A 112,539-nucleotide genomic window follows, 5' to 3' on the forward strand; every position below is an offset into this window, starting at 1 on the left:
CTGACTCGCCGCCGCAGCGCATCCATGCGCTGCTCGCCGCAATCCCCGGCCCGGAACGCCCGTCGGAGCATCATTGGCCTGGCTTCGAAGAAGCTGGCCACCCGGCCATCGCGGGCAGGCAACGATGAGCCGCGCCCTGGCGCCCGGGGATCGCGACAAGCAAGACATGGATGTCTTGCGCGCGAGTCAGGGCACGATGCCCTGACCGAGCGGAAAGCGATTCCCGGGCGCCAGGGCGTGGCGTGCATCCGAAGTCTGGACAGGGACTTCTCTATCGAGGATCGCCTCTCCCTCACATGGGCGAAGAACCAAAAAAAAAGCCGCCGGAAAAGATCCAGCGGCGTTTCTGGGCCAGGTGAGGCGTGGATCAGTTCGCCGGAGGCGCATCCAGGCCGCGCTTCTTCAGCAACGGCTCGATCTTCGGCTCGTGGCCGGTGAAGTCGACGAACAGCTGCTTGGCATCCTTGGCACCGCCGCGCGAGAGCAGGGTCGAACGCAGGCGCTCGCCGTTCTCGGGCTTCAGGCCGCCGTTGGCCTTGATCCACTCCACCGTGTTGGCGTCGAGCACTTCCGACCAGATGTACGCGTAGTAGGTGGCCGCGTAACCGCCCATGATATGGCTGAAGTACGGGGTGCGGTAGCGCGGCGGCACGGGCGCGTAGTCCAGGCCCACCGACTTCAGCGCCGCGGCCTCGGTCGCCATGATCTCGGCGGCCGAGGGCAGCCGGTCCTGCGGCAACTGGTGCAGGTACTGGTCGAGCATCGCCGCGCCCAGGTACTCGGTGGTGGCGAAGCCTTCGTTGAAGGTGGCCGAGGCCATCTTCTTGTCCAGCAGTGCCTGCGGCAGCGGCTCGCCGGTCTCGTGGTGCCTGGCGTAGTTGGCCAGGATCGACGGCCAGTCGGCCCACATCTCGTTGACCTGGGACGGGAACTCGACGAAGTCGCGCGGCACGTTCATGAAGAAGTAGGGGTACTTCACGTCCGAGAACATGCCGTGCAGTGCATGTCCGAACTCGTGGAACATGGTGGTGACCTCGTCCCAGGTCAGCAGCGTCGGCTCGCCGTCCGGCGGCTTGGGGATGTTCTGGTGGTTGGCGACTACCGGCAGCGTGCCCTCGAGCTCGGACTCGCCGACGTAGGAGTTCATCCACGCCCCGCCGCGCTTGGACGGGCGTGCGTACGGGTCGAAGATGAAGATCGACAGTTGCTTGCCGTCCTTGTCGAACACGTCGTAGGTCCAGGTGTCCGGGTGGTACTTGGGCAGGTCGGTGCGTTCCTTGAACGTGATGCCGTAGAGCTCGGTGGCGGCGAAGAACACGCCGTTCTCCAGCACGTTCTTCATCTCGAAGTAGGGCTTGAGCTGGTTGTCGTCGAAGTCGTACTCGGCCTTGCGCACCTTCTCGGTGTAGTAGGCCCAGTCCCATGGTTCGAGCTTGAAGCTGGGCTCGCCCTTGGCGGCCTGCTCGCGGTCGATCATGGCCTGCAGCGCCTCGCCTTCGCGACGCGCGTTGGCGACCGCCGCGGGCGCCAGCCGGCCCAGCATCTGGTTGACGGCCTCGACGGTCGCCGCGGTCTCGTCGGCCAGCACGAACTCGGCGGGCGTGGCGTAGCCGAGCATCTTCGCGCGCTCGCCGCGCAGCTTCAGCACTTCGGCGACGATGCCGGTGTTGTCCCACTCGTTGCCGCGGCTGCCGCGCGCGACCGAGGCCTTGTGCACGCGCTCGCGCAGGGCGCGGTTGTCGAGCTGCGGCAGCACCGGCTGGCCGGTGGTGTTGAGCAGGGTCAGCAGGTACTTGCCCTCGTGGCCCTTGTCCCTGGCGGCCGCCGCGGCGGTGGCGATCTGCGATTCGCTCAGCCCGGCGAGCGCGGCCTTGTCGTCGACCAGCACCGCCGAATCGTTCACCTCGTCGAGCACGTTGTTGGAGAACTCGGTGCCCAGCGCGGCCAGGCGCGCATTGATGTCCTTCAGGCGCGCCTTGTCGGAGTCGCCGAGCCTGGCGCCCGAACGGACGAAGCTGTCGTGGTACTCCTCGACCAGGCGCACGCCCTCGGCGTCGAGCCCGAGGTCGTTGCGCTGGTTGTAGATCGTCTCCACGCGCGCGAACAGCTGCGGGTCGAGCACGATCGCATCGCGGTGGGCGGCGAACTTCGGCGCGTACTCGTTGTTGATCCGCTTGCGGGTGTCGTTGGTGTCGGTGCCGTTGAGGTTGCCGAAGATGCGGCGGGCGTTCCCAAGCAGCTTGCCGGACTTCTCGAGCGCCAGGATCGTGTTCTCGAAGGTCGGCGCCGTCTTCTCGGTGGCGATCTTCCGCACCTCCTCGAGGTTGCGCGTCATGCCGGCGTCGAAGGCGGGGGGGAAGTGCTCGTCCTTCAGCTTGTCGAACTGCGGGTACTCCAGCGGCAGCGGGCTCTCGACGAACAGGGGGTTCGCGGCCTGTGAGCCGCGCGTGGCGGGGGACTGGGGATTCACGGGAGCGTCTGCGGTGGGGGTCTGGGCGGGCGCGGCAGCGGACAGGGCGGCGGTCAGCGCGACAGCAAGGGCTGCGGCGAGCGGGTGTTTCATCGTGGCCTACCTCGGGGAACGAAACCCCAAGGGTAGCCCATGCCCCCGTGGGCAACCCATGACGAAAGGCATGGGTGCGCGCCGGCGCCGCACGGCGGCACTACACTGCGGCCCTCGGCCCCCGGTTCGCCCGCCGCGCCGGTCCATGAAGGAGATTCGCGATGAAGTGCTGGCTGACCCTCCTCGTTGCGCTGGCGCTGGCTGCGCCCGTGCATGCCGCGCAGACGCTGCGCTACCTCGCCCTCGTCGATGGGGGCAAGCAGGCCGGGCAGCAGACCGTGGTCGAGGGCGACGACGGGGTGACCCGGGTCGACTTCATTTTCAAGGACAACGGTCGCGGCCCCGAGTTGAAGGAAGAGTACGCGCTCAATCCGGACGGCACGTTCCGCACCTACCGCGTCACCGGCACGTCGACCTTCGGCGCGCCGGTCGATGAACGCTTCGAACTGGTCGACGGCGTCGCAAGCTGGCGCTCCACCTCCGATTCCGGCGAACAGAAGGTCGAACCCGGTGCACAGTACTCGCCACTGGGCGGCAGCCCGGCGGCGGCGTCGGTGGCGATCGCCGCGCTGGGCGCGCGCAGCGACGGCAAGCTGCCGCTGATCCCCGGCGGCACGCTGAGCGCGCGCAAGGTGGCGCAGGCGACGGTGCACAAGGGCGACGAGTCGCGCCAGGTACAGTTGCTGGCGCTGACCGGCATCGGTTTCACGCCGGTCTTCGCCTGGGCGACCGACGAACCGCGCCCACGGCTGTTCGCCTACATCTTCCCAGGCTTCCTGCAATTGATCGAGGACGGCTGGCAGGGCAACGCCGATGCCCTGGAGGCCATGCAGAAGACCGCGGAAGGCGAGGCCCTGGTAGCGCTCGAACAGCGTCTGGCGCACAGGCTCGACGGGACCACGCTGATCCGCGGCGCGCGCGTGTTCGACAGCGAGCGGGCGGTCCTCGGCCCGCGTGCCGACGTGTTGCTGCGCGACGGGCGCATCGTGTCGGTCTCCGGCGACGGCGAAACGGATCCCGGGGCCGACCATGTCATCGACGCGGATGGCAGGGTGCTGTTGCCGGGGCTGTTCGACATGCACGCCCACATCGACCGCTGGGGTGGCGGCCTCAACCTCGCCGCCGGCGTGACCTCGGTGCGCGACATGGGCAACGACAACGCGACCCTGCAGCAGGTGATGGCGCAGGAACGCGCCGGCACGCTGCTGATGCCGCGGATCGTGGCGGCGGGCTTCCTCGAGGGCGAGAGTGAGCAGTCGGCGCGCAACGGCTTCGTGGTCAGCGACCTCGCCGGGGCCCGCGAGGCGATCGACTGGTACGCGCAGCACGGCTACCCGCAGATCAAGGTCTACAACTCGTTCCCGAAGGAGATCCTGCCGCAGACCGTCGCCTACGCGCACGGGAAGGGGCTGCGCGTCAGCGGCCACGTGCCGGTGTTCCTGCGCGCGCAGGACGCGGTGGACGCGGGTTACGACGAGATCCAGCACATCAACCAGCTGATGCTGAACTTCCTGGTCAAGCCGGAGACCGACACGCGCACCCTGGAGCGCTTCTACCTGCCGGCGCGCGAGCTGGCCGATCTCGACCTCGACTCGAGGCCGGTGCAGGATTTCATCGCGACGCTGGCGCAGCGGCGGATCGTGATCGACCCGACTCTGGCGACATTCGAGTTCCTGCACAAGCGCGACGGCCAGATGTCGCCGATCTTCGCCGGGATCGAGGACCACCTGCCGCCGGACGTGCAGCGCGGCGGGCGCGCGGCGGAGATGGACATCCCCGACGACGCCACCGGCGAGCGCTACCGCGCGTCGTTCGACGCGATGGTGGAGTTCGTCGGCCGCGCGTACCGCGCAGGAGTGCCGCTGGTGGCGGGCACCGACGAGGTGCCGGGCTTCACCCTGCACCACGAGCTGGCGCTGTACGTGCGTGCCGGGCTGACGCCGGCGCAGGCGCTGCAGGTCGCCACCTGGAACGGTGCGGAGTACTCGGAAGTGCTCGACCGGCTCGGCAGCATCGCGCCGGGCAAGCAGGCCGACCTGGTGCTGGTCGACGGCGATCCCACCACGGACATCGCCGACATCCGCAGGGTCGCCACCGTCATCAAGGGCGCAGTCGCGTACTACCCTGCCGAGATTCACGCCGAGCTCGGCATCCGGCCCTTCGCCGATCCGGTGCGGGTGCAGTCGGCGGAAGACGGTCCATGACCACCGCGTTCGACTTTTCCGCCACCGGGATCGACGGTCGGCCGATCGCGTTGTCGCAGTACGCGGGGAAGGTGCTGCTGATCGTCAACGTCGCGTCGAAGTGCGGCTTCACGCCGCAGTACGCCGGACTGCAGCAGCTGTGGCGCGACTACCGCGAACGCGGGCTGGTGGTGCTCGGATTCCCCTGCGACCAGTTCGGCCAGCAGGAGCCGGGCGACGAGGCCGCGATCCGCGAGTTCTGCTCGCTGAACTTCGAGGTCGATTTCCCGATGTCCGCCAAGGTGGAGGTCAACGGTGAAGGCGCGCACCCGCTGTGGCAGTGGCTGAAGCAGGAGAAGGGTGGGCTGCTCGGCATCGACGCGATCAAGTGGAACTTCACCAAGTTCCTGGTCGGCAGGGACGGACAGGTGCGCGAACGCTATGCGCCCACCACTGCGCCCGGATCCCTGCGCGGAGACATCGAGGCCGCGCTCGGCTGAGCCTGCTCACGGCTGCGGCACCCCGCAGCCGTGCTCAATGCACGATGGTCACCGGTACCTGCGTGTCGGACAGCACCTTCATCGACACGGAGCCGAGCAGCGCACCCTTGATCGCGCCGGCGCCGCGCGAACCCATGACGATCAGGTCGGCCTTGTGGCCGGCGGCCGTTTCGAGGATGCCCTCGGCCACGTCGCCCGCGATCTCGACGAACTCGGCGTCGGCCTTGCCGCGGGCCAGGAGCTTCTTCGCGGGCGCCAGCATACGTGCGAAGTTCTCGGCGTGATAGGCGTTGGCGGCTTCCGGGCCCATCTTGCGCTCGGCGCCCGGGAACAGGGTGTCGTCGACCACCACGACCACCAGCCTGCCGGGCTTGCCGAAGGCCCTGGCGAGCTCCACGCCGTGCTTCAGGGCGCGGGTGCTGATGTCGCTGCCGTCGACCGGAACCAGGATCTTCATCGTCGGACGTCCTCTTCGTGTCGCGACGATTCTACGACGGACCGTCGCAGGCGGATGAAGACCGCTCCTTCGCGAACGCGATGCGTGGCCGCGCAGGGTGGCCCATCCGATCCGGAATGCATGGCCCACGCGCGGGCAAGCGCCCCGCGCGGGGCGCTGTGTCCTATTTCTCGACGAAGGCGCGCTCGAACACGTAGTCGCCCGGCGTGCCGATGCGCGGCGCGGCCACGAAGCCGCGGGCGTCGAGGATCGCGCGGAAGTCGGCCAGCATCTGCGGGCTGCCGCAGATCATCGCCCGGTCCTTCGCCGGATCCAGCGGATCCAGGCCGAGGTCGGCCGCCATGCGGCCGCTGTCGAGCAGGTCGGTGAGGCGACCACGCTGGTCGCGCCCCTCCCACTCGAAGGGTTCGCGACTGACCGCCGGGTAGTACAGCAGTTGCCGCCCGATCTGATCGCCGAGGAACTGGTGGCGCGGCAGCTCGTTGAGGATGTAGTCGCGGTAGGCGAGGTCGCCGGCGCCGCGCACGCCGTGGGCGACGATCACGCGCTCGAAGCGCTCGTACGTGTCGGGATCCTTGATCACCGACAGCCACGGTGCCAGGCCGGTGCCGGTGCCGAGCAGGTACAGGTTGCGCCCCGGGTGAAGGTCGTGGATCAGCAGGGTGCCGGTAGGCTTGCGCCCTACCAGCAGGGTATCGCCCGACGCGATGTGCTGCAGGCGCGAGGTCAGCGGGCCGTCGGGCACCTTGATGCTGAAGAACTCCAGCTGTTCCTCCCAGTTCGCGCTGGCGATCGAGTACGCGCGCAGCAACGGACGACCGTCCACCTCCAGGCCGATCATCACGAACTGCCCGTTCTCGAAGCGGAAGCCGTCGTCGCGGGTGGTGGTGAAGCTGAAGTAGCTGTCCGTCCAGTGGCGGACGTCCAGCACCGTCTCGGTGCCGAAGGCGGAAGACATGCGGGGAGGGCAGTGGGTGGTGGTGGCAGCCGCCTATTCTATCCGCCGTGAGGATTTCCTTCGCCTGGGCATGTTGTCCACATGTCCGCTGGCAGGATGGCGGCATGGACAGACTATGGACCATCGGCCACTCGACCCGCCCGCTGGAAGTCTTCGTGGCGATGCTCCAGGCCGCGGGCGTGGCTCGCGTGGCCGATGTGCGCCGCCATCCGGGGTCGCGCAGGCACCCGCAGTTCGGCGCCGACGCCCTGGCCGCCAGCCTGCCGGCGGCGGGGATCGGCTTCGTGCCGATGTCGGAGCTGGGCGGGCGGCGCAGGCCGCGCCCGGACTCGCCGCACACGGCCTGGCGCAACGCCGGTTTCCGCGGTTATGCCGACTACATGGATTCACCAGACTACGCCAGCGCCCGCGAACGGCTGTTTGCGCTCGCGCTCCAGGCGCCGACCGCGGTGATGTGCGCCGAGGCCATGTGGTGGAGCTGCCACCGCAGCCTGATCGCCGACGACGCCAAGGCCCGTGGCTGGACCGTGATCCACCTGATGGGGCCCGGCGACGCCCGCGAACACCCCTGGACGGGCGCGGCCCGGATCGTCGACGGGCGGCTGGACTACACGGCCCCGGCCGACGCGCAGGGCCGGCTGGAGCTGTGACCGCACTGGATCTTCGTAGCGCGTGCCAAGGTGCGCCCCTTGGCCGGCACTTTCAGCGGTAGCCCGCCGCCTGCAGTTCGAACAGCTCGGCGTAGCGGCCGCCCTGGGCCATCAGCTCGGCGTGGGTGCCGCTGGCCTCGACCCGGCCCTCGGCCAGCACCAGGATGCGGTCGGCCATGCGCACACTGGAAAAACGGTGCGAGATCAGCACCGCGGTGCGGTCGTCGGACAGTTCCTTGAAGCGTCGGAACACCTCGAACTCGCTGCGCGCATCGAGCGCGGCGGTCGGCTCGTCGAGGATCATCACCTGCGCATCGCGCATGTAGGCGCGCGCGATCGCGATCTTCTGCCATTGTCCTCCCGACAGGTCGACGCCGGTCTTGAAGCGGCGGCCGATCAACTGGTCGTAGCCGTTGGCGAGTTCGGCGATCACCTCGTCTGCCATGCCGCGCCGGGCGGCCTCCTCGATCCGCACGCGGTCGTCCATATGCTCGATGCGTCCCACGCCGATGTTCTCGCCCGCGGTGAGGTGGTAGCGCACGAAGTCCTGGAAGATCACGCCGATGTTCGCGCGAAGGTCGTCGAGGTCGTACTCGCGCAGGTCGCGTCCGTCGAGCAGGATGCGGCCTTCGTCGGGGTCGTACAGCCGCGCCAGCAGTTTGACCAGCGTGGTCTTGCCGGCGCCGTTCTCGCCCACCAGCGCCAGCACCTCGCCGGCGCGCAGTTCGAAGTCCATGTGCCGCACCGCCCAGCGATCGGCGCCCGGATAGCGGAAGCCGACATCCTCGAACACGAAGCCCCGATCGATCGGGTCCGGGAACGGGACCGGATGCTCAGGCGACTTGATCTCCGGCTCGATCTCGAAGAACGAGAACAGGTCGTCCAGGTACAGGGCCTGTCCGGCCACCTGCGAGAAGCCGATCAGCAGGCCTTCGAGCAACTGCCGCAGCCGGCGGAAGCTGCCGGCGAGGAAGGTCAGGTCGCCGATGGTGAAATCGCCCTTCACCGTTCGCCAGGCGATGTAGGCATAGGCGATGTAGTACCCCAGCGTGCCGAGCGCCGCGAGCAGGGTGCCCCAGACCGCGCGCTTGCGCGCCAGCGTGCGGTTGGCGAGGAAGAACTTCTGCGCCAGGGTGCGGTAGCGGTCGATCAGGAACCTGTGCAGGTTGAAGATCTTCACCTCCTTCGCGGTCTCGACGCTGGCGCCGGTCTGGCGCATGTACTCGAGCTGACGGCGCTCGGGCGTCCACTGGAAGTTGAGCGAATACCCCAGCGCGTTGAAATGCGACTCGCCGACGAAGGCGGGGATCAGCGCGATCGCCAGCAGCAGGATCAACCAGGGCGCGTACACCAGCAGGCCGATCGCGAAGCTCACCACGGTGATCGAGTCCTGCAACTGGCCGAACAGCTGGCCCATCAGGTTCATGCGTCCCATCGTCTGCCGCCGCGCGCGGTCGAGCTTGTCTTGTAGGTCAGGGTCCTCGAAGTCCTCCAGGTCGAGCGTGGCCGCGTGCTCCATCAGCCGGATGCTGGTGGCGTTGGTGAACAGTTCCGACAGCAGCGAATCGGCGTAGCTCACGATGCGGCCGAGCAGGTCCGACAGGATCGCAAGCCCGAACTCGATCGCCAGCAGCCACAGCAGGGTGTCGAGCTGTCCGCCGCGCCAGGCCTGGCCGATCGATTCGAACGCCAGGCCGAGTCCGACCAGGCGGATCGCTTCGTCGATGATCAGCTTGCCGACGTACAGCATCATGATCGGCAGGAACGCGCGGATCACGCGCAGGCCGATGCTGGTCAGCGTCAGCGCACGGCTGGTGGCCCATATCTGGCGCAGGAACGGCGGGATGTTGCGCATCGCATCGAAGCGCTCGCGCAGGCTCGGCCGGCTGTCGGCACGGCTGGGCTTGGGGGCGGCATCGGCGGCGCGTTCGCTCATGGCCGCATTGTGCATGGCGCCCGGCGGCGTGTCGCGAGCACGCCGCAACTCCGTCGCCCGCGTAGCCCGGATAAGCGCAGCGCATCCGGGGATAGGCGAAGCGAATCCGGAGATGCCACGGTCACCCCGATACGCGGGGTGCCATCGGATGGTGCCGCGGGGTCCCGGATGCGCTTCGCTTATCCGGGCTACATCGGCTCGTTACAACACCTCGGAGGCGTAATCCGCCAGGCGCGAACGTTCGCCGCGGCGCAGGGTCACGTGCGCGCTGTGCGCCCAGTTCTTGAACCGGTCGACGGCGTAGGTCAGGCCCGACGTGGTCTCGGTGAGGTAGGGCGTGTCGATCTGCTCGACGTTGCCCAGGCACACGATCTTGGTGCCGGGGCCCGCCCGCGTGATCAGCGTCTTCATCTGCTTGGGCGTGAGGTTCTGCGCCTCGTCCAGGATCAGCCAGCGGCTGAGGAAGGTGCGTCCGCGCATGAAGTTGAGCGAACGGATCTTGATCCGCGAGGCCAGCAGGTCGTTGGTCGCCGCGCGCCCCCAGCTGCCGCCTTCCTGGTTGTGGGTGAGCACCTCGAGGTTGTCGGTCAGCGCGCCCATCCACGGCGTCATCTTCTCCTCTTCCGTGCCCGGCAGGAAGCCGATGTCCTCGCCCACGCTGACCGTGGCGCGGGTCATGATGATCTCGCGGTAGCGCTGCTGGTCCATGGTCTGCGCCAGGCCCGCGGCCAGCGCCAGCAGGGTCTTGCCGGTGCCGGCGGTGCCGAGCAGGGTGACGAAGTCGATCTCCGGGTCCATCAGTGCGTTGAGTGCGAAGTTCTGTTCGCGGTTGCGCGCGTTGATGCCCCACACCGCGTGCTGGCTGCCGCGGAAGTCGTCGACGATCTGCAGTACCGCCTTGCCGCCGTCCACGCGCGCGACCCGGAACTCGGCCTCGTCGTCGCCGGGCAGGTACAGGTACTGGTTCGGATACCAGTCGTCGTCGGCGCCGATCGCCACTTCGTAGAACGTCCGGCCCCTGTCGGTCCAGGACTTGAGGTCCTTGCCGTAGCGCTGCCAGAAGTCCTCCGGCAGCGCATTGGCGCCGGTGTAGAGCAGGCTGAAATCGTCCAGCGCGCGGTCGTTCTCGTAGTCCTCGCTGACGATGCCGGCGATCGCCGCCTTGATCCGCAGGTTGATGTCCTTGGAGACGAACACCACCGGGAAATCCGGCTCCTCGCGGCGCAGCTGCAGGATCGCGCCGAGGATGCGGTTGTCCGGCGCCACCGCACCGAACGAGGTCTTGTCCTCCTTCGGCACCGTGGTCTGGAAGCGCAGCTTGCCGATGCTGGCCGCGCCGCGCAGCTGCAGCCCGTTCGGCCGCTGCAGCAGCAGGCCCGACTCGATCTTGTCGCTGCCCTGGGCCTCGATCAGCTCGTTGATGAAGCGGCTGACCTGGCGTGCGTTGCGGCTGGCCTCCGAGGTGCCCTTCTTGCCGTTGTCGAGTTCCTCGATCACCTGCATCGGCAGGAACACGTCGTGCTCCTCGAACTTGAACAGCGCGGTCGGGTCGTGCATCAGCACATTGGTGTCGAGCACGTACAGGCGCTTGCCTTGGGTCATCATCGGGACGGTCGGCTCCGGTTGGCGTTCGGTCTGGGGCAGCGGCGCGCCGCCGCGGCCTGCGGGGCAGGGCGGCGAGGCGGATCGGAAGGGATGGGGCTCACCGGGACTGCGCGGCCTTCAGTGCGTCGAGCACGGCCTGGGCATGGCCGGCGACCTTCACCCCGCGCCACTCGGCGGCGAGGCGGTGATCGGGCGCGATCAGGAAGGTGCTGCGCACCACGCCCAGCACCTTGCGCCCGTACATGTTCTTCTCGTGGATCACGTCGAAGGCCTTGCACAGTTTCTCGTCGGCATCGCTGACCAGCGGAAAGTCGAAACCCTGTTTCGCGCAGAAGTTGTCGTGCGATTTCACCGAATCGCGCGAGACGCCGAGCACAACGGCATCGGCACGCTTGAACCTGGGCAGCAATGCGTTGAACTCCAGCCCCTGCGTGGTGCAGCCGGGCGTGGAATCCTTCGGATAGAAATACAGCACCAGCCAGTGGCCGGCATGGTCGGCGAGGGTGGCGCTGCCGCCGCCCGACAGCGCCAGCGGCAGCCGCAGCGTGGACTTCGGAAGCGCCTTGCCGACCTGCACCATGTCAGAACTTCATCGGATCCATGATCGCGTCGAGGTTCAGGTGGTCGCAGAACTCGAGGAAGTCGTCGCGCAGCGCGGCGATGTGCATGTTCGCCGGCACCCCGATGGTGACCTGCGCGGAGAACATGTCGGCGCCGGTCTGCATCGCGCGGTAGCGCGAGCAGTGCAGGCTCTCGATGGTGATGCCCTGGCGGTCGAAGAAGTCGGCGAGCTGGAACAGGATCCCCGGCTTGTCGGCGGCCACCACCTCGACGATGTATGGCAGCAGGTTGGACTGCACCGGCTTCGGCCCGGTGCGGTACCACACCAGCTTCAGCTCCTCCTCGCGCTCGAGCCGGGTCAGCATGGCCTCGAGCTTGGCGACCGAATCCCAGGAACCGGTGGCGAGCGCGGTGACCGACACGTCGCGACCGACCGTCGACAGACGGGTGTCGACGAGGTTGCAGCCGCTGTCGGCGATGCGCCTGGACACGGCGAGCAGCGGCGATGCCGGATGCGTCGTGTAGGCGTTGATCAGCAGGTAGTTCTCGCTCGGCGAGGGCCGGGATGCGGTATCTGGATCGGTCAAGGCGGCGTCCGCGGCGTGTGATTCTGTGGTGCTTCCGGTTCTGAACGGCAGCCCGGGCATGGCCGGGCGCCGTGGCCAGCATACTTGCCCGTGCTTCCGCGCCGCAAGTAACATGCCGTATCCCGATCATCCGTCCTTGCGCCCGCGCACGGGCTTCGCACGAGACCCTTCCACTTGCGACTTTCCGGCAGCATCACCGCGCTGGCGACGCCGTTCACGGTGACAGGCGAGCTCGATCTGGACGCCTGGCGCCGACTGCTGCATGCCCAGCTGGAGGGCGGGACCCAGGCCCTGGTGGTGGCGGGCTCGACCGGCGAAGCCGCCTCGCTGTACGAGGCCGAATACGACACGTTGCTGCGCACCGCGGTCGAGTGCGTCGCCGGGCGCGTCCCGGTGCTGGCCGGTACCGGCCAGTCGAGCACCGCGCGGACGATCGAGGCGACCCGCCGTGCCGCCGCGCTCGGGGCCGACGCGGCACTGGTGGTCGTGCCGCCGTACGTGCGGCCGACCCAGGCCGGCCTGCTGGCGCATTTCAGCGCGATCGCAGAAGACGATGCGCTGCCCGTGGTGCTGTACAACGTTCCCCAGCGCACCGGTTGCGACCTCGTGCCGGAAACGGTCGCCGGACTGATTGCGCATCCGCGCGTCGTCGGGATCAAGGAGGCGAGCGCGGATCCCGCGCGCATGCAGCAATGGCTTGCGTTGCGCGCCGACGGCTTCGCCGTGCTCTGCGGAGACGATTCCACTGCGGCCCGTGCCATGCTCGCCGGTGCCGACGGCCTCGTCTCGGTGGTGTCGAACATCGTTCCCGCTGCGATCCGCAGGCTGTGCGATCTCGCTCTTGCCGGGCAGCGCTCCGATGCGGAGGCGTGGAACTCGCAGCTGGCGCCGTTCTTCGATTTCGCGACGCTCGAGCCGAACCCGATCCCGGTCAAGGCCGTGCTCGACCGGCTCGGTTTCGGCCACGGCATGCGCCTGCCGCTGACCGCGTTGTCGGACATCCACCAGGCCAAGGCCGCCCGCATCACCGCAGCGGCCCTGGCGATCGAACACAGCCTCCGCGATCCGCTCGCGGCCTGATCCATTTTCTTGCAGGAGACACCACCGATGCGTCATTCCCGCCCCATGATCCGCCTGCTCGCGGTCGGCCTTCTGGCCGTTGCCGTGCTGGGTACCAGCGGCTGCAAGTGGTTCCGCAAGGGCAGTGAGCTGTACGCCGCCAGCCCCGAGAACCGTCCGCTGGAGGTGCCCCCGGACCTGGATCGCCCAGACACCTCCGGCGCGATGCAGCTTCCCGAAACGGGCACGGTGACGCGCTCCACGATGCCGGCTGCGGGCACCGCGCAGCCCAACGGCTTCGCCGTCGCCGGCGAGGTGGACGCGGTCTTCGCCCGGGTCGGCGAGGTGCTGGCGGCCACCCAGGGCCTGACCGTGGTGAACCGCGCGCAATTGCTGGGTACCTACGACGTCGACTACGGCGACGCCAAGTTCCTGGTGCGGGTGACCCGGACCGATACCGGCGCCTACGTCTCGGCGGTCGATCCGCGCGGCCTGCCGGCGGCCGGCGAGCCGCCGCAGCGGCTGATCGCGGCGCTGCGGGCGGCGCTCGCCGGCGGCTGAAGCCGGGCGGCATGGGGGCCGGCACCCGGTCCCAGACGACGAAAGGCGCCGCGAGGCGCCTTTCGTACGTTCGGGCAGGCGTTGCCGGCGAGGCCCTGCGTTCCCCGGATCAGCGCTCGAGCAACGGCAGCTTGTCCGGCTTGCCTTCCCATTCCTTGGCGTCGGGCAGCGGATCCTTGCGCGCGGTGATCACCGGCCAGTCCTTCGACAGCTCGGCATTCAGCGCCACATAGTGTTCCTGCCCGGCCGGCACGTCGTCCTCCGGATAAATCGCGTTGATCGGGCATTCCGGCTCGCACAGGGTGCAGTCGATGCACTCGTCCGGGTCGATCACCAGGAAGTTGGGGCCTTCGTGGAAGCAGTCGACCGGGCACACCTCGACACAATCGGTGTACTTGCACTTGATGCAGTTCTCGGTGACGACGAAGGGCATGCGGGTCCGGTGCGGGCGACGGGCGGGGTCTCGAATTCTAGAGCACGCGCGCCGGATGCGCTGCGAAGGGTTCGCATCGGCGGTCGGCGCAGGACATCGAGCGCCCAGTCGTGCGGGATCCGAGGCAGTACGGGCGCGCGGCCTGGTAGCGGACGTCATGCCTGTCCGCGAGAGGCGATCGTTCGCATCGACTGGCCCGCGCAGCCGCTGTCCAGTGGCGCCCGCGCGATGGCGTGGCGACCGGGTGGACCTGGCCGCGACCGGCGGGCCTTCGCGGCGAATGTCCCCCGGCATCCGCCGGCCGGCGGATGCCTCCTCCTTGATTTCGCCGCGAAGGCCCGCCGCCCGCTGCCTGGCTCGGCTGCGCTTGATCTTGTGAGCGAGACGCCCCGCCTGCGAACTTGAACTGGCAAGCCTGACGAGGCGGCATCGGATTGCCCGCGATCCCTTCACGTCGGGTGCGGGTGTCCTTGGGGGCGAACTCAAGGGGGAGGCGATGGCCGCGGGCCGCCGCCGGAAGACATTCGCCCCCAGGGGCACCCGTACCCGGCGCCCCGTGCGAAGGATGCGTTACTGTCCCGTGCGTCGACTTCTCATGTCTGGCGCACGCGTGTCCGACGCGCGCAGACACGCAGACAGGTAAACGCGCACGGGTCCACACGCAGCAGATGCCGGATGCGGCGTGTCGGGAGCCGCACAGGAAAAAGGCCCGCTCGCGCGGGCCTTTTTTTAAAAATGGCGCTCCCTACGGGATTCGAACCCGTGTTTTAGCCTTGAGAGGGCCACGTCCTAGGCCTCTAGACGAAGGGAGCAGGGTGCTGCGCATGCAGCGCCGGCTGGACGACCGGCTGCCCGGTCCGACCCCGAGGGGCATGGCTCCGATGCAGCTTGCTAGTATAGCAGCGATAAGCTGGCCGACTACCGACTGTCGGCACCGACCCGGAACCAACAGGCCCGATGCCGACCAACGCCCCGTCCATCCAGACTTCGCTGCGGATCATCCCGCGCGACCAGCACTCCATTTCGCGCAAGGGCATCAGCCCGAACGCCCTGCGCGTGCTCTACCGCCTGCACGAGGCCGGCCATCGCGCCTGCCTGGTGGGCGGCGCGGTCCGCGACCTGCTCGCCGGCCTGGAACCCAAGGACTTCGACGTCGCCACCGACGCGACGCCAGAGGAGGTCAGGCACCTGTTCCGCAACTGCCGGCTGATCGGCCGGCGCTTCCGGCTCGCCCACGTGGTCTTCGGGCGCGAGGTCATCGAGGTCGCGACCTTCCGCGCCAACATCGACGACGGCAGCGGCGATCGCCAGGTGCACGATGACGGCCGGCTGCTGCGCGACAACGTCTACGGCACGATCGAGGACGACGCGGTCCGCCGCGACTTCACCGCCAACGCGCTGTACTACGACATCGCCGATTTCTCGGTGCGCGACTACGTCGGCGGCTTCGAGGACGTGAACAACCGCGTGCTGCGGCTGATCGGCGATCCGGAAACGCGCTATCGCGAGGATTCGGTGCGGATGCTGCGCGCGATCCGGCTCGCCGCCAAGCTCGACTTCGGGATCGCGCCCGACACCGCCGCCCCGCTGCCGGGGCTGGCGCCGCTGCTGGCGGAGGCGGCGCCGGCGCGGCTGTTCGAGGAATGCCTGAAGATGTTCCTGTCCGGGCATGCGGTGGCGAGCTTCGAAGGCCTGGAGCGGCACGGCCTGCTGTCCGCGCTGTTCCCGGAAACCGCCGCGGCGCTCGCCGCCAACCGCAGCGGCGCGCTGCGGCAGATGCTGCTCGAAGGGCTGCGCGGGACCGACAGGCGGGTGGCGATCGACGAGCCGGTGTCGCCGGCGTTCCTGTTCGCGGTGCTGCTGTGGCCGGCCTATTGCCGCTCGCTGATGGCGCTGCAGGCGCAGGGCCTGAACACGGTGGAGGCCGAGCGCCGCGCCGCCGACCGCGTCACCCTGCACCAGCTCGACACGATCGCGCTGCCGCGCCGGTTCTCGCTGCCGATGCAGGAGATCTGGCTGATGCAGTCGAGGTTCTCGCAGCGCCAGCGCAAGCGGGTGGTGCGGACCCTGTCGCATCCGCGGTTCCGCGCCGCGTTCGACTTCCTGGTGCTGCGCCGCGCGGCGTCGCCCGCGCACGAGGAGGACATCGCCTTCTGGCAGGAGGCGCAGCGGAACCCGGATACGGCGATCGCTCACCATCCCGCGGTCGAGTCCGGGGCTGCGGACGGGGACTCCGCGGACGCGCCGCGCAAGCGTCGGCGCCGGCGTCGGCGCAGCCACGCCGCCGGCGAATGAGGCCGGTGGTGGCGTGCGTGGGCCTCGGCGGCAACGTCGGCGAGGTCGCGCAGGCCATGGCCGGGGCGCTGTCGGCGCTCGATGGAGTGCCGCAGACGCACCTGGTCGGGGCCTCGCGGATCTACCGGACGCCGGCCTGGGGCCGGCGCGATCAGCCCGATTTCCTCAATGCGGCGGCCACGGTCGAGACCACGCTGCCCGCGCGCGCGCTGCTCGATGCGCTGCTGGAGATCGAGCGCCGCTTCGGTCGCGAGCGAACGGCGGACGGCAGCGACCGCTGGGGTCCGCGTACGCTCGACCTCGACCTGCTGCTGTACGGCGACGCGGTGCTCGACGAACCGGGCCTGCGCGTGCCGCATCCGCACCTGCACGAGCGCGCGTTCGCGCTGCTGCCGCTGGCGGAAATCGCGCCGCGGGCGGCGATCCCCGGGCGCGGCAGCGTCGCCGATGTGCTGGCGGCATTGGATGCCGGCGGCATCGAGGCGATACCCTAGGCGCATGAGCAACACTGCCCCCGCCAAGCCCCTCACCGTGCCCGACCTGGCGCAGGCGCGTCGCGCCGGCCGCCGCCTGGCGATGCTGACCGCGTACGACGCCGGCTTCGCCCGGGTCCTGGACGCCAGCGGTGTCGACCTCGTGCTGGTCGGCGATTCGCTGGGCATGGTGGTGCAGGGCCACGATTCGACATTGCCGGTCAGCGTCGACGATGTCGCCTACCACGTGCGCGCGGTGGCCAGCGGCCTGTGCCGGGCGCTGCTCGTGGCCGACCTGCCGTTCCAGTCGGACGCCACACCCGAGCGCGCGCTGGACGCCGCGACCCGGCTGCTGCAGTCCGGCGCGGGCATGGTCAAGCTCGAGGGGGCCGCCCCGCACAAGCTGGCCGCGATCCGATTCCTCGCCGCGCGCGAGATCCCCGTGTCCGCGCACCTCGGCCTCACCCCGCAGTCGGTTCTGCGATTCGGCGGCTACAAGGTACAGGGGCGCGAGGCCGACGCCGCGGAGCGGTTGCGCGTGGATGCGCTCGCGGTGGCCGAGGCCGGCGCCTCGCTGCTGGTGCTCGAATGCGTACCGTCGGCGCTTGCGGCCGAGATCACCCAGGTCTCGCCGATCCCGACCATCGGCATCGGCGCCGGCCCGCAATGCGACGGGCAGGTGCTGGTGCTGCACGACATGCTCGGGCTCGACAGTGGTCATCGCCGGCCGAAGTTCGTCAAGGATTTCCTCGCCGAAGGCGGATCGGTCGCCGGTGCGGTGCGCGCCTATGTCGAGGCGGTGCGCGAGGGGCACTTTCCCGGCCCCGAACACGCCTACGACTGAGCGCGGGAACGGCATGATCGAAACCCTCGGCGAACTCGGCGTCCTGCGCGCGCGCGTGGCGGGCTGGAAGCGCGACGGCCTGCGCGTGGGTTTCGTGCCGACGATGGGCAACCTCCACGCCGGGCACTTCTCCCTGGTGCGCCTGGCCCGGCAGCACGCCGACCGGGTGGTCGCCAGCGTGTTCGTCAATCCCACCCAGTTCGGGCCGAACGAGGACTACGCACGCTATCCGCGCACGCCGGAGCACGATGCCGCCGGACTCGCGGCCGCCGGCTGCGACCTGCTGTGGCTGCCGACGGTGGAGACGATGTATCCCTACGGTGCCGACCGGGCCGTGCACATGCGCGTGCCCGGCATCACCGACGTGCTCGACGGCGCCCATCGCCCCGGGCACTTCGATGGCGTGGCGACGGTGGTCTCGCGCCTGTTCAACCAGGTGCAACCGGACCTGGCCGCGTTCGGACGCAAGGATTACCAGCAACTGGCGGTGATCCGCTACCTGGTCCGCGACCTCGCGTTCCCGGTCGAACTGCTTGCGGGTGAAACCGAGCGCGAGGCCGACGGGTTGGCGATGAGTTCGCGCAACCAGTACCTGGATGCGGCGCAGCGCGCGGTCGCGCCGGAGATCTACCGCGCGCTGCTGGCGATGCGCGACGCCGCGCTGGCGGGCAGGGAGATGGCCGAGGTCGAGGCGGAAGCGTTGCAGCGCTTGCAACGCCACGGATTCGATGTCGACTACGCGCAGGTGCGGCGTGCGGACCTGTCCGACGCGGGCGCCACCGCAACCGCCGGGCCGCACGTGGCGCTGGTCGCCGCACGCCTGGGCGGGACGCGGCTGATCGACAACCTCGAGTTCGCCATCGGCGCTTGAGCTTGTTTTCCGCTTGCCAGCGCGGATACCGATCGATCCTATACTTCGCATCCACGGATTGGGGCCGTTGCGTCGGGCGCAGGCCCGGGTGCATGACCCGCATCGGCACGCGTGTCGTATGCCTCGCGCCGCGTTCCAATCCCGATCCCCACCATTGAAACAGGCACTCGACCATGTCGGACTTCGCGACCCTTCGTTCCCACGCCACGCGCCTCGCGGACACTCCGGTCGCGCGGTTGCTGCAGGAGGATCCCGGGCGTGCGAAAGCCCTCGCGCTGCGGGTCGGCCCGCTGTACGCCAACTTCGCGCGCCAGCGCTTCGATGCGCAGACGCTCGACGCGCTGTTCGCGCTCGCCGACGACGCGGGCTTCGCACCCGCGATGCGCCGCCTGCTCGATGGCGAGACCGTCAACGTCACCGAGGGTCGTGCCGCATTGCACACCGCCCTGCGTGGCGCCTCGTCGGACGCGTCATTCGCACGCGAATGCGTCGCGCAGGCGGCCGCTGCGCGCAAGGCAATGGCGGAGATGATCCAACACCTCGCCGCCACCGAAGTCACCGACATCGTCAGTGTCGGGATCGGCGGTTCCGACCTCGGTCCGCGACTGGTCGCCGACGCGCTCGCCCTCCCGGGGGCGCGCTTCCGCGTGCATTTCCTGTCGAACGTCGACGGTAATGCCGCGCGGCGCACGCTGGCCGGGCTGGATCCGGCGAAGACCGCGGCGATCCTGATCTCCAAGACCTTCGGCACCCAGGAGACCCTGCTCAACGGCGGCATCGTGCGCGACTGGCTCGGCGAGGCGGCGGGACTGGACGGCGGGCGCGTGTACGGCGTGAGCGCGAACGTCGAGCGTGCCGCCGCATTCGGCATCGCCGCGGAGCGGATCCTGCCGATGTGGGACTGGGTCGGCGGCCGCTACTCGCTGTGGTCGGCGGTGGGCTTCCCGATCGCGCTGGCGATCGGCATGGCGCGCTTCGAGGAACTGCTCGCGGGCGCCGCGGAGATCGACGCGCACGCGGCAAGCGCCACGCCGCGCGAAAACCTGGTGTTCCTGCACGCCCTGACCGCGCTGTGGAACCGCAACGCGCTCGGCCTGGCGACGCAGGCGGTGCTGCCCTACGACGAGCGCCTGAAGCTGCTGCCGAACTACCTGCAGCAGCTGGTGATGGAAAGCCTCGGCAAGTCGGCGCGGCTCGACGGCACACCACTCCAGGAAGATACCGTCCCGGTGTGGTGGGGCGGTCCCGGCACCGATACCCAGCACAGCTTCTTCCAGGCGCTGCACCAGGGTACCCAGGTCGTGCCGGCCGATTTCATCGGCGTGGTCCGTAGCGACGACGGTTACGCACAGAACCATCGTGCGCTGCTGGCCAACCTGCTGGCCCAGACCCAGGCGCTGGCGAACGGCCAGGCCAGCGACGATCCGCACCGCGCCTACGCCGGCAACCGGCCGAGCACGCTGATCCTGCTCGACGCGCTGACTCCGCATGCGCTCGGGGCGCTGGTTGCGCTGTACGAGCACAGCGTCTACCTGCAGTCGGTGGCCTGGGGCATCAATGCCTTCGACCAGTTCGGCGTCGAACTGGGCAAGCAGGTGGCGAACACGCTGCTGCCGGCGCTGGAGGGCAAGGCACGTGCGGACGATCCGGTGACGCAGGTGCTCCTGGACGAGATCTCCGCGCGCGGTTGAGGCTGCCCGCGCCGGACCGCGACGCGCTGGATTGCGAGTCGCGCCGAGCCGCCTTCCCACTGTCATTCCGAGCGCAGCGAGGAATCTGCGAATGGCCCCGCGCGGGCGCGATCCGGTTTTCCCCTCACCTAGCCAGCGGAAACGTCGGAGAACACTCCGACGGATTCGCCATGCCGCCGCAGCGCCCACGCCACGTGTTCCCGCACCACGGGATCTTCCGCTTCCCGCCGCGATCGCAGGGCTGCGACCACTTCCGGCGAAGTCGCCGCATTGCCCAGCGCCACCGCGATGTTGCGCAGCCAGCGCGCGTGGCCGCTGCGCCGGATCGCGGAGCCCTCGGTGCGCTGCAGGAATTCATCCTCGCTCCAGGCGAACAGCTCGACCAGCGTCGCCTGGTCTAGGTTGTTCCTGGCGCGGAAATCGGGTTCGTCGGTGCGCCGCGCGAACTTGTTCCAGGGACACACCAGCTGGCAGTCGTCGCAGCCGAAGATGCGATTGCCGATCAACGGGCGCAGGGCCTCGTCGATCGCGCCCTCGTGCTCGATGGTGAGGTAGGAGATGCAGCGCCGCGCATCCAGCCGGTGTGGCGCCACGATCGCCCGGGTCGGGCAGATCTCGATGCAGCGCACGCAACTGCCGCAATGCGCGCTCGCGGGCGGGTCGACCGGCAGCGGCAGGTCGAGGTAGATCTCGCCGAGGAAGAACCATGAGCCGCCGTCGCGGTCGATCAGGCAGGTGTGCTTGCCGATCCAGCCCAGGCCCGCGTTGCGCGCCAGCGCGCGTTCCAGCACCGGCGCGGAATCGACGAACACGCGATATCCGAACGGGCCGATTTCGGCCGCGACACGTTCCGCGAGGCGCTGCAGGCGGTTGCGCATGAGCTTGTGGTAGTCGCGACCCAGGGCGTAGCGCGCGACGTAGGCGCGGCGGCCGTCCTCGAGCGTGCGCCAGGCCTGCTCCGGGTCCTGGCCATGGTCGAGCCCCACCGAAAGCACCCGCACCGTCCCGGGCATCAGTTCGTGCGGGCGCGAGCGCTTATCGCCGTGGCGCGCCATCCAGTCCATCGTCCCGTATAGGCCGCGGGCCAGCCAGTCGCGCAGGAAGGCTTCGTCCTCGCCGAGTTCGACCCCGGCGATGCCGCAGCGCTGGAAGCCTGCCTCGCGCGCGAGCGCCTTGATGCGCAGGGCGAGCACAGCCGGATCGGGCAGGGGGGTGCGGGCGGCGGGCGTGGACACGGTCGAAGTATAGAATCCGGGCGATGGACGCCGTTTCCAGTGCCAACGCCCGGGGGACGCCGCTGTACGACGGCGCCGCGCTGCGCGCGCTCGAGGCGGAGATGGCCGCGCGGCTCGGCGACGGGTTCGCGCTGATGGCGCGCGCCGGGCAGGCGGCCTGGCGCGAACTGCTGGCGCGCTGGCCGGACGTACAGCGCATCGTCGTGGTCTGTGGTCCGGGCAACAACGGCGGCGACGGCTATGAACTGTGCCGGCTCGCGCACCAGTCCGGGCGCGATGCGCGCGTGCTGCGCATCGAGGCGCACGCACCGCGCAGCGAGCTCGCGCAGCGCGCCTGCGAGGCCTATCGCGAGGCCGGCGGGCGGATCAAGGCATTCAGCGACGGCTTCGGCCGCGCGCAGCTGGTGGTCGACGCGCTGTTCGGCATCGGGCTTTCACGCGAACCGGACGCGGATGCGGCGCGGATCATCGACGCGATCAACGCCTCCGGCCTGCCGGTGTTCTCGCTGGACGTACCGAGCGGGTTGGATGCGGACCGGGGCAGCGCCCCCGGGCGTGTAGTCCATGCGACGCATACGTTGCAACTGCTCGCACCGCACGCCGGGCTCTACACAGGCGCCGCCGCCCGCTGCGCCGGCACCCTGGGGCTGGCCACGCTCGAGGCCGACGACGCGCTCGCCGATGCGCCGGTGATGGCCTACCGGCTGGACCGGGACGACCTGCCCGGCTGGATCGCGCCGCGGGCGCGCGATGCGCACAAGGGCGACAACGGGCACGTGCTGTGCGTCGGCGGCGACACCGGCAAGGGTGGCGCCGTCATCCTGGCGGCGGAGGCGGCCCTGCGCTGCGGGGCGGGACTGGCGAGCGTGGCGACGCGGCCGGTTCACGTGCCTGCGCTGCTGGCGCGCCGTCCCGAGGCCATGGTCCACGGCATCGAACCCGGCGGCTCGCTGCAACCGTTGCTGGCGCTGGCGGACGTGATCGCGCTGGGGCCCGGGCTCGGGCAGGGCGAGTGGGGTGCCGCGCTCTACGAACAGGCGCTTGCGGCCGCGATACCGCTGGTGCTCGACGCCGATGCGCTCAACCTGCTGGCGCGGCGCACCCGCGTGTTGCCTGCCGGCACCATCCTCACCCCGCACCCGGGGGAGGCGGCACGCCTGCTCGGTTTCACCGCCGCCGAGGTGCAGGCGAACCGATTCGCGGCGGCGCGGCTGCTGGCGGAGATGTTCGGCTGCGTGGTCGTGCTCAAGGGCGCGGGCACGCTGGTCGCGGCGCCCGAGCAGGTGCCGCGGGTGATCGCGGCCGGAAACCCCGGCATGGCCGTGGGTGGGATGGGCGACCTGCTCACCGGTTGCATCGCCGCGCTGCGCGCGCAGGGTTTCCCGGCGTTCGCGTCCGCCTGCTGCGGCGCGCTGCTGCACGGTATCGCTGGCGACGCCGCCGCCCAGGTCGGCGAGCGCGGCCTGCTGCCGTCCGACCTGCTCGACCCGCTGCGCACCTGGGCGAACGGCGGGCCGCCGGCGTGAGGCCGGTGTTCCTAGCGGACGAGGGCGCGACCCGCGCGCTGGCCGTCCGGCTCGCGCGGACGGCGCCGGAGCGGGCCGTGGTCTACCTGCACGGCGACCTGGGCGCGGGCAAGTCGACCCTCGCGCGCGCCTGGCTGCGCGAACTGGGCGTGACCGGCACCGTGCGCAGCCCCACCTACACCCTGCTCGAACGCTATCCGCTGCCGCGCGGCGGCGAGGCGCTGCACCTCGACCTGTACCGCATCGGCGATGCGGGCGAGCTCGAGTTCCTCGCCCTGGACGACGCCCTCGACGCGCTGTGGCTGGTCGAATGGCCCGATCGCGGCGCGGCCGGCCTGCCGCCGGCGGACCTGCACGTACGCCTCGCCATGGACGGGGACGGGCGGGGGGCGACCCTGGATGGCGGGAGCGGGGCGGGAGAGGCGTGGTTGCGGCGGCTGCGGGAAGTGGACGAGTTGCATCGGATATCTGAACCGAACCCATAGGAAAGGCGGGCAGGTGACCGATTTGAAAGGAAAAGTGCGTTGCAAATGGCGGGCATCAGTGATTGACTAGCCGCATGCGCACGAGGGGGCAAAACGTCCAACAGATTCTGCTTGGCCTGGCGCTGCTTGCGGCGCTGGCCTGGAACCTGGCGTACGCGGCCGAAATCCAGGCGGTCCGGCTCGGCAGCGGACCCACCGGCACCCGTGCGGAGCTGCAGGTGGATCGCGAAGCGGGTTACAAGCTGATCAGCCTGCAGAAACCGCACCGGCTGGTGGTGGACCTGCCGGGAAGCCATCCCGCGGGCAAGCTCGCCTTGCCGCCTCCCTCAGGCGTGGTCAAGGCGGTCCGCAGCGGCCAGCCGGAGCCGGGCACCACCCGCATCGTGTTCGACCTCGCCGCACCGGTGGTGGCGCTGAAGCCCCGCTTCGAGGCAGACCCGCAGGGCGCGCGACTGGTGATCGAGTGGCCGGGCGACGAACACGGCGATCCGATTGCGCAGATCGCCGCCGCCACGGCGCAGCCCGTTCCCCCTGCGCCCGCCACCCCTACCCCCGCTGTGGCGGCGTCGGTCGTCGCCATGACGACGGCCGTGGCCACGTCCGAGCCGCCGGCCCACGATCCCGCGCTGGCGTCGGCCGCCGCGACCTCGCGCCTGGTCGCGGAACTGCGCGCCGCAGGTCAGGCCACCGGGGCCTCCGCATCTTCGAATCCGGCATCGCCGCCGCAACCGCAGTCGACGAACGATCCGTCGTTGCCGCGAGCGATGCCGACTTCTCCGCCTTCGACCGCCCCGGCCGCGACCGTGGCGGCGGCCGTGACGCCCGCTTCCCCGCCGCCGCTCGCGACCGTGCCGCCACCGCCACCGCCGCGTGCCGTCGTCGCCGGCGGCACCCGGCCGCTGGTGATCGCGATCGACGCCGGCCACGGCGGCCAGGATCCCGGCGCGATCGGTCCCTCGGGCAAGCGCGAGAAGGACATCACGCTGGCGATCGCGCGCGAGCTCGCGCGCCAGGTCAACGCCACTCCCGGCCTGCGCGCCCATCTGGTGCGCGACCGCGACGTGTTCATCCCGTTGAACAACCGCGCCCGGATCGCGCGGCAGGCCAAGGCCGACATGTTCATCTCGATCCACGCCGACGCCGCCGAGAACCGCAACGCCAAGGGCTCGTCGGTCTACGTGCTGTCGCTGCGCGGCGCGTCCTCGCAGCGTGCGCGCTGGCTGGCCGAGAAGGAGAACGCGGCCGACCTGATCGGCGGCGTGCGCGTCGCCTCCTCCGGCGACGCCGTGCTGACCAACGTGCTGCTCGACCTGACCCAGAGTGGGCAGTTGAAGGCCTCGGAAGACGCGGGCAACCACATCCTGGCCGGCCTCAAGCGCATCGGCAACAACCACAAGCCGCATATCGAACGCGCCAACTTCGCCGTGCTGCGCACCTCGGACATGCCGGCGATGCTGGTGGAAACCGCGTTCCTGTCCAACCCGGACGAGGAGAAGCGGCTGATGGACCCGAAGTTCCAGGGCACGGTGGCACGCGCGATCCTCGATGGCGTGCACACCTATTTCTCCAGCCAGCCCCCTCCGGGCACGCTGTACGCGGCGCGCGCCGCGGCCGATCGCGTCGCCAGTACCGGCGGCAGCCCGTAGCGCCACGGCATCCCGTCGACCGCGCCGGTATCATGCGCGGGTGGCGATCCGACAGCTTCCCGACACCCTGGTCAACCAGATCGCCGCAGGCGAGGTGGTCGAGCGCCCGGCGTCGGTGGTCAAGGAACTGGTCGAGAACGCGCTCGATGCCGGCGCCGGCCGCATCGACATCGACCTGGAGGAAGGCGGCGTGCGCCTGATCCGGGTGCGCGACGACGGCGGCGGCATGCCCGCCGAAGAGCTGCCGCTGGCGGTCTCGCGCCACGCCACCAGCAAGATCGCCAGCCTCGACGACCTCGAGGCGGTGGCCACGCTGGGATTTCGTGGCGAAGCATTGCCGTCGATCGCCTCGGTGAGCCGGTTCCTGATCGCGACCCGGCGCGGCGACGAGACGCATGGCGCGGCGCTATCGGTCGAGGGCGGGCGCGTCGGCGAGGTGGTTCCGAAGCAGCAACCCCCAGGCACCACCGTGGAAGTCCGCGACCTGTTCTACAACGTCCCCGCGCGGCGCAAGTTCCTGCGCGCCGAGCGCACCGAACTCGGCCACATCGAGGAATGGCTGCGTTCGCTCGCGCTGGCGCGCCCGGACGTGGAACTGCGCGTGTCGCACAACGGCAAGCCGTCGCGTCGCTACCGCGCATTCTCCGAGACGGGAGGGGAGCTGTTCACCGGCGAGCGGCTCGGCGAGACGCTCGGCGAGGAGTTCGCCAGGCAGGCGCTGCGGATCGAACACGAGGGCGCCGGGCTGCGCCTGCACGGCTGGATCGCCCAACCCGCCTACTCGCGCGCCAGCGCCGACCAGCAGTACGTCTACGTCAACGGGCGCCCGGTGCGCGACCGCAGTATCGCGCACGCGGCGAAGCAGGCCTTCGCCGACGTGATGTACCACGGCCGGCAGCCCGCATATGTGCTGTTCCTGCAGCTCGATCCCACCCGGGTCGACGTCAATGTGCATCCTGCCAAGCACGAGGTCCGTTTCCGCGATTCGCGACTGGTGCACGACTTCGTCTATCGCACCGTGCACGACGCGCTGGCGGCGACGCGCGCAGGCATGGCGGCGTTCCCGACCGGGCAGGCGACCGCGACCTCCGGTGCGTCCGCGGGAGCGCCGGATGGCGCGTTCCCCGGTGCCCTGCCGGCGACGATGCAGGCATTGCCGCAATCGGCTTCGCAGGTGCCTATGCGGCTACAGGTCGACGAAGCGCGCGCGGCCTACGCAGCGTTGTACGCAGCCAACGAGGACCGGCCGGTGCTGCCGCGCGCGGACGAGGCGGCCGGCGTGCCGCCGCTGGGTTACGCGATCGCGCAGTTGCACGGTATCTACATCCTGTCCGAGGCGGCCGACGGCCTGATCGTGGTCGACATGCATGCCGCGCACGAGCGCATCGGCTACGAGCGCCTGAAATCCGCGCACGACAGCGAGGGCCTGCGCGCGCAACCGCTGCTGGTGCCGCAGTCGGTGGCCGTGTCCGAGCGCGAAGCCGACCTGGCCGAGCAGGAAGCCGCGGTCCTGGCCGACCTCGGGTTCGAGGTGTCGCGCGCCGGGCCGCAGTCGCTGCTGCTGCGCAGCGTGCCGGCCCTGCTCGCGCATGGCGATGTCGAGGCCCTGCTGCGCGACGTGCTCGCCGACCTGCGCGAACACGGCGAGAGCCTGCGCATCCGCGGCGCCCGCGACGAGCTGCTGTCGACCATGGCCTGCCACGGCGCGGTGCGCGCCAACCGGCGGCTGACGGTGCCGGAAATGAACGCGCTGCTGCGGCAGATGGAGGCGACGGAGCGCTCCGGACAATGCAATCATGGGCGACCGACCTGGGCGCATTTCCCGCTGCCCGAGATCGACCGCTGGTTCCTGAGGGGGCGTTGAGCATGATCAAGGGCGTGACGAGGATGGCGTGTGCATTGCTGGCGACCGCGCTGGCCGCGTGCGGCGGCGGATCCACGGGTGGCGACGTCGCGCAAGCCACCGCCGACGCGGTGCCGGCGGATCCGGCGTTCGTGACGGACAACGAAGCGTGGCGCGCGCAGCGACGCGAGCGCCTGCTGCAGCCGCATGGCTGGGCCAGTCTGATCGGCCTGCACTGGATCGAACTGCCCGCGCATTACGTCGGCAGCGGTGCGACCAGCGGCATCCGCCTGGGGAAGGGGCCGGAGCGCATGGGGCTGTTGCAGCAGCAGAGCGGCAAGGTGTTCCTGACGCCCGAACCCGATGCGGTGCTGACGGTCGACGGCGCGCCGGCCAAGGGTCGGTTCGAGCTGCTGCCCGACGTCTCGGGAACACCCACCCTCGTGGGCTTCGACGACGGCAAGGGCCAACTGGGCCTGGTCGATCGCAACGGCCGCAAGGCGCTGCGCGTCAGCCACGCCGAGGCGGCGACGCTGACCGGGCTCGGCCCGCTCGACTACTGGCCTGCCGATCCTTCCTGGCGCATCGCGGCGCGCTTCGTCCCCCATCCGGCCGGCAAGACCATCCCGATCATGGACATCACCAGCCAGCAGGCGGCGCAACCCAACCCGGGGGCCGTCGAGTTCGAGCATGGCGGAAACAGCTACCGGATCGAGGCGCTGGAAGGCGAGGAGGGCGGGCTGTTCCTGGTGTTCGCAGACCGCACCAGCGGACACGACAGTTACGCCGCGGGCCGATACATCTACACCGATGCGCCGGCCGCCGACGGCACCGTGGTCGTCGACTTCAACCGTGCCTACAACCCGCCGTGCGTGTTCACCGACTACGCGACCTGCCCGCTTCCCCCGCCCGAAAACCGCCTCGATCTCGCGATCACCGCCGGCGAGAAGAAGTACGCGAAGCCGCCGACCTGAACGATGGCGCGTCACATCCGCATCGACGGCCGCGTCGAAGACATCCCGCTGGCACACCCCGACAAGGACACACGATGACATCTCGCTGGAAGACGCCGCGCCACCTGCTCCGTTCCGCGTTCGCCGCCGCCCTGCTGGCGTTCGCCGGGGCGTTGCACGCCGACACCGCGCGAGACGGTGCGCCCATGCCGCTGCTGTGGAAGGTCTCGGACGACGACAATTCGCTCTACTTGCTCGGCTCGTTCCACCTGCTCAAGCCGGAGGACTACCCGTTGTCGCGCGATGTCGACGCCGCCTTCGCCGACGCGGAGAAGCTGGTGTTCGAAATCCCGCCGGAGGAACTGGGCTCGCCCGCGCTGGGAATGCAGATGGGCCAGGCCGCGCTGCGCACCGACGGCACTGCGCTCGACAGCGAGCTGCCGGATGAGACGAAGCAGGCGCTGGCAGCTTGGCTTGAGGCGAACGCGGCCGAACTGCAGAAGCTGCAGATGACGCCGCAGACCCTGCAACTGTTCGAACCGTGGTTCGCCGGGCTGATGGTGGCGATCGTGGAAATGGGCAAGGCCGGGCTCGATCCGGCGCTGGGGCTGGACGCCAATCTCGCGCAGAAGGCCAGCCAGGCCGGCAAGCCCACCGCCGGTCTGGAGACGGGTGCCGAACAGATCGCGTTCCTCGACGGCATGGACCGGACCGAGCAACTGCAGTTCCTGCAGGAATCGCTCAGGACCGCCGACGAGGGGCGCGCCGAGATCGACAAGCTGCATGCCGCGTGGCGTAGGGGCGATGCGGACGCGCTCTGGTCCGGCATGGCCGTGGACATGCGCAAGCAGTTCCCCAAGCTCTACCGGCGGATCAACGTCGATCGCAACGACGCCTGGGTGCCGAAACTCGAAGCGAAGCTGCAGGCCCCGGGCACCGACGACACCCTGGTCGTGGTCGGCGCGCTGCACCTGCTGGGCGAGGACGGCGTGGTCGAGAAGCTGCGCGCGAAAGGGTACGAGGTCGAGCGCATCTGCAGCGCCTGTCCCACGAAGTGAGGGATATGCCGTAGGAGCGCCTTCAGGCGCGAAAACCATCGTCGGAAGGCGCTCGCATCGCGCCTGAAGGCGCTCCTACGGGCGGGAGGGATGCAGTTCGATGCAGTCCACCGGGCAGGCCGGCACGCAGAGCTCGCAGCCGGTGCACAGCGGCGCGACGACCGTGTGCATCAGCTTGCTGCCACCGATGATGGCGTCCACCGGACAGGCCTGGATGCACTTGGTGCAGCCGATGCAGTCGGCCTCCACCACCAGTGCGACCTGGGCGGGCTTGTGCGTGCCGCGCGCGCGGTCGTAGGGGAGGGGCTCGACGCGGAGCAGGCGCGCCAGGGCGCGCGCACCGGCGTCACCACCCGGGGGGCAATGATCGATGCTGGCCTCACCGCGGGCCATGGCTTCGGCATAGGGGCGGCAGCCGTCGAACCCGCACTGGCCGCACTGGGTCTGCGGCAGCAGTAGGTCGAGTCGTTCGGCGAGATCGTACTGGCTGGCGATGCTCATGCAGGCGCTTTGGCCGGTACCATCGGGCCGGCATGCGGTCCGGCGTTCAGCGCACCGGCATGCCGGGCTGCGCGCCCGCGTCGGCATCGAGCAGCGCGAGCGCGCCGCCGTCGAAGCCGGCCGACAGGATCATCCCCTCGCTGACGCCGAAGCGCATCTTGCGCGGCGCCAGGTTGGCGATGAACACCACGTTGCGGCCGACGAGCGCGTCGGGCTCGCCGTAGCTGGCGCGGATGCCGGAAAAGATCTGCCGCTGTCCGAGTTCGCCGGCATCGAGCAGGAAGCGCAGCAGCTTGTCCGAGCCTTCGACGAAGCCGCACTCCACGACCTTGCCGACGCGCAGGTCGAGCTTCGCGAAATCCTCGATCCCGACGAAGTCGCCACCTGTCCCGCCAGCGGGCGAGGCCTCGGGGGCGGGCACCGCCACCGCCTTCGCGTCGCCGGCCTTCGCCGGTTTGGCTTCGCCGGCCGGTGCGGCGAACGTGTCCTTGCTGGCTTCGGTCATGGCTTCGATCTGCTTCGGGTCGATGCGGGTGAACAGCGGTGTGTATGGCGCGAGCGAGCGTCCCGCCAGCGCGGTACGCGTGCCCGGGCACAGCGTCACGCCGAGGTAGCGCTCCACGTCCGCGATGACCCTGGGCAGGATCGGCTTGAGCATGGCGGCGAGATCGGCGAATGCCTGCAGGGCCGTGGACAGCACCAGGTGCAGGTCGGCGCGGCGCGCAGGATCCTTCGCCAGCGACCATGGCGCGGTCTGCGCGATGTATTCGTTGGTCCAGTCCGCCGCCTCCATCGCCGAGCGGGCGATCGCAGCGAAGTTGCCCGCCTCGTAGTGCCCGGGCGCGGTCCGCAGGGTATCGAGCACCCTCGAGAGCAGCGCCTCGGCCTGCACGGCCCACTCGTCGGAAACGCCGGATGGCGTCCCGGAGGCGAGGGCGTTGTCGAACTGACCCTGCAGCAGCTTCGCGCAGCGGCTGGCGATGTTGACGAACTTGCCGACCAGGTCGCTGTTCACGCGGGCGACGAAGTCCGACAGGTTGAGGTCGACATCGTCCACGCCGCCGGAGGACTTGGTGGCGAAGTAGTAACGCAGCGCCTCGGGATCGAGCCCGCTGTCGAGATACGTGCGCGCCATCACGAAGGTGCCGCGCGATTTGGACATCTTCGCGCCGTCGACGGTCAGGTAGCCGTTGACGTGCAGGCGTTCGGGCAGGCGCAGGCCGTTGCCGGCCAGCACCGCGGGCCAGAACAGCCCGTGGAAATTGACGATGTCCTTGCCGATGAAGTGGCGCAGCTCGGCGTGCGCGCCGGGGCGGAGCATGGCCTCGAACGCGGCCTCGTCGAAGCCCGGCGTCGTGCCGCTGCGCGCGAGCGCGAGCAGGCTGGAGAAATACCCGATCGGCGCATCCAGCCAGACGTAGAAGTACTTGCCCGGATGGCCGGGGATCTCGAATCCGAAGTACGGCGCGTCGCGCGAGATGTCCCAGTCGCGAAGGCCGCCCTCGGCGTCGATCCACTCGCGCAGCTTGGCCTTGACCCCAGGGATGGCGACATCGCCCTCGAGCCACTCGCGCAGCGTCCCGGTGAAATCGCCGACCCGGAAGAAGAAGTGCTCCGATGCGCGCAGCTCGGGCGTCGCGCCCGAGACCACCGAGCGCGGGTTCTTCAGCTCGGTCGGCGAGTAGGTGGCGCCGCAGACCTCGCAGTTGTCGCCGTACTGGTCGTCCGAGCCGCAGTTGGGGCAGGTGCCCTTGACGTAGCGGTCGGGCAGGAACATCGACTTGACCGGGTCGTACAACTGCTCGATCGACCGGCACTCGATGTGGCCATCGGCGTCCAGCGCGCGGTAGAAGCGCCCGGTCAGCTCGCGGTTCTCGTTCGAGTGGGTCGAGTGGTACCAGTCGAAATCGACGCCGAAGTCGGCGAAGTCGCGCTGCTGGCTCGCCTGGGTGAGCTTGATGAAGTCCTCGGGCGCGACCCCGGCCTTCTCCGCTGCCAGCATGATCGGCGTGCCGTGGGTGTCGTTGGCGCACACGAAGTGCACCGTGCCACCGGCCATACGCCGCGCCCGCACCCAGATGTCGGCCTGGATGTACCCTACCAGGTGGCCGATATGCAGGTGCCCGTTGCCATAGGGCAGGGCGCTGGTGACGATGGCGGGACGGGGCATGTCGCGGCTGCTGAACGGGGACGCGGATTATCGCATGCGCGCCAAGAGCGGCCGCCCGAAAAGCAAAGGCCCGGCGGGTGCCGGGCCTTCTGGCGAGACAGGGGTACCGCCCCGCTACTGCCGCACCCAGACCTGGGACTTGCAGATGAAGGCCACGCAGCCTGAAACCTCGAGCTTGTCGCCGCCGTCGATCAGTTCCATCTTCGACTTGTAGACCTTGCCCTCGTCCGGCTTGAGGATCGTGCCGCCCGAGTACGCATCGCCGTCGCGCTTCATGCCGCGGATGATCTCCATCCCGGTGATCGGCTTGCCCTTGCGGTCGTCCCTGCACTTGTCGCACGCCGGATTGGGCTTGCTGGGGTTGAGCAGTTCGACGATCCGCCCGCTGAGCGTGCCGTTCGCGGCCTGGCTGATCTCGACGATCGATTTGGGCTGGCCGGTCTGGTCGTCGATGGTCTTCCAGCGACCTTCGGCGGGGTCGGCGGCGAGAACGGGCGGATTCCAGAGCAACGCCATCGTTGCGCAGATGCAAAGAACGAACAGGCGGGACATTTTTTTCTTCTCCACGATTTTCGGTGAATCGTTCAACGTGCCAGCGGCTCGCCGGGCCAGCGTCGCCGCTTGGACCGACCGGGAGGGTCCACGATGAGCGTCAGTCCGCTTGCTGTCGTAACTTGCCGGGTCAGAGTCCGCTGCCACCGCAGTCGTTGAGGAGGTAGTCCTCGATGTGCCGCAGTTGCCTGGCCATGATCGCGCGCGTCCAGGCTGGGCCGTGTCCGTAGTCCTCGATCTCATGGTAGACAACGGGCTTTCCGGAAGAGTTCGCGCGAGACACGAACCACTGCGATTGCTCCACCGGTACGGTCTGGTCGCGGACTCCGTGGTAGACCATCAGCGGGATCTTCATGTCCGAGGCACGGGTCAGCGGGCTGAGGCCCTTGACCGTATGCTCCTGCGCCTGCCGGAAGAACGGGTTGGTGTAGAACCTCGCCCAGATCCGCCCGATATCGGAGACGCCGGCTCCGGCAATCGCGCACTTGTACAGTCCGTTCGGTCGCACCGAGGCCGCGAAAGCCGAATACCCACCGTAGGAGAAGCCGAACATCGCGATGCGGCCTTCTTGGGCGATGCCCTGGTCGATCAGCCACTTCGCCCCGTCGTCCTTGTCGTCTTGCATCTTCTGGCCCCATTCCATGTCGCCGGCCATCCACAGCTTGCGTCCCCAACCGTCGGAACCGCGGAACTGCGGCCGGAGCACGGCCATGCAGCGCGAGGCCATCAGCGGAACCCACATGGACCCGTCGAAGTCCATGGTGTCGCGTGCCCACGGTCCCCCGTGGGGATGCACCACGGCAGGCCAGGGCCCCTTGCCGCATATCGCCTCGTCGGGACGGGTCAGGAAGGCCGGGATATCCAGTCCGTCGCGTGCCTTGTAATACACGAGATCGGTCTTCCCCAACGTCGCCGGGTCGATATCCGGGTAGGTTTTCGCCAGCAGGGAGAGCGTACCGTCGCGGAACAGGTAGAACTCCGGAGGCGCGGACGAGCCATCGACCGACAGCAGCACGGTCGAGAATTCCGGGGTGAAGCCGATGATCCGGTAGTCCTTCTCCGCGGGATACTCGACGGAGGCCCGGCTGCCGGTCGCGGGGTCGACGAGCTCCACGCGCCGGCTGTCGATGCCGAGGGCCTGCCTGAGGCCGGCGTCGAGCGCCCTCAGCGTCGGGGAGGTCCATTCGACGTCATCGCCACGCGGCCCCCCGTATACGAGGCCAAGAATCTCGCCGAACCCTTCGCCGGCGCTGCGGTACGGATTGACGATTACGCGGTTCGCATTGAAGAACGAGTGCTGGAACAGCACTTCCTTGCGCTGCTTGGCCGCGATGTCGTACTCGTAGATGCTCGATTTGTCCTGGCCCACGTTGCTCTGGACGAACGCGATGTTGGGGTCGTCGCTGAAACCGACGATCTGCGTCTGGTCGCGGTTCTTGACGTACGAGCGGAAGTGTTCCTCCCAGGCGCCCGTGTCCAGGTTCCGGAACTCCGCCGCGATATAGGCGCCCGTGCCATCGACCTTTGCCTGAAGTCTCGCGCGCAGCTCGCCGTTGAGGTCGGTCACGTAGCCAGCGACGTTCTCGCCGGACATCTGGACCCGGGAGGAGGACATGTTCCGCAGGTCGACCCGGTAGACATCGCCCGCGCTGGCGCCGATGTTGTTGATGACGAGGATGTGGTGGGGATCGTTGGGCAGTCGGTCCAGCACCGTCGGGCTGGTCCTGGCCTGGGTGAGCTGTTCTTCGCGCGTGTTCGCCCGGGGCAGGGTGAGCGGTTCCTTCCATTCCTTGCCCGCGAGATCGGTGATCATCAGCTTGCTCAGGAACGTCCGCGTCACTCGGTCGGTACGCAGGTCGAATGGCTGCCACAGCGTCACCGCAAGGCGGTCGTTCTTGATGAACGACACGCCCGTGAACTTCATCTTGTCCGCCCCGATGAGGGTCGGTGCCTGGTTCAGCGCATCGGCCTTCCAAACCGCGATGAAACGGTTTTCGCCGTCGGAGCGGAGCGCGGCGATGTGCTTGCCGTCGGGCGACAGCGTGAAGCTCGAGAACGCAGGGAACGCCGCAAGTTGCTCGATGCTTGGAGCCCGGTCGGGCGCCGCGTGCGAGGGCAGGCCGGAGAGGGTCGCGGCCGCGAGCGAAAGTGCAAGGAGAATCCGCTTCATGCTGGAGTCCTTCGGGGTTCCCGGTGATGTCGGGAGCGTACAACATCGCCTTCCCGGCAGAAAGAAGGCCGCCACTCTCGCGAGTGGCGGCCTTCCGTGGTGTTGCCGTATGTAGCGACTAGAACGACTTGGTCAGGTTCAGGAAGAAGGTCCTGCCGAAGAAGTCGTAGCCGCTGTACAACGGGGCATTGCCTATCGTGTTGGTGTAGGCAGAGATGACAGGTGGTTCCTTGTCGGCGATGTTGCGAACACCCACTCGGGCCGACCAGTCGTCGCCTCGGTACTGCACCGATGCGTTGGACGTGAAGTAGTCGTCTGTCTCCATCAGGTAGGTCGGACGATAGTCCAAGGGGTCGCCAGCATCGTCAACGAAATACCTTTCGTAGTAATCGTAGTCGTTCGTGGAACCCACCCATTCCAGGCCATAGTGGATGAACCAGTTCTTGACCGTATAGGACAGTTCCAGCTGGCCCGTGTACTGCGGGGCTCCGACCGTACCCGTGACGTTCCTCACCGGATCCGTACTGAAGGTCCGGCCGGCCTGCATCAGGTAGTTGGAGACCTGCGCGTTGGCGCGGAACGAACCCGGGCCGATGTCCCGAACGTAGCGAGCGGTGAAGTCCCAGCCCCGCACGAGGCTTTCAGAGATATTCACGTAGTCGGAGTTGACCGTCAGCGAGTTGTTGGCTGCACGATCCACGAAGTTGCACCAGAAGGCACCCGCATTGAAATCGGCAGGCTGGCTGTTATAGCAAAGGTTGAGGATTTGCTGGCCGCCCAGGCGGGCTACCCCGTTGTCAACCTGGATATCGTAATAGTCCGCCGCGAACGACAGGTCGCCAAACCAGGTCGGGAACTCCGGCTGCAGCACGATGCCGGCGGTCAAGGCCGTGGAGGTTTCTGCGGCCAACCCAGCTTCCGCACCACCCCGAGTGAATATCGTGACACTGTTGGTCTGGTTGAAATTCGGCGGCAGGCCCAGACTGGAGCAGTTGATGTATCTCGGGGAGCTTGTATTGCTGATGTTCCCCCAGTTGTTACAGGGATCGATGTTGGCGCCCAGGAAGCCGCTGGTTGCCCCTAGGAATTGCTCGAACAAAGCGGGCGCACGGTAGGATGTGCCGCGAGAGGCGCGAAGCGACAACCAGCTGACCGGCGTGTATAGCATGCCGATCTTCCAGGTCGTGTCGTCTCCGTAAGAGTCATAGTCGGTGTAACGGCCTGAGGCGTTGAAGACCAGTTCCTCCGCGAACGGGAGGCCGGTCAGCACGGGGATCTCGATTTCCGCGTAGGCTTCGGTGACCGAATCCTCGCCTCGGGTTGGCGTGGAAGAGGTAAATCCGAAAAGATTGCTGGATATGGAATTCGGATCTGGGGTGTCGTCGATTTCCTGACTACGGTGCTCAACACCGAAGGCCGCGTTCACGGTGCCATAGGGAACGTCGAAGAGCGGGCCGCTCACGCCGGCGGTGAAAGTGGACTCTGTGTAGAGGGTGTTGCCACGAGTGTCCTGCATGATCCAGTCACGATACGCCTGCGACAGCTGGCCCCCGATGACTTCGGCGCTGAGGACCGGTGCGGCGACGCAACCGCCAGATGCATCGCGGCAGACGAAGCCGCCGTTGCCGTCCGGGACCACGTCGAAACTGCGTGCGATGCGATCGGTCAGGCGGTTCTCGGTGTAATAATTCGCGTCTGATCGGGCGTAGCTGAACGATGCGTCGTAACTCCATTCCGAACCGAGGTTGCCACGCAGCCCGGCAGTCGTGCGGAAGAAGTCTACAGTCTGCCAGTTCTTGTAGAGCCCCCAGCCGATGAAGGCGCGTGCCGCGACATTCTGTCCGTTCGTCGAGCCATCCCTTGGCGCCGCCGCGAACGCCGGAAGCCCTACGAGGTCGCCCAGGAGCGGACTGCCGACGGGATAGTCCATCACGTGCTGCAGATACCCGTTCTGCTTGGATTCGCGGCGATGCACCAAGCCTTCGAAGTACAACTCGGCATCACCGAGCGCTTGCAGGTCGAAGCCGGCCTGCAGGAAGCCCGTGTAGTTCTTCGTCGGGGAGATCAGGGACTCGCGCAGCATTCGCGGATCGAAGCTGTCGCGACCGTACAGATCGACGCCCTCGAACCCGGGGAATCCGTCCGTAACGGCGGGGTTGGGGCGCCAGCGATTGAAGTAGTCCAGCCCCCCATCCCAGTCTTCGGGGAAGTAGGTGCCGTAGTAGCCCAAGCTGCCCAGACCGGGCTGGCCGAGCATATAGGCGGTACCAAGGGTATTGATCGTCACGCCGCCGTTATCGATGGTCCAGCATTTCGGCTGCCCGGTAATCGGGTCGATATAGTCGTCGGCGCCGTAGCTGCCATCGGCACGACGGCCAATGAGCGGGAGCGGACATCTGCTGGCCCAGTCCCTTTGGCCGAGCGTCATCTCGGAGCGTTGGAAGATCTCGAACGACCCCGCCACACGCCAGCGGTCGCCGGTCTTGCCGCCCATGATGGCGCCACGGGTTTCGTCGCCGCCGCCATCCTGGGTGGCGTTGTGCTGGAAATCGACTGTGAAGCCGTCGACCCTGGGCTTGGTGATGATGTTGACCACGCCGGCGACGGCGTCGGATCCGTAGATGGACGAGGCGCCGTCCTTCAGGATCTCGATGTGGTCGACCATGATGTTCGGCAGCACGTTCAGGTCTGCCGACCCGACCGCGCCACGCGAGCCCGCGGGCGACACGCGGCGGCCATTGAGCAGGAGCAGGGTGCGGGTGGCGCCGAGGCCGCGCAACGACAGCGTGTTCACGCCGGGGCCGCCATTGACGACGAAACCACCAAAGGCATTGTTGATCTGCGAAGACCCGCCGGTGACCGAATTGCTCTGGAGCACGCCTGCGGTGGAGTTGAAGCCGGCCGCTGTGGTTTCCTCGCGGGTAATCACCTGGACCGGGGAGACCGAGTTGAAGGTGTCCCTAGCGATCCTTGACCCGGTGACCACCATCCTGTCGAGGGACTGGACCGGGGTGCCCTCGGTCGTCGCGGTTTCCTCGACTTCCGCTTCCTCGTCCTGCTCGGCGTCCTGGGCAAGGACGGCTGCGGACGGGAGCACCAGGGCCGCGGCCAAGGCCAGAGTCAGCCTGTTACGAATGAAGCCGTTCGCGCGATTCTTTTGCGGTTTCATCAATATCCCCTTTGAAATCAATATCTTAAGCGGAAGTAAAGTTTACGCAAATTGAAAGAACGTGTCGTGCAGCCGATGCTAACACCAAATTTGCGATGAATGCCGTTTCGGTTAACGGAATCATTACGCCGTATTGACATCTTCGTGTGCGACGGACCGGCTGGAGTGGCGCGCGGCCTGCGCCTACACTGTCGGGCTAAATGAGCCCCTCCTCATCCGTACTTCCCTCCCCGACCAGTGTCCCGGCCTCCGGTAATCTGTTGGAGCAGGCACTGGCCAGGGGTATTGCGTTGCTTCGCGCAGGGCGGTTCTCCGATGCCGTCACGTTTGGAAAGTCGCTCGTCGCAACTTGGCCCGCGCAGCCCCGCCTGTTCGCATTCCTCGCCGATGCCTGCCAAGCCGCAGGCGATCTGGAGGAGGCCATTGATTGGATCGACAAGGCCATCGCCATCGATCCTGCGGTGCGCCACAAGGTCAAGAAGGCATGGCTGCTGTCTGGCGCGCTGAGGCGGGACGAGATTCCGGCACTGGCCCTGCAGATCCTCGCCCAGGCGGACAGCGAGGGTGGGCCCGGCCTCGTGTACTGGCAGGTGGCGCGGCTCTACTACCTCCATAACCGCCTGCGGGAGGCCATCGAGTGCTACGAGCGGGCCCTGCGTCTGGAGGATAGACCGGATTGGCGCTACAACCTGGCGTTGGCGAGGTTCTATGCCGGCGACGCCGCGCTGGCCGAGACCGATCTGGAAGGGCTGCTAGCGCACTCACCCCAGGCGGGCACCGCGATCTACCTGCGCTCCGTGCTCCGCAGGCAGAAGCCGGAAGACAACCATGTCGCCGATATACGGGCCCGCCTCGGCACCGGCTTTCAGAAAGTCGAGAACGAGGCGGCCGCGTTGTATGCGCTGGCCAAGGAGTTGGAGGATCTCGGCGAGTACGGGGAATCGTTCCGGACGCTTGAATCCGCGGCCACGGCCAAACGTGGAACCATTGTCTACGATGTCGGGAAAGTGACCCGCGGCCTGGGCGAGATCTGTGCATCGATGGACGAGGCGGCGATGGCCGGGCCGACCCAAGGGCACGCGGAACCCGGCGCGATCTTTATCGTCGGCATGCCGCGCACCGGCACCACGCTGGTTCAACGTCTGCTCATGCAGTCGGGCCGCGTGGCCGACGCGGGCGAACTGCTGGACTTCGGGTTCCACCTTACGGCTGGAGTGGAACGAATCCGCCGGGAAGACCCCCGGCTCCTGCCCACACAGGCTGCGCTGCAGGCCGATTTCGCGGAACTGGGCCGCAGATACATGCTGGGCGCACGGCAGATGGCCGACGGCGCAGAGATGTTCATCGACAAGCTGCCGGCCAACTTCATGTATTGCGGAATGATCCGCAAGGCGCTGCCCAACGCCAGGATCATCCATCTGGTTCGGGACCCCCTGGACAGCTGCTATGCGATCTTCAAGACACTGTTCTTCAGCGCCTACGAGTTCTCCTACGACCAGGAAGAGCTGGCCGAGTACTACCTCGCATACAGGCAGATGATGCAGCATTGGCACGAGGTCATGCCCGGGACGATCCTCGACGTACGCTACGAGGAACTGGTGACCAATCCGGAAGAGCAGTCGAGGCGGATCTACGACTGGTGCGGCCTGGACTGGAGCCCGAACGCTCTGGCTGTACCGGATCGCCAGGCCGCGTTTTCGACCGCGAGCGCGGCGCAGGTCCGCGAACCGGTCCACGCCCGTTCCGTCAACAGTTCCCGCCGCCATGTCGAACGTTTGAAGCCGTTGATCGACAGGCTTGCCACGGGCGGCGTGCTGGCAGTGCATGATTACAATGTCCCGGACACGGGTCGAACCGATGTCGCCTGAGGTTCCAATGGGGTCCGTTCCCGCGCGATCCGTCCAGCCGAAACTTTCTCCACTTCCGCGCATCCGCAACATCCTCGCCATCGCTTCCGGCAAGGGCGGCGTCGGCAAGTCGACGACGGCCGTGAACCTGGCCTTGGCCCTGGCAGCGGACGGAGCGCGGGTCGGGGTGCTGGACGCCGACGTCTACGGACCGAGCATCCCGATGATGCTGGGCCTGTCGGGCAAGCCCGACAGCCCGGACGGCAAGTCGATCCTGCCGATGCGGGCGCACGGGATCGAGGCGATGTCGATCGGGTTCCTGGTCGAGGCCGATACGCCGATGATCTGGCGCGGGCCGATGGCGACTTCCGCGCTCACGCAACTGCTCAACGACACGCTGTGGGGTGGCGAGGAGGGGCTGGACTACCTCATCGTCGACCTGCCGCCCGGCACGGGCGACATCCAGCTGACGCTGGCGCAGAAGATCCCGGTCGCCGGCGCCGTCGTGGTGACCACCCCGCAGGACGTGGCCACGCTCGACGCGCGCAAGGCGCTGCGCATGTTCGAGAAGGTGGACGTGGCGGTGCTGGGGCTGGTGGAGAACATGGCCGAGCACGTGTGCTCGAACTGCGGCCATGTCGAGCACCTGTTCGGGCAGGGCGGGGGCGAGCGGATGGCGGCGCAGTACGGGGTGCCGCTGCTAGGGTCGCTGCCGCTGGAGATCGGCATCCGCGAGCAGGGCGATGCCGGCGCGCCGATCGTGGCATCGGCGCCCGCTTCGGCTGCGGCCACCGCCTATCGCGAGACCGCGCGGCGGCTGGTCGAGGAACTGTCGAAGCGTCCGCGGGCGCCGCGCGGCATCTCCGCGTCGCTGCTGTAGGACAGCCCGGGAACGCTGCTTCCCGTTGCGGGACGTTCCGCTACCTGCTAGCGGATCCGGTGTCGCATCGTGACGAGGGATGTGCATCGCAGTACCACCCGATCCCGTCGCTCCCTGGTCCCGGGTCGACTGCCGGCATGCGCACGCTGCACTGGGGGCGGCTTACGGCCGGCCCGGGCCCGCCCTACAATGCGCGCTTCCGGCCGCGCGCCGCAGGGAACACCGCATGAGTATCAAGAGCGACCGCTGGATCAGGCGCATGTCCGAGCAGCACGGCATGATCGAGCCCTACGAGCCGGGCCAGGTGAAGCAGGCCGCGGGCGGTCGCATCGTCAGTTACGGCACCTCGAGCTACGGCTACGACGTGCGCTGCTCGCGAGAGTTCAAGGTGTTCACCAACATCAACTCCACGATCGTCGATCCCAAGCATTTCGATCCGAAGAGCTTCGTCGACATCGAGGCCGACGAGTGCATCATCCCGCCCAACAGCTTCGCCCTGGCGCGCACTGTCGAATACTTCCGCATCCCGCGCGACACCCTGGTGGTGTGCCTGGGCAAGAGCACGTACGCGCGCTGCGGGATCATCGTCAACGTGACGCCGCTGGAGCCCGAGTGGGAAGGGCACGTGACGCTGGAGTTCTCCAACACCACGCCGCTGCCGGCGCGCATCTACGCCAACGAGGGCGTGGCGCAGATGCTGTTCTTCCAGTCCGATCCGGACGACGTCTGCGAAACCTCGTACAAGGATCGTGGCGGCAAATACCAGGGACAGACCGGCGTCACGCTGCCGAGGACCTGATCGAAGGCCAGGCGCCGCGCGCCGCGCTACTCCGTCGTGCCGGCGCCGATCCGGAGGTCCTGCTGCGTGGTGAGCGCCACGCGGAGCGCGATGCGCAGGGCGTCGACGATCTGGTCATGCGTCAACGCGCCTTGAGTTCCACCCCCGGCTGTAGGGTCTACGGTGGGCGGCACGTGCACGAAACCTGCGCGCATCCTGCGCCCGCGCGACATGTGCATCAGTCCGTAGAACACGTGGTTGCAGACGTAGGTGCCGGCGCTCTGCGAGACCTCCACCGCAACGCCCGCCTCGTGGATCGCCGCGTACATCGCCTTGATCGGCAGCGTCGAGAAATAGGCCACCGGTCCGCGGCGCACCACCGCCACATCGACCGGCTGGCGGCCGGCGTTGTCGGGAATGCGTGCGTCGTCGACGTTGATCGCGACGCGCTCGAGCGAGATCGCGCTGCGCCCGGAGGCCAAGCCGGTACACAGGACCAGCGCCGGTCGCAGCTCCCGGATCGCCCGGCGCAGCGCGTCGCGCGCCACACCGAACTCGACCGGCAGTCGTCGCGCAACGACACGGTGGCCTGCGATCGCCTCGCCATCGAGTACGCGCGCCGCATCCCAGCTCGGGTTGCCTGCTGCCCCGTCGAACGGCGCGAAACCGGTGAGCAGGACGTTGCGCATACGCGGGCCTCGGGTGCTCATCGGAACACGATGAAATACATCAGCACGATGTTGCACGCCAGCAGCGGCAGCGCGGTGGCCACCTGCTGGCGGATCACCGCGTTCGGATCCTTCAGCTCCAGCAGTGCGGCAGGCACGAGGTTGAAGTTCGCCGCCATCGGGGTGAGCAGCGTGCCGCAGTAGCCCGACAGCATGCCGATCGCGGCCAGCGGCGCGGCATCGGCGCCGTGAAGCCGCACCAGCAACGGCAGGCCGATGCCGGCGGTCATCACCGGGAACGCGGCGAAGGCATTGCCCATGACCATCGTGAACAACGCCATGCCCAGCGCATAGGCGAGCACCACCACGAAGCGGTTGTCGACCGGGATCGCCATCTCCACCAGCGCCGCCACCGCCTCGCCCACGCCGGCGGCCGCGAACACACCGCCCAGGGTGGCCAGCAGCAGCGGCAGCAACGCCGCCCAGCCGACGGCGTCGATCAGGCGGCGCGACTGCTCGACCGCGCTCCACGGCGTCTGCCGCGTCAGCCGGCAGGCGGCGATCGCCGCGACCACGCAGGCGACGCCGAGCGCGACCAGGGTGGTCTGTTCGCGGCCGAGCAGGTACACGCCGCCGACCGACACGTCCTTCAGCACCACGGCCAGCAGCACGCAGACCCCGGGGATCAACAGCGCCGGCCAGAACAGGCGGTTGCCCAGGCGCGTGGCCTCAACCCGTTTGGCCTCGTCGGACGGCTCGTCGTAGCGGCCGCGGCCCAGCCCACCGAAGCCCGCCAGGCAGGCGAGCACCACCACCACCACGCCGACCGCGACCGGTGCCAGGCGGTCCGCGGCCAGGAACATCAGCCCGAGCAGGCCCCAGAACAACGCCGTGGCATGGCGGCGCGGATTGTGGCGGTCACGCAGGCCGAGCGCGGCCACCGCCAGCAGGTAGGCGCCGGCGAGCCAGTAGATCATCTGCAGCGTGATCACGGTCCGGGCTCCGGCGCCACGGCGTCCCGTCCCGCCGCATCCCGCAGCGCCGCCGCTTCTCGCGCAAGCTGCGCGTCCATCCGCAACAGCCGCGAGGCGTGGATCAGGAAGGCACAGATCGCGGTGGGGATGCCCCACAGGGCGATGTGCAGCGGTTCCAGCACGATGCCGTGCTCGGCGAAGAAGCCCTGCATCAGCAGCACCGCGCCGAAGGCGATGAACACGTCCTCGCCGAAGAAACGGCCGACGTTCTCGCTGGCGGCGGTCATCGCCTTGATCCGCTCGATGGTGGCCTCGGGCAGCGTGCCGTGCGCATTCTCGGCGGCGCCGACCGCCATCGGCGCCATCAGCGGGCGCACCGTCTGCGCGTGGCCGCCGAGGTCGACCAGCCCCAGCGCCGACAGCAGCTGTCGGCCCCCGAGGTAGGCCGTGAGCGCGCGGCCGGTGGTGGCGCCGCGCAGGCGCGCGATCCACTGCTGCGCGCGTTCCTTCAGGCCGTGGCGCTCGAGCAGCCCGATCGCCGGCAGCGTGAGCAGGAACAGCGCGAGATACCGCTGCTTGGTGAACGCCTCTCCGATCAGCGACAGCACGTCCAGCGGCGTGATGCCGGCGAGCAGGCCGGTGGCGATGCCGGCGGCCACCACCACCAGCGCCGGATTGAGCCGCAGCATGAAGCCGAGCACGACCAGGGCGATACCGAGCAGGGGCCACCAGTTCATTGTGTCGCGCCCGGCGCGAGCACGCGGATGCCTTCCGCTTCCAGCGCGGCGCGCAGCGCGGCGGCGAAACGCGCCGCGTCGGGACGGTCGCCGTGCAGGCACAGGGTGTCGGCGCGCAGCGGCACGCGGGTCCCGTCGAGGGCGGTGACCGCGCCCTCGCGCACCAGCATGCGTACCTGCGCCAGGGCGGCGTCGAGGTCGTCGATCACCGCGCCCGGCCGATCGCGTGGCGTGAGTCGGCCATCGGCACCGTAGCTGCGTTCGGCGAAGGCTTCCCCGGCGACGGACAGGCCCGCGAGCCGGCCGGCCTCGGCCAGGGCCGAGCCGGACAGCGCATAAAGGCGCAGCGCCGGGTCGATGGCGTGGACCGCCGCGGCGATGGCATCGGCCACGTCGGTGTCGCGCGCGGCGAGGTTGTAGAGCGCGCCGTGCGGCTTGACGTGACGCAGTCGCGCGCCGGCCGCCTCGCACACGGCCGCCAGCCGCCGCACCTGCGCCAGCACCAGCACGTGGATGGCGCCGGGACCGAGGTCGAGTTCGCGACGTCCGAAGTGTTCGCGATCGACGAAGGACGGGTGCGCGCCGATGGCGATGCCGTGCGCCTGGCACAGCGCGACGGTCGCGCGCATGGTGGCGTCGTCGCCGGCGTGGCCGCCGCAGGCGATGCTGGCCGAGCTGACGTGCGGCACGATCGCGGCGTCGTCGCCGCAGCCTTCGCCGAGGTCGCAGTTGAAATCGATCCGGTCAGGCAAGGGCGCGCTTCGCGTCGAGGGCCAGCGCGATTCTATGCAGGCGCTGGCGCTGGCGGCAAAGTGCGGCGCGGGCCTCGTCGGGCGCGCAGGGCGAAAAGCGCAGGCGGTCGCCGGGCCGCAGCTGCGCCAGCGCCGGCCAGTCGGCGCGGATCGCGTGGCCGATCCGCGGATAGCCGCCATGGGTCTGCGCATCCGCGAGCAGGACGATTGGCTGGCCGTCCGGCGGCAGTTGCACGGTCCCTGGCACCACCGGTTCGGACACGCGTTCGCCGCGCTCCGCGGCCGCGATCGCGCGCCCCAGCAGGCGCAGCCCCTGCCGGTTGCTGGCGGGCGTCACCTGCCACGCATGGGCGAACAGCGCTCCCGGCGGCGCGGTGGCGTCGGAGCCGGCGAGCACGCGCACCACGCGATCGCCGCCGCGCGGCCGGTCGTCGGAGGAGGGGTCGATCCACCAGTCGGGAAAGCGCACGCTGTCGACGTTGGCCGCGCCTTCGATGGCGAGCCGGTCGCCACTCCGCAGCGGCCGGCCCGCGATCCCACCGAAGCCCGCGCGCAGGTCGGTGCTGGCGCTGCCCAGCACCGGCACGACCCGCAAGCCGCCGCGCACCGCGAGGTACGCGCGCGCGCCGTCGCGACAGCGCCCCAGGCGCAACACGCCGCCGGCGGGGACGGCGACCGGGCGCGAGGTCGGCAGCGGGGTCCCGTCGCATTCCGCCTCGATCCCGCCCCCGCACAGCGCGATGCGCGCGGCGACGTGGAAGCGCAGCCTCGGCCCGGCCAGCGTGATCTCCAGCGTGGGTGCACCCGCCGGATTGCCGGCGAGCAGGTTGGCGAGCGCGAACGACCACGGGTCCAGCGCGCCGCCGTCGGCGATGCCGTGCCGCCGCAGGCCGCGGCGGCCGGCATCCTGCAGCAGGGTGGCGACGCCGGGCGCGAGGCACTCGATGCTCATGCCGCCGAATCCGCCTGCAGCGCTTCGAATGCGGCTTCGTCGATCGGCCGGAACCGGACGCGCTGGCCTGCGGCCAGCAGGCACGGCGACGGCCAGGACGGGTCGAACAGCGCCAGCGGCGTGCGCCCGACGAGGCGCCAGCCGCCGGGGCTCGCGCGCGGATAGATGCCTGCCTGGGCGCCGCCGATGGCGACGCTGCCGGCGGGCACATGGGTGCGCGGGCTCGCCAGCCGCGGCATCGCCAGGCGCGGGTCGAGGCCGATCAGGTAGGGAAAGCCGGGCGCGAACCCGACCATGGCTACCCGGTAGTCACCCGCGCAGTGCAGCGCCACCACGTCCGCCCGCGACAGGCCTGCGTGCGCGGCGATGTCGTCCAGGTCGGGCGCGCAGGCGGGTGCATAGCAGACCGGGATCTCGACGGTGGTGGCCGGAACTTGCATCGATGCGTCAACGTCTTCGGGACTCGCCGCATCGAGTTGCCGGCGCAACCACGCGCCCGCGGTCGCGAACGCTTCGACGCCGGCATCGGTGCAGGGATCGATGTCGAGGAACACCGCCAGCGACGCGTACGCCGGCACGACCTCGCGCAGCCACGGCGGCCGCGCCGCCTCGATCCGCCGCACCAGCGCATGCACGCGGGCGTTCAGCGCCGGGTCGATCCCGCGACCCAGCCGCAGCAGCAGCGCGTCCTCGCCCAGTGGTTCGATGGTGGCGTCGTTCACGCGCGCAGCGCGGCGTCCAGCAGGCGGATGCGACCCACCAGCGCCTCCGGGCTGTACGGGCGCGCGGCGACACGGCCCCACACCGGCGCCGGCCAGGCCGGATCGTCCTCGAAGCGCGCGATCACGTGCACGTGCAGTTGCGGCACCAGGTTGCCGAGCGCGGCGACGTTCAGCTTGAACGGGCGGACCACCTCGATCAGGGCGCGACCGGCCAGGTCGATCTCGTCGGTGAGGCGGTGGCGCTGGCCGGCGTCGAGGTCGAGCAGCTCGCGGGCCTCGGCGATGCGTGGCACCAGCACCAGCCAGGGATAGTTGGCGTCGTCCATCAGCCGCAGGTCGCACAGCTCCAGCGATGCCAGCGGATGGGTGTCCGCGGCGAGCTGGGGATGCAGGACGTAGCGGGGCGGTTCTTGCGGGTGATGGCTCATCGTCCGGGTCCGTTCAGCGCAGCGCGGCGTCGAGGAAGGCCAGCGTGCGCTTGCGCGCCAGGGCGGCGCTGGTGGGGTGGAAATGGCGCGGGTCGACGTCGCGGTTGAAGGCGTGACCGGCGCCGGGGTAGATGTGGATCGCGGCGCCGGGACAGGCGTCACGGTGCGCCTGGATGTAGGCGGGCGGGGTGGTGGCGTCGTCGCCGCCGAAATGGAACAGCATCGGCGCGCGCAGCGGCTCGCCCAGGAACGGTTCGGTTCGGGCGCCGTAGTAGGAGACCGCGGGGAGGCCCAGGCGGGTATTGGCGAGGAAGGCGATGCTGCCGCCCCAGCAGAAGCCGATCGCGGCGACCTTCAGGCCCTCGCCCTGCAGTGCCTGCGCGGCGGCACGGACCACGCCCACGGCCCGCTCCGTGCCCAGTTCGCCGACCAGTTGCCGCCCCCGGGCGAACCCGGCCTCGTCGTAGCCCAGTTCCACGTTGCGTGCGACCGGATCGAACAGGGCCGGCGCCAGGGCGACGTAACCGGCGGCGGCATAGCCTTCCGTCACGCAGCGGATGTGCTCGTTCACGCCGAAGATTTCCTGCACCACCACCACCCCGCCCAGCGCCGCGGCGTGGTCCGGCGGATCGGCGCGCCAGGCGTCGATCGGTCCCTGCGGCCCCCGGATGACGATGTCGCGACCCATGCAAGGCTTCCGTCCGGCAGATGGCCCGATTCTAGCCGAGGCTATAATTCGCGCCCCGTGACGCCGGGCGTCGCGCGTCCGAACACCAGATACAGCCCCCCATGCCCGCAGCCAGTCCCAAGGTCGGTTTCGTCAGCCTCGGCTGCCCCAAGGCGCTGGTCGACTCCGAGCGCATCCTCACCCAGCTGCGCGTCGAGGGCTACGAACTCGTCCAGAGCTACGACGCCGCCGACGTGGTGGTCGTCAACACCTGCGGCTTCATCGACTCGGCGGTGGCCGAGTCGCTGGACGCGATCGGCGAGGCGATCGCGGAGAACGGCAAGGTGATCGTCACCGGCTGCCTGGGCAAGCGCGCCTCGCTGATCCGCGAGACCCACCCCGACGTGCTCTCGATCAGCGGCCCGCAGGATTACGCCAGCGTGATGTCGGCGGTGCACGCGGCGCTGCCGCCGAGGCACGATCCCTTCGTCGATCTGGTGCCGCGCCGCGCGCGCGAGGACGACGTCGGCATCAAGCTCACCCCCAAGCACTACGCCTACATGAAGATTTCCGAGGGCTGCAACCACCGTTGCAGCTTCTGCATCATCCCGTCGATGCGCGGCGACCTGGTCTCGCGCCCGGTGGACGAGGTGCTGCGCGAGGCCGAGCGCCTGGTGGAACGTGGCGGCGTGCGCGAACTGCTGGTGGTCTCGCAGGACACCTCCGCCTACGGCGTCGACGTGCGGTATGCCGAACGCGAATGGCGCGGCCGCGCATACCAGACGCGGATGAAGGCGCTGTGCGAAGGGTTGTCGGAACTCGGCGCCTGGACGCGGCTGCACTACGTCTATCCTTACCCGCACGTGGACGACATCATCCCGCTGATGGCGGACGGCAAGCTGCTACCGTACCTCGATATCCCGTTCCAGCACGCGAGTCCCCGCATCCTGCGGCTGATGAAGCGCCCGGGCGCGGTCGACAGGGTTCGCGAACGCATCGCGCGCTGGCGCGACATCTGTCCGGACCTGACCATCCGCAGCACCTTCATCGTCGGCTTCCCCGGCGAGACCGACGCCGAGTTCGAGGAACTGCTCGATTTCCTGCGCGAGGTGCGCCTCGACCGGGTCGGCGCGTTCGCCTATTCGCCGGTGGACGGTGCCACCGCGAACGCATTGCCCGATCCCGTGCCCGAAGCGGTGAAGCAGGAGCGGCTCGCGCGTTTCATGGACGTGCAGGCGGAGATCTCCGCGCAGAAGCTCGAGGCGAAGGTGGGCGGGGTGCAGCGCTGCCTGGTGGACCTCGTCGACGGCGAGCTCGCCATCGCCCGCTCGCGCGCCGACGCGCCCGAGATCGACGGCGTGGTCCAGGTGCAGAACGGCCGCGAGGCGGGCCTGCAGCCGGGCGATTTCGTCGATGTGGAGATTCTCGGCGCCGACGAGCACGACCTTTACGGCGAGGCGGTGCCGGCGCTCGTCGCCGGCTGAGCGGCCGGCGGCGTTTGCGATACTGCAGCTCCTGCATCCCTGGAGCCGCGCCATGGTCGGCGACCGTGTATTCATCCACCTGGCGCGGGCGGCGTCGCGCTTCACCGGACGCTCGCTGTGTTTCGTGCTGGCGCTCGGCGTGATCCTGGCCTGGGGCCTGACGGGGCCGCTGTTCGGCTTCAGCGACACCTGGCAACTGGTGATCAACACCGGTACCACCATCGTCACCTTCCTGATGGTGTTCCTGATCCAGAACACGCAGAACCGCGATACCGAGGCGATGCAGATCAAGCTCGACGAGCTGATCCGGGTCACGCGCGACGCCCACAATGCGCTGCTCGACCTCGAGGAACTCAGCGACAGGGAGATCGAGGCCTTTCGCGCGCGCTACATCGCGCTGGCGCAGCGCGCGAGGCGCCGTGGCGAAGTGCTCGACGACCTGGAGAACGAGCCGGGTCCGGCGGACGCCTGAGCGATCGTCCGCAAGACTCAGTCGCCGTAGCGCACGTCGACGATGAAGAACCGGGCGGCTCCGCCCGGCAGCTGCGCCTCGAACTCGTCGTCGACCCGCTTCTTCAGCATCGCCCGGGCGAGCGGTGAATCGATGCTGATCCAGCCGAGCCCGGCATCGGTCTCGTCCGGACCGACGATGCGGTAGCGCGCGGTCTCGCCGCTGGCGGCGTTCTCGACCTCGACCCGTGCGCCGAAGAACACCGCCTGCGGATCCGACGGCGCGGCCTCGACCACGCGCAGCGATTCCAGCCGTTTGCTCAGGTAGCGCACGCGACGGTCGATCTCGCCGAGCTGCTTCTTGCGATAGGTGTACTCGGCGTTCTCGGAGCGGTCGCCTTCGGCGGCGGCCGCGGAGAGGGCCTTCACCACCTCCGGGCGCTGCACGCGCCAGAGCTGGTCGAGTTCGGCCTTGAGGCGCGCGTGGCCCTCCGGCGTGACCAGCGCCGTGCTCTTCTCCGCGGGCGGGCGCCAGCGACCCAAGGCGACGGCCGGGTCAGCGCCGCAGGCTGAGGTTGTGCGCGCCCTGCGCGGGGTTGCCCGCGGCATCGAGCATGCGGATTTCGTCCTTCGACACGACTTCGAAGTGGCGGTCGCCCGCATCCTTGGTGTCCGGATCCAGCAGCAGCCGCGCGCCGGCGTCGTCGACGGTCCAGGTGCCGGACGTCTCCTGCGTGGAGTCGCCTTCGTGCCGGGTCTCGGCCAGCTGGAAGCGGCCGTCTGCGGCGATCACCAGGCGGGTGTCGATTCCCGGGCAATCCTCGCAGGGCAGGATGCCGGAGAACGTGCCGGCGAAATCCTTGCGGTCGAATCCGGCCGGATCTTTCGGCGCATGATGGACCACGGCGATGGCGTCGGTACCCGCGACGGCGGCGCCGGACGCATGTCCGGAACCCGCCCCGGCGGTGATGGGCTCCGGTGGTTGCGGCGGCGCCGGCTCCGGATCGGGCTGGCAGGCGGAGAGCGCGAACGCGAGCGGCAACAGGACCAGGCCGGGTGCGATGCGAAGGGTCATGGCGAAATCCTTGTCTGAAACGCTGGAGGCGTGCGGGCGAGGGTAGGGCGCGCGCAGTGAAGAATCCGTTCCATCACCCTACTTGAGGATGCCGCCGAGGATACCGCGCACGATGCGGCTGGTGATCGTGCGCGCGGCCTGCTTGCCGGCGGCCTGGACCACGCCTTGGCGACGCTTGGTGCCGAACAGCCATTCGTTGACCGCGCGTCCCATGCCGCCTTCGGCCTCCGCCGCATCCTTCCCGCCTTTCGCCGGGGGCGCGCCGGCGTGCGCGGTCGCGGCCTGCGCGCGCGCCGCCAGCAGCTCGGCCGCCGATTCCCGGTTCAGCGCCTTGTCGTACTTCCCGCCCACCGGGCTGCCGGCCCGCACCTGCGCGCGCTCGGCGTCGGTGATCGCGCCCATGCGGCAGCGAGGCGGGACGACCAGGGTGTGTTCGACCGGCATGGGGATGCCCTTGTCCTGCAGCGTCGAGACCAGCGCCTCGCCGGTGCCCAGCTTGCCGATGGTCTGCGCCACGTCGAGCCCGGGGTTGGCGACGAAGGTCTCGGCCGCGGTCCGCACCGCCTTCTGGTCGCGCGGGGTGAAGGCGCGCAGTGCGTGCTGCACGCGGTTGCCTAGCTGGCCGAGGATGTCGCCGGGCACGTCGTCGGGGAACTGCGAGCAGAAGTACACGCCCACGCCCTTGGAGCGGATGATCCGCACCACCTGCTCGATGCGCAGGCGCAGCGCCGGCGGCGCGTCGTCGAACAGCAGGTGCGCCTCGTCGAACACGAACACCAGCCTGGGTCTGTCGAGGTCGCCGACCTCGGGCAGGGTCTCGAACAGTTCCGACAACAGCCACAGCAGGAAGCTCGAGTACAGCCGCGGCCTGAGGATCAACTGGTCGGCGGCGAGAATGCCGACCACGCCGCGGCCGCCGGTGGTGGTGCGCATCAGGTCCGCCAGTTCCAGCGCGGGCTCACCGAAGAAGTGGTCGCCGCCGTCCTGCTCCAGGCGCAGCAGCGCGCGCTGGATCGCGCCGACCGACTGCGGGCTGACCAGGCCGTACTCGGTCGAGATCGTCTTGCGTTCCTCGACCACCAGGTTCAGCAGGGCGCGCAGGTCGTCGAGGTCGAGCAGCAGCAGGCCACGGTCGTCGGCCAGCTTGAACACGATGTCGATCACGCCCGACTGGGTGTCGTTGAGCTCGAGGATGCGCGAGAGCAGCGCCGGGCCCATTTCGCTGACCGTGGTGCGTACCGGATGGCCGAGCCTGCCGTACAGGTCCCAGAACACGACGGGGCTGCCTTCGGGCGTCCAGCCTTCCACGCCGATCTGGTCGACGCGTGCCCGCAGCTTCTCGTTCGTCGTGCCCGGCACGGCGAGACCGGCGACGTCGCCCTTGACGTCGGCGAGAAACACCGGCACGCCGATCCGGGAAAAGCCTTCGGCCAGGGTCATCAGCGTGACCGTCTTGCCGGTGCCGGTGGCGCCGGCGACGAGGCCGTGGCGGTTGCCGTATTTCGACGGCAGATGGACCTGGGCGCCGTCCGAGCTGGTGATCGCCTTGCCGACGAGGATCTGGTCCATGTGTGCGTTCCGGTGGGGATGTGGCGATTCTATGGCGTCGGCGCGACGCGGCCCAGGCAAGGGCGCAGGGGCCTTCCTTGTGGCGCATGGCCGCAGCGGATACCCTGCGGGCCGCGTCCGCGTTCCCCCGGTGGTCGATGTTCCCCAGTTCCCGCGTTCCCTGCGCAGCTCGCAAACTGCTGCTTGTCGCCGTACTCCTGTCCTGCTGCGTCGCTTCCGCCGCACATGCGCAATCCAGGCGCACGACGGCCGCGATCGAGGCGCTCAACCAGCGCATGACCGTGGCCGAGACCCGCTATCGCGAGGCCCTGGTGAAGATCGGCAACGCCGATCCCTCCGGCGTGGACGAAAGCAACGCCGCGCTGGAGGATATGGAGGACGTGCTGGTCGAGTGCGGCCGGATCAAGGGCTGCGGCACCGGCGACCTGCTGGCCAGCTTCAAGCGCCTGCTCAAGGCGCAGGCGGATGCCGCCGCCGGGGTCGCAGAGGACGGCGACGACGACGATACCCTCGTCGACGACGGCGGCGAGCTGCCCACCGGCGAGGTGCCGCAGAGCGCCAATGCCGCTTCGCTGCTGGCCGCGGAGGACCGGCGCTTCCTCGAACTGGTGCAGATGAACCCTGCGGTGCAGGCGGGCATCCGCCGCTGGCTCACCGACATGCGCGTGTCGCTGATCACCAGCCACGAGAACTACCAGTACATGCAGCACATGATGTCGCCGGCGTTCAAGCGCCGCGGCCTGCCCGAGGCGCTGTTGTTCGGGATCCTGGCCAAGGAATCGAACGGGCGCGTGCACTCGCGCTCGCGCGCCGGCGCTGCCGGCCCGCTGCAGTTCATGCCGGCGACCGGGCTGCGTTTCGGCCTCGGGCCCGACGGACGCGGTTTCGATACCCGCTACGATCCGCGCGCTTCCGCCGACGCGGCGGCGATGTACCTGGGCGAGCGATACGCCGAACTGGGCAACAACATCGAACTGTGGCTGGCCGCCTACAACGGCGGCGAGGGACGCGCACGTCGCGTCTACCGCGAGTTCGGCGGGCGCAGCTTCTGGGACCCGGACGTCTACAACGAGTTTCCGCCGGAAACCAAGGACTACGTGCCGATGGTGATCGCCGCGGCCTGGCTGTACCTGCATCCGAAGGAATACGGCTTGAGCTTCCCGCGCGTCGACGCGCGCCCGGCGACGATCCAGCTGCAGCGACCGGCCTCGATCTACGAGCTGACCATCTGTCTCGGCAACGGCGGCACCCGCGACGGCTACATGCGCGTGTTGCGCAATCTCAATCCGCAGTACGAGGCGGAAAGCTGGATTCCCGCCGGCACCCGCCTCAACGCCACCGTGCGGATGGCCGGCCTGTACGAACGCTGGTGCACGCGGGGGGCGCGCGCCGAGCTTGCCCGGGACCTCGTCAACAGCGACCCCGGCTCGGCGATCGTACGCGTCGGCAGCGTGGAGGCGGTGACCCTTCCCGATGGCAGCGTGGTCCAGCGGCCGGCGACCGCACCCGCCGTGCAGGCTCCTGCGTCCTTGCAGCCCCGGACCCACCGCGTCGCGCGCGGCGAAACCCTGGTCGCGATCGCCCAGCGCTACCAATGCGACACCAAGGTGCTCGCCGCGGCCAATGGCCTGCAGGCGCCGCGCTACCTGGTGCGGCAGGGACAGCAGCTCGAGCTCGAAGGCTGTCGCTAGCCGCGCAGGGCAGCGTCCGGCGAAGCGACGCCGCCGACCTCGTGCCTGCCACCATCCGCGTAGGAGCGCCTTCAGGCGCGACCCTGCGCGAGCCGCGCGGACCGTTCGCGCCTGAAGGCGCTCCTACGGGCAAGCGTGGCGGTCGCGTCTCAGGCAGGCCAGCGGGCCAGCGCCTGGCCCGGGCGCTGGCAGGGGCAGCAGCTCAAGCTCGAAGGCTGTCGCCAGCCGCGCAGGGCAGCGTCCGGCGAAGCGACGCCGCCGACCTCGTGCCTGCCACCATCCGCGTAGGAGCGCCTTCAGGCGCGACCCTGCGCGACCCGTCCGGACCGTTCGCGCCTGAAGGCGCTCCTACGGGCAAGCGTGGCGGTCGCGTCTCAGGCAGGCCAACGGGCCAGCGCCTGGCCCGGGCGCTGGCAGGGGCAGCAGCTCGAGCTCGAAGGCTGTCGCCAGCCGCGCAGGGCAGCGTCCGGCGAAGCGACGCCGCCGACCTCGTGCCTGCCACCATCCGCGTAGGAGCGCCTTCAGGCGCGACCCTGCGCGACCCGTCCGGACCGTTCGCGCCTGAAGGCGCTCCTACGGGCAAGCGTGGCGGTCGCGTCTCAGGCAGGCCGGCGGGCCAGCGCCTGGCCCAGGCGCACCGGCTGTTCCGGCCCCAGCGATGGCTCAAGCGCGGCGACCCCCGGGGGCAGCAGCACCACCACGGTCGAGCCGTAGTTGAACCGGGCCATCTCCTCGAACCGTTCCAGCACGATCTCCTCGCTGGTCCAGTTCTTCGTGGTGATGCGGTCGCCGTAGGCGGGAATCTCTTCGCCGCTCCATACCGTCTCCACGCCCGACACCAGCAACGCGCCCACCATCACCACCGCCATCGGCCCGAAATCGGTATCGAAATGGCAGACCAGGCGTTCGTTGCGCGCGAACAGGCGCGGGACGCGGGCGACGGCCGCCGGGCCGACCGAGAACAATCGGCCAGGCACGTGCACGGTTTCGCGCAGTCGCCCGGTCCACGGCATGTGCACCCGGTGGTAGTCCTTCGGCGACAGGTACACGGTGGCGAACAGCCCGTTCGCGTACGGCGCGGCCGCGGCATCGTTGCCCAGCAGTTCGGCCGCGGTGAACGACCGGCCCTTGGCTTGGAAGATCCGCCCCTGCTCGATCGGTCCGCACTGGCTGACGCGGCCGTCGGCGGGCATCAGCAGGGCGCGCGGGTCGGGATCAGGCACGCGCACGCCCGGCTTCAGCGCACGGGTGAAGAAGGCATTGAAGGTCGCGTAGGCGCGGGGATCGGATTCGGCGGCCTCGGACAGGTCGACGCCGAAGCGGCGCGTCACCGTGTCGATCAGCCACTGGCGGGTGCGTGGCGAGTCCGAATACGCGAGCGAGCGGGCCAGCGACGACAGCAGCCGGTGCGGCAGCGCGTAGGTCAGCGCGGTGATCAGGCTCACGGTCGCGGGGTCCGGGTGAGGATGGCGAGATCGGCGGCGATCGCGGCCGGATCGTCCACCGCGCTGCCCGTGACCACGCCGGCCATGCGGCCCTGGGGGTCGAGCACCGCCATCGAAGCGCTGTGGTCGATCGAATACTGGTCGGCGGGCGCGCCCTCCGCAGCCGGCACCTTGGCGAACACCATCGACAGGGAACGGGCGAAGGTTTCCAGCGCCGGGATGTCGGCGGTCGCGGCCAGGGTGTCGCGATGGAAGGCGTGCGCGTATTCGCCGATGCGGTCGGGCGTGTCGCGCTCGGGATCGACCGAGACGAACAGCACGCGCGGGCGGGTCGACTCCGGCAGCGCCTCCCACTGCTTCTGCGCCTGGGCCAGTTGCGCCAGCGTCATCGGGCACACGTCAGGGCAGAAGGTGAAGCCGATGAACACCAGGGTCCAGTGGCCGTGGAGTTCGCCCGGCACCAGTTGCGTGCCGTCGGATTGCTGCAGTGCGAACCCCGGCAGCTCGCGCGGCTGCGGGAACAGCTTCACCGCCTGCAGGCTCGGCTGCGGCGTCGCCGGTCCGGAGAAGAAGTGGCGGGAGGCCAGCAGGCCCAGCCCGGCGAACAGGGCGACCAGCAGCACGATGATGACGGTGCGGTTGAACATTCGGGATTCCGCTCGAGGTGCGTCCATGATACCCCCGCCATCGCTATACTCGGCGGTCCGCTCGCGCGCGTAGGCGGCGGACGGGTATTCCGCGCGGCCTGGATCCGGTTGCGCGGGAGCTGGCGAGGCGCCCGATGTCGGAGCATGCGGGGCCTGGGCGGCGGCCCCCCGTGTCACCGTATCCGATCGCCCCGTCCCTTTCCCAAGATCCACGCCATGACCGACGAACTGCAGACGATCATCGACCTGATCCGCTACGGCGCCAGCCGCTTCCAGGCGGCCGGGCTGACGTTCGGGCACAGCTACGACAACGCGCTCGACGAGGCCACCCAGCTCACCCTGCATGCGCTGCACCTGCCGCACGACCTCGGCCCGGCCTACGGCAACGCCCGCGTCACCCTGGCGGAAAAGGAAGACGTGCTGGCCCTGTTCCTGCGCCGGATCGAGGAGCGGGTGCCGGCGGCGTACCTCACCGGCGAGGCCTGGTTCGCCGGCTTGAGTTTCAGGAGCGATTCGCGCGCGCTCGTGCCGCGTTCGCCGATCGCCGAACTCATCGACGCGGGTTTCGAACCCTGGCTCGGCGGGCGCGAGGTGCGTCGCGCGCTGGATCTGTGCACCGGCTCGGGCTGCATCGCGATCGCGATGGCGCACTACCATCCCGACTGGCACGTGGACGGCGCCGACATCAGCGACGACGCGCTGGCGCTGGCGCGCGAGAACGAGCAGCGGCTGCAGTCGCGCAACACCCGCTTCGTGAAATCCGACCTGTTCGACAACCTGCAGGGCGAGCACTACGACCTGATCGTCAGCAATCCGCCCTACGTCACCAACGCCGAGACCGACGCGTTGCCGAGGGAATACGCGCACGAGCCCGAGCTCGGCCTGCGCGCCGGGGACGACGGCCTGGACATCGTGCTGCGCATGCTCCGCGACGCGCCGCTGCACCTCACCGAGGACGGCCTGCTGATCTGCGAGGTGGGCGAGGCCGAGCGCGCCCTGACCGCGCTGCTGCCGGAACTGCCGCTGGTGTGGGTCGAGTTCAAGGTCGGGCAGATGGGCGTGTTCGTGGTCGAGCGCCACGACCTGGTCACCCACAACGCGCGGATCCGCGCGCTCGCCGATGCGCGCGAGGGCGCTGCGAAGCCGGCGCAGGCCGCGGCTGGCGGCCTGTTCTGAGCGGGATGGAATGAACACCTTCGGCCACCTGTTTCGCGTCACCACCTTCGGCGAATCGCACGGGCCGGCGATCGGCTGCGTGATCGACGGTTGCCCGCCCGGGATCGCGATCTGCGCGGAGGAGTTCGCCCGCGACCTCGACCGCCGCGCGACCGGCAAGACCCGCCATACCTCGGCGCGGCGCGAGGCCGACGAGGTCGAGATCCTCAGCGGGGTGTACGAAGGCCTCACCACCGGCACCCCGATCGCGCTGCTGGTGCGCAACACCGACCAGCGCAGCAAGGACTACGGCACCATCGCGCGCCAGTTCCGCCCGGGCCACGCCGACTACGCGTACTGGCACAAGTACGGCCTGCGCGACCCGCGCGGCGGCGGGCGTTCGTCCGCGCGCGAGACCACGATGCGCGTGGCCGCGGCGGTGATCGCGAAGAAGTGGTTGGCCCAACGCCACGGCGTGACCGTGCGTGGCTGCATGACGCAGATCGGCGACGTGGTGCCGCGTGGACACGACTGGTCGGTGGTCGAGGACAATCCGTTCTTCTGGCCTTGCGCCGCGCAGGTGCCCGAACTGGAAAGCTACATGGACGCGCTGCGCAAGTCCGGCGATTCGGTGGGCGCGAAGCTCGTCGCGGTCGCCGACGGCGTGCCGCCGGGCTGGGGCGAGCCGGTCTACGGCAAGCTCGACGGTGAACTGGCGGCGGCGATGATGTCGATCAACGCGGTCAAGGGCGTGGAGATCGGCGACGGCTTCGCCTCGGTCGCGCAGAAGGGCACGCAGCATCGCGACGTGATGACGCCTGGCGGCTTCCTGTCCAACCATGCCGGCGGCGTGCTCGGCGGCATCAGCACCGGGCAGCAGGTGCTGGTGTCGGTCGCGTTCAAGCCGACTTCGAGCCTGCGCCTGGCGGTCGAGGGCGTGGACGTGGACGGCAACGTCGTCGACATCGTCACCACAGGCCGCCACGATCCCTGCGTCGGCATCCGCGCCACGCCGATCTGCGAGGCGATGCTGGCGCTGGTGCTGATGGACCAGGCGCTGCGCCATCGCGCGCAGTGCGGCGACGTGGGCGCCGTGTCGCCGCGCATCCCGGGGTGAACCGGGGGGCGCCACGCGCCGGGGTGGCGAGCGTGCCGCGCCGGCACCCTGAAGACGATCGCGTGGCCGCTCGCGGCACAGCCCGGGTAGCGGCGCATGCACGCCTTGGAGACAGGCCGTGATGCCGGCGCCATCCGCCGCATCGCGTCCGCGCGTCTGGGTTTCGCAGCCGCTGTTCGACGACATCGTCGCCCGCCTGGGTGAGCACTTCCAGGTCGATGCCACCGCGCAGGTGACCGCCTGGTCGCCCGCGCAGGTCGCGGCGAAGCTGCGCGGCTGCGACGGCGCGGTGGTCACGCTCAACGAACGCATCGGTGCCGACGAGATCTCCCGGGCGTCCTCGCTGCGCGCCGTCGCCAACGTCGGCGTGGGCTACGACAACCTCGACGTCGCCGCGCTGCGCGCGCGCGGCATCGTCGCCAGCAACACGCCAGACGTGCTCACCGAAACCACCGCCGACATGGGCTTCGCGCTGCTGATGGCCGCCGCGCGCCGCATCACCGAGGGCGAACGCTGGCTGCGCGCCGGGCACTGGACGCAGTGGTCGTTCGACACCCTGCTGGGCGGCGACGTGCACGGCAGCACCCTGGGCATCCTCGGCATGGGCCGGATCGGGCAGGGCATCGCCCGGCGCGGCGCGCACGGCTTCGGCATGCGGGTGCTGTACCACAACCGCAGCCGGCTGCCGGAACGTATCGAACGCAACAGTCGTGCCGTTTGGGTGGACTTCGATACACTGCTGCGCGAATCGGACCACCTGGTGCTGGTGCTGCCGTATTCGCCCGCCACCCGCCACATCATCGATTCCGCCGCCCTCGCGAAGATGAAACCGACCGCGACGCTGACCAACATCGCCCGCGGCGGCCTGATCGACGAGGCCGCGCTCGCCGACGCGCTCGCCTCCGGACGGCTCGCATCGGCGGCTTTGGACGTGTTCGAGGGCGAACCCGCCGTCGATCCCCGGCTGCTCGCGCTGGACAACGTGGTGCTCACGCCGCACGTGGGCAGCGCCAGCCTGGCCACCCGCCGCGCGATGGCCACGCTGGCCGTCGACAACCTGGTGGCCGCGCTCGGTCACGGCCCGCGTGCCGGCCACCCGCCGACCCCGATCGCCGGCACGATTCCCGGGAAAGACACCGCGAAACGGTAGGGGAGCCGTCGCCGCCATCCGCGCGGGTTCCCCCGAACACAGCGAAGGCGCGCGCGCCTTGTCCGTTCCCGATCGTCCTTTCCACCGTTTTTCCTTCCCATCCGTTTTCCCCGGACTCCCCGTCATGAACAACCCGCAGAACCGCCGCTTCAACGTCGCCGTCGTCGGTGCCACCGGCGCCGTCGGCGAAGTGATGCTCTCGATCCTCGCCGAGCGCGATTTCCCGGTCGGCAAGCTCGTTCCGCTCGCCTCCGAACGCTCCGCCGGCAGTACCATCGAGTACCGCGGCGACGACTACCTCGTGCAGGACCTCGCCGGCTTCGACCCGACCGGCATCGACATCGCCCTGTTCTCGGCCGGCGGCGACACCTCGAAGGAATACGCGCCGAAGTTCGCCGCCGCCGGCGCCGTGGTGATCGACAACTCCTCGGCCTTCCGCTACGACGACGACGTGCCGCTGGTGGTGAGCGAGGTCAATCCCGAGCAGGTGAAGCAGCGCCCGCGCGGCATCATCGCCAACCCCAACTGCTCGACCATGCAGATGCTGGTGGCGCTGGCGCCGCTGCACCGCAGGTACGGCATCGAGCGCATCAACGTGGCGACCTACCAGTCGGTGTCGGGCGCCGGCCGCAGCGCGATGGAGGAGCTGGGCAAGCAGACCGCGCAGTTGCTGGGCTTCGGCGACATCGACCCGCAGAAGTTCCCGGTGCAGATCGCCTTCAACCTGATCCCGCACATCGACGCCTTCCTCGACAACGGCTATACCAAGGAAGAGATGAAGCTGGTCTGGGAAACGCGCAAGATCCTCGGCGACGAATCGATCCAGGTGAATCCGACCGCGGTACGGGTGCCGGTGTTCTACGGGCATTCGGAAGCGGTGGCGATCGAGACGCGGGAGAAGGTGACGCCGGAAGCGGCGCGGGAGCTGCTGGCGGCTTCGCCGGGCGTGGAAGTGGTCGACGAGCGCGAGCCGGGCGGCTACCCGACGCCCGTGACCCATGCGTCCGGCAAGGATGCGGTGTTCGTCGGGCGCATCCGCGAGGACCTCTCCCATCCGCGCGGCCTGAACCTGTGGATCGTCTCCGACAACATCCGCAAGGGCGCCGCGCTCAACGCGGTGCAACTCGCCGAACTGGTCGCCGCGGAAGGCTGAAACATTGCCTAATCCGCGCCGGGGCGGCTAGAGTCGCGGCCATGCAGACGCCGCGACGCACCAAACCGACAGCACGCGGCAGGTCCTGGGCGCTCGCCTTCGGCCTGCTGCTGGCCCTGCTCGCCTGGCCGGTGTTCGCGCTGGGCCTGGGGCAGATCGAGGTCAAGTCGCGCGCTGGCGAGCCTCTGCTGGCGGAGATCCCGATCATTTCCGCCGACCCCTCGGAGCTGGAGAACCTGCAGGCGCGACTGGCCTCGCCGGATACCTTCCGCCGGATCGGGCTGGAGCCGCCCACCGGCCTGGTCTCGGGCCTGCGCTTCGCGGTCGCGCTGGATGCGCAGGGCCGGCCGGTGATCCGCATCACCAGCGACGTGCCGGTGCAGCAGCCGATGCTGACCTTCCTGGTCGAGGTCGACTGGGGGCAGGGCCGGCTGGTGCGCGAATACTCGGCGCTCGTCGACACGCCGCAGACGGTGGCCGCGCCGGCGCAGCCCCCGATCCAGGCCCCGCAGGCGGCGCCGTCGAACGTGATCGCGCGTCCGGCGGAAGTCGCAACGACCGAGCCGCGTCCCGCTGCCGATGCGGCGAGCGAGGAACCCGCCGCAGCCGAGCCGGACGAGACGCAGGCCGTCGCCGCCGAGGCGCCGCCGCCCGCACCGGTGCCGCCGCCAGCCGCCACACCACCCGCAGCCGTTTCCGGCGTGCCGGGCGAATACGGGCCGGTGCAGCGTGGACGGACGCTGGGCGAAATCGCCGCCTCGCTCTCGACCGGCAGCGGCCACAGCCTCAACCAGGTGATGCTGGCGCTGCTGCGCGCCAATCCCGAAGCCTTCATCGGTGGCAACGTCAACCTGGTCAGGCAGGGCGCCGTGCTGCGCGTGCCGCCGAGCGATACCTGGTCCGATACCAGCATCGCCGAAGCCAATGCGATGGTCCGCGAGCATGTCAGCCGCTGGCGCGAAATGCGCAGGCCGGTGGTACAGCCGGAGGCCGTGGCCGAAGCGGGCGGCGAGGGGGCGGCGCCTACGACCGGGGAGCGTGCGCCGGCCGCAACAACGCAAGGCGCTGGCCGGGTCGCCGAGGCGCGGCTGGAGATCGTGCCGCCGTCGTCGGGCGGTGGCCAGGACGCGGGAACACGAACCGGCACCGCCGCCGGGGGCGAGGGCGACATGCTGCAGCAACAGGAACTGGTCCAGACCCGGGAAACCCTCGCCGCGCGCGATGCCGAGGTGCAGGAACTGAAAACGCGCCTGGCCGAACTGGAGCAGTTGCAGCAACAACAACAGCAACTGATCCAGATGAAGGACAGCGAGCTCGCTGCCGCGCAGCAGCGGCTGGCGCAAAGCAACGCCGAGCCCGCCGCCACGACGACGCAGGCAGAGTCCGGGACGCCTCCAGCTCAGGCCGGCGCCGGGCTGCCGTGGCTGTGGATCGGTATGGGCCTGGTCGCGGCGGCGTTGCTGGTCGCCTGGCTGGTCTCGCGCCGCAAGGGCCAGGCACGCGAGCGCAAGCCGAGCTACGGGTTCGCTTCGGCGGCCAGCAAGCCACCGGTGAAGTCGGAGACGGCGGTGCCGGTCGCCGTGCCCGCACCGGAGCCCGAACCCGAACCCGAACCGATGGTCGCGGCTGCGCCGGCACCCGGAGACCTGGGCTCCACCACCTGGCAGGCGGCTCCTGCCGCGGCCACCGGCACTTCGCCCACCTGGCACGCCGCGGGAGACGAAGGCGCGCGGGGCGCAGCGGTGGCGCCACTCAATCCTGCGCCCGCCGGCCAGGAACGCATCGAACTGGCGCGCGCCTACATCGATCTCGGCGATACCGACACGGCGCGCAGCCTGCTGCAGGAAGTCGCCGACTTCGGCGATGCCGGTGCCCGCGGCGAAGCCCAGCGGTTGTTGCGCGAACTGGTCTGAGCGGTGTGCCCCGTTACGCGATAGGCGTCGAGTACGACGGCTCCGAATTCCGCGGCTGGCAGCGACTGACGCAAGCGGACGCGGTCGACGACCGGACCGTCCAGGGCGTGCTCGAGGCCGCGCTGTCCTCGGTCGCCGATGCGCCGGTGAAGACGGTCTGCGCCGGCCGCACCGATGCCGGCGTGCACGCGCAGTGCCAGGTCGCCCATTTCGACAGCGGCGCCATGCGCGATCCGCGCGCCTGGACGCTCGGCACCACCACGCGCCTGCCGCCCTCGGTCAGCTTGGTCTGGTGCCGACCGGTGGCGGACGGGTTCAACGCGCGTTTTTCCGCGGTGGCGCGCCGCTACCGCTACCGCGTCCTCAACCGGCCGGTGCGGCCGGCGCTCGCGCGCCAGTGGCTGTCCTGGCACTGGCGCCCGCTCGACGCCGACGCGATGCACCGCGCCGCCCAGGCGCTGCTGGGCGAGCACGACTTCGGCGCGTTCCGTTCCGCAGAGTGCGAGGCGACGCACGCGCGGCGGGACCTGCAGCGGATCACGGTGGCCCGCGAAGGGGAGGTCGTCGTCATCGACGTGCAGGCGAATGCGTTCCTGCACCACATGGTGCGCAACATCGTCGGCTCGCTGCTCGAGGTCGGCGCCGGCGCGCGGCCGGAAGCGTGGATCGCGGACCTGCTGGCGACGCGGGACCGCACGCGCGCAGGCCCGACCGCGCCGGCGGCGGGGCTGGTGTTCGTCGGTCCCCTCTACCCCCCGATATGGTCGTTACCGGCCAACGTGCAGGAGTGCACGGAGGCCCCTGTCGGCTAGCTGCCGTCGTGTTTCCACGGCCGGGTGGACCTGGAAGGCATTCCAGGCGCATATCGCCGGTAGCGTCCCGATGCCCGCACCTGGGACTCCCGTCGTGGGGCTGCGTGCCGCCGCCCTGCCATTCGGCATCGCGGCGGCCAAGGCGTCGCCCGGGAGAATGCCGTCAATACGACCGGCACTGCCGGAAACGCACGTTCGCGGCGCTTTCGGGCGGCGGGGTGAGCTGGATGCGCGAGGACGCGAGGTCGTCGTAGCGTTCCATCAGCGGACAGATGCGGGTGAAGGCATCGCCGTCGATCGACGAGAGCATGACCTGCAGGGTCGATTCGGTGGACCAGACCGCGCGGTCGACGTCGGGCAGGGTGGAGATCGCGGCGGCGACGTCGGCACGCTGCTGTTCGATGCTGACCAGGGCGTCGACCGCTGCATCGGCTGGTGCGTCCGCAGTGGGAGGGGCGGGCTCGCTGGCGGTCGGCGTCGGGGCGGGCGGGGCGGGGAGTGGTGCCGGTGCGGCAACGGATGGTGCCGCGACTCCCGCAGGCGCCGGCGCTTCCAGCTGGCGAGGCGCTGGCGCCGGGGTCGAGGGCGCCGGCAGCGCGAGCCAGGTCGCCACGCCAGCGAGCAACGCGAACAGCCACGAGGACAGCACGCGCTGGCGGGCGAGCGTCGCGGCCTTGGCGCGGATGCCGGCCAGTTGTTCGGCCGGCAGGAAATCGCGCAGTTGCGGCCACAGCGCGGGGCCGTCGAGCAGTTCGATGCGCTGCAGCGCTGCCACCGGGCGCGCGTCGTCGGTGATCCTGCCCTGGGTGAGCAGGAAGCCGCCGGCGGCACCCTTGAGTTCGATCGCGCGCGCCAGTTCGTTCACCGTCAACCGCCCGAGCACGAACGCACTGCCGTGCTTGCACGAGAGCAGCCAGTGTTCGCCGTTGCGCGCGAGCACGTAGTCGGTGTCGTCGGCGGCGTTGTCGCTGTCGACCAGGCGGCTGAATCCGCGGCGGGACAGGGCGTCAAGCACCATGTGGATGAAGCTGCGCCAGGACACGCCGGACAGCGCGGCGATGCCCGCGCGCGTCTCGTCGCGCCGCATCTGCACCGTGCGGAAGTAGAACGTCGCGACGCCGCCGATCAGCAGAGTCACGCCGATCGCGATCAGCCAGTTGGACATCGTTCGCCAGGGTTGCGGGGGGCGCAAAGCATACCGGAATCGGGCACGACGTACGGTGGCCGGGGATGGTCCCACGGGCGCCGTTTCGCCTGTTCAGGCAAGGCGATTTGTCGGCGTGGGTCGGCGCAGTGGCGCCTTGGCGCGCTGTGCTCGAACCGGGGGCTCGTGGGCGCACCCAGGCGTCGGCGCGGGGAGCGCCGGCGCCGGGTCGGTCAGGCCGGGGTCTTCTTCGAGGCCTTGCGCGGCGCCTTTTTCACGGCCTTGCTCGCGGGTTTGGAGGTTGCAGCCGGCGTCGCAGTGGCGGGGGCAGGGCGCGCGCGCCTGGCCGGTACCTTGCGTGCCGGCGCCGTCTTGCGGGCGGTGCCGCCGCGCTGCCGGCGCAGTTCCGCGGTCAGGGTGTCGACGCGGTTCGCGAGGTCGCGCAGGTCGTCGCGGCCGGGCACGCCGAGGCTCACCAGCGCCTTCTGCACGCGTCCCTCGAACACCTTCTCCAGCCGGTCCCAGGTATCGACGGCGCGCTCGCGCGCCTGGCCGACGCGACTGCCGACCGCATCGCGCACCTCTTCGGCGCGGTGGCCGGCGAACTTGCGCGCGGTGTTCTCGAGCGACACGCCTTCCTTGACCAGGCCCTCGAACAGCCTGGTGCCCTCGGCCTGCGCGCGCCCGAACGCGCCCACGCCGGCGAGCCAGATCTGCTGCGCCGATTCGCTCAGCGACTTCGACAGCCGCTCGGCCTGCGCCTGGGCGTCGGCCTTGCCGCCGGTGCGAGACTTCTTCGTGGTCTTCTTGAACTTCGCCATGTGCCCTCCGATGGGCGACGGGGTGTCGGGTGGGAGCGTGGCGGCGCACGCTAGAGCAATCACACCACGTCGCGCGTCGAGCGCGTGCGACGACGCGGCGATTGCGCCGGTGCCGCCAGGCGTTCGGCATCGTCGAGCGCGCGGCGCAGGCGCGCGGTGGTGTCGGTGCTGGGCGGGGGCGGCGCCTGCAGCGAATCGAGGATGCTCCGCTGCGGATCGACCAGCAGCTCCTCGCGCAGCCGCAGGCCGTGCGCGGCCAGCACCGGACGCAGTTCGGCGGCGCGTGCGCGCAGGTCGGCGCGGGTGTTGCGGTAGGCAAGCTCGCATACGCGCTGGCGTGCTGAAAAACTGAACAGGTTGATGGAGAACAGTTCGCTGTCGCCGGCGTTGGGTTCGAACACCAGCTGGTCGACATCCGGGTATTGCTGCGGGTACTTCCCCATGCCGATCTGCATGCGCGACTGCAGCAGCGTGCGCAGGGTCTGCGACAGGACCGCCGGCAGCCCGCCCTCGGCCAGGCCGAGCGGCTCGGCTTCGCCGCAGCGGCGCGGCGCGCGCGAGGCGTCGAACGGCACCAGCGGGTTGATCCCGATCATCAGGTCGATGTCGCGCTCGAGCACGGTCGAGGCGTGCATGGTCCGGCGCAGCGCGCCGTCGAGGAAGTGCCGGCCGTTGATCTCCACCGGCGGGTACAGGCCCGGCAGCGCGCCGCTGGCCTGGACCGCCTTCGAGATCGGCACGTCGTCCCAGCCCGGTTCGCCGAAGCGCACCGCCTCGCCGGTGTCGAGGTCGACCGCGACCACGAACAGGTCGGTGTCGAGGCTGCGGAAATCGTTGCTGCGTCCGCGCCGCGACAGCACGTCGTGCAGAAAGCGCTCGAGCGCGCGGTTGTCGAACAGCGCCGTCGGCAGCAGTCCGCCGAAGCGCGAAATCAGCTCCGACCAGCGCAGCGCCCGTGCCGGATGCGCCGCCAGCCGCCGGCCCCAGGCCAGCGACAGCGCCGGCAGCCGCGCCATCCGCCGCAGGTATTCTCCGGTGTTGGGCCGCAGGAAGGTCTCGGGGCGGAAGCCGATGTCGTCGCTGGTCCCGGTGATGAAGCCGCGGCACATCTCCTGCGTGCCGATGCGGTTGGCCAGGCCCGCGGCCAGGAACGCGCCGCTGCTGACGCCCACGTAGCAGTGCAGCCGGGTCAGGTCCAGGCCCTCGATCGCCTCGTCGATCGCGCGCAGCGCGCCGAGTTCGTACATCGCGCCGATCGGGCCGCCGCCGGCGATCGCCAGGCCGACCCTGAGCGGCCTGCGGGCGGAATGCTTCCTGCGTTTGCGCGCCGGGTGGAGGGAGAGCATCTGCGACGGCCAGTGGGTCTGGCCGGAGTGTAGCGGACCCGATCCGACGGCTTGCTCCAAACGCCCGCCGCCCGCAGGATGTGGGCATGACGTCGGAAGATTCGGATCGTCTCGGTCGCGAGCTGACGCGCCACCAGGCCCTGCACGATTCCCGCCGCGAGCCGCGCAACGGCCTGCGCTGGCTGCCCGAACTGCGCCGCTGGCAGGCCGAACGGCTGCATCGCAGCTTCCGTCATTTCATGCACGACCCGCAGCGGGCGCCGGCGGCGGAGTTCTTCCTCGACGACGTCTACGCCGACCGCGACTTCACCCGTCGCGACGCCGACATCGCGCGGGTGATCCCGATGATGCGACGGCTGCTGCCGAAGAAGCTGCTGGGCACGATCGCCGACGCGATCGAACTGGGCGCGCTGACCCAGGAACTCGACCTGTCGATGGCCGAAGCGCTGCAGGACCTCGCGCCGCGGCGACGCCGGCTCGACGCCGCGCTGTACGGGCAGGCCTACCGCGAGGTGGGGCAGGCGAAGCTGCGCGCGCGCCAGATCGCGCTGATCGGACGGGTCGGGCGCGGCTTCGGCAGCGCGCTGCAGATGTCCGGGGTGGCGACGCTGCTGGCGTTCTCGCGCGGGCCGGCGAAGCTGGCCGGGCTCAGCGAATTGCAGGGCTTTCTGGAGCGCGGCTACGCCGCGTTCGAATCGCTCGACGATGCGGGCGCCTTCGTCGCCGAGATCGAGCGGGACGAGGCACTGGCGTCGCGGCGGCTGTTCGCCGGCGAGGAAGACCCGTTCAGGTTCGAAGACGACTGAGGCGGTCGAGCGGCCGTCGCATGACGGTCCGCCGCCACAGGCCAGCCGGCTAGAACCTCTCGCTCAGGACCCGCCGGATCTCGGTCTCGATCGGCCCTTTCATGGCCGACAGCAGGAAGCCCAGCGTGGCGGTGACGTGCAACTGCTCGGGTTCCAGCGCGATCCGGCCGTCCACCCCGGAGCGGCTGAAGCGCAGGGTGTCGCCCTCCCAGCGGTAGTCCACGTCGAACCGTTCGGACAGTGTCTGCGCCACCTGCTCGACGGCCTTGCGGGCCTTGCCCGTGGGCAGGGTATGGGTATGACGGATGTCGATCGCGGACATGATGCATGGCGCCTGCGCGTGGAGTGGTGCGCCATTCTGCGACGGGACCGCGGCGTTCACCAAACCCGGCGGCGTCATTGCCCGCGCGTGCTAGATTGCCGCGCCATGGAGTCCGTCAGACTGCGATTCGCCGACCAGGGCCGGGAAGACCGGCTGCTGGCGATCGGCGTGCATGGCCTGGGCCGGCGCGCAGGCGGCGTTGTCGAACTGGTCGAAGGCGGCACGGGCGAGCCGGTCCGACTGTGTGTGGATCGTCGTGGCGTGTGGCTGAACGTCGACGAGGGCGCGCCGGGTGTCCACGTGAACGGGCGCGAGGTGCGGCGCATGGCGATGCTACGGGTCGGCGACGCGATCTACGTCGGCGGCGCCGAGCTGCGCCTGGTCTCGCCGCAGCCGGTGAAGCTGCCGCCCGCGATCGAGGCGACGACACCCGCTGCGGACGCGCCCAACCTGCGGGTGGTGTTGCGCGGCATCGGCGGCCGCTTCCACGGTCGCTGCTTCACCCTGGAGCAGCCCAGGCTGGTGGGACGCCACGTGGAAGCCGACATCCGGATCGACGATCCGGCGTTCGCCGACCGTCACGCGCGCCTGGAGCTGGTCGGCGACCAGGTTGTGCTGCGCGACCTGGGTTCGGCCGAGGGCAGCCTGGTCAACGGCGAGTCAGTGCGCGACGCGCTGCTCGAGGCGGGCGACCAGGTCGTGTTCGACGGCCACCACCGGTTCGTGGTCGAGGCGCCGCGTCGCAGGCCGGCGGAAGCTGAGATCGAGGCGCCACCGCATGCATCCGCGCCGGCCGCGCTGGCGACCCCGGCCCCCGGGCACGGCGGCCCTGTCTCGCGCCTGCCGTGGCTGTTGCTGGCCGCGGTCGGCATCGCCCTGCTGCTGGCGGCGCTGCTGCTGTTCGGGTCAGGTTGAGGCCGCACGCGGCGGCCGCTTCGCCAGCCGTTTCCACAATCGCCAGGCCAGCAGCAGCGCCAGGATCGAGACGTAGAGCAGCGGCTCGCGGTAGTCGGACTTGACGATCCACCAGAAGTGCAGCACCGCCAGCGCCGCGATCGCGTACACCAGCCGGTGCAGGCGCCCCCAGTTGCGCCCGAGGCGGCGCATCCAGCCGCGGGTGGAGGTCACCGCAAGCGGCACCAGCAGCAGCCAGGCGGCGAAGCCGACGGTGATGTAGGGGCGCTTGACGATCTCCTCGAACAGCTGCGCCCAGTAGCCGCGCAGGTCGAGGCCCAGGTACGCGATCAGATGCAGGCTGGCATAGGCGAACGCGTACAGGCCGAGCATGCGCCGGAACTGCAGCAGCAGCGGCTGCCCGGTCAGTTGCCGCAGTGGCGTGATCGCCAGCGTGATCAGCAGGAAACGCAGTGCCCACAGCCCGAGTTCGTGTTCGATCGCGGCCACGGGGTCGGCGCCGAGCGCATCGATGTCGGCTTCGCTGAAGACCTGCCAGAAGCGCCATCCCAGCAGGGAGACCGGCGTGAGCGCCAGGGCGTGGACGGCGGTCTTCGCGAGAGTGAGGGCACGCGGCGTCATGGCGGGCGGGTTCGCATGCGGACAGTGGGGTTCGGGCAGAGGCATTCGCGAGCGGTTGCGCCCGCCCGCGGATGATCATGCAACAGGCGCGCAACGTGCGCAGTCGCGCGGGGCGGCGTGGCCACGGGAGATCAGTACCAGCGCTTGAGGTCCATGCCGGCGTAGAGCGAGGCGACCTGGTCGCCGTAGCCGTTGAACAGGCGCGTGGGGATGCGGTCGGCGAACAGGCGGTTGCCGGTGCCGGCGATGCGGCGCTCGCTGCCCTGGCTCCAGCGCGGATGGTCGACGTCGGGATTGACGTTGCTGTAGAAGCCGTATTCCTCGGGCTGCAGGCGGTTCCATGCGGTGCGCGGCATCTTCTCGGTGAAGCGGATCTCGACGATCGACTTGATGCTCTTGAAGCCGTATTTCCACGGCACCACCAGCCGCACTGGTGCGCCATTCTGCTGCGGCAGCGGCTTGCCGTACAGGCCGGTGGCGAGGAAGGCGAGCGGATGCATGGCCTCGTCGATGCGCAGGCCCTCGCGGTAGGGCCAGTCGATCGAGCGGAACCGCACGCCCGGCATCTGCACCGGATCGGCCAGCGTGGTGAAGGCGACGTACTTCGCCTTCGAGTTCGGCTCGAACCTCTTCAGCACGTCCGCCAGCGGCACGCCCAGCCAGGGGATCACCATCGACCAGCCTTCGACGCAGCGCAGACGGTAGACGCGTTCCTCCGGAGTGATCCCCTTGAGCAGGTCCTCGAGGCCGATGGTGCCGGGCCTGGCGCATTCGCCGGAGACGGCCACGTTCCAGGGCGAGGTCCTGAGCGTCTTCGCCGCCTTCGACGGATCGACCTTGTCGGTGCCGAACTCGTAGAAGTTGTTGTAGCTGGTGATGTCCTCGTAGCGGGTGAGCGGCTCGTCGGTGCGGAAGCCGGACTTCGCCTGCGCGGGTGTCACCACCGCTTTCGCGGGCGGTGGCGGTTCGGCCTCGGCGCAACCGGCCAGCGGCAGCAGCGACGCACCCGCGAAGGCGCCGAGCAGGCGTCGCCGTGCGTGGTACACCGTTTCATCGGTAACCGCCGATGCGGGAATCGCGAGCACGCTGCGCAGGGACATGGATGGTTTCCTCCGGAACCGCATCTTGGATCATGCCGGGGCCGAAAAGTTGCACGCCGGCGGCCATCCCGTGGTGCGCTGCGGCATACTAATGCGCTTCCTCCAACCGGCCCGTGAAGTCCGATGGCGCGCGCGTACAACTTCAGCCCCGGCCCCGCCGCATTGCCCGAGGCGGTCCTGCGCCAGGCGCAGGCGGACATGCTCGAATGGGGCGACGCCCGGGCATCGATCGTCGAGATCAGCCATCGCGGCCCGGAGTTCCTGCAGGTCGCGCGCCAGGCCGAGGCCGACCTGCGCACGCTGCTCGCGATTCCCGACGACTACGCGGTGTTGTTCCCCGCCGGCGGCGCCACCACGCAGCAGGCGTTGATCGCGCTGAACTTCGCAGACGCGGGGCAGCGCGTCGATTACGTGGTCAGCGGCCACTGGGGCAAGACCGCGTTGAAGCAACTGGTCTCGGTCGACGTCAACATCGCCGCCAGCGGCGAAGCGGACGGCTTCCGCACGATTCCCGCGCGCGAAACCTGGCGGCTGTCCAAGGATGCCGCCTACGTGCACGTCACCGCCAACGAGACCATCCACGGGGTCGAGTTCCGGCCCGGGTGGGGGCAGGTGCCGCCGGACACCGGCGAGGTGCCGCTGTTCGCCGACTTCAGCTCGAGCATCGCCTCCGAGCCGATCGACGTGTCGAAGTACGGATTGATCTACGCCGGGGCGCAGAAGAACCTCGGCCCGGTCGGCATCAGCGTGGTGATCGTGCGCCGCGACCTGCTCGAACGCGCCGGCCAGCCGCGCGCGGACATCTTCGACTACCGCTCGCAGCTGGCGAACGAGTCGATGCTCAACACCCCGCCGACCTGGAACTGGTATGTGCTGGGCCAGACCGTGCGCTGGATGATCGAACAGGGCGGCACTGCCGAGTTCGACCGCCGCAGCGCACTCAAATCGAAGCTGCTGTACGAAGCGATCGACGGCTCCGGCGGGTTCTACCGCAACGACGTCGACCCGTCGGTGCGCTCGCGCATGAACGTGCCGTTCTTCCTGGTCGACGCCGCGCTCGACGCCGCGTTTCTGGACGGCGCGCGCGAGGCGGGACTGATCGGTCTCAAGGGCCATCGCGTCCTCGGCGGCATGCGCGCCTCGATCTACAACGCGATGCCGGTCGCGGGCGTGCAGGCGCTGGTCGATTACATGCAGGAGTTCCGCAGGCACCATGGCTAAGCGCATCCCGGGAAAATCCGGCAAGGCTTCGAAGGCGCCATCGAAGGCACCGGCCAAAGCGCCCGCGGCGAAGCCGGCATCGCGGAAGAAAGTCGCCGCGGCGACCGCGGTGGGAGCCGATGCCTCCGCGCGCAGCCGCGTCGAGTTCGCCAAGCAGGCCAGGCCCGACCTCGCCGCGGTGCGCGCGCAGATCGACGGCATCGACCACGAGATCCAGTCGCTGATCGCCGAGCGCGCGCTGTGGGCGCACCAGGTCGGCAAGGCCAAGGGCAAGCTCGCCGCCGCGATCGACTACTACCGCCCCGAGCGCGAGGCGCAGGTGCTGCGGCGGGTGGTCGACCGCAACGACGGCCCGCTCTCGGACGAGGTGCTGGTGCGCCTGTTCCGCGAGATCATGTCGGCCTGCCTGGCCCAGCAGGAGCCGTTGAAGATCGGCTACCTCGGCCCCGAGGGCACGTTCTCGCAGCAGGCGGTGCACAAGCACTTCGGGCATTCCGCGCGCGGACTGCCGCTGGTGAGCATCGAGGAGGTGTTCGACGAGGTCACGGCCGGCAACGCGGACTTCGGCGTGGTGCCGGTGGAGAATTCCGGCCAGGGCACGATCCAGTCCACGCTCGACATGTTCCTGACCTCGCCGTTGAAGATCTGCGGCGAGGTGGAACTGCGCGTGCACCAGTACCTGCTCTCGCGTACCGGCCACCTCGAGGACGTCGAGCGCGTGTATTCGCACGGCATGTCGCTGGCGCAGTGCAAGAACTGGCTGCGGCAGAACCTGCCTGACGTGCACAAGGAAGCGGTCGCGAGCAACGCCGAGGCGGTGCGACGGGCGAAGAAGTCGGACGACGCGGCCGCCATCGCAGGCGAGAACGCCGCCCACGTCTACGGCATGAAGGTCGTCGCCGGCCCCATCGAGGATCGTACCGACAACACCACGCGTTTCCTGGTGGTGGGCCGTGCGTCCTTCCCGCCCTCGGGCAACGACCGCACCTCGCTGATGGTGTCGATCCGCGACCAGCCCGGCGCGCTGTACAAGATCCTCGAACCGCTGGCGCGCCGCGCCATCAGCATGAACCGGATCGAGTCGCGGCCCGCGCACGGGGCGCTGTGGCAGTACGCATTCTTCATCGATGTCGAAGGCCACGTCGACGAATCGCCGCTGAAGGACGCGCTGGCCGAAATCGACGATTTCGCCGGCGACGTGCACGTGCTGGGCTCGTATCCGGTCGCGGTGCCGTGAGCGGACGTGGTGGCGGCAAGCCCCGTCGCGCGGGGCGCAACGGTCGTGCCTGCCTGCACAAGGCGCGTAGCCACATTGGCGAGGCGATGCGGGCGGCGACGCCTCCCAAAGGATCTTCATTTCGGGACACGCCATGAGCAGCGCCACGGGCAGGGACTGGATCGCATCGAAGGGCACGCCGCTGCGCGGCGAACTCGCGGTGCCGGGCGACAAATCGGTCTCGCACCGGGCGATCATGCTGGCCTCGCTGGCCGATGGCGTCTCGCGCGTGGAGGGTTTCCTCGAAGGCGAGGACGCGCGCGCGACCGAGGCGATCTTCCGCAGCATGGGCGTGCATATCGAAGCGCCGGAAGCGGGCGGCCGCATCGTCCACGGCGTCGGCGTCGACGGTCTGCGCGCGCCCGCGGGGCCGCTCGACTGCGGCAACGCCGGCACCGGCATGCGCCTGCTGGCGGGCCTGCTGGCGGGTCAGTCGTTCGACACTACGCTCATCGGCGACGCCTCGCTGTCGAAGCGGCCGATGCGCCGCGTCACCGTGCCGTTGTCCAGGATGGGCGCGCGCATCGACACCGGCGAAGGCGGCGTGCCGCCGCTGCGCATCCACGGCGGCGGCGCGCTGCAGGGTATCGACATCGAAACCGAGGTCGCGAGCGCGCAGGTCAAGTCGGCCCTGCTGCTGGCGGGCCTGTACGCGCGCGGAACCACCACCGTGCGCGAACCGCATCCGACCCGCGACTACACCGAGCGCATGCTGCAGGCGCTGGGCTGGCCGATCGAGTTCTCGCCCGGGTTCGCACGACTCGAGGGCGGCCATCGCCTGGCCGCGCGCGACATCGTGGTGCCGGCGGATTTCTCCTCCGCCGCGTTCTTCATCGTCGCCGCGACGCTCGTGCCCGGCTCGGAACTGGTACTGCGTCGGGTCGGCATGAATCCGCGCCGTACCGGCCTGTTGCATGTGCTGCGCCTGATGGGCGCCGAGATCCGCGAAACGCCCGCGGGCGAGCAGGGCGGAGAACAGGTCAGCGACCTCGTGGTGCGGCATGCGCCGCTGCGCGGCATCGAGGTGCCGGTGGAACACGTGGCCGACATGATCGACGAGTTCCCGGCGCTGTTCGTCGCTGCGGTCCATGCGCAGGGCACGACCGTGGTGCGCGGCGCGGCCGAGCTGCGGGTCAAGGAATCCGACCGGATCGCGACGATGGCGGCGGGGCTGCGCACCCTCGGCGCGCGGATGGACGAAACGCCGGACGGCGCCGCCGTCCACGGCGGCGCGCAACTGCAGGGTGGCGGGGTCGAGAGCCATGGCGACCATCGCATCGCGATGTCGTTCGCGATCGCCGCGCAGCTGGCGGATGGCGAGGTCCGGATCGGCGACATCGCCAATGTCGCCACCTCGTTCCCGGGGTTCGACGCCCTGGCGACGCGCACCGGGTTCGGCCTGCGCGAGGCCTGACGACAGGTCGGGCACGGCGACGCCGCTGCCAGCGGAGTCTTGGCCGCGTCATGGCATTGCGGCGTGCCCTGCGGCTTCGACGCCGTTCGTGGTGGACGATCCCGGGCGTGCCAGCCAAGGAGAACCGGAGGCCGGCGCCTGCGGCAGCCGTTGGCGCCCGCCCGGGCCGGATTCGCCACAAGGCACAGGCGCTGCAGTGGGCCTCCGGCGTGGTCGTGGACCCCACGCGCCCGCGGAAGGGGAACACGATCCCTGTCATCCCGAGCGCAGCGAGGGATCTGCTCCACGGCGGCAGGATCCCTCGCTGCGCTCGGGATGACATCCGGGCTTGTTGCGAGCCATCCCGGAGCATGACGATGTCGGCGCATCGGGTTCGTTGCGAACCATCCCGGGGAATTGCGACGCCGGCGCCTCACATGCGATCCGCGCTCGCCGATGTCGTGGTCGATGACCCCGCGCGCCCGCAGACGGGAACACGATCCCTGTCATCCCGAGCGCAGCGAGGGATCTGCTCCACGGCAGCAAGATCCCTCGCTGCGCTCGGGATGACATCCGGGCTTCTTGCGAGCCCATCCTGGAGGATCGCGACGCTGGCGCCTCACATGCGATGCACGCCTCCGGCACGCGAGGAACCCCGGCTGCAGCACGGCGATTGCAGCGCGACGGCGCCGCTTACCGTGTTTCCAGCCGGAAGTCGACGGGCACCTGGACGCTCGATTCGACCGCCTTGCCGTCGCGCATGGCCGGCTCGAACCTCCAGCCACGCACGGCCTGCAGTGCCGCGCGATCGAGGTCGCGCGAGCTGCTGCGACGGGCCACGGAGACATCGGTGGGCACGCCGTCCGCGCCTACCTCGACCAGGACCAGCACCGTGCCCTCGATCCCGGAGCGCAGGGCGGTCGCCGGGTACTCGGGCGGGGTCTGCGTGAGCGGGCGGGCGTCGCGGTCGATCGGTGCCGCCGGTCGGGCGCGTTCGGGCGTGGTGTCCCGTGGCGCAGGCGCGGTGGAGACGGGGGATTGCGACGGTTCGGGGACGGTTTCGCCGATGGGGGTCGGTTCCGGCACCGTCCCGGCATCGTCGCGGCCGAGGAAGTACCAGGCGGTGGCGATGATCGCCAGCAGCAGCAGGATCCACAGCACCATGCTGGCGCCGCCGCCGCGGCGCGGCGGGACGTCATCGCTGCGGACATCGGGGCGCGGATCGGGGTCGCGCGGAGGACGGCGTTCCGGGTTCGTCGGGTCGGACATGGCGTTGGCCTCTGCCTTCGGGGATGAATGGACCATTCCATGCCAGCCGTGCAGGGCGCGTCGCCGCGGCGTCAACGGCAGGTGACGGCGTCAGCGCGGTGCGTCGAAGCTGATGACCTGTTCGACGGTCCCGGGCACGGCGATGCCGTCGCGCATCGCCGGCTGGAAGCGCCAGCGACGTACCGCGCGGATCGCGGCCCGGTCCAGCTCGCGGTATCGGCTGCTGCCGACCACCGTGACCGATCCCGGGCGGCCGTCGGCGCCGACTTCGATGCGCAACACCACGTCGCCGGACGCACCCGCGCGCAGCGCGGAGCTGGGATAGTCGGGCGGCGGTGCGGACAGCGGGCGCGGCATCGCCGCATCGGCGATCGCACCGGCGGCGGCTGGCGTCGCCTGTCCTCCAGGCGCGTCGGAGAGCGTCGTCTGCGCATGCGCCGGCAGGGTGGCGTGCTGGTCGATGCGCGGCGCTTCGGCACGCTCCGGTGGCCGGTCGTCCATGCCGCTCGCCGCCGACTCCCCGGCAGGCAGCGGCGTCGGCAGCGGATCGAACACCTGGCCGGGCACGCCGGTCGGGCCATCCGGTCCGGCGCGATGGAACTCGAATTCGTCGCGCTTGTTCGACAGCACCAGCGCGAACAGCAGCAGCCCGGCCACGACCGCACCGGCCACCAGCCACCACGCGCGCCCGGCGGGCAGGAAGCGGGCGAACCGGCGCGAGAAGGGAGATGACGCAGGAGGCGTGGACGCGGGCGGCGTGGACATGCGGCGACGATGCGGAAAAAAAACGGTGCCCGGATTCTGGCACAAGCGCCGCGCCATGGCCCGATGCGGCAGCACCCGTGCTTCTCGGCGATAATCCGTGCCTTCCCGCCGCATTCCTCCGTCATGCTCGAACCGAACCTGCTCCGCCAGCACCTCGCCGACACCGCCGCGCGCCTGCAGGCCGCGCGCGGGTTCGCGCTTCCGGTGGACCGCCTGCAGGCGCTGGAAGCCGAACGCAAGCAGATCCAGGTGCGTACCCAGGAACTGCAGAACCTGCGCAATACCCGCAGCAAGGCGATCGGGCAGGCCAAGGCGAAGGGCGAGGACGTGGCGCCCCTGCTGGCCGAAGTGGCCGGCCTGGGCGACGAACTGAAGGCCAGCGAGAGCCGGCTCGACGCGATCCGCGCCGAGATCGAGGCGCTCGCGCTGGACGTGCCGAACCTGCCGGATCCGTCGGTGCCCGAAGGCGCGGATGAAACGCAGAACGTCGAGCAGCACAGGCGTGGCGCGCCGCGCGAGTTCGAGTTCGAGGTGAAGGACCATGTCGAGCTCGGCGCCCGCCACGGCTGGCTCGACGGCGATGCCGGGGCGAAGCTTTCGGGCGCGCGCTTCACCGTGCTGCGCGGGCAACTGGCCCGGCTGCATCGGGCACTGGCGCAGTTCATGCTCGACCTGCATGCGCACGAGCACGGTTACGAGGAATGCAACGTCCCGGTCGTCGTCAACCCCGACAGCCTGTACGGCACCGGCCAGTTGCCGAAGTTCGAGGAAGACATGTTCGCCACGCAACTGGGCGAGCACCGCCGTTACCTGATTTCCACCGCCGAGATCTCGCTCACCAACCTCGCCCGCGACGAGATCCTCGAAGCCGAACGCCTGCCGCTACGCATGACCGCGCATTCGCTGTGCTTCCGCTCCGAGGCCGGTAGCGGCGGCCGCGACGTGCGCGGCATGATCCGCCAGCACCAGTTCGAGAAAGTCGAGCTGGTGTCGATCACCCGTCCGGAAGAAAGCGATGCCGAGCACGAGCGGATGACCCGCTGCGCCGAGGTCGTGCTCGAGAAGCTCGGGCTTCCGTATCGCCGGATGCTGCTGTGCTCGGGCGACATGGGGTTTTCCGCGCGCAGGACCTATGACCTGGAGGTCTGGCTGCCTTCGCAGCAGGCATACCGCGAGATCTCGTCGTGCTCGAACTGCGGCGACTTCCAGGCGCGGCGCATGCAGGCGCGCTGGCGCAACCCGGCCACCGGCAAGCCCGAACCGGTGCATACGCTCAACGGTTCGGGGGTCGCGGTCGGCCGCGCCCTGATCGCGGTGATGGAGAACTGCCAGCAGGCGGACGGTTCGATCGACGTGCCCGAGGCCTTGCGGCCGTACATGGGCGGGATCGAGCGGATCGCCTGAGGTCCGCAAGCCGATCCTGGCGTGGAAGAACGACGGCGCCCCGGAGGACGCCGTCGTACCATGCGGTCGATGGAGGACGGTCGCTCAGAACAGGTTGACGTCCGGCCAGAGCGAAACCTCGTCGACGATCTCCTGCAGCATCGCGTTCATCGCCTCCGTGCTGTCGTTCGAGGAGTTGGTGCTCGCGGCGAAACCGAAGCCGTCGTTGCGGCGGCGATAGACCGACATCGTGGCGCTCATCTCGCCGTAGTGCGCGTAGGACGTGGGAAGTACGGTTTCGTGGCGCATGAAGCGCAGCAGGTCGATCGAGGTCGCGATCCAGCCGCCGTGCGAGTCGAAGCGCTGTGGCTTGACGCTGGAATAGGCGCCACCGCCGTAGTACTTCACTTCGTCGGGCTTGCGGTCGGCCTCCTTGTCGCCGCCGATGACCATGCCGCTTGCGCCGGCAGGCTTGAGGATGGCGTCGCGCACGTACGCTTCGTAGGACTTGCGGGACCTGGCCTCGATCACGCGACCGAGCAACGAATAGCCGAAGTTGGAGTACATGTCGTTGGTCTCCGGGTCGTTGTCCGGGTCGTAGTTCGCGGTGCCCGGATCGTAGCCGAGCGGATAGTTGGCGAGCGTCCACTCGATCAGGCCCTTGTGACCGGTGCCGTTGTAGGCGAACATCGGATCGCTCTTGGCGCCGTCCTTGTTGACATTGACGAATCCGCTGCGGTGGCGCACCAGGTGGTCGACGGTGATGTCCTCGATCTTCCTGTTGCCTGACGGCGTCGGGTATTGCCCGCCGAGCACGCTGTTGCTGCCGAACACTTTCGAGCTCGAGTCGAGGCTGGTGTCCTGGATCAGCCTGGCCACCGCGACGCGGGTGATCGGCTTGGAGACACTGGCGATGCGAAAGCGGTGCGCCGGTCCGACCGGTTGGCCACGCTCCTTGTCCGCCAGGCCGTAGCCCGAGGCGAACACCAGCTTCTTGTTGCGGCTGATCGCGATCGACATGCCCGGGATGCCGTTGGCGCGCATGTACGCCTTCACCTTGCGCTCGATCAGCGCCAGGTCCTTCGCACGGAAGGTCGAGTTCTCCCAGACCCCATTGAAGCGCACGCCATTGCCGGCGTTGAAGGCCTCGATATAGCGAGGCTCCCAGCTCTGGTAGCGGTAGTTGTCGAACACCGCCTGGTAGTGCGCGGCGGGGATGCCGTGCCGCGCCGACCACTGCGGTCCGGACGCCCTGGTCCAGATCGCGGCGTAGCGGTCTGTGTTGCCCTGGCGGTAGCCGCTGACCACCTTCAGCCGGTAGCCCTGCTTGCCGAAATCGTCGAAGGCCTTCTGGTAGTCGACCGCCGACAGGCCGTGGCGAGCCACCCAGGCCGGGCCGCCCTTCTCGAAGATCGCGGCGAAGCGCGGCGAGCCGCCGAGGTCGAAGGCGCTGACGTGCGACAGGCCGTAGCCCTGCTTCGACAGGTCGCCGACCACGGTCTGGTACTGCTCGGCGGTCAGGCCGTGGCGGGCCTGCCAGGCCGGACCGCCCTTCTTTTCCCAGATCGCGGCGTAATGGGGCTTGCCGCCGACCGCGTAGCCGTTGACCCAGGTCAGCCGGTAGCCCTGTTTGACGTAGTCGCCGACGGCCGCCTGGTATTGCTCGGGGTCGAGCCCGTGGCGTGCGGCCCACGCGGGACCGCCGGTCTTCTTCCACAGCGCGGCGTAACGCGCGCCACCGCTGTCGTAGCCGGCGATCGAGGTCAGCCGGTACCCCTTCTTGCCGAAGTCGTCGAAGGCCTGCTGGTATTGCGCCGCGGTCATGCCGTGGCGTGCGGCCCACGTGGCCGCGTCGGCCGGCAGCGCCGCCAGCAGGGCCAGCGTGGTGGCGACCAGTGCGGCGGCGATGCGCGCTCGCTGGCGCGGCGCGGGAGGGTGGATCGTGTCCATGGTGGCTCCTGGAGGTTGTGTCGGATGTCGCGCGAGCGGCGGGGCGTCGCCATGTCGCATCGCACGCACGAAGGCAGTCGCGGAACGCGGCGAAAACCCGCCACGCTCCCGGGCGATGGGCTAGGGGTCGGCCTGCGGCACGGGATCGGACCGCGGCGCGTCGTCCCCTTCGACGGCCTTGCGCACGCGGCGCTCCACCGCCGGCATCAGCACCCCGACGAACATCCGCTTGAGCCCGTCCTTCAGTTCCCCGCTGGTGGAGGCCCCGGTGTCCGTGGGTTCGGACGCGGTATCGGCCGCGTCCAGTGGATCGGCGGGATCTGCCGCAAAGGCGTCGTCCTGAGATTGCGAAAGGGAGTCGAACGGCTCCCCGGATCCGGCGCCCGGTCCGGCATCCGCTTCGGACCCGGCATCGGCTCCGGCGGACGGATCGTCGAACGGGTCTGCTCCGGCTTCCTCGAACTCGCCCTGTAGGCCGTATCCGGTCTCGGTGTCCGACTCGTCGGCCGGTGGCTGCGCCATGGCGGGCAGCGCCAGCGCCAGGGCGAGCGCCAGCAGGAACAGGGTGGGGCGGGTGCGTTTCATGTCGATCTCCTGGGAACGGGAACCGGTGGCCGACGGCCACCTGTTCCTGCAGTCGGGATCGACGGGAGAAACCCGCCACGCGACCGCGCCCGTGGCGGGCGCGGCCTGGGTGCCGTTTCAGGCTGCCTTGCGTTCCGGCGCGGGCAGGGCGCCGAGGGCATTGGCGATCGACGCGGCGCGGTGTTCCGGGGACAGCCCGATGCCGTCCGCGCGCACGAGCTCGATGTCCTCCACGCCGAGGAAGCCCAGCGCATGTCGCAGGTAGGGTTCGACGAAGTCGGACGGCTGGCCGTCGTGCAGGCCCCCGGACGCGGTGGCGACGATCACCCGCTTGCCGCCCGCCAGGCCCTCGGGACCGTTGGCGGTGTAGCGGAAGGTGCGTCCGCGCACGGCGATGCGGTCGATCCAGGCCTTGAGCGTGGACGGGATGCCGAAGTTGTACATCGGCGCGCCGATCACCACGACGTCGGCTTCCAGGAACTCGCGCAGGGTGGCCTCGCCGCGCGCGGCTTCGAGCGCGTCGCTGCCGGGCAGGGTAGCCGCGGACAGGTGCGGCAGGGGGTCGCGGGCGAGATCGCGGGACTGGACTTCCAGCCCACTCACCCGGGTGCGCCAGCGTGCGACGATGGCGGCGGTGAGTTCGCGGGTGACCGACTGGTCGCCCAGGACGCTCGAATCGATCTGCAGCAGTTTCATGGGCCTGTCTCCTCGGGTTCGTTCGGCGGGCGCCGACGGGGAGACACATTAGTTCGTTGCATCAATAGGATAAACGTGGTCAAATGCCACGCATCGTTCTATTCAGGAGGTTAACGTGCAGGACCTCAACGATCTGTACTACTTCGCGATGGTGGTCGACCACGGCGGCTTCGCCGCTGCCGAGCGTGCGCTCGGGATTCCGAAGTCGCGCCTGAGCCGCCGCATCAGCCAGCTCGAGAACGAGCTCGGGGTGCGGCTGCTGCAGCGTTCCACGCGCCGCTTCGCCGTCACCGACGTCGGCCAGAGCGTGCACCGCCACGCCCAGTCGATGCTGGCCGAGGCGACCGCCGCGCGCGAGGTCGTCGACCGGCTCAGCGCGGAGCCGCGCGGGGTGGTGAAGGCCAGCGTGCCGGTGGGCGTGGCGCAACAGTTGATGCCCAAGCTGCTGCCGGATTTCCTGGCGCGGTTCCCGGACGTTCGCGTGCAGTTGCACGTCAGCAACCGCCGCGTGGACGTGATCAACGAAGGCTTCGACGTGGCGATCCGCGTGCGCACCAAGTTCGACGACGATGGCAGCCTGGTGATGCGCAGCTTCGGCATGATCCAGGAACTGCTGGTCGCAAGCCCGCGCTACCTCGACCGGGCCGGTCGTCCGAAGACCCCCGAGGACCTCGAAGGCCACACCTCGATGAGCATGGGCGAGGACGAGGGCCGGCAGCGCTGGGAGTTGCAGGGGCGCGATGGCGAGGTGCGCCGGATCGAACTCAAGCCGCGGGTTTCGGGCTTCGATTTCCCGATGCTGATGGACCTGGCCAAGCAGGGCCTGGGCATCACCATGCTGCCCGAGACCTTGTGCGCCGACGCGGTGCGCAACGGCGAACTGGAAGTGGTGCTGCCCGACTGGCGACTGCCGCAGGGCGTCGCCCACGCGGTGTTCGCATCGCGACGCGGCATGCTGCCGGCGGTACGCGTGTTCATCGATTTCCTTGCCGAGCGCCTGCCGACGCTGATCGAGGAATCCAGCCTCAACTGCCGGCACTGCGGCAAGGACGGCGATGCGAGCGTGGACACGGCGCGGATGGCCGGTTCCCGTCGCAAGCCGGAGGCGGCGCCCGCGCATGCGAGCGTGCGTTGACGCTGTGCGCGTCCGACGTGAAGCGGCGGCCGCGCCAGCGCAGCGAGGGCCCAAACCGGCGACAATGGGCATAGCCGGAAGGGTGGCAGAGTGGTCGATTGCAGCGGTCTTGAAAACCGCCGATGGGAAACCATCCGTGGGTTCGAATCCCACCCCTTCCGCCAGATCGTTCCAGCGTCCGGTCCGGGCGGCGCAATGCGCGTGCGCGCGGAGCGGGCGGTGTGCCGGTGTCCCGAGGTGCGCTGGCCTCCGTCAGGAAGGCCGCGCCCGGCGCGCCTCACTGGACCTGCATGACATCCTCGAGCCGCTCCAGCAGTTCGCGCGGACCCAGCTCGAACAGCGCATAGGCATCTGAGAATTCGAGCGGGTCGGTGAGGACCCCGCCGGTCGCCGGATGGTCGCTCAGGGGCACGTAGACGCTGAGGTCCGACGCGCCGATGCGCGGGGGCAGGGGACCAGGGCAATCCCTGGTGACCCCGTGCCACGGTCCGCCCAAGAAGGTCACGTGCATGTCGGTCGCTCCCAGCCTGGAAACACGCTAGACAGACAGGCGTGATGGAGGCGTCTTCGGCCAGCCGCCAACCCCTGGCAGCCGCACCGCTGACGCCATCTTCCCACGCCTGGCGTACCGTTCGCCCCGTGCAGATCTGCAGAATGGCCATGACGGACCGAAGGACAGCGCTACCGGCGCGCCGACGCATCGGCAATCGGGATGTGCAGGAACGGGGCGCGCAAGCCGCCGCACTGCGCTTGCAGGCGGTCGCAGGCATGGCGGCAGAAGGGCGCGTCGCTGACGGCTCGCCGGCGTCCGAGCGGGGTCTGGGCAGCGCCCGGATGGCGGATCGCGATCGCGATGGCTGATCGCGAGCCGTTGCCGCGCAGCTTCTACCTGCGCCATCCGGCGATCGTCGCGCCGGAGCTGCTGAACAAGATCCTCGTGCGTGCGGACGGTCGCGCCGGTCGCATCGTGGAGGTCGAGGCCTACGCCGGCAGCGAGGACCCGGCGGCGCACTCGCATCGCGGCCCGACCGCGCGCAACGCCAGCATGTTCGGGCCGGGCGGGCATCTGTATGTGTACCTGAACTACGGCATCCACTGGTGCGCGAACGCGGTCTGCGGCGAGGCGGGCGAAGGCCACGGGATCCTGCTGCGGGCGATCGAACCTCTCGCCGGGCTCCACCTGATGCGGCATGCGCGGGGGAAGCCGGCCAGGGACCGGGATATCGGGTCCGGCCCGGGCCGGCTCGGTCAGGCGATGGGCATCACCCGGGCGCTCGATGGCGCCGATCTCGTGACCGGGGAAGCGGGGCTGTGGATCGTGTCCGATGGCGTACCGCCACCGGAGTTCCCCGTGGTCGGCCCCCGCGTGGGTATCAGCCAAGCCGTCGAGTTGCCATGGCGCTGGTCGGTGCCCGCGAACCCGCACGTGTCGAAGGGTCGGCCCCGGCCCGGAGCGGGTCCCCGGCGTTCGCCGCGATGAGCGCCGGTCGCGTCATGGTCCCGGCCCGTGGATCCGCCGGGATCGCGCACCGTGTCGCGATGACGGCCCGGATATAGCATTCTGAGGGCTCTTCCGAACGGACCCCGAGGCCTGCAGGAAGCCCGTTCCGATCGATTCGCCGGCGACCTCCGGCGTGATCGCCGCCGTCGGACGAACCGCACAATCCGGCGCAAGGCGACTCCACGTGAAGACATTCGGCCTGTTCCTCATCACCGCGCTGGCCGAGATCATCGGCTGCTATCTGCCGTACCTGTGGCTGAAGCAGGGACGGTCGGCCTGGCTGCTGTTGCCGGCGGCGCTGTGCCTGGCGGCGTTCGTGTGGCTGCTCACGCTCCACGGCACCGCCGCCGGGCGGGTCTACGCCGCCTACGGTGGCGTGTACGTCGCCGCCGCGCTCGCGTGGCTGTGGGCGGTGGACGGGATCCGCCCCACGCCCTGGGATGTCGCCGGAGTGGCGGTGGCGCTGCTGGGCATGGGCATCATCATGTTCCAGCCGCGATGATCGCGGCGGACGCCGCCTGGTGGCTGATCGCCGGGGTCGCGCTGGTCGCGCTGCTCTATTCGTCGGTAGGCCATGCGGGCGCTTCCGGCTACATCGCGGTGATGTCGCTGCTGGGGCTGGCACCGGAACAGATCCGGCCCGCCGCCCTCGTGCTCAATATCCTGGTCGCGTCGATCGCGACCTGGCAGTTCCGTCGTGCCGGGCATTTTTCCTGGCTGCTGTTCTGGCCGTTCGCGCTACTGGCGGTGCCGCTGGCCTTCGTCGGCGGTTCCCTCGATCTGCCGACAAGGCTGTTCAGCCTCCTGGTCGGCGTGGTGCTGCTGGCCTCGGCCGCACAATTGCTCTTGCGGCCACCGCGCGAGGGCGCCACCGGCGTGCCCGGAAAGCCGGTCGCGCTCGCAGCGGGCGCGGGACTCGGGCTGCTGGCGGGCCTGACCGGCACCGGTGGCGGGATCTTCCTCACCCCGCTGCTGATCTTCATGCGCTGGGCGCGCGCGGGCACCGCAGCGGGCGTGTCGGCACCCTTCATCCTGCTCAACTCGGTCGCGGGGCTGGGCGGCAACCTCAGCGCCACGCAGTCGCTGCCGGGCTTCGTCCTGCCGCTGGTGCCGGCGGTGCTCATCGGCGGCTACGTCGGCTCGCACCTGGGCAGCCACCGGTTGCCGCACATCGCGATCAAGCGCCTGCTGGCGGTGGTGCTGGCGATCGCCGGCGCCAAGCTGCTGTTCGCCTGAGGACGCCGCGACCGGCCCGACGGGCGTTCTGTCGCAGGACGGGCCGGGAAGGCCGTGCGGCCCGCTCAGTCCACGTCGATGTCGAAGTGGAGCACGTCCTCGCGCACGCCGAGTTTCGTGTACAGCGCAACCGCGGGCGCATCCGGCGGATCGGCCTGCACGTAGATCATCCAGGCGCCGCGTTCGCGCGCGACCTCGCGCAGCTCGGCGATCAACGCGGTGGCGATGCCGCGGCGGCGATGCGCGGCATCGACCGCCAGGTCGTAGATGTAGATCTCGCTGCGCGCCTGTTCGAACTTCGGCAGTTCGTAGGCCGCCAGTCCGCCGACCACCTCGCCGCCCGCGACGGCCGCGATCGCGACGAACTGGCGACCCTCCAGCAGCGAGCGCAGATAGGCGTCGTCGGGCTGCGCGGTAGTGTAGGTGGCGCGATCCTCGAAGGCCTCGCCCATCATCGCCGTCGTCTCGCGAAGCGTGGCGACGTCGTCTCCGCCCAGGCGCCGGATGCGGAATGGTTCGTGCGTTGTCATCGGTTCTGTCCGAGCTTGCGGGATGCGGACGTGGATGTGGCCGAAGTGTCGTTCATCGGGTCCGCCACGCACAGCTGCGCGCACCTGCGCCCCCGTGCGGCGCGGGCATCGGCTTGCACATGCACGGCGCATGGCGCTAGCCTCCGGGTCAGGGGACGTACCACGAGGAAAACAGGGATGACGATCCGGGTGTTCATGGTCGACGACCATGCGCTGGTCCGCGCGGGAATGCGCATGATACTTTCGGGTGAAACCGACATCGAGGTGGTGGGCGAAGCGGAGAGCGGCGAGAGCGCACTGCCGCAGATCCGCAAGCTCAAACCGGACGTGGTGCTGTGCGACCTGCACCTTCCGGGCGTGAGCGGCCTGGAAGTGACCGAACGCGTGGTCAAGGGCCGGCACGCGAAGGTGATCGTAGTCTCGGTGCTGGAAGACGGGCCGATGCCGCGAAAGCTGATCGAGGCCGGCGCATCGGGCTACGTCGGCAAGGGCGGCGATTCGGCCGAGCTGTTGCGCGCGGTTCGCGACGTCGCCCGCGGCAAGCGCTACCTGGCCAGTGGCATCGCGCAGAAGCTGGCGCTGTCCGGATTGCTCGGGGGTGGTTCACCGTTCGACGAACTGTCGCCGCGCGAGCTGGAGATCGCGATGCTGCTGGTGCAGGGGTTGCGCCAGGAGGAGATCGCGAAGAAGCTCAGCCTCAGCCCGAAGACGGTCAATACGCACAAGTCGCGCTTGTTCCTGAAGCTGCAGATCGAGGACAACATCGCGCTGGCGCGACTGGCCAGCCAGTACGGGCTGATCGATCCGTCGCAGGTGCTGTAGGCGCTGCCGTCGCAGCTGCGGGCGCGGCGCTGTGCGAGCGTGGCGACGGCGCAGGCGCGATGCCACGGCGGAGCTCGCGAAGGCAGATGCGGCGATGCGCGATGGCGGGTGGTTCCCAGCTCGCGGGTCAAGCGACGCGCGGAAGGCCCTGAAACGCCGGGCCGCGATACCGGACGCCCGTCACGGGAGCCCGGCGCAGTGTGCGGTTGCGGGCGCGCAGGCGTGTCGATCGCAGCGTGATCGGGCCGGGTCCACCGCCATCGGCGGAACCCGGCCCTGTGCTGCGTCAGGCGCTGCGGGTCGTGGCGCCTTCGTCGCCGGTGTCGTCCCGCTCATCGTTGGCGCTGTCCACCACGTCGACCGCTTCCACCGCGTCCGCTGCCACGGCAGCGGGCGAGGCGTCCTGTTGCGCCACCTGCGGTGCCGACGCAGGCGGATCGAACAAGCCGGGCGCGACATCGGCGGGTGGTTGCGGCGCGGTCGCCGCGGCGTCCACGGCTTCCGGCGCTGCGGGTTCGACGTGTGCGACGGTTTCGGCCGCAGCACGCGTTTCGGCGATCACGGGATCCGCTGATACCGGTTGCGGCGCGGCTGCGTCCGGGATTGCCTCGTCGACGGGGGGTGCGGCTCCGGCCTCCACGTGATCGGGCGGCCCCGGGTTCGCGGACGCCTCTACCGGAGCCGGCCCGGTTGCGACATCCGTCACCGCCCGCGCCGCGGCATCCACCGCGTTGTCGGCCGGCTCCGCTTCGGCGAAGACCGCCTGCGGGCGTTCGGCTGTCCGGTCGGTCACGCCTGTCGTCGCGGAGCTGGCCACGTGCCCCGCGCCGGTCGACGCCGCGGCAGGTTCGCGGACGCGCCCGGGCGCCACCGGTGCGGGCGCGGCCGTGGCCGGTTCGTCGAACTCGAACTCGGGCTGGGTGCGCTGCGCGAGAACCTTCGCGACGGCATCGCCCTCGTCGTTGTCGTCCTCGGCGTCCATGTCGGAGTCGTCCAGGCCGTCGGCGGAAAGGCCCGCAGACGTCTCGCCGGCACCGCGACGGCGACGGCGTCCGCCACGGCGACCGCGGCGGCGGCGACCACCGGCCGCGGCGTCGTCTCCGCCTGCGGTGGCGCCGGAGGCCTCGTCGGCGCCAGCGCCGGCAGTCGTCGGGTGCGTGGCGAGCGCGTCGTCCTGTGTCGCCTCCGCGACGGAGAGGGGCGCCTGGACCGCGGCGGCGGCGATGGCGGGTACTTTCGCGACCTCGGTTTCGGCCACGGGCGCCTGCGTCTGCACCGTCGTCTCTTCCGGTTCGGATGGCTTGGGCTGGGTCGCCTTCTGTGCCTGCCTGGGTTTCTTCTGCGGCGGCGGCTGAGCGGTCTGCTGTCCGGGCTGCGATGTCGGCTGCCGGGCCTGCTGGCCGCGCGCCTGCTGGCCCTGGCGCGGCTCCTTCTGTGCCTGCGCGGCCGGCTGCGCCGCGCCGTCGCGTCGGGAGGGCTTGCCGTTGCGCTCGCGGCGTGCGCCGCCGCTGCGATCACTGCGATCGCTGCGTTCATTGCGTTCGCCACGGGCAGTGCGCTCGCCGCGCTGTTGCGGGGTGGTTTGCGGGGCCGGGGCGGGAGTGCTCGCCGGCTCGCCACCGAGAATCCGCCTGACCCAGCCGAACAGCCCACCGCCGGCGGCGACGGGCGCGGCTACCGGCACCGGCACAGGGGCGGGCGGCGGCGCGACGGGTTCCGGCTGCGCTTCGCGGATCGGCGCGGGTTGCGCCGGCCGCACGTTGGTGACCGCGGGCGGGGGCACGTTGAGGTTGTTCTTGGTCAGCGCGATCGTCGCCACCCGGCGTGGCGTGCCGCGCTGGTAGCTCGGGCGGCTGGACTCTTCGCCCAGCTCGTTCTCGCGCAGGCGCGTGACTTCGTAGTGCGGCGTGTGCAGTTGTTCGTCGGCGACGATCACGATCGGCGCGTCGTGGCGCTTCTCGATCTCGGCCAGCGCGCCGCGCTTCTCGTTGAGCAGGAAGTTGGCGATCTCCACCGGCGCCTGCACCAGCACCTGGCCGGTGTTGTCCTTCATCGCGTGCTCTTCGGCGACGCGGATGATCGACAGGCTCAGCGACTCGACGCTGCGCATGCGGCCGTGGCCCTCGCAGCGCGGGCAGACGATCTGGCTGGATTCGCCCAGGCTCGCGCGCAGGCGCTGGCGGCTCATCTCCAGCAGGCCGAACTTGGAGATCCGGCCCAGCTGCACACGCGCGCGGTCGTACTTGAGCGCGTTCTGCAGCTTGTTCTCGACTTCGCGCTGGTGCTTGCCCGAGTCCATGTCGATGAAGTCGATCACCACCAGTCCGCCGAGGTCGCGCAGGCGCATCTGCCGCGCGACTTCCTCGGCCGCCTCGAGGTTGGTGTTGAACGCCGTCTCCTCGATGTCGCCGCCCTTGGTGGCGCGCGCGGAGTTGACGTCGATCGCGGTCAGGGCTTCGGTCTGGTCGATCACCAGGGCGCCGCCGGAGGGCAGGCGCACGGTGCGCTCGTAGGCCGCCTCGATCTGCGATTCGATCTGGTAGCGGTTGAACAGCGGGACGTCGTCGGTGTAGTGCTTGAGCTTGCGCAGGTTGTGCGGCATCACCTGCTCGACGAAGTCGCGCGCCTCTGCGTACATCTCCGGGGTGTCGACCAGGATCTCGCCGATGTCGGCGCGCATGTAGTCGCGCAGCGCGCGGGTGATCAGGCGCGATTCCTGGTAGATCAGGAACGGCGAGGGCTTGCTCAGCGCGGCCTCGGCGATCGCGCGCCAGATCGAGAGCAGGTAGTCCAGGTCCCACTGCAGCTCTTCGGCGTCGCGGCCGACGCCGGCGGTGCGGATGATCACGCCCATCTCGTCGGGGATCTGCAGCGCGTCCATCGCCTTCTTCAGCTCGGCGCGGTCGTCGCCCTCGATCCGGCGCGAGACGCCGCCTGCTGTGGGCGAGTTCGGCATCAGCACCATGTAGCGGCCGGCCAGCGAGATGAACGTGGTCAGGGCGGCGCCCTTGTTGCCGCGCTCTTCCTTGTCGACCTGGACCACGACCTCCTGGCCTTCGCGCAGGAGTTCCTTGATGTTGCCGGAGCGGTGGTCGGCGCCGGCCTGGAAGTAGTCGCGGGAGATTTCCTTCAGCGGCAGGAAGCCGTGGCGCTCCGAGCCGTATTCGACGAAGGCCGCCTCGAGGGACGGTTCGAGCCGGGTGATGCGGCCCTTGTAGATGTTGGACTTCTTCTGTTCGCGGGACGGCTGTTCGATGTCGATGTCGTACAGGGACTGGCCGTCGACGATGGCCACGCGCAGTTCTTCGGCCTGCGTGGCGTTGATGAGCATTCGCTTCATGGTTGCATTCCTTGCGCTGCCCGCTGTCCCGTGCCTTGTTCAGGCAAGCGGGAGCAGACGCGCGGAACGCCGGGGCGTTTCGCCTGGAGCTTCGGTTGGCCGCCAGCCGCGCAAGCGCAGCGGCGATCCCGGGTTTCCAGCGCTACGACACCACGGCGGACCGCGGGAGCGCTTCAATTCAAAAAAGTGTTGCAGGGCCGGCGGCTAACTCGGGACGGCCTTTCGGGCCGGCTCTCGCGCCGCGCGGGACATGTTCAGCACCGCTGCCTTCGCACCGGGCGATGTCCGGGACTGCCGCCCAGCCGCTAACATGGCCGCCCCGGGGGCGGTGGTCGCGCACTCGACGGGTCTCGCGGAAGGCGGGCTTTCGGCCCGGGAATCTTCCAGCGAAATCAGCACCTTATCTCGCCCGCCGAGTGTATCAGATAAAGCAGGACAATGAACGAGACCCGGTCCCAACCCGCCCCGGCCGGCGGCGTCCGCACCGTCCAGGTGGATGCAGAGCGTGCCGGACAGCGGCTCGACAATTTCCTCCTGTCCCAGCTCAAGGGGGCGCCGAAGTCGCTGGTCTACAAGATCGTGCGCAGCGGACAGGTGCGGGTGAACGGTGGCCGGGCCAAGCCGGAGACACGGCTGCAGGACGGCGATCAGGTGCGGATCCCGCCGGTGCGTCTCGCCGAAGCCGGAGACCGGGGTGTGCCGGCGAAGGGGCTGCTGGCGGCGATGGCGGCCAGCATCGTGTACGAGGACGCGCGCCTGCTGGCGATCAGCAAGCCGTCCGGGATCGCCAGCCACGGCGGCAGCGGGATCAGCTTCGGCGTGATCGAGACCCTGCGCGCGCTGCGCCCGGGCGAGCCGCTGGAACTCGTGCACCGGCTGGACCGGGACACCTCCGGGCTGATGGTGGTCGCGAAGAAGCGTTCGGCGCTGCGCGAACTGCAGGCGCTGATGCGGGAGGAGGGCGGCATCGCCAAGCGCTACCTCGCCCTGCTGGCCGGCAGGATGCCCGACGGGGCGATGAGCGTGGACGCGCCGCTGCACATCGGCCTGCGCCAGGGCGGCGAACGCCACGTGCAGGTGCATGCGGACGGCAAGCCTTCGCTGAGCCACTTCCGCGTGCTCGAGCGCCGCGGCGGGCATTCCTACTGCGAGGTGCGGATCGAGACCGGCCGCACCCACCAGATCCGCGTGCATGCGCAACACATCGGCCATCCGGTGGCCGGCGACGACAAGTACGGCACAGTCGAGGTCAACCAGCGCCTGCGCGACCAGGCGGGCCTGAAGCGGCTCTTCCTGCACGCCGCCTCGCTCGAATTCGCGCTCGACGGCGGCAAGGCTCCCTACGTGCTCGGCGCGCCGCTGGCGCGGGAGCTGGTCGAGGTGCTGGACCGGCTGGGGTAGCTTCCGCGCGCGTCATTCCACCGGCCGGCCGTAGGTCTCGGCCATCATTTTCCTGTAGTCGTCCATCGGTGGCAGGCCGGCCGAACGACGGCGGGCGTCGAGCCCGGCCTCGTCCTCGGCCGGCCGCATGCGCATCATGCCGTCGTCGCCGGTGTGGAACTGCGTGCCGTAGCGTTGCCGCTTGCCCTGCGCGACCAGCACGCGGTCGGTGAGCAGCGCGAGATCCTGCGGGGCCGCCGACCCTTTCGCGACCGCGGCCTCCAGCAACGGCAGGACGGATGCCTGGAAGGCCGGGTCGTGGCCGGCATGCTGCGCGATCATCCAGGCCGCGCGCGCGCCGTCGCGACCCACGAGGTCGCTGTCCGGCCATCCGGTTTCCGCGATGATCTGCCCGAGCCAGCGGGTGTTGTCCGCATCGACCGCTGCGACCGTCCGCCATGCCTCGTCAGCCGCCGAGTCTCCCTGCTTGTCCAGCGCGGCCGCCCGGGCTTCCTGGTCTCGCGCCGCGCGCCGCAACAGCTGCTCGCGCAGTGGGGCATCGATGCGCGCCACGCGCTGCGCCTCCAGTTCCTCCACCTCCGGGAGCAGTGCCTGCCAACCCGGCTGTGCGCGCAGCGCTTCCAGTCCGGGCCGCGAGCTCTCGCGCAACTCTTGCGGTGGAACCCGTCCGGCGGGCAACTGTCGCCGCAGGTACGCGAGGGCTTCCTCGAAGCGCCCCGCCCGCGAAAGGCACTCGGCCGCAAGCAGTTCGCCGCCGATCGCGACCGGCACGCCCGATGCCTCCACGGCCAGAAGCACGTCGGCGCATCGCGCGTAGTCGCCCGCCTCGTAAGCTTCCGACCCCGCCATGAAGGAGGGGGGTTGCGTCCAACTGGGTGCGACCGCCAGCAGCAGCCAGGCGGCGCGCCTCACGACGCCAGCGCGTCCGCCTTGGCTGCGCAGATGAAGTCGTTCTCGCTCAGGCCGCCGACATCGTGCGTGGAGAAGCGCACCACGCAGCGGTCGTAGTGCACGCCCAGGTCGGGATGATGGTCCTCGCGATGGGCGAGGTAGGCCAGCGCATTCACGAAAGCCATCGTCCGGTAGTAGTCCTCGAACGGGAAGGTCTTCGTCAGCGCGCGGCCGTTCTCGGCGAGCTCCCAGCCCGGGATCTCGGGCAGAAGTTCGCGGATGCGGGCTTCTCCAAGCCGGTGCTCGCCGCCGCGGCGCGGGAGGCAGTGGGCCTGGACGAGGGGGATCAGGTCCGACATGGCGCAATCTCCTGTGGCTGTTGGCGCCACGAATGAACGGATCGTGTGCGGGGGCGCCTGCCGCCGCGCGGGGTGCGGGCATCGCGCGGGGCTGGCCCTAGAATACGTCGAAACACGGACCCGACCATGATCCAGATTTCCGACAACGCGCAGGCGCATTTCCGCAAGCTGATCGAGCGCGAAGCGCTGCCCGGCCTCGGCGTGCGCCTGGCCGCGGTGCACCCGGGCACGGCGCGGGCCGACGTGCGGCTCGAGTTCACCGAGCCCGCCGACCTGCAGGGCGATGAATGGGCGATCGACTGCGAGGGCTTCACGCTCTGGCTGGACCCGGTGAGCGCACCGTTCCTCGACGGTGCGCAGATCGATTACGAGTCGCGCGCGACAGGCGGGCAATTGCAGATCCGGGCGCCCAAGATCAAGGGCGAGGCGCCACCGGAATCGGCGTCGATGGTCGAACGGGTGCGCTGGCTGATCGAGTCCGAGATCAACCCGCAGCTGGCCATGCACCGCGGCCACGTCGCGCTGCAGGAAATCACCGCCGACGGCGTGGTGGTGCTGCGCTTCGGCGGCGGTTGCCACGGCTGCGGCATGGTCGACGTCACCCTGAAGCAGGGCATCGAGCGCACGCTGATGGACAAGGTGCCGGGCGTGACCGCGGTGCGCGACGCGACCGACCACGAGACCGGGACGGCGCCCTACATGCCACGCGGCGCGGACTGACGGAACGCGGGCCGGGTGTTCTCGTCCAGCGAACTGATCGAAGCGGTCCGGCGCTCGCTGCGCAAGGGACGTTCGATCCGCCCGCCGCGGCCCGTCGGGGAGTTCCCCCCGGGCTGGGACGAGTGGTTCGCGACTTCGCGACTGGAGGCCCGTCGCATCGCGGTGGAGGCCGGAGCACTGGTGTCGGTGTTCCTTGCCCGCGCGCCGGTCTACGCGCGCGGCTACCGACGGCTCAACGGCCTGCAGGCGTTCGTGCGGCTGTGGCGGGCGGACTGGCGCGAGCGTCCGGCGCCCGATCGCCGCACGCGGATGTTCGCGATCGGCACGTCCCTGCTGCTGCACCTGTTGTGGTTGCAGCTGATGATCATGTTCATGGTCGGGCGTTTCCCGAACGAGGAAGCCGAGGCCGAGCGGCTGGGCGAGAACGTCACCCAGGTGGAGTTCATCGGCGAGGGCACCCCGCAGGACGAGGGTGGCGGCACGCAGCAGGCCGAACTGATGGTGCCGCAGGTGGCGGCCAGCCCGGCACCGGCCGCCACGGCACCGGCCGCGAGCGTGCCGGAGGCGTCGCCACCGCCTCCGCCGCCTTCCGTGGCCGACGTCGAACTGCCGCAGGAACAGCCGCCGCCGATCGCCGCGCAGCCGCTGGAGGTGACCGATACGCCGCAGCCCGACAGCGACTTCGTGCTGGTGCCGCCGACCCTCGACGTTCCGCAGCCGCCGGTGCTGGCCACGCCGGAGCTGAGCGCGCCGACGCCCGAGGTGCGCGTGGTCGAAGTGCCGATGGTGACGCCGCCGCCGCAGATCCGGCCGTTGCCGCGTCGCGACGTCAACGTGCCCGACGTGCGGCAGCCGGAGGTCGAGATCGTCGAACGTGCCGTGCCCGCTCCCGCGCCGGAGATCGCACTACGGGTTCCCCGCACCACCGCGCCGGCGGCGCCCGAACTGCGTCGCGACGGACCGGCGATCGCCCAGCGCGACATCGAACTTCGCGCGCCAAGCCCCGGGGCCGGCTCCGCCGATCGCGCGACGGACAGCACCGCGCAGGGCACGCCCGCGGCCGCCGGCACCGCGTCTTCGTCCTCCACCGAAGCAGGCGGGCGACGCGAGGCCGGGCAGGGCGCCACGCCGTCGGCATCGACGGCCGGCGCGGGACCGGCATCGAGCCCGGCACCGGGCGCGCTGCCTTCGCCAAGGCGCGGCGACGACTGGGGCGATTCCGACCGCAACGTGCCCGGCGGGCAGTCGGGAAGTCCATCGGGGCTGTTCAACGCGGACGGCAGTCCACGCCTGGCGGGCAACACCGGCAACGTCGGCGGTGGCCTGCCGCCCGGGACCATCACCGAGGACTTCGAAAAGATCGACCGCATGGGGACCTGGCTCAAGCGCCCGCCGATCGGCTACGAGCCGAGCAGCTTCGATCGTTTCTGGGTGCCGCACGAGACCCTGCTCGAGGAATGGGTCCGGCGCAGCATCAAGGAAGTGTTGATCCCGATTCCCGGCACCGGCAAGCGGATCCGCTGCACGGTGGCGATGCTCATGCTGGGCGGCGCCTGCGGGATCAGCGATCCGAACATGCTCGATATCGAGGCCGAGGCGCGCAAGCCGCCGGACGTGCCGTTCAAGCGCGAGCTGCAGGAAGACCAGGACAGCCTCGGACCGGCGCCGGCCACACGCTGAGGGCGTGCGCGCCATTGCCGCGGACGTGCGGTCGCGCCCGAGATCGGGCAGCGGGATCGTGCGCGGCGCAGCAGCACAAGGCCCCTGCGGCAATATGGGCTGAAGCAGGCCTCCGTAGGAGCGCCTTCAGGCGCGACCGGCGCCCCGGGTAGGGCCCCCGGCCTCGACACGCCGCGGCCGGCAACGCCACGCGATCGCGCCCATGAAAAAGACCCGCGATGCGCGGGCCTGTTTCGAGGCCGCCGCCGGGCGCCGGGGTCAGTGCGCGCCGTGCAGGTCCCGCAACTGCGAGGGACGCGAGGCGAAGTACGCGGCCAGGTCGGCGATCTGCTGGTCGCTGAGGTTGGCCGCCTGCTGCGACATCAGCGCGTGCTCGCGCTTGCCGTCGCGGTACTGCACGATCGCGTGCTCGAGATAGTCGTAGTACTGGCCGCCGAGCTTGGGGTAGCTGTCGTCCAGCGGCGCATTGCCGTCGGCGCCGTGACAGTCGATGCAGGACTGGCCGGTGGCCTGGCCCTTGGCATTGGCCAGCGTCTCGCCCTCGGCAAGCCGGCCGGTGGGCAGGCCGGCGGAGGACGACTTCGCGCCTGCGGCATTCCCGGCGCCCGGGTCGCCGCCGCAGGCGGCAAGGGCGAATGCGAACAGCAGCGCGGCGGCCAGCGGGCCGACGCGGGCGGGACGGGCGGTGGTGCGGCTCATGGCTTCAGCTCCGACAGGAAGGCGGCGATATCGGCGATGTCCTGGTCGGAAAAGCTCTGCGCCTGCGCTTCCATGGTCGGGTGGGTGCGGGTGCCCTTCCTGTATTCGCTCAGCGCATTGGTGAGGTAGAGCGCCGACTGTCCGCCGATCCGCGGCACGTGGTAGGTCGGATAGACGTTCTTGTAGCCGACGATGCCGTGGCAGCCCTGGCAGGTGTAGGTCAGCAGGCGCCCGGTGTCCGCATCGCCGGTCAGCACCGCCGGGGTGGCCGCGGGCGCGGGCGCCGGCGTGGCGGCGGCTCGCGCTGCGGTGGTTTCGGCCGGCGCTGCTTCGGCTGGTGCGGCTTCGGCCGCGGGTGTTTCGGCATCCTGGGCCGGCGCAGTGCGCGGCAGGGAAGCCAGCGCGAGCAGCGCAACGGCGAGGCTGGCGGCGATCGTCAACGGTCGCGTCATGAAGTGTGTCCGCAGTCCTGGTGGCTGTATGGCTCGAGGTATCGGCATCGGCGACGACGTGCATCGGCGCGCAATCGGGCCAGTATAGCTTGCGCTCCACCGACTGTTAACGGATCGGCGAGTCGCGCGATCCCGCTTGCGGGCAGTCGCGCGAGCCGCAATGGCTGCAACCGGCCCGGTCACGTCCGCATCCCTGCCTGCGTCCACGACCTGCCGCCGGGAGTCACCATGACCTTCGGCGGATACCGCCCGCAGTCCGGGTGATATACCTTGCTACAACACCATAGGGGCCTCGCCAAATCCATGTACACGAACCGAATTTTCCCCGGGTTCCGCCCGGTCCTGGTCATCGGCATGCTGTCGGCCGCGCTGCTGCTGGCTGGCTGCGGTGGCGGCGGCGACGCCAACGCGAAGGACGCGGAAAACAAGGGTCCGGACGCGATCCCGGTCGAAGTCGAGAAGGTGGCGCGGCGTGCGATCGCGGCCAGCTACGCCAACACCGCGACCCTCGAGCCCCTCGCCGAATCGCAGGTGGTGGCCAAGACCTCGGGCGTGGCGCTGCAGGTGCTGGTGGAGGAGGGTCAGGCGGTTCGGGCCGGGCAGCCACTGGTGCGGCTGGACGCCGACCGCGCGCGCCTGCAGGCCGCGCAGAGTTCCGCCCAGTTGCGCAAGCTCGAGGCCAACTTCAAGCGTGCCCAGCAACTGGAATCGCAGCAGATGGTCAGCGCCAACGACCTCGACCAGTTGCGCTACGACCTCGAGAACGCGCGCGCGGTGAACCGCCTCGCCGATCTCGAACTGTCCTACACCCACGTGGTCGCGCCGATCTCGGGCGTGATCGCCTCGCGCGACATCAAGCCGGGCAACTTCGTGCAGATCAACTCGCCGATCTTCCGCATCGTCGACAGCAGCCGGCTCGAGGCCACGCTCAACGTACCCGAGCGCGAGATCGCCAAGCTCAAGCCGGGGCAGGCGGTCGAACTGATCGCCGACGCGCTGCCGGGCAAGCGCTTCACCGGCACCGTGGACCGGGTGTCGCCGGTGGTGGACACCGGCACCGGCACCTTCCGCGTGGTCGCCGCGTTCGCCGGCGACGGCGGGCTGCAGCCGGGCATGTTCAGCCGCCTGTCGATCAATTACGACCAGCGTGCCGATGCGCTGGTGGTGCCGCGCGTCGCGTTGCTCGAGGATGGCGGCGCGCCGGCCGTGTATGCGGTCCGCGACGGCAAGGCCTCGCGCATCGGGGTGACGCTGGGCTATGCCGACGGCGGCTGGATCGAGGTGCGCGAGGGACTGGAGGAGGGCGACGCGGTGGTCGTCGCCGGCAAGGCCGCGCTGCGCGAAGGCAGCGCCGTACAGGTGCTGGGCGAAGCCGCGGCCGACAAGGCGAAGCCGGAACCGGCCGCGGCGGCGCAGGCGGGCAACTGATGGGTCCGCACGATCCGCCGCCCGGAGGCGGCTTCGACCTGGTCGAGTTCGCCACGCGGCGCCGCGTCACCATCGCGATGATGACGCTGACCCTGGTGCTGTTCGGCCTGATCTCGCTGTCGGGCCTGAAGGTCGAGCTGCTGCCCGACCTGAGTTATCCCACGCTGACCGTGCGCACCGACTACGAAGGCGCCGCGCCGGCGGAAGTCGAGACCCTGATCTCGCAGCCGGCCGAGGAGGCGCTGGGCGTGGTCAAGGGATTGCGCAAGCTCAAGTCGATCTCGCGCACGGGACAGAGCGACGTCGTGCTCGAGTTCGCCTGGGGCACCGACATGGAGCAGGCCGGGCTCGACGTGCGCGACAAGATGGAGACGCTGCAGTTGCCGCTGGAGGCCAGGCCGCCGGTGCTGCTGCGCTTCAATCCCTCGACCCAGCCGATCATGCGCCTGGCGCTGTCCTCGACCCAGGAAGGCGGCAGCGAGGCGGACGCCGTGCGCCGTCTGATGGAACTGCGGCGCTATGCCGACGACGACCTCAAGCGCAAGCTCGAGCCGGTGGCGGGCGTCGCGGCGGTCAAGGTCGGGGGTGGGCTCGAGGACGAGATCCAGGTCGACATCGACCAGCGCAGGCTGGCCCAGCTCGGACTGTCGCTGGACAACGTGATCCAGCGCCTGCAGCAGGAGAACGTGAACCTCTCCGGCGGCCGCCTGGAAGAGGGCTCGCAGCGCTACCTGGTGCGCACGGTCAACCAGTTCGCCACGGTCGAGCAGATGCGCGAGATGCTGCTGACCACCGCGGGCGGCGCGTCGGGCGCAGCCTCCACCGGCGAGAACCGGCAGCTGATGACCGCGATCCTGGGCAGCCGCGATCCGAACGTGATCGCCGCCCTGCGCAGCGACGGCAGCGGTGGCGGAAGCTCGCCGGTGCGGCTGCGCGACGTGGCCGAGGTGCGCCAGGGCTACAAGGAGCGCGAGGCGGTGATCCGCAGCGCCGGCCACGAGGCGGTCGAGCTGGCGATCTACAAGGAAGGCGACGCCAACACCGTGGCCACCGCCGACGCGCTCGAGACGCGGCTGAAGCTGGTCCGCGAGCAACTGCCGCGCGACATCGAGATGACCGTGGTCGAGGACCAGTCGGTCTTCATCCGGCACGCGATCCGCGACGTCAAGGTCGACGCGGTGATCGGCGGCATGCTCGCGATCCTGATCATCTTCCTGTTCCTGCGCGATGGCTGGAGCACGTTCGTGATCTCGCTGTCGCTGCCGGTCTCGATCATCACCACGTTCTTCTTCATGGGCCAGCTGGGCCTGAGCCTCAACCTGATGTCGCTCGGCGGCCTGGCGCTGGCGACGGGACTGGTGGTCGACGACTCGATCGTCGTGCTCGAATCGGTCGCCAAGGCGCGCGAGCGCGGGCTGGGCATCCTGGAGGCGGCGATCTCGGGCACGCGCGAGGTGTTCATGGCGGTCGTGGCCTCGACCCTGACCACGATCGCGGTGTTCCTGCCGCTGGTCTTCGTCGAGGGCATCGCCGGCCAGCTGTTCCGCGACCAGGCGCTGACCGTGTCGATCGCGATCGCGGTCTCGCTGGTGGTGTCGATGACCCTGGTCCCGATGCTCAGCTCGCTCAAGGGACGTCCGCCGATGGCGTTCCCCGAGGAGGAGCCGCATCCGCAGTGGCGGCCGGCGAGCCGCTGGAAGAAGCCGGTCGCCGCGACCGGGCGCGGCGTCGGCGCCACCATCCGTTGGCTGTTCTTCGCGGTCGTCTGGGCCCTGGTGCGCCTGTGGCGTGGACTGGTGGCCGTGGTCGGGCCGGTCATGCGCAAGGCCAGCGACCTGGCGATGGCGCCCTACAACCGCGCAGAGGCGCGCTACCTGCGGATGCTGCCGGCGGCGCTGGCGCGGCCCTGGCCGGTGCTGGTCGGCGCGGCGCTGGCGTTCGCGCTGACCGTCGCGGCGTTGCCGTTCCTGGGCCTGGACCTGATCCCGCAACTGGCGCAGGACCGGTTCGAGATGACCGTCAAGCTGCCGCCGGGCACGCCGCTCGCGCAGACCGATGCGCTGGTGCGCGACGTCCAGCGCAGGCATGCCGACGAGGAAGGCGTGCGCCTGCTGTACGGCGTCTCCGGCACCGGCACCCGGCTCGATGCCAGTCCCACCGAGAGCGGCGAGAACATCGGCAAGCTGTCGGTGGTGATGGACGACACTGCGCGCGAGGCGGCGCTGGTCGAGCGTTTGCGCGGCACCATGCAGGCCTACCCGTCGGCGCAGGTGGATTTCGCGCGGCCGGAACTGTTCTCGCTGTCGCCGCCGCTGGAGATCGAGATCGAGGGCAGCGACCTGGAGGCGATCCGCGTCGCCGGCGTGCGCCTGGCCGGCCTGATGCGCGCCAACCCCAACTACGCCGACGTGACCTCGACGGTGGAGCAGGGATTCCCCGAGATCCAGGTCGTGTTCGACCAGGACCGCGCCGCGGCGCTGGGCCTGACCACGCGCCAGATCGCCGATGCGGTGGTCAACAAGGTGCGCGGCAACGTCGCCACCCGCTACAGCTTCCGCGATCGCAAGATCGACGTGCTGGTGCGGGTGCAGGAATCCGAGCGCTCGTCGGTGGACGACATCCGCCGCCTGATCGTGAACCCGGCCGGGGGCAGCCCGGTGGAGCTGGCCTCGGTCGCCGAGGTGGTCTCGACCACTGGCCCCAGCGAAATCCATCGCGCCGACCAGCGCCGGGTGGCGATCGTGTCGGCCAACCTGCGCGACATCGACCTGGGCACCGCGATCGCCGACGTGGAGAAGATGGTGGCCGACAACCCGCTCGGCACCGACGTGGTCGTGCGCATGGGCGGCCAGGGCCAGGAGCTGGGCGACTCGGTGCGTTCGCTGCTGTTCGCGTTCGCGCTGGCGGTGTTCCTTGTGTACCTGGTGATGGCCTCGCAGTTCGAATCGCTGCTGCATCCGTTCGTGATCCTGTTCACCATCCCGCTGGCGATGGTCGGCGCGGTCGCGGCGCTCATGCTCACCGGTTCGCCGATCTCGGTCGTCGTGTTCATCGGTCTGATCCTGCTGGTCGGGCTGGTGGTGAAGAACGCCATCATCCTGATCGACAAGGTCAACCAGTTGCGGGAGGCCGGCATCGCCAAGCGCGAGGCCCTGGTGGAGGGCGCACGCTCGCGCCTGCGGCCGATCATGATGACCACGCTGACCGCGGTGTTCGGCTTCATGCCGTTGGCGCTGGCCTTCGGCGAAGGTGCCGAGGTGCGCTCGCCCATGGCGATCACGGTGATCGGCGGCCTGCTGGTGTCGACCCTGCTCACCCTGCTGGTGATTCCGGTGGTCTACGACCTGCTGGACCGCAAGCCAGACGAGCATTACGCCGAGCGCGGCCGCCGCGCGCGCAACACCGCCGCGCAGGTCGCCGAGGTACTGTCGCACGAACAGGACGCGCTGGACGGCCCGGGCGCGAGGGGCTGAGGCGATGAACATCACCGAGATCTCCATCCGCCGGCCGGTCACCACGATCATGCTGTTCGTGTCGATGGTGGCGATCGGCCTGATCGCCTCGTTCCGGCTTCCGCTCGAAGCCGAGCCCGAAGCCACGATCCCGTTCTTCTTCGTGTCGCTGCCGTATGCGGGCTCCACCCCGGAAGAGGTGGAACGCAACATCCTGCGGCCGGTGGAGGAGGCGCTGGCGACGATGTCCGGCATCAAGACGATGCGTTCGCGCGCCAATGCCGAGGGCGGACAGATCCAGGTCGAGTTCAGCGACTGGGGACGCGACATCGCCATCGCCGCCTCCGAGGCGCGCGAGCGCATCGACGCGGTCCGGGACCAGTTGCCGGACGACTTCCGCCGTTACTACGTGCAGCGCTGGAGCACCAGCGATCGGGAGGCGCTGAGCCTGCGCCTGACCAGCGACGAGGACCTGACCGCGCGCGCCGACCTGATCGAGCGCAGCATCAAGCAGCGGCTCGAGCGCCTGCCCGGGGTGGCGCGCGTCGAAGTGGAGGGCGTGGCCCGGCAGGAGGTGCTGATCGCGCTCGACAAGGACCGGCTCAGCGCGCATGGCGTGGCCCTGAACGAACTGGTGCAGCGCCTGCAGGCGGCGAACTTCTCGGTCTCCGCGGGGCAGATCACCGAATCCGGCCGGCGCCTGCGCGTACAGCCGCGGGGCGAGCTGCAGGAACTGCAGGCGTTGCGCGACCTGCGGGTCGACGAGCGCGGCACGCGCCTGTCCGACATCGCCGGGGTCAGCCTGCAACCGCAGCGCATGAGCTACGTGCGGCAGATGGAGGGCAGGCCCAGCGTCGGGGTCGACGTCTACAAGGAACGCGCCGCGAACCTGGTGGACCTCTCGCGCGCGGTGCGCGCCGAGATCGCCGTGCTGGAGGACGATCCGGCGATGCGCGGCGTCGGCATCGAGATCACCGACGACCAGGGCGAGGCGGTGACCGGCTCGCTGCTGGCGCTGGCCGAGGCGGGCGGCATCGGCCTGGCGCTGTCGATCATCGTGCTGTACGCGTTCCTGCGCCACTGGCCGTCCACGCTGATGGTCACGACCGCGATCCCGATCTGCTTCATCATGACCCTGGGCTTCATGTACTTCGCCGGCATCTCGCTCAACATCATCTCGATGATGGGCCTGCTGCTGGCGGTGGGCATGCTGGTCGACAATGCCGTGGTGGTGGTCGAGAGCATCTACCAGGAACGCGAGAAATACCCCGACAAGCCCTGGCTCGCCTCGATCATCGGCACCCGCCACGTCGCCATCGCGCTTTCGGCCGGCACCCTGTGCCACTGCGTCGTGTTCCTGCCGATGATGTTCGGCGAGCGCAACATCATCACCATTTACCTCACCCAGCTGGCCCTGACCATCTCGGTTTCCCTGCTGGCCTCGTGGCTGGTCGCGGTGAGCCTGATCCCGATGCTGTGCGCGCGGATGAAGACGCCGCCGGCGGTGAAGTCGCCGTTCATCACCCGCATGCAGAACCGCTATGCCCGCGTCCTGCGCTGGACGCTCGATCACCGCGGCTGGAGCGTCGCCGGCATCCTCGCGATCTCGCTGCTGAGCGTCTACCCGATGATGAACACCAAGGGCGGCGGCGACGACGGCGACCCGAGCCAGGTCAACATCTTCTACCAGTGGAAGGGCGCCTATTCGAAGGAGGAGATGGGCAGGGAGGTCGCGCGGGTCGAGCGGTACGTCAACGCCAACCGCGAGGAGTTCCGGATCGAGAAGGTCTACAGCCGCTACAGCGAACAGGGCTGGGCCTCGACGCGACTGTTCCTCGACGTCGAGGACCGCGCATTGAGCCTGCAGATCCAGGAGAAGATCCGCGAGGGCCTGCCGCAGTCGGCGCGCGCCAAGATCGGCCTCGGCTGGCCGGGCGGCATGGGCAACGAGGGCGAGGGGATCCGCTTCAGCCTGATCGGCGATTCCACCCAGGTGCTGATGGAACTGGCGGCCGACATCGTGCCGATGCTCGGGCGCAACGAGAAACTGCGCGACGTGCGCGTGGACACCGGCGACGCCAACACCGAGCTGTCGGTGCGCGTGGACCGCGAGCGCGCTGCGGCCTACGGCTTCAGCGCACAGGAGGTGGCGCAGTTCGTCGGCATGGCGCTGCGCGGATCGTCGCTTCGCGACTTCCACCGGGGGGACGTCGAGATCCCGGTCAACGTCCGCTTCGCCGGTTCCGACGACTACGGCATCGAGGACCTGTCGGGCTTCATGGTGCGCGCCCCCAACGGCACCCAGGTGCCGCTGCTGGCGATGGTGGATGTCGGGCTCAATCCGGCGTCGACCTCGATCCAGCGGCTGAACCGCCAGACGATGCTGAGCATCGAGGCCGGCATCGCCAAGGACGTCCCGATGGACGAGGCGCGCAAGGCGATCGAAGCCGCGCTGGACGGCATGGAGTTCCCGCCCGGCTACGGCTACACCTTCTCCGGGATGGGCTTCAACATCAATTTCGACGGCATGGACCAGATGTTGCGCGCGATCATGATCGCGCTGGTGCTGATGCTGGTGATCATGGCCGCGGTGTTCGAATCGCTGCTGTTCCCGACCGCGATCATGTCCTGCGTGCTGTTCTCGATCTTCGGGGTGTACTGGCTGTTCTGGATCACCGGCACCGAGATGAACATCATGGCGGTGATCGGCATCCTGGTGCTGATGGGCGTGGTGGTGAACAACGGCATCGTGATGATCGAGCACATCAACAACCTGCGTCGGCGCGGCCTGCCGCGCACAGAGGCGCTGGTCGAAGGCAGTCGCGAGCGCTTGCGTCCGATCCTGATGACGATGGGCACCGCGATCCTGGCGATGATCCCGATCGGACTCAACACCGATACCGCCGACGGCATGCCGCCGTACTACCCGATGGCGCGCGCGATCGCCGGCGGCCTGGCGTTCTCGACCGTGGTCAGCCTGCTGTTCCTGCCCACGATCTACGCGCTGCTCGACGACCTGCGCACGGGCACCGCGCGGGTGGTCCGTCGTGCGCGCGGCCGCAAGGCCGCGCGCACGGCGCCGGCGGTGGCGGGGCTTCGCGCCGAATAGCCCGGCGCGCGTCCCGCGGTCGTTCCGCCGCTGTCGGCGGCAGCGCGATGTCCGCTTCCAGGGAGTCGCAACATGCAGTACGCGCTCATCGAGATCGCTGTCCACCTCGCCGTGATCGGCCTGCTCGCCGGTGTCGCCGCGCTGGCGCCAGGGGTGCGGTTACGCCCCGGCTGGCTGGCGCTCGCACTGGTGCTGATGCTGCTGCGCGATGCGATGGTGCTGCGCGGCTACGGCCTGGTGCCCGACCTGCTGCCCGGCAGCGACTGGAACTGGACCGGCAAGCTGCTCGCCACCGCGGTCCTGCTGGGCGTGGCCGCACTGCCGTGGTTCGGCCTGCGGCGCTGTGGCGCGACCCTGCGGCAGGCACCGGGCTCGGCGCCGGCATGGATCGCGTTCGCGGTGCTGGCGGTCGCGATCTTCGCGCTCGCGTTCCACTATCGGGACGGGCCCGACGGACTCGACACCATCCTTTTCCAGTGGACCATGCCCGGCCTCGAGGAAGAGCTGTTCTACCGCGGCGTGCTGCTGCTGGCCCTCGATGAGGCGCTGGATGCCGGCGACAGGCGGCGCTTCGCCGGCATCGGCATCGGCGGTGTGCTCGCCACCATCGCCTTCGGCCTCGGACACGCGCTGTTCTACCGCGCCGGAGGCCTGTCCTTCGATGCGATGGCATTCGCCATGACCGCAGTGCCCGCGCTGCTGCTGGTCTGGTTCCGGGTGCGGACGGGCAGCCTGCTGCTGCCGGTGCTGGCGCACAACGTCGCCAACGGCGCGTTCACCGTGCTGTGACTCGTGCCAGCGGGCCGGGCGTGCGCCGGGCCAAGGCGCCATGCCCGAACCCGGTGGCGTACCGAACGGGGAGGGACGGTCAGCCGAACAGGCGCGCCAGCATGCGCGCGCCGCCGGTCCACACGCCGATCGCGGTGCCGAGCGAGGTCAGGAAGAAGTTCACCAGCACGCGCGCGACCCGGTTGCGCCACCAGCCGCGCACCGTGTTCACGTCCTGGCGCAGGGCCATGAAGTCGGCGTAGGTCGGCTTGCGCACCCAGGCCTCGATCACGGCGCTGACGGTGCCGGAGGCCAGCGCCGGATGCAGCGGCGTGAACGGCGAGGACACGAACGCGCCGAGGATGCTGAGCGGATGGCCGCCGGCGACGAGGCAACCGAGCGCGCCGAGCCCACCGGTCCACAACACCCAGTACAGCAGCAGGTCGGCGCCGACGTCGAAACCGCCGGTGGCGAAGCCCCAGGCGAATCCGGCGAGCAGGAACACGCCGATGCAGATTTCCAGCACCGGCAGCTTCGACTTGGGCTTCACCGCCTCGAGCGCCGCGGTGACCGCGTCGGGCGTCGCGTCGTCCTCGCGCAGGTGCCGCGCCAGTCCGTCGAGGTGACCGGCGCCGACCACGGCGAGCACCTCGCGCGCATTCCCTGCGGTCGCACGCAGGCGCGCGGCCATGTAGCGGTCGCGTTCGGCGATCAGCGCGTCGTACAGCTCGGGCGTCTGTTCGGCGAACTCGCTGAAGCTGGCCTGCAGCATGTCGCCCTGCTTGAGCTTCTCGATGTCGTGCTCGGCGACCTCGTCGTCGACGATCAGGCCGGCGACCAGACCGCCGCCGAGCTTGGCGCGCTGCCACCAGCCGAGCCGCTGCAGCGCGCGGCGGAAGGTCAGGCCGACGTCGCGGTCGATCAGGTGCGTCGGCAGGCCGCGTGCGCGCGCATCCTCCACCGCGGCCTTCAGTTCCGCGCCAGGCTCGATGCCGAGTTGCTCGGCGAGCCGGCGTTGGTAGCTGGCCATCGCGAGGTTGGCGGCGAACAGCGGGGTCTTGCCCTCGCGCAGCACCTTGACCAGGTCGAGCCTGGCGAGCGCTTCGGGATCGCTGATCGCGTCCAGGCGCTGCTCGTCCAGCTCGACGCCCACCGCGTCGAAGCCGCCCTCGGCGATCGCGGCGCGTACCGCGTCGACGCTGGCACGGGAGACGTGCGCGGTGCCCAGCAGGGTGTAGCGCACGCCATCGCGCTCGACGATGGCGTGAGGTTGCGCGCGCCAGTCGGCTTCGGCGGCGGGGGCTTCGTGTTCGCTCAACGGAAGGGTCCGCATGGAGGGGGTCGGTACCGACAACAAGACGGCGCCTTGCGGCGCCGTCTTCGGTACTGGGGACAGGGTAGTGCCTTGCGCGCGGCAGGGAAAGCAGGGTCGGCGCGCCCGAGGACCGTGTTCACCCAGGTCGTGGAGTCCGCCGGCAGACGCCCGCGGACGCGTAGTCCCGGTCGAGTTCGCTGCGCGCGTCCGCAGGTGTGGCGGGCCGCGCCGCGGAATGGCCTTGCGACATGAACCGGGCGATGTCCGACACCACCGATGGATCGCGCAGCAGCCGCCGATGTCCGAGCCCGTCGGTGCCGACCAGTTGTGCGTCGGGCCAGGCCTGCGCCACCGCGCGCCCGTGGAAGAAGGGCACGTCGCGGTCCCCACGGTCGTGCACGACCAGCAGCGGCGGCAGCGCGCGCAGGCGCGCGAGACCGGGCATGTCGAAATCGGTCCATGGACGGGCGAATCGGGCTTCGACGCTCGCACGGAAACGTGCGGTCACCGCCGGGCTGGCCCCGATCGCGCGGCCGAACGGCTCGATCGCGGCGGAGGGCAGGGCGAACGGCGCGACGAACGCGATCCGTCCCGGACCCGTCCAGCCGTCGCGCAGGGCCAGTGCGGTGGCAGTGCAGCCACCCGAATGCGCGACCACGCCTGCCAGCGGTCCGACCCCGGCGGCGACCACCCTCAGCGCGTCGGCGATCTCCAGCATGCTCACCCGGTGGCCCCCGAGACGGCTGGGATCGGAGCGGCCATGCGCCGGCGCGTCGAAGGCGACCACCCGCAAGCCGCGCGCGAGCAGGGGTTCGACCAGCGCGTGCATCTGCCCGGCATGGCCGCCCCAGCCGTGGACCAGCAGCACCGTCGGAGCTCGTCCCCACGACCAGGCCTCGACACGCCGGCCATGCACGCGGAACGCGAGCGCCTCGCCATGGGCGAGGCAGGCGTTGGCATCGGGTCGAGGCTTCGTCCTGGGCGCCGAGAACCAGATCCGGTCGAACAGCGCGGCCGCGCGTTCCGGCGACACCCGGGAGAGCACGCGCATGGCGCCGCGCAGGGCGGACATGCGCCAGCTGCTCCCTAGCCATGACGCCTGGGTGGTCGGGGTGTCGGCGACCGGCGTGGCCAGCCCGGCGGTGTCGATCGGATCAAGGGTGCCGTCCAAATTTTCGGAACGAACGATCGTGCTATTTTGTGTGTCCAGAACATCCATGCCAGGGTCCTCTCGGGTTCGGCGATCAGGCGGTGGGGGCGTAGCTGCGAAGCAGCCGTTCGAACGCGCGGAACCCGCGTGCGGCCGCTTCGGTGTAGCCGGTGAGCCCGGCGTCGTGATGGACCGCGAGCGCGATCGCGTAGATCTCGAAGGCGACCTGGCCCGGCTCGGTGTCGGCGGCGAGCTCGCCGCTGTCGATCGCCAGCTGCACGGCCCTGGCCAGCTGGTCGCGCCAGTCCGATTCCTGCTGCAGCACGCGGTCGCGGATCGGGCCGGGGCGGTCGTCGTATTCGCTGGCGGCGGCCAGGAACAGGCAGCCGCCATCGTCCTCGTGGCGGACCCATTCGGCCCAGTTGGCGAAGATCGCGCGCAGTCGCGGCAGGCCGCGCTTCTCGCGCAGCGCCGGGACCAGCACGTCGCGGATGAACAGTTCGCCGCCGAGGTCGAGCGTGGCGAGCTGCAGTTCCTCGCGCGAGCCGAAGTGGGCGAACACCCCGCTCTTGGACATGCCGACCTGCTCGGCGACCCCACCGATGGTGAGGCCTTCGAGGCCGTTGACGCAGGCCAGCGCGTAGGAACGCGCGAGGATGGCCTCGCGCGTGGTGGCACCCTTCGTGGGGGAGGGCGTCATGAGCACGCCCCTATAAAAGCACGACCGTTCGTATCGATCAAGTGCCGGACCCCGGGTCTTCTCCGGCCGCCGTCGACGCGCCCGGGCCCAGCGGGCGCTGCATGAACACGGTGTCGAGCCAGCGCCCGTGCTTCCAGGCGATCCCCGGCATGGTCCCGGTGTGCACGAAGCCGTAGCGCTCGTGCAGCCGGATCGAGGCGGTGTTGGTCGGTTCGCCGATAACCGCGATCATCTGCCGGTAGCCGCGCGCCTGACAGGCCTCGATCAGTGCCGCGAGCAGGGCTGCGCCGATGCCGCGCCCCTGCGCACCGGTCGCGACGTAGACCGAATTCTCCACCGTGAACCGGTACCCCAGCCGCGCGCGGAAGCTGCCCGCATACGCGTAGCCGGCGACCCTGCCGTCCAGCTCCGCAACGAGATAGGGGAAACCGCCCTCCACGATCGCCCGCATGCGGCGACCCATCTCCGCCTCGTCGGGCACGTCGTATTCGTAGGTGTTGACGCGTTCGCGGACTTCGTCTGCGTAGATGACGGCGATCGCGGGAATGTCGGCGTCGGTCGCCGCTCGGATCATCGATGGCACAGGAGTCAGTCCAGATAGCGTTTGAGCAGGCCGTCGTAGGCATCGATGCGGCGGTCGCGCAGGAACGGCCAGATCCTCCGCACATGCTCGCTGCGGGCGAGGTCGACCTCGGCCAGGAGCACGGTAGCTTCCGCCCCGGCCTCGGCGATGAACTCGCCCTGCGGCCCCAGCACGTGGCTGTTGCCCCAGAAATCGATCCCGCTCGCGCCGATCGGCGAAGGTTCGTGGCCGACGCGGTTGCAGGAGAGCACGGGCAGGCCGTTGGCGACCGCGTGGCCGCGATGGCTCAACACCCAGGCATCGCGCTGGCGGGTCTTCTCGGCCGGGTCGTCGTCCGGGTCCCAGCCGATCGCCGTGGGATAGAGCAGCAGCTCCGCACCGGCCAGCGCCATCAGCCGCGCGCCTTCCGGATACCACTGGTCCCAGCACACCAGTACGCCCAGGCGGCCGACCGAGGTGTCGATCGGCTGGAAGCCGAGGTCCCCGGGGGTGAAGTAGAACTTCTCGTAGAACCCCGGATCGTCCGGGATGTGCATCTTGCGGTACCTGCCGGCGACGCTGCCGTCGCGTTCCAGCACCACCGCGGTGTTGTGGTATAGGCCCGCGGCGCGCCGTTCGAACAACGAGGCGACCAGCACCACGCCATGCCGTTTCGCCAGCCTGCCGAGGCGCTCGGTGCTGGGGCCGGGTACCGGCTCGGCGAGGTCGAACTCGGCCACCGACTCGTGCTGGCAGAAGTAGCAGCCGTTGTGCAGTTCCTGCAGCAGGACCAACTGCGCGCCGGACCTCGCGGCCTCGGCGACGCGGGCTTCGATCACGGAGAGGTTGGCGTCGGCATCGCCGTGGTTGCGCTCCTGGATCAGCGCGACGGGCAGGGTCCTGGTCTTCATCGGCACATTGTAGGGCGCGGCCTCGCCCGCCGGCAGCTACGTCGCTCCGCCCTGTTCAAGGACCTGCGCCGGCCCCTCGCAGCGATGTTCCCTCGCGGTGCAGACGCCCCTGGAACCCAGAACGGCTTCCTAAACCAGCCCTTCGGGCAGTTGCATGGTCACGCAATGCAGGCTTCCGTTCTGCCAGATCAGCGGCCGGCACGGCACCTGCACGATTTCGCGTCCGGGGAACGCATGCGCCAGCACCGCCGCGGCCGCGGCGTCGGCCGGATCGCCGTAGGCCGGCATCAGCACGGCGCCATTGACGATCAGGAAGTTGGCGTACGACGCCGCCAGGCGCCGATCCTGGTCCAGGATCGGCGCCGGCCACGGCAGGGCGAACAGGCGATAGGGCTTGCCGTCGCGGGTGCGCAGCGCGGCGAGTTCCGAGGCCATGGCCTGAAGGCCGGGGTAATGGCTGTCGGCGGGATCGTCGCAGGCCTGGTAGACGATTGCATCCGGCGCGGCGAAGCGGGCGAGGGTGTCGATGTGGGCATCGGTGTCGTCGCCCTCCAGCGCGCCGTGCTCGAGCCAGAGCACCCGGTCCTGCGCCAGCCAGCCCGCAAGCCGGCTGTCGAGTTCGCCGCGGCTGGCGTCGGGGTGGCGCTCGTGCAGGCACTGCCAGGTGGTCAGCAGGGTACCGGCGCCGTCGGTTTCGATCGCGCCGCCTTCGAGAGCGAAATCAATCGGTTGGCGCGTACTGTTCGCGAGGATTCCCAGGTCGTGGAGCCGCTCGACCAGCAGGTCGTCCCGGCTCGCGTCGAACTTGCCGCCCCAGCCGGTAAAGCGGAAATCGAGCAACCGGAAGCCGTCGGCCCCGCGCAGGCTGATCGGGCCGGAATCGCGCAGCCATGTGTCGTCGTAGGGCACCTCGACGAAGCGCACCCGGTCCATGTCGACCCGCGCCGACGACAGCCGGGCGCGCGCGTAGGCCTCCACGTCGGCATCGGCCACGCACACGATCGCCGGCTCGAAACGGGTGATCGCCGCGACCAGCGCGATATAGGTGTCCTCGACCTCGGCCAGGCGCGCGGCCCAGTCGGTGTCGGCGGTCGGCCACGCGAGCAGGACCGCGGACTGGGGTTCCCACTCCGCGGGGAAGCGCGATGTCGCTGCGGTCATCGTCCGGCGGATTACCGGATCGCGGGCTTCGGCCCGACTTCTGAGGCGTGCGCCTGGTTGAGCACGGCGTCGATCACGCGGTCGCGTTCGAAATACACGGTGAAGGCCGGGTACACCCAGCGGTTGATCGTCGGCCACTGCCGCTTCTGGCCGCCGCGCGGATCGAGCTTCTCGGTGGGGGCGCCGAAGCGGGCCTGCACCTGGGCGGCGCTGAGTCCACGCTCGGGCAGGGCGACATGCGCCTTGTGCTGCGCGCGGTCGACCAGCAGGGTGTCGGCGGATGCGGCGCCCGCGGCGCACAGCAGCGCGGACAGGGCGAGGCACGGGATCAGGCGCATGGTCGGGCTCCGTCGGGATTCAGGGCGGTTGGCCCCGGCGTTGTAGCAGATTCGGCAGCGGGGCGCTGTGTCGGTTGCCGGGTTTGGTGCGGACGGGGGACAAGGCCTCCGTCGGCTCCGGGCCGTCCGCGGCCGCACACCGCACGCACGCACGCAAAAAGGCCGCATCGCTGCGGCCCTTCGCGTTACGGCTCGGGATCCGCGGCGCCCGGGTCCCGGGCGGCGGATCGTAACGGTCAGCGCTGGCGCGCCTTGAAACGCGGGTTCGACTTGCAGATCACGAAGACCTTGCCACGGCGACGAACGACCTTGCAGTCGCGGTGACGGGCCTTCGCCGACTTCAGGGAGGACAGGACCTTCATGACAGACCTCGGAAACGGTTCGGAAACGGGCAGGCGGAAAACGTAGCCGCGCATTATAGCGGACTTTTCCCCGGAGATTCAAGCGCTTGTCCGGATCATTGCGAAAGCGGGCGGCGCGACGTGCGCTGCAGGATAATCGCACGCCTCCCCCTCAGGTAGCCCGCATGTCCGACCCGATCCCCGTGCTCACCATCGACGGCCCCTCCGGCTCCGGCAAGGGCACCATCAGTCGCCTGGTGGCTCAGCGGCTCGGCTGGCACTACCTCGATTCCGGGGCGCTGTACCGGGCCGTCGGCGTCGCCGCCGGCTGGGCCGATCTGGACCTCGACGATGCGGGGGCGCTGGTGCGGTGCACGTTCGACACCGAAATCGGCTTCCGGGAGTCCGATGCCGGGGAATTGCGGGTGTTGGTCAACGGGCACGACGCCACCGACGAGTTGCGCACCGAGACCGCCGGCGCCGCGGCCTCCGCGATCGCCGCGATCCCGGAAGTCCGGGCCGCGCTCAAGGACCGCCAGCGGGCGTTCCGCCGACCCCCGGGGCTGGTGACGGACGGCCGCGACATGGGCACGGTGATCTTTCCGGACGCCCCCTACAAGGTGTTCCTGACCGCCAGCGCTGCGGAACGCGCGGAAAGACGCTATAAACAGTTGAAGGACAAGGGGGTTTCGGTCACAATGGACGGTCTGCTGCGCGAGATCCTCGCGCGCGACGCCCGTGACGCCAGTCGCACGGTGGCGCCGCTGCGGCCGGCCGAGGGAGCCGTCCACATCGATACCACCGGCCTGGACATCGACGCGGTCGTCGAGCGCGTGCTGGCCGCGGTGGTCCCACGACCGCGGACATCCGTGGCCTGAGGGCCGCCGCCCGGTTCCAGCGTCCCGGTCCGGGGCGCGGGAGCCCGCCGGATCGAACAAGGCAGACACCAGCCCCGCGCGGGAAGTTCCCGCGCGGTTCCGTCCAACACAACACTCACGGCCATACGCAATCCCGCGCAGGTCGACAACGGGTGGACCGCGGCGTCTCAGTCGGGCGCTCGGTCTGTGTCATCAACCGAGTAATCTTCAAAATGACCGAATCATTCGCAGAACTGTTCGAAGCCAGCCAGGCCAACCTGGCCAAGCTCAAGCCCGGCGCGATCGTCACCGGCACCGTCGTCGACGTACGTACCGACGTGGTCGTCATCAACGCCGGTCTCAAGTCCGAAGGCATCGTGCCGATCGAGCAGTTCCGTAACGACGCCGGCGAGATCGACATCGCCGTCGGCGACGTCGTCAAGGTCGCGCTGGACTCCCTGGAAAACGGCTTCGGCGAGACCGTGCTGTCGCGCGAGAAGGCCAAGCGCGCCATGGTGTGGGACGAACTCGAGGAAGCGCTCGAGAAGAACGAGACCATCACCGGCCGCATCAGCGGCAAGGTCAAGGGCGGCTTCACCGTCGACATCAAGGACGTCCGTGCGTTCCTGCCCGGTTCCCTGGTCGACGTGCGCCCGGTCCGCGACCCGGTGTACCTGGAAGGCAAGGAACTCGAGTTCAAGCTCATCAAGCTCGACCGCAAGCGCAACAATGTGGTCGTCTCCCGCCGCGCGGTGGTCGAGAGCGAGCATTCGGAAGAGCGCGAGCAGCTGATGGAGAAGCTGGTCGAGGGCGCGGTGCTCAAGGGCGTGGTCAAGAACCTCACCGATTACGGCGCGTTCGTCGACCTCGGCGGCATCGACGGCCTGCTGCACATCACCGACATGGCCTGGAAGCGCGTGCGCCATCCGTCCGAGGTGGTGGAAGTGGGCGCAGAGCTCGACGTGCGCGTGCTCAAGTACGACCGCGAGCGCAACCGCGTCAGCCTCGGCCTCAAGCAGCTGGGCGAGGATCCTTGGGACAACATCGCCCGCCGCTACCCGTCCAACACCCGCGTGTTCGGCAAGGTCTCCAACGTCACCGATTACGGCGCGTTCGTCGAGATCGAGCCGGGCGTCGAGGGCCTGGTGCACGTCTCGGAGATGGACTGGACCAACAAGAACGTCAACCCGTCCAAGGTGGTGCAGGTCGGCGACGAACTCGAGGTCATGGTGCTCGACGTCGACGAGGAGCGTCGTCGCATCTCGCTCGGCATCAAGCAGGTCACCAGCAACCCGTGGGAAACCTTCGCCGCGATCCACAAGAAGGGCGACAAGGTGTCGGGCCAGATCAAGTCGATCACCGACTTCGGCATCTTCATCGGCCTGGACGGCGGCATCGACGGCCTGATCCACCTGTCGGACATCACCTGGAATTCGACTGGCGAGGAAGTCGCGCGCAACTTCAAGA

The 112,539-nt window shown here is 69.8% G+C and carries 99 protein-coding genes, 2 tRNA genes and 2 pseudogenes (1 of these 103 only partly in view); 49 read left to right on the forward strand and 54 right to left on the reverse strand.

Annotated elements, in window-relative coordinates:
- Positions 1–367: 367 nt before the first annotated feature.
- Entirely contained in the window at positions 368–2,563 is a 2,196-nt protein-coding gene (locus JMO03_RS15070) for a M3 family metallopeptidase (protein ID WP_202844570.1), read from the reverse strand.
- Between the two features lie 161 nt (positions 2,564–2,724).
- On the opposite strand from JMO03_RS15070, the gene JMO03_RS15075 reads away from it, so the two are divergent.
- Both JMO03_RS15075 and JMO03_RS15080 read left to right on the forward strand, forming a co-directional pair.
- Complete coding sequence (locus JMO03_RS15075; protein ID WP_202844571.1) at positions 2,725–4,767, forward strand: amidohydrolase family protein; 2,043 nt, start codon at positions 2,725–2,727, stop codon at positions 4,765–4,767.
- Positions 4,764–5,246 (forward strand): glutathione peroxidase, encoded by a 483-nt coding sequence (locus tag JMO03_RS15080; RefSeq protein WP_202844572.1) that lies wholly within the window; start codon positions 4,764–4,766, stop codon positions 5,244–5,246. Before JMO03_RS15075 ends, JMO03_RS15080 begins: the two co-directional genes overlap by 4 nt.
- A gap of 34 nt (positions 5,247–5,280) precedes the next feature.
- Here the strand turns inward: JMO03_RS15080 and JMO03_RS15085 are convergent, their stop codons facing one another.
- Both JMO03_RS15085 and JMO03_RS15090 read right to left on the reverse strand, forming a co-directional pair.
- Complete coding sequence (locus JMO03_RS15085; RefSeq protein ID WP_202844573.1) at positions 5,281–5,703, reverse strand: universal stress protein; 423 nt, start codon at positions 5,701–5,703, stop codon at positions 5,281–5,283.
- A gap of 163 nt (positions 5,704–5,866) precedes the next feature.
- Positions 5,867–6,661, reverse strand: a complete 795-nt coding sequence (locus JMO03_RS15090) for a ferredoxin--NADP reductase (protein ID WP_202844574.1) — start codon at positions 6,659–6,661, stop codon at positions 5,867–5,869.
- Between the two features lie 104 nt (positions 6,662–6,765).
- Between JMO03_RS15090 and JMO03_RS15095 the strand changes: the two genes are divergently transcribed.
- Positions 6,766–7,311 carry a DUF488 domain-containing protein gene (locus tag JMO03_RS15095; protein WP_202844575.1) on the forward strand — a complete coding sequence of 182 codons (546 nt, stop codon included), beginning with the start codon at positions 6,766–6,768 and terminating at the stop codon, positions 7,309–7,311.
- A 52-nt stretch (positions 7,312–7,363) separates the two neighbouring features.
- On the opposite strand, the gene JMO03_RS15100 is transcribed toward JMO03_RS15095, so the two are convergent.
- The 4 genes from JMO03_RS15100 to JMO03_RS15115 all read right to left on the reverse strand — a co-directional run bounded on the left by JMO03_RS15100 (position 7,364) and on the right by JMO03_RS15115 (position 12,060).
- The gene (locus JMO03_RS15100; RefSeq protein ID WP_202844576.1) at positions 7,364–9,247 is read right to left on the reverse strand and encodes an ABC transporter ATP-binding protein; all 1,884 of its coding nucleotides are present in this window, start codon (positions 9,245–9,247) and stop codon (positions 7,364–7,366) included.
- Positions 9,248–9,448: 201 nt separating this feature from the next.
- Positions 9,449–10,849: a PhoH family protein gene (locus JMO03_RS15105; protein WP_202844918.1), complete on the reverse strand. Its 1,401-nt coding sequence runs from the start codon at positions 10,847–10,849 to the stop codon at positions 9,449–9,451.
- Between the two features lie 100 nt (positions 10,850–10,949).
- Positions 10,950–11,432, reverse strand: a complete 483-nt coding sequence (locus JMO03_RS15110; protein WP_202844577.1) for a peroxiredoxin — start codon at positions 11,430–11,432, stop codon at positions 10,950–10,952.
- Position 11,433: 1 nt separating this feature from the next.
- Positions 11,434–12,060: a glycine cleavage system transcriptional repressor gene (locus JMO03_RS15115; protein WP_202844578.1), complete on the reverse strand. Its 627-nt coding sequence runs from the start codon at positions 12,058–12,060 to the stop codon at positions 11,434–11,436.
- Between the two features lie 114 nt (positions 12,061–12,174).
- Here JMO03_RS15115 and dapA point away from each other — a divergent pair, with 114 nt between their 5' ends.
- Together dapA and JMO03_RS15125 are read left to right on the forward strand one after the other, a co-directional pair.
- Positions 12,175–13,080, forward strand: a complete 906-nt coding sequence (dapA, locus tag JMO03_RS15120) for a 4-hydroxy-tetrahydrodipicolinate synthase (protein WP_202844579.1) — start codon at positions 12,175–12,177, stop codon at positions 13,078–13,080.
- 27 nt (positions 13,081–13,107) lie between these two features.
- Positions 13,108–13,620 carry a hypothetical protein gene (locus JMO03_RS15125; protein ID WP_202844580.1) on the forward strand — a complete coding sequence of 171 codons (513 nt, stop codon included), beginning with the start codon at positions 13,108–13,110 and terminating at the stop codon, positions 13,618–13,620.
- Between the two features lie 109 nt (positions 13,621–13,729).
- Here the strand turns inward: JMO03_RS15125 and fdxA are convergent, their stop codons facing one another.
- The gene (gene fdxA / locus JMO03_RS15130) at positions 13,730–14,053 is read right to left on the reverse strand and encodes a ferredoxin FdxA (RefSeq protein ID WP_202844581.1); all 324 of its coding nucleotides are present in this window, start codon (positions 14,051–14,053) and stop codon (positions 13,730–13,732) included.
- Between the two features lie 736 nt (positions 14,054–14,789).
- Positions 14,790–14,865 (reverse strand) — tRNA-Glu (locus tag JMO03_RS15135).
- 145 nt (positions 14,866–15,010) lie between these two features.
- On the opposite strand from JMO03_RS15135, the gene pcnB reads away from it, so the two are divergent.
- The 5 genes from pcnB to pgi all read left to right on the forward strand — a co-directional run bounded on the left by pcnB (position 15,011) and on the right by pgi (position 20,227).
- Positions 15,011–16,348, forward strand: coding sequence for a polynucleotide adenylyltransferase PcnB (gene pcnB / locus JMO03_RS15140; RefSeq protein WP_202844582.1), 1,338 nt, complete (start codon positions 15,011–15,013; stop codon positions 16,346–16,348).
- Positions 16,345–16,842, forward strand: a complete 498-nt coding sequence (folK, locus tag JMO03_RS15145; RefSeq protein ID WP_202844583.1) for a 2-amino-4-hydroxy-6-hydroxymethyldihydropteridine diphosphokinase — start codon at positions 16,345–16,347, stop codon at positions 16,840–16,842. Before pcnB ends, folK begins: the two co-directional genes overlap by 4 nt.
- Before the next feature lie 4 nt (positions 16,843–16,846).
- The gene (panB, locus tag JMO03_RS15150) at positions 16,847–17,665 is read left to right on the forward strand and encodes a 3-methyl-2-oxobutanoate hydroxymethyltransferase (RefSeq protein ID WP_202844584.1); all 819 of its coding nucleotides are present in this window, start codon (positions 16,847–16,849) and stop codon (positions 17,663–17,665) included.
- 13 nt (positions 17,666–17,678) lie between these two features.
- Positions 17,679–18,536 carry a pantoate--beta-alanine ligase gene (panC, locus tag JMO03_RS15155; protein WP_202844585.1) on the forward strand — a complete coding sequence of 286 codons (858 nt, stop codon included), beginning with the start codon at positions 17,679–17,681 and terminating at the stop codon, positions 18,534–18,536.
- A gap of 173 nt (positions 18,537–18,709) precedes the next feature.
- The gene (gene pgi, locus JMO03_RS15160; protein WP_202844586.1) at positions 18,710–20,227 is read left to right on the forward strand and encodes a glucose-6-phosphate isomerase; all 1,518 of its coding nucleotides are present in this window, start codon (positions 18,710–18,712) and stop codon (positions 20,225–20,227) included.
- Between the two features lie 128 nt (positions 20,228–20,355).
- On the opposite strand, the gene queG is transcribed toward pgi, so the two are convergent.
- A complete protein-coding gene (gene queG, locus JMO03_RS15165; protein ID WP_337926428.1) occupies positions 20,356–21,462 on the reverse strand; it encodes a tRNA epoxyqueuosine(34) reductase QueG in 1,107 nt (368 codons plus the stop codon).
- Between the two features lie 23 nt (positions 21,463–21,485).
- Here queG and JMO03_RS15170 point away from each other — a divergent pair, with 23 nt between their 5' ends.
- The 6 genes from JMO03_RS15170 (at position 21,486) to JMO03_RS15195 (ending at position 28,973) form a co-directional block, all read left to right on the forward strand.
- Positions 21,486–22,988, forward strand: a complete 1,503-nt coding sequence (locus JMO03_RS15170; RefSeq protein WP_202844587.1) for an NAD(P)H-hydrate dehydratase — start codon at positions 21,486–21,488, stop codon at positions 22,986–22,988.
- Positions 22,985–23,473 carry a tRNA (adenosine(37)-N6)-threonylcarbamoyltransferase complex ATPase subunit type 1 TsaE gene (tsaE, locus tag JMO03_RS15175; protein ID WP_202844588.1) on the forward strand — a complete coding sequence of 163 codons (489 nt, stop codon included), beginning with the start codon at positions 22,985–22,987 and terminating at the stop codon, positions 23,471–23,473. The genes JMO03_RS15170 and tsaE overlap by 4 nt, the downstream gene beginning before the upstream one ends.
- A 74-nt stretch (positions 23,474–23,547) precedes the next feature.
- Positions 23,548–25,119, forward strand: a complete 1,572-nt coding sequence (locus JMO03_RS15180; RefSeq protein ID WP_202844589.1) for an N-acetylmuramoyl-L-alanine amidase — start codon at positions 23,548–23,550, stop codon at positions 25,117–25,119.
- Between the two features lie 40 nt (positions 25,120–25,159).
- Positions 25,160–26,983 carry a DNA mismatch repair endonuclease MutL gene (mutL, locus tag JMO03_RS15185; protein ID WP_202844590.1) on the forward strand — a complete coding sequence of 608 codons (1,824 nt, stop codon included), beginning with the start codon at positions 25,160–25,162 and terminating at the stop codon, positions 26,981–26,983.
- Between the two features lie 2 nt (positions 26,984–26,985).
- The gene (locus tag JMO03_RS15190; protein WP_238346251.1) at positions 26,986–27,936 is read left to right on the forward strand and encodes a DUF1684 domain-containing protein; all 951 of its coding nucleotides are present in this window, start codon (positions 26,986–26,988) and stop codon (positions 27,934–27,936) included.
- 74 nt (positions 27,937–28,010) lie between these two features.
- Positions 28,011–28,973: a TraB/GumN family protein gene (locus JMO03_RS15195; protein ID WP_202844591.1), complete on the forward strand. Its 963-nt coding sequence runs from the start codon at positions 28,011–28,013 to the stop codon at positions 28,971–28,973.
- Between the two features lie 75 nt (positions 28,974–29,048).
- On the opposite strand, the gene rnfB is transcribed toward JMO03_RS15195, so the two are convergent.
- The 5 genes from rnfB to JMO03_RS15220 form a co-directional block, all read right to left on the reverse strand.
- On the reverse strand, positions 29,049–29,474 hold the full coding sequence (gene rnfB, locus JMO03_RS15200; RefSeq protein ID WP_202844592.1) for an Rnf electron transport complex subunit RnfB: 426 nt from the start codon (positions 29,472–29,474) through the stop codon (positions 29,049–29,051).
- Between the two features lie 46 nt (positions 29,475–29,520).
- The gene (metG, locus tag JMO03_RS15205; RefSeq protein ID WP_202844593.1) at positions 29,521–31,644 is read right to left on the reverse strand and encodes a methionine--tRNA ligase; all 2,124 of its coding nucleotides are present in this window, start codon (positions 31,642–31,644) and stop codon (positions 29,521–29,523) included.
- A 114-nt stretch (positions 31,645–31,758) separates the two neighbouring features.
- Positions 31,759–32,160 carry a DUF2147 domain-containing protein gene (locus JMO03_RS15210; protein WP_238346228.1) on the reverse strand — a complete coding sequence of 134 codons (402 nt, stop codon included), beginning with the start codon at positions 32,158–32,160 and terminating at the stop codon, positions 31,759–31,761.
- Positions 32,161–32,326: 166 nt separating this feature from the next.
- Positions 32,327–34,366 carry an alpha/beta hydrolase family protein gene (locus JMO03_RS15215; RefSeq protein WP_202844595.1) on the reverse strand — a complete coding sequence of 680 codons (2,040 nt, stop codon included), beginning with the start codon at positions 34,364–34,366 and terminating at the stop codon, positions 32,327–32,329.
- 118 nt (positions 34,367–34,484) lie between these two features.
- Positions 34,485–37,535, reverse strand: coding sequence for a TonB-dependent receptor plug domain-containing protein (locus tag JMO03_RS15220; RefSeq protein WP_202844596.1), 3,051 nt, complete (start codon positions 37,533–37,535; stop codon positions 34,485–34,487).
- A gap of 260 nt (positions 37,536–37,795) precedes the next feature.
- Here JMO03_RS15220 and JMO03_RS15225 point away from each other — a divergent pair, with 260 nt between their 5' ends.
- The 3 genes from JMO03_RS15225 (at position 37,796) to dcd (ending at position 41,061) form a co-directional block, all read left to right on the forward strand.
- Complete coding sequence (locus JMO03_RS15225; RefSeq protein ID WP_202844597.1) at positions 37,796–39,403, forward strand: tetratricopeptide repeat-containing sulfotransferase family protein; 1,608 nt, start codon at positions 37,796–37,798, stop codon at positions 39,401–39,403.
- Positions 39,404–39,410: 7 nt separating this feature from the next.
- Positions 39,411–40,262 carry an iron-sulfur cluster carrier protein ApbC gene (gene apbC / locus JMO03_RS15230; protein WP_202844598.1) on the forward strand — a complete coding sequence of 284 codons (852 nt, stop codon included), beginning with the start codon at positions 39,411–39,413 and terminating at the stop codon, positions 40,260–40,262.
- 226 nt (positions 40,263–40,488) lie between these two features.
- Entirely contained in the window at positions 40,489–41,061 is a 573-nt protein-coding gene (gene dcd, locus JMO03_RS15235) for a dCTP deaminase (protein ID WP_202844599.1), read from the forward strand.
- 26 nt (positions 41,062–41,087) lie between these two features.
- Here the strand turns inward: dcd and pcp are convergent, their stop codons facing one another.
- The 8 genes from pcp to JMO03_RS15275 are packed head-to-tail and all read right to left on the reverse strand — an operon-like array spanning position 41,088 to position 46,961.
- Complete coding sequence (pcp, locus tag JMO03_RS15240; RefSeq protein ID WP_238346229.1) at positions 41,088–41,729, reverse strand: pyroglutamyl-peptidase I; 642 nt, start codon at positions 41,727–41,729, stop codon at positions 41,088–41,090.
- A 17-nt stretch (positions 41,730–41,746) separates the two neighbouring features.
- A complete protein-coding gene (locus JMO03_RS15245; RefSeq protein ID WP_337926429.1) occupies positions 41,747–42,700 on the reverse strand; it encodes a DUF979 domain-containing protein in 954 nt (317 codons plus the stop codon).
- A complete protein-coding gene (locus JMO03_RS15250; protein ID WP_202844601.1) occupies positions 42,697–43,419 on the reverse strand; it encodes a DUF969 domain-containing protein in 723 nt (240 codons plus the stop codon). Before JMO03_RS15250 ends, JMO03_RS15245 begins: the two co-directional genes overlap by 4 nt.
- The gene (locus JMO03_RS15255; protein ID WP_202844602.1) at positions 43,416–44,171 is read right to left on the reverse strand and encodes a 5-oxoprolinase subunit PxpA; all 756 of its coding nucleotides are present in this window, start codon (positions 44,169–44,171) and stop codon (positions 43,416–43,418) included. The genes JMO03_RS15250 and JMO03_RS15255 overlap by 4 nt, the downstream gene beginning before the upstream one ends.
- Positions 44,164–45,123 carry a 5-oxoprolinase subunit C family protein gene (locus JMO03_RS15260; protein ID WP_202844603.1) on the reverse strand — a complete coding sequence of 320 codons (960 nt, stop codon included), beginning with the start codon at positions 45,121–45,123 and terminating at the stop codon, positions 44,164–44,166. Before JMO03_RS15260 ends, JMO03_RS15255 begins: the two co-directional genes overlap by 8 nt.
- The gene (gene pxpB / locus JMO03_RS15265; protein WP_202844604.1) at positions 45,120–45,845 is read right to left on the reverse strand and encodes a 5-oxoprolinase subunit PxpB; all 726 of its coding nucleotides are present in this window, start codon (positions 45,843–45,845) and stop codon (positions 45,120–45,122) included. The genes JMO03_RS15260 and pxpB overlap by 4 nt, the downstream gene beginning before the upstream one ends.
- Positions 45,842–46,273 carry an HIT domain-containing protein gene (locus JMO03_RS15270; RefSeq protein WP_202844605.1) on the reverse strand — a complete coding sequence of 144 codons (432 nt, stop codon included), beginning with the start codon at positions 46,271–46,273 and terminating at the stop codon, positions 45,842–45,844. The genes pxpB and JMO03_RS15270 overlap by 4 nt, the downstream gene beginning before the upstream one ends.
- Positions 46,274–46,286: 13 nt before the next feature.
- The gene (locus tag JMO03_RS15275) at positions 46,287–46,961 is read right to left on the reverse strand and encodes a dienelactone hydrolase family protein (RefSeq protein ID WP_202844606.1); all 675 of its coding nucleotides are present in this window, start codon (positions 46,959–46,961) and stop codon (positions 46,287–46,289) included.
- Positions 46,962–47,062: 101 nt separating this feature from the next.
- Here JMO03_RS15275 and rimO point away from each other — a divergent pair, with 101 nt between their 5' ends.
- Complete coding sequence (gene rimO / locus JMO03_RS15280; protein ID WP_202844607.1) at positions 47,063–48,424, forward strand: 30S ribosomal protein S12 methylthiotransferase RimO; 1,362 nt, start codon at positions 47,063–47,065, stop codon at positions 48,422–48,424.
- A 52-nt stretch (positions 48,425–48,476) separates the two neighbouring features.
- Entirely contained in the window at positions 48,477–48,896 is a 420-nt protein-coding gene (locus JMO03_RS15285) for a low affinity iron permease family protein (protein ID WP_202844608.1), read from the forward strand.
- Positions 48,897–48,913: 17 nt separating this feature from the next.
- Here the strand turns inward: JMO03_RS15285 and greB are convergent, their stop codons facing one another.
- From greB to JMO03_RS15300, 3 genes are all read right to left on the reverse strand, one after another.
- Positions 48,914–49,417 carry a transcription elongation factor GreB gene (gene greB / locus JMO03_RS15290; RefSeq protein ID WP_202844609.1) on the reverse strand — a complete coding sequence of 168 codons (504 nt, stop codon included), beginning with the start codon at positions 49,415–49,417 and terminating at the stop codon, positions 48,914–48,916.
- Positions 49,418–49,430: 13 nt separating this feature from the next.
- Positions 49,431–49,949: a copper resistance protein NlpE gene (locus tag JMO03_RS15295; RefSeq protein ID WP_202844610.1), complete on the reverse strand. Its 519-nt coding sequence runs from the start codon at positions 49,947–49,949 to the stop codon at positions 49,431–49,433.
- 78 nt (positions 49,950–50,027) lie between these two features.
- Entirely contained in the window at positions 50,028–51,518 is a 1,491-nt protein-coding gene (locus JMO03_RS15300; protein ID WP_202844611.1) for a helicase HerA-like domain-containing protein, read from the reverse strand.
- 137 nt (positions 51,519–51,655) lie between these two features.
- On the opposite strand from JMO03_RS15300, the gene JMO03_RS15305 reads away from it, so the two are divergent.
- Complete coding sequence (locus JMO03_RS15305) at positions 51,656–53,209, forward strand: transglycosylase SLT domain-containing protein (RefSeq protein ID WP_202844612.1); 1,554 nt, start codon at positions 51,656–51,658, stop codon at positions 53,207–53,209.
- Between the two features lie 599 nt (positions 53,210–53,808).
- Here JMO03_RS15305 and asd read toward each other — a convergent pair.
- Positions 53,809–54,654 (reverse strand): archaetidylserine decarboxylase, encoded by an 846-nt coding sequence (gene asd, locus JMO03_RS15310; RefSeq protein WP_202844613.1) that lies wholly within the window; start codon positions 54,652–54,654, stop codon positions 53,809–53,811.
- Positions 54,651–55,301 (reverse strand): SCO family protein, encoded by a 651-nt coding sequence (locus JMO03_RS15315; RefSeq protein WP_202844614.1) that lies wholly within the window; start codon positions 55,299–55,301, stop codon positions 54,651–54,653. The genes asd and JMO03_RS15315 overlap by 4 nt, the downstream gene beginning before the upstream one ends.
- Positions 55,302–55,517: 216 nt before the next feature.
- Here JMO03_RS15315 and prmB point away from each other — a divergent pair, with 216 nt between their 5' ends.
- From prmB to truA, 6 genes and pseudogenes are all read left to right on the forward strand, one after another.
- Positions 55,518–56,477 (forward strand): 50S ribosomal protein L3 N(5)-glutamine methyltransferase, encoded by a 960-nt coding sequence (gene prmB, locus JMO03_RS15320; RefSeq protein ID WP_202844615.1) that lies wholly within the window; start codon positions 55,518–55,520, stop codon positions 56,475–56,477.
- Positions 56,478–56,487: 10 nt separating this feature from the next.
- Entirely contained in the window at positions 56,488–57,573 is a 1,086-nt protein-coding gene (aroC, locus tag JMO03_RS15325; protein ID WP_202844616.1) for a chorismate synthase, read from the forward strand.
- A gap of 121 nt (positions 57,574–57,694) precedes the next feature.
- A pseudogene (locus JMO03_RS15330) lies at positions 57,695–58,684 on the forward strand (2-hydroxyacid dehydrogenase); the annotation flags it as partial.
- Between the two features lie 163 nt (positions 58,685–58,847).
- Positions 58,848–59,876 carry an aspartate-semialdehyde dehydrogenase gene (locus JMO03_RS15335; RefSeq protein WP_202844618.1) on the forward strand — a complete coding sequence of 343 codons (1,029 nt, stop codon included), beginning with the start codon at positions 58,848–58,850 and terminating at the stop codon, positions 59,874–59,876.
- Positions 59,877–59,917: 41 nt separating this feature from the next.
- Positions 59,918–61,789, forward strand: a complete 1,872-nt coding sequence (locus tag JMO03_RS15340) for a type IV pilus assembly protein FimV (RefSeq protein WP_202844619.1) — start codon at positions 59,918–59,920, stop codon at positions 61,787–61,789.
- 5 nt (positions 61,790–61,794) lie between these two features.
- Positions 61,795–62,601 (forward strand): tRNA pseudouridine(38-40) synthase TruA, encoded by an 807-nt coding sequence (gene truA / locus JMO03_RS15345; protein WP_202844620.1) that lies wholly within the window; start codon positions 61,795–61,797, stop codon positions 62,599–62,601.
- Between the two features lie 163 nt (positions 62,602–62,764).
- Here truA and JMO03_RS15350 read toward each other — a convergent pair whose 3' ends face one another.
- From JMO03_RS15350 to JMO03_RS15360, 3 genes are all read right to left on the reverse strand, one after another.
- A complete protein-coding gene (locus JMO03_RS15350; protein ID WP_202844621.1) occupies positions 62,765–63,766 on the reverse strand; it encodes a restriction endonuclease in 1,002 nt (333 codons plus the stop codon).
- Positions 63,767–63,978: 212 nt separating this feature from the next.
- Positions 63,979–64,566, reverse strand: coding sequence for a phasin family protein (locus tag JMO03_RS15355; RefSeq protein WP_202844622.1), 588 nt, complete (start codon positions 64,564–64,566; stop codon positions 63,979–63,981).
- 59 nt (positions 64,567–64,625) lie between these two features.
- Positions 64,626–65,912 carry a patatin-like phospholipase family protein gene (locus tag JMO03_RS15360; protein WP_202844623.1) on the reverse strand — a complete coding sequence of 429 codons (1,287 nt, stop codon included), beginning with the start codon at positions 65,910–65,912 and terminating at the stop codon, positions 64,626–64,628.
- 86 nt (positions 65,913–65,998) lie between these two features.
- Between JMO03_RS15360 and JMO03_RS15365 the strand changes: the two genes are divergently transcribed.
- Positions 65,999–66,718 carry a DUF8198 family protein gene (locus JMO03_RS15365; protein WP_202844624.1) on the forward strand — a complete coding sequence of 240 codons (720 nt, stop codon included), beginning with the start codon at positions 65,999–66,001 and terminating at the stop codon, positions 66,716–66,718.
- Between the two features lie 49 nt (positions 66,719–66,767).
- On the opposite strand, the gene JMO03_RS15370 is transcribed toward JMO03_RS15365, so the two are convergent.
- Positions 66,768–67,040: a polyhydroxyalkanoic acid system family protein gene (locus JMO03_RS15370; RefSeq protein WP_202844625.1), complete on the reverse strand. Its 273-nt coding sequence runs from the start codon at positions 67,038–67,040 to the stop codon at positions 66,768–66,770.
- Positions 67,041–67,145: 105 nt separating this feature from the next.
- On the opposite strand from JMO03_RS15370, the gene JMO03_RS15375 reads away from it, so the two are divergent.
- Positions 67,146–67,955 carry an FHA domain-containing protein gene (locus JMO03_RS15375; RefSeq protein WP_202844626.1) on the forward strand — a complete coding sequence of 270 codons (810 nt, stop codon included), beginning with the start codon at positions 67,146–67,148 and terminating at the stop codon, positions 67,953–67,955.
- Here JMO03_RS15375 and msrQ read toward each other — a convergent pair.
- Positions 67,947–68,576, reverse strand: coding sequence for a protein-methionine-sulfoxide reductase heme-binding subunit MsrQ (gene msrQ, locus JMO03_RS15380; protein ID WP_202844627.1), 630 nt, complete (start codon positions 68,574–68,576; stop codon positions 67,947–67,949). The genes JMO03_RS15375 and msrQ overlap by 9 nt on opposite strands.
- 131 nt (positions 68,577–68,707) lie before the next feature.
- On the reverse strand, positions 68,708–69,676 hold the full coding sequence (gene msrP / locus JMO03_RS15385) for a protein-methionine-sulfoxide reductase catalytic subunit MsrP (RefSeq protein ID WP_202844628.1): 969 nt from the start codon (positions 69,674–69,676) through the stop codon (positions 68,708–68,710).
- 123 nt (positions 69,677–69,799) lie between these two features.
- On the opposite strand from msrP, the gene serC reads away from it, so the two are divergent.
- From serC to aroA, 3 genes are all read left to right on the forward strand, one after another.
- Entirely contained in the window at positions 69,800–70,897 is a 1,098-nt protein-coding gene (gene serC, locus JMO03_RS15390) for a phosphoserine transaminase (RefSeq protein WP_202844629.1), read from the forward strand.
- Positions 70,890–72,134: a prephenate dehydratase gene (pheA, locus tag JMO03_RS15395; protein ID WP_202844630.1), complete on the forward strand. Its 1,245-nt coding sequence runs from the start codon at positions 70,890–70,892 to the stop codon at positions 72,132–72,134. The genes serC and pheA overlap by 8 nt, the downstream gene beginning before the upstream one ends.
- 133 nt (positions 72,135–72,267) lie before the next feature.
- Complete coding sequence (gene aroA, locus JMO03_RS15400; RefSeq protein ID WP_202844631.1) at positions 72,268–73,587, forward strand: 3-phosphoshikimate 1-carboxyvinyltransferase; 1,320 nt, start codon at positions 72,268–72,270, stop codon at positions 73,585–73,587.
- Between the two features lie 672 nt (positions 73,588–74,259).
- Here aroA and JMO03_RS15405 read toward each other — a convergent pair.
- The gene (locus tag JMO03_RS15405) at positions 74,260–74,835 is read right to left on the reverse strand and encodes an energy transducer TonB (protein ID WP_202844632.1); all 576 of its coding nucleotides are present in this window, start codon (positions 74,833–74,835) and stop codon (positions 74,260–74,262) included.
- 90 nt (positions 74,836–74,925) lie between these two features.
- The gene (locus JMO03_RS15410; protein WP_202844633.1) at positions 74,926–75,600 is read right to left on the reverse strand and encodes an energy transducer TonB; all 675 of its coding nucleotides are present in this window, start codon (positions 75,598–75,600) and stop codon (positions 74,926–74,928) included.
- Between the two features lie 123 nt (positions 75,601–75,723).
- Between JMO03_RS15410 and serS the strand changes: the two genes are divergently transcribed.
- Complete coding sequence (gene serS, locus JMO03_RS15415; RefSeq protein ID WP_202844634.1) at positions 75,724–77,004, forward strand: serine--tRNA ligase; 1,281 nt, start codon at positions 75,724–75,726, stop codon at positions 77,002–77,004.
- An 84-nt stretch (positions 77,005–77,088) separates the two neighbouring features.
- Here the strand turns inward: serS and JMO03_RS15420 are convergent, their stop codons facing one another.
- The 3 genes from JMO03_RS15420 to JMO03_RS15430 form a co-directional block, all read right to left on the reverse strand.
- Entirely contained in the window at positions 77,089–78,933 is a 1,845-nt protein-coding gene (locus JMO03_RS15420) for a serine hydrolase (protein WP_202844635.1), read from the reverse strand.
- Positions 78,934–79,053: 120 nt separating this feature from the next.
- Positions 79,054–79,518 carry a hypothetical protein gene (locus tag JMO03_RS15425; RefSeq protein ID WP_202844636.1) on the reverse strand — a complete coding sequence of 155 codons (465 nt, stop codon included), beginning with the start codon at positions 79,516–79,518 and terminating at the stop codon, positions 79,054–79,056.
- Positions 79,519–79,635: 117 nt separating this feature from the next.
- A complete protein-coding gene (locus JMO03_RS15430) occupies positions 79,636–80,214 on the reverse strand; it encodes an FMN-dependent NADH-azoreductase (protein ID WP_202844637.1) in 579 nt (192 codons plus the stop codon).
- A gap of 115 nt (positions 80,215–80,329) precedes the next feature.
- On the opposite strand from JMO03_RS15430, the pseudogene JMO03_RS15435 reads away from it, so the two are divergent.
- Positions 80,330–81,247 (forward strand): annotated as a pseudogene (locus tag JMO03_RS15435) (LysR substrate-binding domain-containing protein); the annotation flags it as partial.
- A gap of 178 nt (positions 81,248–81,425) precedes the next feature.
- Positions 81,426–81,513, forward strand: a tRNA-Ser gene (locus tag JMO03_RS15440).
- Between the two features lie 113 nt (positions 81,514–81,626).
- On the opposite strand, the gene JMO03_RS15445 is transcribed toward JMO03_RS15440, so the two are convergent.
- The gene (locus JMO03_RS15445) at positions 81,627–81,860 is read right to left on the reverse strand and encodes a hypothetical protein (protein ID WP_202844639.1); all 234 of its coding nucleotides are present in this window, start codon (positions 81,858–81,860) and stop codon (positions 81,627–81,629) included.
- Positions 81,861–82,202: 342 nt separating this feature from the next.
- Here JMO03_RS15445 and JMO03_RS15450 point away from each other — a divergent pair, with 342 nt between their 5' ends.
- The 3 genes from JMO03_RS15450 to JMO03_RS15460 all read left to right on the forward strand — a co-directional run bounded on the left by JMO03_RS15450 (position 82,203) and on the right by JMO03_RS15460 (position 84,086).
- The gene (locus JMO03_RS15450; protein WP_202844640.1) at positions 82,203–82,829 is read left to right on the forward strand and encodes a DNA-3-methyladenine glycosylase; all 627 of its coding nucleotides are present in this window, start codon (positions 82,203–82,205) and stop codon (positions 82,827–82,829) included.
- Between the two features lie 205 nt (positions 82,830–83,034).
- On the forward strand, positions 83,035–83,352 hold the full coding sequence (locus tag JMO03_RS15455; RefSeq protein ID WP_202844641.1) for a YnfA family protein: 318 nt from the start codon (positions 83,035–83,037) through the stop codon (positions 83,350–83,352).
- Complete coding sequence (locus tag JMO03_RS15460; protein ID WP_202844642.1) at positions 83,349–84,086, forward strand: sulfite exporter TauE/SafE family protein; 738 nt, start codon at positions 83,349–83,351, stop codon at positions 84,084–84,086. The genes JMO03_RS15455 and JMO03_RS15460 overlap by 4 nt, the downstream gene beginning before the upstream one ends.
- A 65-nt stretch (positions 84,087–84,151) precedes the next feature.
- Here the strand turns inward: JMO03_RS15460 and JMO03_RS15465 are convergent, their stop codons facing one another.
- Positions 84,152–84,616, reverse strand: a complete 465-nt coding sequence (locus JMO03_RS15465) for an AAC(3)-I family aminoglycoside N-acetyltransferase (protein ID WP_202844643.1) — start codon at positions 84,614–84,616, stop codon at positions 84,152–84,154.
- 177 nt (positions 84,617–84,793) lie between these two features.
- Here JMO03_RS15465 and JMO03_RS15470 point away from each other — a divergent pair, with 177 nt between their 5' ends.
- Positions 84,794–85,438: a response regulator gene (locus tag JMO03_RS15470; RefSeq protein ID WP_202844644.1), complete on the forward strand. Its 645-nt coding sequence runs from the start codon at positions 84,794–84,796 to the stop codon at positions 85,436–85,438.
- Positions 85,439–85,724: 286 nt separating this feature from the next.
- Here JMO03_RS15470 and JMO03_RS15475 read toward each other — a convergent pair whose 3' ends face one another.
- Positions 85,725–88,778: an Rne/Rng family ribonuclease gene (locus JMO03_RS15475; RefSeq protein ID WP_202844645.1), complete on the reverse strand. Its 3,054-nt coding sequence runs from the start codon at positions 88,776–88,778 to the stop codon at positions 85,725–85,727.
- Between the two features lie 438 nt (positions 88,779–89,216).
- Here JMO03_RS15475 and JMO03_RS15480 point away from each other — a divergent pair, with 438 nt between their 5' ends.
- Positions 89,217–90,179 (forward strand): RluA family pseudouridine synthase, encoded by a 963-nt coding sequence (locus tag JMO03_RS15480; protein ID WP_202844646.1) that lies wholly within the window; start codon positions 89,217–89,219, stop codon positions 90,177–90,179.
- A 12-nt stretch (positions 90,180–90,191) separates the two neighbouring features.
- Here JMO03_RS15480 and JMO03_RS15485 read toward each other — a convergent pair whose 3' ends face one another.
- Both JMO03_RS15485 and JMO03_RS15490 read right to left on the reverse strand, forming a co-directional pair.
- Complete coding sequence (locus JMO03_RS15485) at positions 90,192–91,091, reverse strand: DUF6624 domain-containing protein (protein ID WP_337926430.1); 900 nt, start codon at positions 91,089–91,091, stop codon at positions 90,192–90,194.
- The gene (locus tag JMO03_RS15490) at positions 91,088–91,429 is read right to left on the reverse strand and encodes a 4a-hydroxytetrahydrobiopterin dehydratase (protein ID WP_202844647.1); all 342 of its coding nucleotides are present in this window, start codon (positions 91,427–91,429) and stop codon (positions 91,088–91,090) included. The genes JMO03_RS15485 and JMO03_RS15490 overlap by 4 nt, the downstream gene beginning before the upstream one ends.
- A gap of 126 nt (positions 91,430–91,555) precedes the next feature.
- Between JMO03_RS15490 and JMO03_RS15495 the strand changes: the two genes are divergently transcribed.
- Both JMO03_RS15495 and JMO03_RS15500 read left to right on the forward strand, forming a co-directional pair.
- Complete coding sequence (locus tag JMO03_RS15495) at positions 91,556–92,149, forward strand: NfuA family Fe-S biogenesis protein (RefSeq protein WP_202844648.1); 594 nt, start codon at positions 91,556–91,558, stop codon at positions 92,147–92,149.
- 15 nt (positions 92,150–92,164) lie between these two features.
- Positions 92,165–93,829, forward strand: coding sequence for a hypothetical protein (locus tag JMO03_RS15500; RefSeq protein WP_202844649.1), 1,665 nt, complete (start codon positions 92,165–92,167; stop codon positions 93,827–93,829).
- A gap of 258 nt (positions 93,830–94,087) precedes the next feature.
- Here JMO03_RS15500 and JMO03_RS15505 read toward each other — a convergent pair whose 3' ends face one another.
- Positions 94,088–94,528 carry a c-type cytochrome gene (locus JMO03_RS15505; protein ID WP_202844650.1) on the reverse strand — a complete coding sequence of 147 codons (441 nt, stop codon included), beginning with the start codon at positions 94,526–94,528 and terminating at the stop codon, positions 94,088–94,090.
- On the reverse strand, positions 94,525–94,980 hold the full coding sequence (locus JMO03_RS15510; protein WP_202844651.1) for a c-type cytochrome: 456 nt from the start codon (positions 94,978–94,980) through the stop codon (positions 94,525–94,527). The genes JMO03_RS15505 and JMO03_RS15510 overlap by 4 nt, the downstream gene beginning before the upstream one ends.
- Positions 94,981–95,334: 354 nt before the next feature.
- On the opposite strand from JMO03_RS15510, the gene JMO03_RS15515 reads away from it, so the two are divergent.
- The 4 genes from JMO03_RS15515 to JMO03_RS15530 all read left to right on the forward strand — a co-directional run bounded on the left by JMO03_RS15515 (position 95,335) and on the right by JMO03_RS15530 (position 103,758).
- Positions 95,335–96,408: an efflux RND transporter periplasmic adaptor subunit gene (locus JMO03_RS15515; protein WP_425491860.1), complete on the forward strand. Its 1,074-nt coding sequence runs from the start codon at positions 95,335–95,337 to the stop codon at positions 96,406–96,408.
- The gene (locus JMO03_RS15520) at positions 96,408–99,881 is read left to right on the forward strand and encodes an efflux RND transporter permease subunit (protein ID WP_202844653.1); all 3,474 of its coding nucleotides are present in this window, start codon (positions 96,408–96,410) and stop codon (positions 99,879–99,881) included. The genes JMO03_RS15515 and JMO03_RS15520 overlap by 1 nt, the downstream gene beginning before the upstream one ends.
- A 4-nt stretch (positions 99,882–99,885) precedes the next feature.
- Positions 99,886–102,969 carry an efflux RND transporter permease subunit gene (locus JMO03_RS15525; RefSeq protein WP_202844654.1) on the forward strand — a complete coding sequence of 1,028 codons (3,084 nt, stop codon included), beginning with the start codon at positions 99,886–99,888 and terminating at the stop codon, positions 102,967–102,969.
- A 72-nt stretch (positions 102,970–103,041) separates the two neighbouring features.
- On the forward strand, positions 103,042–103,758 hold the full coding sequence (locus tag JMO03_RS15530) for a CPBP family intramembrane glutamic endopeptidase, BDIM_20840 family (RefSeq protein ID WP_202844655.1): 717 nt from the start codon (positions 103,042–103,044) through the stop codon (positions 103,756–103,758).
- Between the two features lie 79 nt (positions 103,759–103,837).
- Here JMO03_RS15530 and JMO03_RS15535 read toward each other — a convergent pair whose 3' ends face one another.
- From JMO03_RS15535 to ykgO, 8 genes are all read right to left on the reverse strand, one after another.
- Positions 103,838–105,070, reverse strand: a complete 1,233-nt coding sequence (locus JMO03_RS15535) for a TraB/GumN family protein (protein ID WP_202844656.1) — start codon at positions 105,068–105,070, stop codon at positions 103,838–103,840.
- Positions 105,071–105,188: 118 nt separating this feature from the next.
- Positions 105,189–106,223, reverse strand: a complete 1,035-nt coding sequence (locus JMO03_RS15540) for an alpha/beta hydrolase (protein WP_202844657.1) — start codon at positions 106,221–106,223, stop codon at positions 105,189–105,191.
- A gap of 73 nt (positions 106,224–106,296) precedes the next feature.
- On the reverse strand, positions 106,297–106,902 hold the full coding sequence (locus JMO03_RS15545; RefSeq protein ID WP_202844658.1) for a TetR/AcrR family transcriptional regulator: 606 nt from the start codon (positions 106,900–106,902) through the stop codon (positions 106,297–106,299).
- Between the two features lie 37 nt (positions 106,903–106,939).
- Complete coding sequence (locus tag JMO03_RS15550) at positions 106,940–107,485, reverse strand: GNAT family N-acetyltransferase (RefSeq protein ID WP_202844659.1); 546 nt, start codon at positions 107,483–107,485, stop codon at positions 106,940–106,942.
- A gap of 5 nt (positions 107,486–107,490) precedes the next feature.
- Positions 107,491–108,375, reverse strand: coding sequence for a carbon-nitrogen hydrolase (locus JMO03_RS15555; protein ID WP_202844660.1), 885 nt, complete (start codon positions 108,373–108,375; stop codon positions 107,491–107,493).
- Positions 108,376–108,504: 129 nt separating this feature from the next.
- Positions 108,505–109,536: an agmatine deiminase family protein gene (locus tag JMO03_RS15560; protein WP_202844661.1), complete on the reverse strand. Its 1,032-nt coding sequence runs from the start codon at positions 109,534–109,536 to the stop codon at positions 108,505–108,507.
- 11 nt (positions 109,537–109,547) lie between these two features.
- Positions 109,548–109,874 carry a hypothetical protein gene (locus JMO03_RS15565; protein WP_202844662.1) on the reverse strand — a complete coding sequence of 109 codons (327 nt, stop codon included), beginning with the start codon at positions 109,872–109,874 and terminating at the stop codon, positions 109,548–109,550.
- A gap of 236 nt (positions 109,875–110,110) precedes the next feature.
- Positions 110,111–110,236, reverse strand: coding sequence for a type B 50S ribosomal protein L36 (gene ykgO / locus JMO03_RS15570; protein ID WP_010342887.1), 126 nt, complete (start codon positions 110,234–110,236; stop codon positions 110,111–110,113).
- A gap of 164 nt (positions 110,237–110,400) precedes the next feature.
- On the opposite strand from ykgO, the gene cmk reads away from it, so the two are divergent.
- Complete coding sequence (cmk, locus tag JMO03_RS15575) at positions 110,401–111,093, forward strand: (d)CMP kinase (RefSeq protein WP_202844663.1); 693 nt, start codon at positions 110,401–110,403, stop codon at positions 111,091–111,093.
- Positions 111,094–111,305: 212 nt separating this feature from the next.
- Positions 111,306–112,539 carry the 5' portion of a 30S ribosomal protein S1 gene (rpsA, locus tag JMO03_RS15580; RefSeq protein WP_202844664.1) on the forward strand. The gene runs 455 nt beyond the window's last position, so only the first 1,234 of its 1,689 coding nucleotides appear in the window; its start codon is at positions 111,306–111,308; the stop codon falls past the right edge of the window.

It is taken from the genome of Luteimonas saliphila (assembly GCF_016774335.1).
GTDB classification, from domain to species: Bacteria; Pseudomonadota; Gammaproteobacteria; order Xanthomonadales; family Xanthomonadaceae; genus Luteimonas; species Luteimonas saliphila.

What these genes read in the sequence shown, in the direction of transcription:
- JMO03_RS15350 (WP_202844621.1), bottom strand. Translation starts at nt 63,766, where the DNA reads ATGTCCAACTGGCTGATCGCGATCGGCGTGACTCTGCTGATCGGCGGC.
- JMO03_RS15495 (WP_202844648.1), top strand. Translation starts at nt 91,556, where the DNA reads ATGATCCAGATTTCCGACAACGCGCAGGCGCATTTCCGCAAGCTGATC.
- JMO03_RS15420 (WP_202844635.1), bottom strand. Translation starts at nt 78,933, where the DNA reads ATGGACACGATCCACCCTCCCGCGCCGCGCCAGCGAGCGCGCATCGCC.
- aroC (WP_202844616.1), top strand. Translation starts at nt 56,488, where the DNA reads ATGAACACCTTCGGCCACCTGTTTCGCGTCACCACCTTCGGCGAATCG.
- pcp (WP_238346229.1), bottom strand. Translation starts at nt 41,729, where the DNA reads ATGCGCAACGTCCTGCTCACCGGTTTCGCGCCGTTCGACGGGGCAGCA.
- JMO03_RS15450 (WP_202844640.1), top strand. Translation starts at nt 82,203, where the DNA reads ATGGCTGATCGCGAGCCGTTGCCGCGCAGCTTCTACCTGCGCCATCCG.
- JMO03_RS15445 (WP_202844639.1), bottom strand. Translation starts at nt 81,860, where the DNA reads ATGCACGTGACCTTCTTGGGCGGACCGTGGCACGGGGTCACCAGGGAT.
- JMO03_RS15425 (WP_202844636.1), bottom strand. Translation starts at nt 79,518, where the DNA reads ATGAAACGCACCCGCCCCACCCTGTTCCTGCTGGCGCTCGCCCTGGCG.
- JMO03_RS15195 (WP_202844591.1), top strand. Translation starts at nt 28,011, where the DNA reads ATGACATCTCGCTGGAAGACGCCGCGCCACCTGCTCCGTTCCGCGTTC.
- JMO03_RS15470 (WP_202844644.1), top strand. Translation starts at nt 84,794, where the DNA reads ATGACGATCCGGGTGTTCATGGTCGACGACCATGCGCTGGTCCGCGCG.
- folK (WP_202844583.1), top strand. Translation starts at nt 16,345, where the DNA reads ATGAGGCCGGTGGTGGCGTGCGTGGGCCTCGGCGGCAACGTCGGCGAG.
- JMO03_RS15070 (WP_202844570.1), bottom strand. Translation starts at nt 2,563, where the DNA reads ATGAAACACCCGCTCGCCGCAGCCCTTGCTGTCGCGCTGACCGCCGCC.
- JMO03_RS15405 (WP_202844632.1), bottom strand. Translation starts at nt 74,835, where the DNA reads ATGTCCGACCCGACGAACCCGGAACGCCGTCCTCCGCGCGACCCCGAT.
- cmk (WP_202844663.1), top strand. Translation starts at nt 110,401, where the DNA reads ATGTCCGACCCGATCCCCGTGCTCACCATCGACGGCCCCTCCGGCTCC.
- JMO03_RS15285 (WP_202844608.1), top strand. Translation starts at nt 48,477, where the DNA reads ATGGTCGGCGACCGTGTATTCATCCACCTGGCGCGGGCGGCGTCGCGC.
- JMO03_RS15250 (WP_202844601.1), bottom strand. Translation starts at nt 43,419, where the DNA reads ATGAACTGGTGGCCCCTGCTCGGTATCGCCCTGGTCGTGCTCGGCTTC.
- JMO03_RS15335 (WP_202844618.1), top strand. Translation starts at nt 58,848, where the DNA reads ATGAACAACCCGCAGAACCGCCGCTTCAACGTCGCCGTCGTCGGTGCC.
- JMO03_RS15535 (WP_202844656.1), bottom strand. Translation starts at nt 105,070, where the DNA reads ATGCGGACCCTTCCGTTGAGCGAACACGAAGCCCCCGCCGCCGAAGCC.
- JMO03_RS15220 (WP_202844596.1), bottom strand. Translation starts at nt 37,535, where the DNA reads ATGAAACCGCAAAAGAATCGCGCGAACGGCTTCATTCGTAACAGGCTG.
- pheA (WP_202844630.1), top strand. Translation starts at nt 70,890, where the DNA reads ATGGCTAAGCGCATCCCGGGAAAATCCGGCAAGGCTTCGAAGGCGCCA.
- JMO03_RS15170 (WP_202844587.1), top strand. Translation starts at nt 21,486, where the DNA reads ATGGACGCCGTTTCCAGTGCCAACGCCCGGGGGACGCCGCTGTACGAC.
- JMO03_RS15100 (WP_202844576.1), bottom strand. Translation starts at nt 9,247, where the DNA reads ATGAGCGAACGCGCCGCCGATGCCGCCCCCAAGCCCAGCCGTGCCGAC.
- JMO03_RS15110 (WP_202844577.1), bottom strand. Translation starts at nt 11,432, where the DNA reads ATGGTGCAGGTCGGCAAGGCGCTTCCGAAGTCCACGCTGCGGCTGCCG.
- JMO03_RS15560 (WP_202844661.1), bottom strand. Translation starts at nt 109,536, where the DNA reads ATGACCGCAGCGACATCGCGCTTCCCCGCGGAGTGGGAACCCCAGTCC.
- JMO03_RS15305 (WP_202844612.1), top strand. Translation starts at nt 51,656, where the DNA reads ATGTTCCCCAGTTCCCGCGTTCCCTGCGCAGCTCGCAAACTGCTGCTT.
- JMO03_RS15525 (WP_202844654.1), top strand. Translation starts at nt 99,886, where the DNA reads ATGAACATCACCGAGATCTCCATCCGCCGGCCGGTCACCACGATCATG.
- rimO (WP_202844607.1), top strand. Translation starts at nt 47,063, where the DNA reads ATGCCCGCAGCCAGTCCCAAGGTCGGTTTCGTCAGCCTCGGCTGCCCC.
- JMO03_RS15360 (WP_202844623.1), bottom strand. Translation starts at nt 65,912, where the DNA reads ATGCTCTCCCTCCACCCGGCGCGCAAACGCAGGAAGCATTCCGCCCGC.
- JMO03_RS15105 (WP_202844918.1), bottom strand. Translation starts at nt 10,849, where the DNA reads ATGACCCAAGGCAAGCGCCTGTACGTGCTCGACACCAATGTGCTGATG.
- JMO03_RS15530 (WP_202844655.1), top strand. Translation starts at nt 103,042, where the DNA reads ATGCAGTACGCGCTCATCGAGATCGCTGTCCACCTCGCCGTGATCGGC.
- JMO03_RS15370 (WP_202844625.1), bottom strand. Translation starts at nt 67,040, where the DNA reads ATGTCCGCGATCGACATCCGTCATACCCATACCCTGCCCACGGGCAAG.
- JMO03_RS15355 (WP_202844622.1), bottom strand. Translation starts at nt 64,566, where the DNA reads ATGGCGAAGTTCAAGAAGACCACGAAGAAGTCTCGCACCGGCGGCAAG.
- JMO03_RS15210 (WP_238346228.1), bottom strand. Translation starts at nt 32,160, where the DNA reads ATGGCGTTGCTCTGGAATCCGCCCGTTCTCGCCGCCGACCCCGCCGAA.
- JMO03_RS15555 (WP_202844660.1), bottom strand. Translation starts at nt 108,375, where the DNA reads ATGAAGACCAGGACCCTGCCCGTCGCGCTGATCCAGGAGCGCAACCAC.
- metG (WP_202844593.1), bottom strand. Translation starts at nt 31,644, where the DNA reads ATGCCCCGTCCCGCCATCGTCACCAGCGCCCTGCCCTATGGCAACGGG.
- panC (WP_202844585.1), top strand. Translation starts at nt 17,679, where the DNA reads ATGATCGAAACCCTCGGCGAACTCGGCGTCCTGCGCGCGCGCGTGGCG.
- serS (WP_202844634.1), top strand. Translation starts at nt 75,724, where the DNA reads ATGCTCGAACCGAACCTGCTCCGCCAGCACCTCGCCGACACCGCCGCG.
- JMO03_RS15260 (WP_202844603.1), bottom strand. Translation starts at nt 45,123, where the DNA reads ATGAGCATCGAGTGCCTCGCGCCCGGCGTCGCCACCCTGCTGCAGGAT.
- msrP (WP_202844628.1), bottom strand. Translation starts at nt 69,676, where the DNA reads ATGTCCCTGCGCAGCGTGCTCGCGATTCCCGCATCGGCGGTTACCGAT.
- JMO03_RS15190 (WP_238346251.1), top strand. Translation starts at nt 26,986, where the DNA reads ATGATCAAGGGCGTGACGAGGATGGCGTGTGCATTGCTGGCGACCGCG.
- dcd (WP_202844599.1), top strand. Translation starts at nt 40,489, where the DNA reads ATGAGTATCAAGAGCGACCGCTGGATCAGGCGCATGTCCGAGCAGCAC.
- JMO03_RS15505 (WP_202844650.1), bottom strand. Translation starts at nt 94,528, where the DNA reads ATGAGCCGCACCACCGCCCGTCCCGCCCGCGTCGGCCCGCTGGCCGCC.
- ykgO (WP_010342887.1), bottom strand. Translation starts at nt 110,236, where the DNA reads ATGAAGGTCCTGTCCTCCCTGAAGTCGGCGAAGGCCCGTCACCGCGAC.
- JMO03_RS15270 (WP_202844605.1), bottom strand. Translation starts at nt 46,273, where the DNA reads ATGAGCCATCACCCGCAAGAACCGCCCCGCTACGTCCTGCATCCCCAG.
- JMO03_RS15180 (WP_202844589.1), top strand. Translation starts at nt 23,548, where the DNA reads ATGCGCACGAGGGGGCAAAACGTCCAACAGATTCTGCTTGGCCTGGCG.
- JMO03_RS15115 (WP_202844578.1), bottom strand. Translation starts at nt 12,060, where the DNA reads ATGCCCGGGCTGCCGTTCAGAACCGGAAGCACCACAGAATCACACGCC.
- prmB (WP_202844615.1), top strand. Translation starts at nt 55,518, where the DNA reads ATGACCGACGAACTGCAGACGATCATCGACCTGATCCGCTACGGCGCC.
- JMO03_RS15075 (WP_202844571.1), top strand. Translation starts at nt 2,725, where the DNA reads ATGAAGTGCTGGCTGACCCTCCTCGTTGCGCTGGCGCTGGCTGCGCCC.
- serC (WP_202844629.1), top strand. Translation starts at nt 69,800, where the DNA reads ATGGCGCGCGCGTACAACTTCAGCCCCGGCCCCGCCGCATTGCCCGAG.
- JMO03_RS15460 (WP_202844642.1), top strand. Translation starts at nt 83,349, where the DNA reads ATGATCGCGGCGGACGCCGCCTGGTGGCTGATCGCCGGGGTCGCGCTG.
- JMO03_RS15085 (WP_202844573.1), bottom strand. Translation starts at nt 5,703, where the DNA reads ATGAAGATCCTGGTTCCGGTCGACGGCAGCGACATCAGCACCCGCGCC.
- JMO03_RS15510 (WP_202844651.1), bottom strand. Translation starts at nt 94,980, where the DNA reads ATGACGCGACCGTTGACGATCGCCGCCAGCCTCGCCGTTGCGCTGCTC.
- JMO03_RS15340 (WP_202844619.1), top strand. Translation starts at nt 59,918, where the DNA reads ATGCAGACGCCGCGACGCACCAAACCGACAGCACGCGGCAGGTCCTGG.
- fdxA (WP_202844581.1), bottom strand. Translation starts at nt 14,053, where the DNA reads ATGCCCTTCGTCGTCACCGAGAACTGCATCAAGTGCAAGTACACCGAT.
- JMO03_RS15125 (WP_202844580.1), top strand. Translation starts at nt 13,108, where the DNA reads ATGCGTCATTCCCGCCCCATGATCCGCCTGCTCGCGGTCGGCCTTCTG.
- JMO03_RS15490 (WP_202844647.1), bottom strand. Translation starts at nt 91,429, where the DNA reads ATGTCGGACCTGATCCCCCTCGTCCAGGCCCACTGCCTCCCGCGCCGC.
- JMO03_RS15295 (WP_202844610.1), bottom strand. Translation starts at nt 49,949, where the DNA reads ATGACCCTTCGCATCGCACCCGGCCTGGTCCTGTTGCCGCTCGCGTTC.
- panB (WP_202844584.1), top strand. Translation starts at nt 16,847, where the DNA reads ATGAGCAACACTGCCCCCGCCAAGCCCCTCACCGTGCCCGACCTGGCG.
- rnfB (WP_202844592.1), bottom strand. Translation starts at nt 29,474, where the DNA reads ATGAGCATCGCCAGCCAGTACGATCTCGCCGAACGACTCGACCTACTG.
- JMO03_RS15090 (WP_202844574.1), bottom strand. Translation starts at nt 6,661, where the DNA reads ATGTCTTCCGCCTTCGGCACCGAGACGGTGCTGGACGTCCGCCACTGG.
- JMO03_RS15300 (WP_202844611.1), bottom strand. Translation starts at nt 51,518, where the DNA reads ATGGACCAGATCCTCGTCGGCAAGGCGATCACCAGCTCGGACGGCGCC.
- JMO03_RS15410 (WP_202844633.1), bottom strand. Translation starts at nt 75,600, where the DNA reads ATGTCCACGCCGCCCGCGTCCACGCCTCCTGCGTCATCTCCCTTCTCG.
- JMO03_RS15315 (WP_202844614.1), bottom strand. Translation starts at nt 55,301, where the DNA reads ATGTTCAACCGCACCGTCATCATCGTGCTGCTGGTCGCCCTGTTCGCC.
- JMO03_RS15515 (WP_425491860.1), top strand. Translation starts at nt 95,335, where the DNA reads ATGCTGTCGGCCGCGCTGCTGCTGGCTGGCTGCGGTGGCGGCGGCGAC.
- pgi (WP_202844586.1), top strand. Translation starts at nt 18,710, where the DNA reads ATGTCGGACTTCGCGACCCTTCGTTCCCACGCCACGCGCCTCGCGGAC.
- JMO03_RS15520 (WP_202844653.1), top strand. Translation starts at nt 96,408, where the DNA reads ATGGGTCCGCACGATCCGCCGCCCGGAGGCGGCTTCGACCTGGTCGAG.
- JMO03_RS15545 (WP_202844658.1), bottom strand. Translation starts at nt 106,902, where the DNA reads ATGACGCCCTCCCCCACGAAGGGTGCCACCACGCGCGAGGCCATCCTC.
- JMO03_RS15475 (WP_202844645.1), bottom strand. Translation starts at nt 88,778, where the DNA reads ATGAAGCGAATGCTCATCAACGCCACGCAGGCCGAAGAACTGCGCGTG.
- JMO03_RS15365 (WP_202844624.1), top strand. Translation starts at nt 65,999, where the DNA reads ATGACGTCGGAAGATTCGGATCGTCTCGGTCGCGAGCTGACGCGCCAC.
- apbC (WP_202844598.1), top strand. Translation starts at nt 39,411, where the DNA reads ATGGGGTCCGTTCCCGCGCGATCCGTCCAGCCGAAACTTTCTCCACTT.
- JMO03_RS15375 (WP_202844626.1), top strand. Translation starts at nt 67,146, where the DNA reads ATGGAGTCCGTCAGACTGCGATTCGCCGACCAGGGCCGGGAAGACCGG.
- JMO03_RS15465 (WP_202844643.1), bottom strand. Translation starts at nt 84,616, where the DNA reads ATGACAACGCACGAACCATTCCGCATCCGGCGCCTGGGCGGAGACGAC.
- JMO03_RS15080 (WP_202844572.1), top strand. Translation starts at nt 4,764, where the DNA reads ATGACCACCGCGTTCGACTTTTCCGCCACCGGGATCGACGGTCGGCCG.
- msrQ (WP_202844627.1), bottom strand. Translation starts at nt 68,576, where the DNA reads ATGACGCCGCGTGCCCTCACTCTCGCGAAGACCGCCGTCCACGCCCTG.
- JMO03_RS15565 (WP_202844662.1), bottom strand. Translation starts at nt 109,874, where the DNA reads ATGCGCCTGATCCCGTGCCTCGCCCTGTCCGCGCTGCTGTGCGCCGCG.
- JMO03_RS15430 (WP_202844637.1), bottom strand. Translation starts at nt 80,214, where the DNA reads ATGAAACTGCTGCAGATCGATTCGAGCGTCCTGGGCGACCAGTCGGTC.
- JMO03_RS15480 (WP_202844646.1), top strand. Translation starts at nt 89,217, where the DNA reads ATGAACGAGACCCGGTCCCAACCCGCCCCGGCCGGCGGCGTCCGCACC.
- aroA (WP_202844631.1), top strand. Translation starts at nt 72,268, where the DNA reads ATGAGCAGCGCCACGGGCAGGGACTGGATCGCATCGAAGGGCACGCCG.
- JMO03_RS15095 (WP_202844575.1), top strand. Translation starts at nt 6,766, where the DNA reads ATGGACAGACTATGGACCATCGGCCACTCGACCCGCCCGCTGGAAGTC.
- JMO03_RS15215 (WP_202844595.1), bottom strand. Translation starts at nt 34,366, where the DNA reads ATGAAGCGGATTCTCCTTGCACTTTCGCTCGCGGCCGCGACCCTCTCC.
- JMO03_RS15275 (WP_202844606.1), bottom strand. Translation starts at nt 46,961, where the DNA reads ATGGGTCGCGACATCGTCATCCGGGGGCCGCAGGGACCGATCGACGCC.
- pcnB (WP_202844582.1), top strand. Translation starts at nt 15,011, where the DNA reads ATGCCGACCAACGCCCCGTCCATCCAGACTTCGCTGCGGATCATCCCG.